The sequence below is a fragment of the Microcoleus sp. B5-D4 genome, from assembly GCF_036705145.1.
Lineage (GTDB): Bacteria > Cyanobacteriota > Cyanobacteriia > Cyanobacteriales > Microcoleaceae > Microcoleus.
Window position 1 is genome coordinate 1 of record NZ_JAUBTV010000021.1, and the last position, 94,470, is coordinate 94,470.

General features: G+C 45.5%; 78 protein-coding genes, 1 tRNA gene and 2 pseudogenes. 33 read left to right on the top strand and 48 right to left on the bottom strand.

What is annotated here, in order from left to right; all coding sequences use genetic code 11:
* On the top strand, positions 1-393 hold a 393-nt coding region (locus QUB10_RS12515), incomplete at its 5' end, for a transposase (RefSeq protein WP_333202511.1).
* Between the two features lie 172 nt (positions 394-565).
* Here QUB10_RS12515 and QUB10_RS12520 read toward each other — a convergent pair.
* Positions 566-1,771 (bottom strand): 4-hydroxy-3-methylbut-2-enyl diphosphate reductase, encoded by a 1,206-nt coding sequence (locus QUB10_RS12520; protein WP_333202513.1) that lies wholly within the window; start codon positions 1,769-1,771, stop codon positions 566-568.
* Between the two features lie 200 nt (positions 1,772-1,971).
* On the opposite strand from QUB10_RS12520, the gene QUB10_RS12525 reads away from it, so the two are divergent.
* Entirely contained in the window at positions 1,972-2,361 is a 390-nt protein-coding gene (locus tag QUB10_RS12525; RefSeq protein ID WP_333202515.1) for a GxxExxY protein, read from the top strand.
* Positions 2,362-2,524: 163 nt separating this feature from the next.
* Here the strand turns inward: QUB10_RS12525 and QUB10_RS12530 are convergent, their stop codons facing one another.
* Positions 2,525-3,961, bottom strand: coding sequence for an ammonium transporter (locus QUB10_RS12530; RefSeq protein ID WP_333202517.1), 1,437 nt, complete (start codon positions 3,959-3,961; stop codon positions 2,525-2,527).
* Between the two features lie 576 nt (positions 3,962-4,537).
* Positions 4,538-5,455 carry an SGNH/GDSL hydrolase family protein gene (locus QUB10_RS12535; protein ID WP_333202519.1) on the bottom strand — a complete coding sequence of 306 codons (918 nt, stop codon included), beginning with the start codon at positions 5,453-5,455 and terminating at the stop codon, positions 4,538-4,540.
* Positions 5,456-5,737: 282 nt separating this feature from the next.
* Here QUB10_RS12535 and QUB10_RS12540 point away from each other — a divergent pair, with 282 nt between their 5' ends.
* Entirely contained in the window at positions 5,738-6,340 is a 603-nt protein-coding gene (locus QUB10_RS12540; protein ID WP_333202521.1) for an IS607 family transposase, read from the top strand.
* A gap of 431 nt (positions 6,341-6,771) precedes the next feature.
* Here the strand turns inward: QUB10_RS12540 and QUB10_RS12545 are convergent, their stop codons facing one another.
* The gene (locus QUB10_RS12545) at positions 6,772-8,370 is read right to left on the bottom strand and encodes an ammonium transporter (protein WP_333202523.1); all 1,599 of its coding nucleotides are present in this window, start codon (positions 8,368-8,370) and stop codon (positions 6,772-6,774) included.
* Between the two features lie 84 nt (positions 8,371-8,454).
* Entirely contained in the window at positions 8,455-8,976 is a 522-nt protein-coding gene (gene purE / locus QUB10_RS12550; protein WP_333202525.1) for a 5-(carboxyamino)imidazole ribonucleotide mutase, read from the bottom strand.
* 220 nt (positions 8,977-9,196) lie between these two features.
* On the opposite strand from purE, the gene nagA reads away from it, so the two are divergent.
* On the top strand, positions 9,197-10,426 hold the full coding sequence (gene nagA / locus QUB10_RS12555) for an N-acetylglucosamine-6-phosphate deacetylase (RefSeq protein ID WP_333202527.1): 1,230 nt from the start codon (positions 9,197-9,199) through the stop codon (positions 10,424-10,426).
* A 74-nt stretch (positions 10,427-10,500) separates the two neighbouring features.
* On the opposite strand, the gene QUB10_RS12560 is transcribed toward nagA, so the two are convergent.
* Positions 10,501-11,232 carry a DUF4058 family protein gene (locus QUB10_RS12560; RefSeq protein WP_333202529.1) on the bottom strand — a complete coding sequence of 244 codons (732 nt, stop codon included), beginning with the start codon at positions 11,230-11,232 and terminating at the stop codon, positions 10,501-10,503.
* 318 nt (positions 11,233-11,550) lie between these two features.
* On the opposite strand from QUB10_RS12560, the gene bchM reads away from it, so the two are divergent.
* The 3 genes and pseudogenes from bchM (at position 11,551) to QUB10_RS12575 (ending at position 14,298) form a co-directional block, all read left to right on the top strand.
* A complete protein-coding gene (gene bchM / locus QUB10_RS12565; RefSeq protein WP_333202531.1) occupies positions 11,551-12,237 on the top strand; it encodes a magnesium protoporphyrin IX methyltransferase in 687 nt (228 codons plus the stop codon).
* A 322-nt stretch (positions 12,238-12,559) separates the two neighbouring features.
* Positions 12,560-13,756 (top strand): annotated as a pseudogene (locus QUB10_RS12570) (ISAzo13 family transposase).
* 149 nt (positions 13,757-13,905) lie between these two features.
* Positions 13,906-14,298 carry a DUF423 domain-containing protein gene (locus QUB10_RS12575; protein ID WP_333202533.1) on the top strand — a complete coding sequence of 131 codons (393 nt, stop codon included), beginning with the start codon at positions 13,906-13,908 and terminating at the stop codon, positions 14,296-14,298.
* Between the two features lie 74 nt (positions 14,299-14,372).
* On the opposite strand, the gene QUB10_RS12580 is transcribed toward QUB10_RS12575, so the two are convergent.
* Together QUB10_RS12580 and QUB10_RS12585 are read right to left on the bottom strand one after the other, a co-directional pair.
* Positions 14,373-15,467 carry a hypothetical protein gene (locus tag QUB10_RS12580; protein WP_333202535.1) on the bottom strand — a complete coding sequence of 365 codons (1,095 nt, stop codon included), beginning with the start codon at positions 15,465-15,467 and terminating at the stop codon, positions 14,373-14,375.
* 459 nt (positions 15,468-15,926) lie between these two features.
* Entirely contained in the window at positions 15,927-16,112 is a 186-nt protein-coding gene (locus QUB10_RS12585) for a hypothetical protein (RefSeq protein ID WP_333202537.1), read from the bottom strand.
* A gap of 238 nt (positions 16,113-16,350) precedes the next feature.
* Here QUB10_RS12585 and QUB10_RS12590 point away from each other — a divergent pair, with 238 nt between their 5' ends.
* Both QUB10_RS12590 and QUB10_RS12595 read left to right on the top strand, forming a co-directional pair.
* Complete coding sequence (locus QUB10_RS12590) at positions 16,351-17,784, top strand: phosphoglucomutase/phosphomannomutase family protein (protein ID WP_333202538.1); 1,434 nt, start codon at positions 16,351-16,353, stop codon at positions 17,782-17,784.
* A gap of 371 nt (positions 17,785-18,155) precedes the next feature.
* The gene (locus QUB10_RS12595) at positions 18,156-18,431 is read left to right on the top strand and encodes a LapA family protein (RefSeq protein WP_333202540.1); all 276 of its coding nucleotides are present in this window, start codon (positions 18,156-18,158) and stop codon (positions 18,429-18,431) included.
* 14 nt (positions 18,432-18,445) lie between these two features.
* Here QUB10_RS12595 and QUB10_RS12600 read toward each other — a convergent pair whose 3' ends face one another.
* From QUB10_RS12600 to QUB10_RS12610, 3 genes are all read right to left on the bottom strand, one after another.
* Positions 18,446-19,438, bottom strand: a complete 993-nt coding sequence (locus QUB10_RS12600) for a hypothetical protein (RefSeq protein WP_333202542.1) — start codon at positions 19,436-19,438, stop codon at positions 18,446-18,448.
* A 154-nt stretch (positions 19,439-19,592) separates the two neighbouring features.
* Positions 19,593-20,654 (bottom strand): hypothetical protein, encoded by a 1,062-nt coding sequence (locus QUB10_RS12605; RefSeq protein WP_333202544.1) that lies wholly within the window; start codon positions 20,652-20,654, stop codon positions 19,593-19,595.
* A gap of 558 nt (positions 20,655-21,212) precedes the next feature.
* Positions 21,213-21,887 (bottom strand): Npun_F0813 family protein, encoded by a 675-nt coding sequence (locus QUB10_RS12610; RefSeq protein ID WP_333202546.1) that lies wholly within the window; start codon positions 21,885-21,887, stop codon positions 21,213-21,215.
* 1,065 nt (positions 21,888-22,952) lie between these two features.
* Here QUB10_RS12610 and QUB10_RS12615 point away from each other — a divergent pair.
* A tRNA-Arg gene (locus QUB10_RS12615) sits at positions 22,953-23,026 on the top strand.
* 183 nt (positions 23,027-23,209) lie between these two features.
* Here QUB10_RS12615 and QUB10_RS12620 read toward each other — a convergent pair.
* The 10 genes from QUB10_RS12620 to QUB10_RS12665 form a co-directional block, all read right to left on the bottom strand.
* On the bottom strand, positions 23,210-23,548 hold the full coding sequence (locus tag QUB10_RS12620; protein WP_333202548.1) for a flagellar alpha dynein: 339 nt from the start codon (positions 23,546-23,548) through the stop codon (positions 23,210-23,212).
* Positions 23,526-23,849 carry a hypothetical protein gene (locus QUB10_RS12625; protein WP_333202550.1) on the bottom strand — a complete coding sequence of 108 codons (324 nt, stop codon included), beginning with the start codon at positions 23,847-23,849 and terminating at the stop codon, positions 23,526-23,528. The genes QUB10_RS12620 and QUB10_RS12625 overlap by 23 nt, the downstream gene beginning before the upstream one ends.
* A 121-nt stretch (positions 23,850-23,970) precedes the next feature.
* On the bottom strand, positions 23,971-26,871 hold the full coding sequence (locus QUB10_RS12630; RefSeq protein WP_333202552.1) for a DUF3987 domain-containing protein: 2,901 nt from the start codon (positions 26,869-26,871) through the stop codon (positions 23,971-23,973).
* A gap of 136 nt (positions 26,872-27,007) precedes the next feature.
* The gene (locus QUB10_RS12635) at positions 27,008-27,289 is read right to left on the bottom strand and encodes a hypothetical protein (RefSeq protein WP_333202554.1); all 282 of its coding nucleotides are present in this window, start codon (positions 27,287-27,289) and stop codon (positions 27,008-27,010) included.
* A gap of 493 nt (positions 27,290-27,782) precedes the next feature.
* The gene (locus QUB10_RS12640; RefSeq protein WP_333202556.1) at positions 27,783-28,367 is read right to left on the bottom strand and encodes a hypothetical protein; all 585 of its coding nucleotides are present in this window, start codon (positions 28,365-28,367) and stop codon (positions 27,783-27,785) included.
* Positions 28,358-28,621, bottom strand: coding sequence for a hypothetical protein (locus QUB10_RS12645; RefSeq protein WP_333202558.1), 264 nt, complete (start codon positions 28,619-28,621; stop codon positions 28,358-28,360). Before QUB10_RS12645 ends, QUB10_RS12640 begins: the two co-directional genes overlap by 10 nt.
* A gap of 217 nt (positions 28,622-28,838) precedes the next feature.
* Positions 28,839-29,348: a hypothetical protein gene (locus QUB10_RS12650; protein ID WP_333202560.1), complete on the bottom strand. Its 510-nt coding sequence runs from the start codon at positions 29,346-29,348 to the stop codon at positions 28,839-28,841.
* Positions 29,345-29,830, bottom strand: a complete 486-nt coding sequence (locus QUB10_RS12655) for a hypothetical protein (RefSeq protein ID WP_333202562.1) — start codon at positions 29,828-29,830, stop codon at positions 29,345-29,347. The genes QUB10_RS12650 and QUB10_RS12655 overlap by 4 nt, the downstream gene beginning before the upstream one ends.
* A complete protein-coding gene (locus QUB10_RS12660; protein WP_333202564.1) occupies positions 29,823-30,197 on the bottom strand; it encodes a hypothetical protein in 375 nt (124 codons plus the stop codon). The genes QUB10_RS12655 and QUB10_RS12660 overlap by 8 nt, the downstream gene beginning before the upstream one ends.
* 194 nt (positions 30,198-30,391) lie before the next feature.
* The gene (locus tag QUB10_RS12665) at positions 30,392-31,603 is read right to left on the bottom strand and encodes a tyrosine-type recombinase/integrase (protein ID WP_333202566.1); all 1,212 of its coding nucleotides are present in this window, start codon (positions 31,601-31,603) and stop codon (positions 30,392-30,394) included.
* Between the two features lie 621 nt (positions 31,604-32,224).
* Here QUB10_RS12665 and QUB10_RS12670 point away from each other — a divergent pair.
* The 3 genes from QUB10_RS12670 (at position 32,225) to QUB10_RS12680 (ending at position 35,839) form a co-directional block, all read left to right on the top strand.
* Positions 32,225-33,751 carry a site-2 protease family protein gene (locus tag QUB10_RS12670; protein WP_445300826.1) on the top strand — a complete coding sequence of 509 codons (1,527 nt, stop codon included), beginning with the start codon at positions 32,225-32,227 and terminating at the stop codon, positions 33,749-33,751.
* 240 nt (positions 33,752-33,991) lie between these two features.
* Positions 33,992-34,942, top strand: coding sequence for a hypothetical protein (locus QUB10_RS12675; RefSeq protein ID WP_333202570.1), 951 nt, complete (start codon positions 33,992-33,994; stop codon positions 34,940-34,942).
* A 228-nt stretch (positions 34,943-35,170) separates the two neighbouring features.
* Positions 35,171-35,839 carry a hypothetical protein gene (locus QUB10_RS12680; RefSeq protein WP_333202572.1) on the top strand — a complete coding sequence of 223 codons (669 nt, stop codon included), beginning with the start codon at positions 35,171-35,173 and terminating at the stop codon, positions 35,837-35,839.
* Positions 35,840-36,138: 299 nt separating this feature from the next.
* On the opposite strand, the gene QUB10_RS12685 is transcribed toward QUB10_RS12680, so the two are convergent.
* From QUB10_RS12685 to glpX, 3 genes are all read right to left on the bottom strand, one after another.
* Positions 36,139-39,159 carry a UPF0182 family protein gene (locus QUB10_RS12685; RefSeq protein WP_333202574.1) on the bottom strand — a complete coding sequence of 1,007 codons (3,021 nt, stop codon included), beginning with the start codon at positions 39,157-39,159 and terminating at the stop codon, positions 36,139-36,141.
* A gap of 201 nt (positions 39,160-39,360) precedes the next feature.
* Positions 39,361-40,653, bottom strand: a complete 1,293-nt coding sequence (locus tag QUB10_RS12690; protein WP_333202576.1) for a glutamyl-tRNA reductase — start codon at positions 40,651-40,653, stop codon at positions 39,361-39,363.
* A 145-nt stretch (positions 40,654-40,798) separates the two neighbouring features.
* Positions 40,799-41,836, bottom strand: a complete 1,038-nt coding sequence (glpX, locus tag QUB10_RS12695; protein ID WP_333202578.1) for a class II fructose-bisphosphatase — start codon at positions 41,834-41,836, stop codon at positions 40,799-40,801.
* Between the two features lie 514 nt (positions 41,837-42,350).
* Between glpX and QUB10_RS12700 the strand changes: the two genes are divergently transcribed.
* Positions 42,351-42,968: a CP12 domain-containing protein gene (locus tag QUB10_RS12700; protein WP_333202580.1), complete on the top strand. Its 618-nt coding sequence runs from the start codon at positions 42,351-42,353 to the stop codon at positions 42,966-42,968.
* Between the two features lie 120 nt (positions 42,969-43,088).
* On the opposite strand, the gene QUB10_RS12705 is transcribed toward QUB10_RS12700, so the two are convergent.
* From QUB10_RS12705 to QUB10_RS12735, 7 genes are all read right to left on the bottom strand, one after another.
* On the bottom strand, positions 43,089-43,382 hold the full coding sequence (locus tag QUB10_RS12705; RefSeq protein ID WP_333202582.1) for a VOC family protein: 294 nt from the start codon (positions 43,380-43,382) through the stop codon (positions 43,089-43,091).
* A 243-nt stretch (positions 43,383-43,625) separates the two neighbouring features.
* A complete protein-coding gene (locus tag QUB10_RS12710; RefSeq protein WP_333202584.1) occupies positions 43,626-44,297 on the bottom strand; it encodes an SOS response-associated peptidase in 672 nt (223 codons plus the stop codon).
* Between the two features lie 106 nt (positions 44,298-44,403).
* Positions 44,404-45,348, bottom strand: coding sequence for a UV DNA damage repair endonuclease UvsE (gene uvsE, locus QUB10_RS12715; protein WP_333202586.1), 945 nt, complete (start codon positions 45,346-45,348; stop codon positions 44,404-44,406).
* A gap of 343 nt (positions 45,349-45,691) precedes the next feature.
* Complete coding sequence (locus QUB10_RS12720) at positions 45,692-45,898, bottom strand: hypothetical protein (protein ID WP_172190898.1); 207 nt, start codon at positions 45,896-45,898, stop codon at positions 45,692-45,694.
* A gap of 118 nt (positions 45,899-46,016) precedes the next feature.
* Positions 46,017-53,390 (bottom strand): sigma-70 family RNA polymerase sigma factor, encoded by a 7,374-nt coding sequence (locus tag QUB10_RS12725; RefSeq protein WP_333202647.1) that lies wholly within the window; start codon positions 53,388-53,390, stop codon positions 46,017-46,019.
* Positions 53,387-56,701 (bottom strand): helicase-related protein, encoded by a 3,315-nt coding sequence (locus tag QUB10_RS12730; protein WP_333144088.1) that lies wholly within the window; start codon positions 56,699-56,701, stop codon positions 53,387-53,389. The genes QUB10_RS12725 and QUB10_RS12730 overlap by 4 nt, the downstream gene beginning before the upstream one ends.
* Before the next feature lie 106 nt (positions 56,702-56,807).
* Positions 56,808-58,460, bottom strand: a complete 1,653-nt coding sequence (locus QUB10_RS12735) for an AarF/ABC1/UbiB kinase family protein (protein WP_333144127.1) — start codon at positions 58,458-58,460, stop codon at positions 56,808-56,810.
* A 300-nt stretch (positions 58,461-58,760) separates the two neighbouring features.
* Here QUB10_RS12735 and QUB10_RS12740 point away from each other — a divergent pair, with 300 nt between their 5' ends.
* The gene (locus tag QUB10_RS12740) at positions 58,761-59,345 is read left to right on the top strand and encodes a Uma2 family endonuclease (RefSeq protein ID WP_333202588.1); all 585 of its coding nucleotides are present in this window, start codon (positions 58,761-58,763) and stop codon (positions 59,343-59,345) included.
* A 114-nt stretch (positions 59,346-59,459) separates the two neighbouring features.
* Here the strand turns inward: QUB10_RS12740 and QUB10_RS12745 are convergent, their stop codons facing one another.
* Together QUB10_RS12745 and QUB10_RS12750 are read right to left on the bottom strand one after the other, a co-directional pair.
* The gene (locus tag QUB10_RS12745) at positions 59,460-60,521 is read right to left on the bottom strand and encodes a mannose-1-phosphate guanylyltransferase (RefSeq protein ID WP_333202590.1); all 1,062 of its coding nucleotides are present in this window, start codon (positions 60,519-60,521) and stop codon (positions 59,460-59,462) included.
* Between the two features lie 218 nt (positions 60,522-60,739).
* Positions 60,740-61,351 carry a thylakoid membrane photosystem I accumulation factor gene (locus QUB10_RS12750; RefSeq protein ID WP_333202592.1) on the bottom strand — a complete coding sequence of 204 codons (612 nt, stop codon included), beginning with the start codon at positions 61,349-61,351 and terminating at the stop codon, positions 60,740-60,742.
* A gap of 322 nt (positions 61,352-61,673) precedes the next feature.
* On the opposite strand from QUB10_RS12750, the gene QUB10_RS12755 reads away from it, so the two are divergent.
* The 7 genes from QUB10_RS12755 (at position 61,674) to psbM (ending at position 67,864) form a co-directional block, all read left to right on the top strand.
* The gene (locus QUB10_RS12755) at positions 61,674-62,576 is read left to right on the top strand and encodes an undecaprenyl-diphosphate phosphatase (RefSeq protein ID WP_333202593.1); all 903 of its coding nucleotides are present in this window, start codon (positions 61,674-61,676) and stop codon (positions 62,574-62,576) included.
* A gap of 187 nt (positions 62,577-62,763) precedes the next feature.
* The gene (locus QUB10_RS12760; protein WP_333144094.1) at positions 62,764-62,892 is read left to right on the top strand and encodes a hypothetical protein; all 129 of its coding nucleotides are present in this window, start codon (positions 62,764-62,766) and stop codon (positions 62,890-62,892) included.
* A 364-nt stretch (positions 62,893-63,256) separates the two neighbouring features.
* Positions 63,257-63,478 (top strand): hypothetical protein, encoded by a 222-nt coding sequence (locus QUB10_RS12765; protein ID WP_333202595.1) that lies wholly within the window; start codon positions 63,257-63,259, stop codon positions 63,476-63,478.
* A gap of 161 nt (positions 63,479-63,639) precedes the next feature.
* Complete coding sequence (locus QUB10_RS12770) at positions 63,640-65,025, top strand: TIGR03279 family radical SAM protein (RefSeq protein WP_333202597.1); 1,386 nt, start codon at positions 63,640-63,642, stop codon at positions 65,023-65,025.
* A gap of 141 nt (positions 65,026-65,166) precedes the next feature.
* Positions 65,167-67,011, top strand: coding sequence for a TolC family protein (locus tag QUB10_RS12775; protein WP_333202599.1), 1,845 nt, complete (start codon positions 65,167-65,169; stop codon positions 67,009-67,011).
* A gap of 148 nt (positions 67,012-67,159) precedes the next feature.
* Positions 67,160-67,456 (top strand): 2Fe-2S iron-sulfur cluster-binding protein, encoded by a 297-nt coding sequence (locus tag QUB10_RS12780; protein ID WP_006631487.1) that lies wholly within the window; start codon positions 67,160-67,162, stop codon positions 67,454-67,456.
* Between the two features lie 294 nt (positions 67,457-67,750).
* Positions 67,751-67,864 carry a photosystem II reaction center protein PsbM gene (gene psbM / locus QUB10_RS12785; protein ID WP_015177760.1) on the top strand — a complete coding sequence of 38 codons (114 nt, stop codon included), beginning with the start codon at positions 67,751-67,753 and terminating at the stop codon, positions 67,862-67,864.
* Positions 67,865-67,983: 119 nt separating this feature from the next.
* Here the strand turns inward: psbM and QUB10_RS12790 are convergent, their stop codons facing one another.
* A complete protein-coding gene (locus QUB10_RS12790; RefSeq protein ID WP_333144098.1) occupies positions 67,984-68,835 on the bottom strand; it encodes a universal stress protein in 852 nt (283 codons plus the stop codon).
* Positions 68,836-68,978: 143 nt separating this feature from the next.
* Between QUB10_RS12790 and QUB10_RS12795 the strand changes: the two genes are divergently transcribed.
* From QUB10_RS12795 to QUB10_RS12805, 3 genes are all read left to right on the top strand, one after another.
* Entirely contained in the window at positions 68,979-69,473 is a 495-nt protein-coding gene (locus QUB10_RS12795) for a thioesterase family protein (RefSeq protein WP_333202601.1), read from the top strand.
* Positions 69,474-69,651: 178 nt separating this feature from the next.
* On the top strand, positions 69,652-70,800 hold the full coding sequence (locus tag QUB10_RS12800) for a homocitrate synthase/isopropylmalate synthase family protein (RefSeq protein WP_333202603.1): 1,149 nt from the start codon (positions 69,652-69,654) through the stop codon (positions 70,798-70,800).
* A 207-nt stretch (positions 70,801-71,007) separates the two neighbouring features.
* On the top strand, positions 71,008-72,471 hold the full coding sequence (locus QUB10_RS12805) for an MFS transporter (protein ID WP_333202605.1): 1,464 nt from the start codon (positions 71,008-71,010) through the stop codon (positions 72,469-72,471).
* Between the two features lie 108 nt (positions 72,472-72,579).
* Here the strand turns inward: QUB10_RS12805 and QUB10_RS12810 are convergent.
* Positions 72,580-72,780, bottom strand: a pseudogene (locus QUB10_RS12810) (SufE family protein); the annotation flags it as partial.
* Between the two features lie 378 nt (positions 72,781-73,158).
* On the opposite strand from QUB10_RS12810, the gene QUB10_RS12815 reads away from it, so the two are divergent.
* Positions 73,159-76,152: a right-handed parallel beta-helix repeat-containing protein gene (locus QUB10_RS12815; RefSeq protein ID WP_333202607.1), complete on the top strand. Its 2,994-nt coding sequence runs from the start codon at positions 73,159-73,161 to the stop codon at positions 76,150-76,152.
* 133 nt (positions 76,153-76,285) lie between these two features.
* Here QUB10_RS12815 and QUB10_RS12820 read toward each other — a convergent pair whose 3' ends face one another.
* The 4 genes from QUB10_RS12820 to QUB10_RS12835 all read right to left on the bottom strand — a co-directional run bounded on the left by QUB10_RS12820 (position 76,286) and on the right by QUB10_RS12835 (position 78,686).
* Positions 76,286-76,555, bottom strand: a complete 270-nt coding sequence (locus tag QUB10_RS12820; protein WP_333202609.1) for a hypothetical protein — start codon at positions 76,553-76,555, stop codon at positions 76,286-76,288.
* A 9-nt stretch (positions 76,556-76,564) separates the two neighbouring features.
* Entirely contained in the window at positions 76,565-77,251 is a 687-nt protein-coding gene (locus QUB10_RS12825; RefSeq protein WP_333202611.1) for a DUF6282 family protein, read from the bottom strand.
* A 68-nt stretch (positions 77,252-77,319) separates the two neighbouring features.
* Positions 77,320-78,225 (bottom strand): alpha/beta hydrolase, encoded by a 906-nt coding sequence (locus QUB10_RS12830; protein WP_333202613.1) that lies wholly within the window; start codon positions 78,223-78,225, stop codon positions 77,320-77,322.
* A gap of 14 nt (positions 78,226-78,239) precedes the next feature.
* Entirely contained in the window at positions 78,240-78,686 is a 447-nt protein-coding gene (locus tag QUB10_RS12835; RefSeq protein WP_333202615.1) for a SufE family protein, read from the bottom strand.
* Positions 78,687-78,882: 196 nt separating this feature from the next.
* Here QUB10_RS12835 and QUB10_RS12840 point away from each other — a divergent pair, with 196 nt between their 5' ends.
* The 3 genes from QUB10_RS12840 to QUB10_RS12850 all read left to right on the top strand — a co-directional run bounded on the left by QUB10_RS12840 (position 78,883) and on the right by QUB10_RS12850 (position 82,080).
* Positions 78,883-79,881, top strand: a complete 999-nt coding sequence (locus QUB10_RS12840; protein ID WP_333202617.1) for an iron ABC transporter permease — start codon at positions 78,883-78,885, stop codon at positions 79,879-79,881.
* A 110-nt stretch (positions 79,882-79,991) separates the two neighbouring features.
* Positions 79,992-80,777, top strand: a complete 786-nt coding sequence (locus tag QUB10_RS12845) for an ABC transporter ATP-binding protein (protein WP_333202619.1) — start codon at positions 79,992-79,994, stop codon at positions 80,775-80,777.
* Between the two features lie 397 nt (positions 80,778-81,174).
* Positions 81,175-82,080, top strand: a complete 906-nt coding sequence (locus tag QUB10_RS12850; protein WP_333202621.1) for an ABC transporter substrate-binding protein — start codon at positions 81,175-81,177, stop codon at positions 82,078-82,080.
* Between the two features lie 152 nt (positions 82,081-82,232).
* Here QUB10_RS12850 and QUB10_RS12855 read toward each other — a convergent pair whose 3' ends face one another.
* Together QUB10_RS12855 and QUB10_RS12860 are read right to left on the bottom strand one after the other, a co-directional pair.
* A complete protein-coding gene (locus QUB10_RS12855) occupies positions 82,233-82,595 on the bottom strand; it encodes a hypothetical protein (protein WP_333202622.1) in 363 nt (120 codons plus the stop codon).
* A gap of 93 nt (positions 82,596-82,688) precedes the next feature.
* On the bottom strand, positions 82,689-83,696 hold the full coding sequence (locus QUB10_RS12860; RefSeq protein ID WP_333202623.1) for a metal ABC transporter solute-binding protein, Zn/Mn family: 1,008 nt from the start codon (positions 83,694-83,696) through the stop codon (positions 82,689-82,691).
* 295 nt (positions 83,697-83,991) lie between these two features.
* Between QUB10_RS12860 and QUB10_RS12865 the strand changes: the two genes are divergently transcribed.
* The 3 genes from QUB10_RS12865 (at position 83,992) to QUB10_RS12875 (ending at position 86,581) form a co-directional block, all read left to right on the top strand.
* Positions 83,992-84,720, top strand: a complete 729-nt coding sequence (locus tag QUB10_RS12865; RefSeq protein ID WP_333202625.1) for a response regulator — start codon at positions 83,992-83,994, stop codon at positions 84,718-84,720.
* Positions 84,721-84,726: 6 nt separating this feature from the next.
* Entirely contained in the window at positions 84,727-85,326 is a 600-nt protein-coding gene (locus tag QUB10_RS12870; protein WP_333202627.1) for an adenylate/guanylate cyclase domain-containing protein, read from the top strand.
* A gap of 319 nt (positions 85,327-85,645) precedes the next feature.
* Entirely contained in the window at positions 85,646-86,581 is a 936-nt protein-coding gene (locus QUB10_RS12875; RefSeq protein ID WP_333202628.1) for a fused MFS/spermidine synthase, read from the top strand.
* A gap of 309 nt (positions 86,582-86,890) precedes the next feature.
* Here QUB10_RS12875 and ccmS read toward each other — a convergent pair whose 3' ends face one another.
* The 6 genes from ccmS to QUB10_RS12905 form a co-directional block, all read right to left on the bottom strand.
* Positions 86,891-87,322 (bottom strand): beta-carboxysome assembly chaperone CcmS, encoded by a 432-nt coding sequence (gene ccmS, locus QUB10_RS12880; protein WP_333202630.1) that lies wholly within the window; start codon positions 87,320-87,322, stop codon positions 86,891-86,893.
* A 162-nt stretch (positions 87,323-87,484) separates the two neighbouring features.
* Positions 87,485-89,281, bottom strand: coding sequence for an ABC transporter ATP-binding protein (locus tag QUB10_RS12885; protein ID WP_333202632.1), 1,797 nt, complete (start codon positions 89,279-89,281; stop codon positions 87,485-87,487).
* Between the two features lie 521 nt (positions 89,282-89,802).
* On the bottom strand, positions 89,803-91,050 hold the full coding sequence (locus QUB10_RS12890) for an IS110 family transposase (RefSeq protein WP_333202634.1): 1,248 nt from the start codon (positions 91,048-91,050) through the stop codon (positions 89,803-89,805).
* Positions 91,051-91,229: 179 nt separating this feature from the next.
* A complete protein-coding gene (locus QUB10_RS12895; protein ID WP_333202636.1) occupies positions 91,230-92,075 on the bottom strand; it encodes a hypothetical protein in 846 nt (281 codons plus the stop codon).
* Between the two features lie 4 nt (positions 92,076-92,079).
* Positions 92,080-92,493 carry a hypothetical protein gene (locus QUB10_RS12900; protein ID WP_333202639.1) on the bottom strand — a complete coding sequence of 138 codons (414 nt, stop codon included), beginning with the start codon at positions 92,491-92,493 and terminating at the stop codon, positions 92,080-92,082.
* Positions 92,494-92,596: 103 nt separating this feature from the next.
* The gene (locus tag QUB10_RS12905; RefSeq protein ID WP_333202641.1) at positions 92,597-93,586 is read right to left on the bottom strand and encodes a hypothetical protein; all 990 of its coding nucleotides are present in this window, start codon (positions 93,584-93,586) and stop codon (positions 92,597-92,599) included.
* Between the two features lie 139 nt (positions 93,587-93,725).
* Here QUB10_RS12905 and QUB10_RS12910 point away from each other — a divergent pair, with 139 nt between their 5' ends.
* Positions 93,726-94,136 carry a hypothetical protein gene (locus QUB10_RS12910; RefSeq protein ID WP_333202643.1) on the top strand — a complete coding sequence of 137 codons (411 nt, stop codon included), beginning with the start codon at positions 93,726-93,728 and terminating at the stop codon, positions 94,134-94,136.
* A gap of 133 nt (positions 94,137-94,269) precedes the next feature.
* Here QUB10_RS12910 and QUB10_RS12915 read toward each other — a convergent pair.
* On the bottom strand, positions 94,270-94,470 hold a 201-nt coding region (locus tag QUB10_RS12915; protein WP_333202645.1), incomplete at its 5' end, for a hypothetical protein.

The following is a 94,470-nucleotide window of genomic DNA, read 5'->3' on the forward strand; positions in this document are numbered from 1 at the left end:
TCTGCTAATTTTTATGCTGTGCTGAAAACTTTTTATGAAGATTTAAAATCCGAGTGGATATTGCAAGGAAATTTAGCAGAAGACTTTAAAGATAAGGGCTGTAAGTTTGTGATAATTTTGGACAACGCTAGTTTTCATAAAAAAGCAGAGACTTTGCAGAAAATAGCGTCAGAGATGCCGAATCTAATCATAGAGTTTTTGCCCAAGTATAGCCCTGACTATAACCTAGTTGAATTAGTATGGCATTCCGCAAAGGAATATGTTGCTAATAGATTATTTGAATCCATTGAAAAACTAGAATCACTGTTACATAAACTTTTAAATGAAGGAGAATTAATTATGAAATGGAACCGAAAGATCAAAAACAAAGGTAACTTAGTTAATGCAGTTTAGATGTCGAACAGCTTAATTGGGGAGAATTAATGGGTTGAAATTAGTTTAACATCAGAATTATATCTTTTTGCGAGCGAGCGTCTCGATCGCACTCGCAAAGAGACACTCGCCCTGCACTGAGAAAATTAACTGAGAAAATTATGATTCCGAGTGCAGTGCCGAAACAATATAATTACACAATCGCAGCCGCTTTCATCGCGAAAATGCGATCGATCGCATCTTCAACAACCTTATCAGGCGTAGAAGCACCCGAAGTCACACCCACCACAATTTTACCATCGGGTAGCCAACCTTCAGCTACGATCAAATCTGCCCCCAAAGGCTTGTGTTCGATCCGATTTCCGGGTAAAATGCGCTCCGCACAATCAATGTGATAAGAAGGAACAGTTTTGTCGATCGCAATTTCCTGCAGATGCGTAGTATTAGAAGAATTAAAACCCCCAATCACCAGCATCAAATCCAACTTTTCCTCAACCAAACTCAACATAGCATCTTGGCGTTCCTGAGTCGCATCGCAGATAGTATTAAAACTCAGAAAATGCTCATTCAAATTCTCCGGCCCGAACTTCCGCATCATCGTTTTTTCAAACAACTTACCAATGTTCTCTGTCTCAGTTTTGAGCATAGTAGTTTGGTTAGCAATACCAACACTTTCCAAATCCACATCGGGGTCAAAACCAGCAGAATAAGCCTTGCTAAATTTAGCAATAAACTCATCGCGGTCGCCCCCATTCAAGATATAATTGCTGACATATTCAGCTTCCTGCCAATTCAATACAATCAAATACTTATCAGCAAAAGAACTCGTAGCAACAGTTTCCTCATGCTTATATTGACCGTGAATAATCGAAGTATAATTCCTCTTTTTGTGCTTTTCAACAGTATTCCAAACCTTAGAAACCCAAGGACAAGTAGTATCAACAATCTTGCAGCCCTTATCATTAAGCAACTGCATTTCTTGGACACTCGCTCCAAAAGCAGGTAAAATTACCACATCCCCACTATCGACAACCGAAAAATCTTTCTGCCCCTTTTCAACAGCAATAAAACCAACTTCCATATCGCGCAAATGCTGATTCACAGACGGATTATGAATAATCTCATTAGTAATCCAAATCCGTTCCGAGGGGAAATGCTGGCGAGTCTCGTAAGCAATAGCTACAGCGCGTTCCACCCCCCAGCAAAAGCCAAAAGCCTCAGCCAGCCGGATCGTGACTGCGCCGCGTTCCAGCCTGTAATTATTGTCGCGAATTTGCTGGATCAGACTGCTTTGATAAGCTGTCTGCATCACGCCAGCTACCTCAGCTTCGTGTCCGAAACCCTTGCGGTGGTAGTTTTCAGACTGTTGGAGCGATCGTTTAAAAGCTTTAGTATCCATGCGGTATCGAGTAGAAATCTAGGTTAATTACCTTTGATTTTAGAATGCCTGGGGTGCGATCGGGCTTATTGGCTCAGTAGGGAAGAGGGGATATGCTATTTATACGATCGACACATGAGGGGGAAGAAGGAATGAACCGCGAAGACGCGTTCGGCGAAGCCGTTCCCGTAGGGTAGGACGCGAAGGAAGAAGAAAGAGTAATGAGACAATTGGGCGAACAGCTAGAACACTTAGCCTATAGAGTGATTGGGGCGGCTATTGAGGTGCATCGGCTTTTGGGGCCAGGATTTTTAGAATCAGTGTATCAGGAATCCTTAGAAGTTGAATTTCGGATGCGGGGGATACCTTGTCAGCCTAAAAAGCCCGTAGCAATCACCTACAAAGGTCATCAAGTCGGCGAAGGTCAATTAGACTTTATGGTTGGCGATATCCTCATTGTCGAAGTAAAAGCTGTAGAAAAGCTAGCTCCCATCCACGAAGCCCAAGTTATCTCTTATCTTAAAATGACCAAAAACAGCTTGGGCCTTCTGATCAACTTCAACGTTCCCATCCTCAAAGAAGGCATCAAACGGATCATACTCTCATCTTAACCCTTCTTCCTCCTCCTCCTTCCTCTTCCTTCTTCGCGCTCTACCCTACGGGAACGGCTTCGCCGAACGCGCCTTCGCGGTTCGTTAAAAAAAAACTTAAAAAAAGCCTGGAGACCCAGATAACTGAGTCTCTACACGATCGAACTCCCACAGAAAATCAGCTTCAAATCTTCTTAGGCGCAAAAGGAGAACTCGATTCAAACGAACTGAAACCGCCGGCAAAATCCTCACCGTAAGCTTCTTCCCCGTGCAGGTCAATATCCAAACCTTTGTCTTCAGCAGATGATGGCACTCGCAATTCCATAAACTGTTCCAAAATTTTCAGGATCACAAAAGTGCCGACACCCGCAAACACGTAAGTAGCTAGAACGCCTACAAACTGGGTGACGATTAGCCCCGGATTCCCGGCAAACAGCCCGTCATTTCCGGCAGCGTTAACCGCTTTAGTCGCAAATAAGCCAGTCAGAATCGCGCCCACAGTTCCGCCGACGCCGTGAACCGGGAAGGTATCCAAAGAGTCGTCAAATCCCAGCTTAGCTCGGAAACTAACGGCAAAGAAGCAGCAAACCGAAGTAATCGATCCGATCAAAAGCGCTCCCACTGGCAGCACGAATCCAGCCGCAGGTGTGATGCCCACCAATCCCGCGAGGAAACCGCTAGCAATTCCCACTGCTGTCGGTTTGCCTCTGAGCACCCATTCCACAATTGTCCAAGTTAAACCCCCGGCTGCAGCAGAAATCATCGTGGTGACAAAAGCCACTGTTGCTAAAGAACCAGCTCCCAAAGCGCTACCGCCGTTGAAGCCAAACCAGCCGAACCACAGCATCCCAATTCCCAGCAAGACGTAGGGTACGTTGTGAGGGGTGTGGGGCTTGTTCAAGTGGTCTTTGCGAGGCCCGATCATCCAAGCTGCGACAACCGCAGAAACACCGGAACTAATGTGTACGACTGTGCCGCCGGCAAAGTCCAAAGATCCGATCGCCTGCAGCCAGCCTCTACCCCAAACCCAGTGGGCTAAAGGAGAGTAGATGAAGGTAGACCACAGCAGCACGAACCAGAAATAGGTTTTAAATGTTACCCGTTCGACGATCGCCCCGGAAATCAAGGCTGGAGTGATGATGGCGAACATCATTTGGTACACCATGAATACTTGGTGGGGTATTGTCAGTGCGTAGCCGATCGGATCTGGTGTGTCCGCCGTGACGTTGTTCAAGAACATCCAGTCGAAACCGCCGATGAAGCTTTCGATCCCTTGACCAAACCCTTTAGCATCGAGGTTGCTGGCGGTGACATCAAAGGCTAAACTGTACCCCCACAGCGTCCAGGTGACGCCGATCGTTCCCATCATCACCAAGCTCATCATCATGGTGTTGAGGACGTTGCGCGATCGCACCAGTCCCCCGTAGAAAAACGCCAGTCCCGGTGTCATCAGCAATACCAGTGCTGAGGAAACCAACATCCAGGCCGTATCGCCGCTATCGATCGGATTCGGCGCCACCGCAGCAGCGGCACCAGCATCTTGAGCTAAGGCATTGCCGGTCAGCGGCACGCTTAACAGCCACAGCGCGATGATGCCGATCGTTAAACTTTTTTTGATCACGTTAGTTGTACCTTTTCATACTCAGCAATTTTCAGGGAAGACCGAGCCGATTTTAGATGTGAGGATTTTAGATGCAATAGTTATTTGGTTTTAAGTCCCTGTGTTAGCGGAACAAATCTTCAATAGATAATTCCCCAATCCTCAACCCCCCGCCTTCGTATAGCCGGACTCATCTAAATTCGTCCACTATCAATCTAATGGTCTATGCCTTTTGGATTGCACCATTTGTACAAACCGTTATTCTGTATCACCCTATACTAAATAGCTAACTATCATATTTCTTAATCTATCAGTCGATACTTGACATAGCCAGTGATAGCAGAGTAATCGGAGAGGGGGAGAGTTGGGGAGAATAGGACTTCATCCTTTATTTTTCTAACTAATGACTAATAACTCATGACTAATGACTAATGACTAATGACTAATAACTCATGACTAATGACTAATAACTCATGACTAATGACTAATAACTCATGACTAATGACTAATGACTAATAACTAATGACTAATGACTAATGACTAATGACTAATGACTAATGACTAATGACTAATGACTAATGACTAATGACTAATAACTCATGACTCATTTTTCAACTGCATCTGATCGAACAGTTGCAGGGCCGATCGCCAAACCAGATAACCTTGATCGTTAAGGTGCAAGCCGTCTGTGCTGAGTTCAGTTGGCAAATTGCCCTCAGCATCCGCAAACAGCGGGTACAAATCCAGATACAAAACATTTTCCGAACTAGCAATTTCTTTCAGCCGTCGATTTATTGCCCTAATCCGACTGTTAGGAATTGCCAACAGCCGATCGCGATTTTCCCAAGTAGCTTGTTCCCCGCTGTGGGGCAAAATCGACTGCACAACTACTTGTGCTTTGGGGTGAGCCCACCGCAAATCGCGAATAATCTGCCGCTGGTTGTCCAAAATCCCTTCGTCGCTGGCGCCCCGCAACAAATCGTTAATCCCAATCATCACAAAAACAGTATCCGGCGCAGTTCGATCGAACAACTGCAACCGCTTCAGCAAACCCACGGAAGTCTCCCCCGAAATCCCTTGATTCAGCCAAATTCGATCGACTGGTAACAGCTTTGTCGGAAACCACATACTCAGAGAATCCCCAGCCAAAACACTCAGTCTTGAGGGTCGATTCGCCGCCACCGCCTCAGCTTCGCGCCCCAACTGCGTCACCCACTGCTGGTAAGTCCATTTGTGTCGCGGCCCGGGAACAGGCACGTCTAGCACTGCCTTTGCAGAGATCGCCGGTTGGCCAATTTGTTCCTCAACCGCTTCTGCTGTCACCGCATCATTCGCCTGGAAGCTTTCTGTCAAGTTGTGTCCCCGCAGCAGTAGTTGAGCGACTGTAACTATCAGTACCCCGTTCGTCACCAGAGATAGCAAAGCCCAAACCGGAACAGTTTTCGATCGGCTAACTTCCATCCCTAAGAGGGATTTATGAGTTCTACTTCTGCTACCTCCTCCAAACTTCTCCATAAACTCAAGCTATTTGCAGGCCTCACACCGAATAATTTGCACTGATTGCTGCATCAAATTTTACCGCTCAATTAAACCCTCAATTCTTGTAATAATCAAGCACTGTGCTGTGTTGGGCAAGGGCGGCGATGCAGAACTTTGCTTTTTCGCACTACTTTACCATAAAAAATCTGCCTACCAAACTTTCCTGCACATAAATTGGATTTGTCAAAGCTGCCGCACTGCACAAAAATATATCTAAAAGTGATCGAACTTACTCAGTCATGATGCTAAAATCCAAAAATGAAAAAATTAACTATAACTGAAGCAGCCAAAATTAAAGGTGTGAGCGCTTCCACCTTACGCAGGTGGGAAGCCGAAGGCAAGCTAATACCCGAACGCACCGCTAATGGTCACAGACGCTATGACCTAGGTCATCTTCTCGGGTTAAAACCCAACGGAGCTTTAACCATTGCTTACGCTCGGGTTAGCAGTCACAACCAAAAAGATGATTTAGACAGACAAAAACAAGTTTTGGAATTGTTTTGTGCATCTCAGGGCTGGCAATTCCAAATCATTGATGATGTAGGTTCTGGGGTTAATTACAGTAAGCGGGGTTTACAACATCTAATTCGGGCGATCGCAGACAATCAAGTAGAAAGGTTGGTATTAACTCACAAAGACAGACTGCTGAGATTTGGTTCTGAACTAATTTTTAATTTGTGCGAACACTTTGGGACAGAGGTAGTGATTATAAATCAAACCGAGAATGCTAGCTGTGACGAGGATTTAGCTAAAGATATACTAGAAATAATCACTGTTGTCTCCGCCCGCCTTGATGGCAGCAGGAATCCCAAAAACAAGCGCGTCGTTGAAGAACTTAAAGCAATTGCCGGTAAACTCTAATCAATACACCAGTTTGCAAAGTTCGTTAGTTACAGATTCTCAATTCCCAATTACCAATTAGCGGCGCACATCTCATGCAATCGCCAACTACTATATGTAACGTGTTGCATAATAGCGGGATGATTTGGATTTTTTTGGTCGGATGGGCTCTCGAAGCTCGAAGGGGTGTATTTTCACAGCAGGTGGGACACCCCACCATAATCATCCTCAAATTGTGCAATTGTGCAACCCCATATGTCAGCCATTAAAGGTCAATTAAAAATAAAAATATGCCCGCGTTCGCATCGAAGATTGAAACGCGAGCACAACGATAGACAGCCATAAGTTGGCGGGTATTTCAGATTCGGGTTTTTCTGAATAAAGGGGTGAATTAGCTGATAAATAGCTAATTTAGGACACGAAAGCTGAATTGGTCGAGATCTTCGCACGCTCTACAGTTTGGTAGTCTTGCCCCCAGAACCCCCACCATAACCGCCGTAGCTGCTCTCACTTCTGTTATCCAAGCTGGTTTCCTTCACAAACCCGGTGTAAGCTTCCATCCCGTGTTCGCCGATATCCAAACCTTCAGCCTCCTCTAAAGCAGAAACGCGGATACCCAGCAAAGCTTTGAGTGCCAGCCAAAAAATCGTACTCAGCAGCACGGTCATCCCGCCTACAGAGATAATGCCGACCAACTGCGCCCAGAGTTGACCGAAACCTCCGCCCACAAGCAGTCCGGCTGCAGGGCCTGCGGTATATAGTCCAGTTGTAGGCCCGTCAGCAAATAAGCCAACTGCCAGAGTTCCCCAGATCCCGCAGACTAAGTGAACTGAAGTTGCGCCTACAGGGTCGTCAATTTTCAAGTTGTCGAAGAAGGTTACTGCGAAAACTACCAGGATACCGGCGATCGTACCGATAATGGCAGAGTTGGGTATGTTGATCCAAGCGCAGCTCGCTGTTACGCCGACTAAGCCGGCAAGGATGCCGTTGATAATCATCGAAAGGTCGGGTTTGCCAAGGTACAGCCAAGCAGTAATGGTTGCAGCAACTCCCCCGAAGGCCCCGGCGGTGTTGGTGGTGATCGCAATATGGGCGATCGCATTTGGATCGACTGCCATTGTCGAACCGGGATTGAACCCGAACCAACCCAACCACAGAATCAAACAGCCCAGGGTGGCAATGCTCATATTGTGTCCCGGCATCGCCACAGTATCGCCGTCGCGGTACTTGCCGATCCGCGGCCCCAAAAATGCCGCTCCCATCAAAGCAGCCCAACCGCCTACCGAGTGAATCACTGTCGAACCGGCAAAATCGTAGAAGCCTGCGTCTGCCAGCCAGCCGCCGCCCCAAATCCAGTGTCCGGTAATCGGGTAAGCAATTCCTACTAGCAGCAAGCTGAAAATTAAGAATTCAAGGAATTTAATTCGCTCTGCAACGGCTCCAGAAACGATCGTGGCAGCAGTTCCCGCAAAAACTAATTGGAAAAAGAATTTAGCGTTGAGGGGGACTCCCGTCCAGTTAAGCGACTCGAAAATGCCTTGATAAGCGTCTCCTGTGGCGGGGCTGTTGTCAGCTACGTTCCACAGGAAAAATCCGCTGCTGCCGATAAAATTGTTGCCATTGCTGAACATTAAGCCAAAGCCGATCGCCCAATAGGCGATCGTAGCAAGCGCAAAAACAATCAAGTTTTTGGACAGCACGTTGACTGCATTTTTTTGGCGACAAAAACCGGTTTCCAACATACCGAAACCGGCGTTCATAAAGAACACTAGCATCCCCGCCACCATGACCCACATGGTATCCATGCCCACCTTAAGGCTTGCTAATTGTTCCTCGGTGGTTGGCGTAGCAGGGGTTTGGGCTACCGCCGCATATCCCCACACCAAGACGATGATTGCTGCTATTGGTATGCAGGCTTGCCAACTTGGAGTGAGGCGGGAGATCGCCCTTTGTAATTTCTTCAACCTGTTGACTTTCGTAAAAAATTTAGCTGCTGGCAAATTTAAAGTCTCCCGCCTGACTTGTTTCGACTTTTTCTTTCCGACAGTCATTTTAATCACTTTTACCCTCTTTACGGCTAGTAAGCTCAGCAATATTCGGAAAACTTTCCAATCTTACTACAAAAGTTTATTGGATTATTTGTTGAGATTGAGATAGTTATGATAGCCTAGCTCTTCTAGTTGATTTTGTTTTTTCAGTACAGATTCGGACAAAGTTTTGCGGTAATGCAAAACTCGCTCTAGCAATTCTGGCTGATGAGCTGCCAGTATCTGAACTGCCAGCAAGCCAGCATTCTTGGCGTTGCCGATCCCCACTGTGGCTACGGGTATCCCGGCTGGCATTTGCACGATCGAGTACAGTGAATCTAGGCCTTGGAGGTGGCGACTCGGTACGGGCACCCCAATTACGGGCAAGGGGGTTAAAGATGCTACCATACCTGGGAGGTGCGCCGCTCCCCCGGCACCTGCGATAATGACTTTCAAGCCTCGTTGGTGCGCGGTTTGGGCGTATTCCACCATGCGATCAGGGGTGCGGTGCGCCGAGACGATCGCCACGGAGCAACCAACACTGAATTCTTCGCAAACTGCGATCGCATCTTTCATGGTTGGCAAATCCGAATCGCTACCCATGATAATTCCAACTGTCGGTTGATTCATGCAATTTTCCGATTTCAGATTTCAGATAAATGCTAATTTTAAATGATTGCGTTAAGTCAAATTTAGATATTTTGTACCAAAACTGACCCTTAAAAGCAATTTTGCCTCCAGCCGCAGTCTGATCAGCCGTGCAGCCCGCAAAAAGCTGCCCATCCTCATCGCCAGCCCACGGATTTATCCCTAGCGAATATAAAATCTAAAATCTAAAATCTAAAATCGGATGACTGAAGCCACAACCCCAACTGCCGCCCCCACAGATATTCTCAATGTTCGCCTCCCCGGTTGCAAGGATTTGCAGATGCTTGCTGTTGACGAAACGGGAATCATTCAAGAAGTTTTGCCGATGGACGCCGTATTTAAACGGATTTGTCCTCCCCATTTGCACGTGCTTGATGTAGCAGGCGATTGGCTTTCTCTGGGCGGTGTTGACTTGCAGATTAACGGCGCCCTCGGTTTTGCTTTTCCCGATTTAGAAAGCAAGCATATTGAAATTTTGCCGAAAATTTGTCAATTTTTGTGGAATCAGGGAGTGGATGCTTTTTTGCCGACTTTGGTTACAACTTCGCTGGATAAGTTTAGGCGATCGCTCTCTACTATAGCTGATTATATCCGCACTGTACAAACCGCCGATCGGGCAACAATTAAACCCAAAACAGCGGAAATTCTTGGCGTTCATCTCGAAGGCCCTTTTCTCAACCCCCAGAAACGAGGAGCTCACCCAGTTGAGTTTTTATTACCGCTAACTATAGAAAATGTCAAGCAAGTTTTAGGAGATTGTGCCGATATTGTCAAAATAATTACTTTAGCGCCGGAGTTAGACAGCACTGGCGAAGTCATTTCCTATTTGCAAAGTTTGGGAATTTCCGTCAGTCTCGGACACTCCCAAGCGACGGCAGAGCAAGCGCAGCAAGCATTTGAGCGGGGAGCTTCAATGGTAACTCACGCTTTTAATGCGATGCCGAGTTTGCACCACAGAGAACCGGGTTTGTTGGGAGCGGCGATTGTTTATCCGGGGGTAAAATGCGGTTTAATTGCTGACGGGAAACACGTTTCTCCGACAATGATTGATTTTTTGCTACGCGCTGGTAGGTATCAAAAAGGCGTTTTTTTAGTGAGCGATGCTTTGGCTCCTTTGGGTTTGCCTGACGGTGTTTATCCTTGGGATTCCCGACAAATTGAAGTCAGAAAAGGTACAGCTTGGGTAAGATTAGATTATCACTCGGTCCTGGAATGTGCTACTTTGGCAGGTACTACTCTGCCACTGTTGGCGGGAGTTCAGAATTTGGTGGAGTGGGGGATTTGCGATGCCGAAAGTGCGATCGCCCTGGCAACTGAATCTCCAAGAAAGGCGATCGCACTTTCGGGAATTATCGGCAATTCGGCAACTCAATTATTGCGCTGGCATTTAAATGAACCGACAAAAGAATTGGCTTGGCATCGGTTGTTTTAAGTGGTTCCATTTAGTTTCCATGCCATTAGTTTCTCGCGCAGTAGAGTTCCTAGTGAGGAGGAAGATTCCTTATGCTAAGCGCTGCTAACAGCAATTCGGTGTTCTCGGCAAGTTCGATCGTAAATATTATTTAATTCCACAGCCAAGCAAATCTCGCCCCGCAGCCACAGCGGTAAAACCGGGAGCTCGCAGCCCACAGCCAGTTTTTCCTGCCAAATATCGAGGCATTGGTTGCCGGATCGCTCGATCGCTCGATAAGCTGTAGCATAGAGTTCAGCGTCGAAGGGCGAAGCGCTTCCTCCAGCCAGACGGGCTAACAATTCATTATGAAGATTTGCCTTCCTTCCCGTCACAACATCAACTATTACCAACCCAATTCCCTGGCGCAAATACGTCTCGCACTTAGAAACAAAAGCACCGCGATGAGTAGAACGATCTTTGTTGGCAGGACTTACTAATTCAATTGCACCGGCTAATACCGGGCCGGCTTCAGTGCTAAAAATACTGACTTGCACCGTTTGGGCCGCAGTTATAAAAGGCACGCTTTGGGCTGGGGGTGACATCCAATTGTTTGGGAAATCTATTGGCAAACGAATTACCGTCTCTGGACAATCAAACTCCGGTAGAGGTTCCTCAAAAGCTGCTACATCAATTTCAATCCCAAACTGCACGTTGGGCTCGGCAAAGTAATTTGCGGGTAATTTGGCATTCAAATCGGATGCAATGTAAGTCGCCCAGGCGTTGTGAAAGGCGTGCCAGTGACGGCGAACCGACAGCGGCGGGCGGAAATGATCTTGTAGCACCATATTTTTTAAAGTTAGGGCTGATTAAAATTATCGACCGAATGTGCGATCGGCTGAACTCGGTTTTTATGGAATTAGTTTGTCAATTCGGGATTGTTCGAGTTGCGATCGCCCGTATAAGTAAATCTAACTCAATTTAATTGGGTGGGGAGTGTCAATCGATTTTAGATTTTAGATTTTAGATTTTAGATTTAAAATTGAAGAACTTAACCCACTGATAAATCCGGGGGCCCCGGACTAAATTACTTTCGGTCAACAATAACTGTCACTGCAGCTTTATAATATTTAACCGTTGGCAATAACTCAGCAGCAGGCAGATCGATGAATTTGGTAGACGACAAGACTATAGTTAGACAGTATTTTAACTCGACGGGATTCGATCGGTGGCAGCGAATTTACGGCGACGGCAAAGTCAATAAAGTTCAGCTAGACATCCGCACCGGGCACCAGCAAACAGTGGATACAGTGCTCGGCTGGCTAGAAGCTGACGGCAATTTACCGGGGCTTTCTGTCTGCGATGCGGGCTGCGGTGTGGGATCTCTGAGTATTCCTCTGGCTGAGGCTGGGGCGATTGTTTGCGCTAGCGATATCTCTGAAAAGATGGTAGCAGAAGCCTACGCTCGATCGACAGCCGTTCCCGGCAAGCTCTATAACATCTCTTTCGCCGCCCAAGATTTGGAAGCTTTAACGGGCAAATTTCACACTGTCATTTGTTTGGACGTGCTGATCCACTATCCTCAAGATAAGGCTGCGGAAATGATTGCTCACCTAAGTTCGATCGCCCAATCGCGACTAATTATCAGTTTTGCCCCCAAAACTTTAGCACTCACCGCCCTCAAAAAATTTGGCGAACTTTTCCCCGGCCCGAGCAAAACTACCCGCGCTTACCAGCACCGCGAAGCTGATATTATCAAAATCTTAGAAAACAATGGTTTTGTGATTAACAGAACAGCGATGACTAGCACTAGCTTTTACTATTCTCGCTTGCTGGAAGCTGTGCGAAAATAGGGTCAAAATATCGGCAAAAAAGCTAACTTATCATCAGCATAGGGTGCGCCTAGCGCACCTTCCCTTCCCAGAGTTAGGCCAGTAAACATCTCTACTATGCGATTGCTTCGCGGAGGCTCGCAATGACAAGTAAGGCACGCACCGCGCACCTTCTATCTCAACAATTAGATGTTTTTCCCTCTTCCTTCTTCCCTCTTCCTTCTTCCCTCTTCCTTCTTCCTTCTTCCTTCTATCCTTTAGGGAACACCACAGAATGATTGATCCTATAATGACCAAAAGATAATTTCAGTGTGCAGCCTATCTTATGTCTCTAAAATCTATCATGAAACTGACCGAACACGCCAAATCTCTTTACATCAAAACAGCTAAAAAACTCAAGGGGACAGACAGACGACAATTCATGGGATCGGTAGTCAAAGGTTTAGGAATAGGTGGACAAACGTTAGTAGAACGGGAGTTAGGATGGAACAGACGCACCATTCGTAAAGGGATGAAAGAATTGAAAAGTGGTGAGCCAATTGTCGATGGTTTCAAGCGCAGTGGACGAAAGCGGGTTGAAACAAAATTACCCAACTTATTGAAAGATATTAAATCGTTAGTAGACCCACACAGTCAAACTGATCCTAGCTTTAAGAGTACGCGATTATATACACGCATTACTGCCAATGAAGTGCGTAGTCAATTAATTGAACAATTTGGTTATACTGACGAAGAACTACCGAGTACAGAAACAATTCGACGAAGATTGAATGATTTGGGTTATACCTTAAAACGAGTTCTTAAAACTAAGCCTGTCAAAAAAATCCCCGAAACATCAGCCATTTTTGAAGAACTTGGACAAATCAATACAGAAGCTGATAATAACCCTAATACTCTCCGAATCTCCATTGATGCCAAGGCTTCCGTCAAGATTGGAGAATTTGATAGAGGTGGTAAAAATCGGACGCCAACTATTGCATTAGACCATGATTTTTCGACTCAATCAACTGTGATTCCCTATTGCATTTTTCTGCCTGAGTACAATGAGTTATTTTTATTCTTCGTTACTTCTAAGTTGACGGCTGATTGTATAGTTGACTTACTTGAAAGTTGGTGGCAAACTGTCAAACACCGTTTTAGTCACATTCAGAAATTGGTTATTAATCAGGATAATGGCCCGGAAAATCATTCTCGTCGTACTCAGTTTATGAAACGAATTTTAGATTTTTCCCGAAAATCTCAACTGACGTTACAATTGGCTTATTATCCGCCATATAGTAAATATAACCCAGTAGAACGTTGTTTTGGTTGGTTATAAAAGCATTGGAATGGTAGTTTACTTGACACTGTTGAGAGTGTAGTAAATTTCGCCAAAACTCTCACATTTAAGGATAAAAATCCAGTAGTGACATTAGTAGAAAGAATTTACTCCACGGGAGTTAAAATTAACAAGTTAGCTATGGCAGAAATTGAAACCCAGATTAATCGTCTCCCCAATCTTCACAAATGGTTTGTGGAAATTTTCGCTAAACCCACATAGCTATTGGATCATTCTTTTTGTGGAGGTCTCATTACATCCGTTACATCCGTGGAGCGAATCCGTTGCCGAACTTCCTTCTTCCTTCTATCCTTTACATCCGTGGAGCGAATCCGTTGCCGAACTTCCTTCTTCCCAATTCAATAAATATTATGTCAACGCTAATTTTAATTCGCATTTTTATAGCAGCCGCAGCCCTTTTCGGAGGTTTATCCGTTGCAGGCGGTGCTTTCGCCTCCCACGCTTTGAAAAATCAATTGACCGATCGAGCTTTAACCATTTTTGAGACCGGCGCCCGATATCAAATGTACCATGCCCTGGCTCTATTACTCGTCGCTTTACTCTTGAGCCGCGCCCAAGAGTCTCAAACCTTTTTTGCAGTGGCTGGATGGGCTTTTATTGCCGGCACAATCATCTTTTCAGGCAGTTTGTACGCCCTGAGTTTGAGCGACATCAAATGGCTGGGTGCAATTACGCCACTGGGGGGAGTTGCTTTTATTGTCGGTTGGGGATGTTTGGCAGTGGCAGCTTTTAGTTTTAAATAGAGATTGACAATTCCCAATGCCAAATCCCTCCGCGAGAGCTCCGCTTTTTGACCCCATGCCCTATGCCCTATGCCCTAATTTTCAAACACATCGCTGGAAAACATCTCTGTCAAAGTACGCAAGTAAGGTACAAATACCGTTAAATCTTCAGCAGAAAGCCGATCGCATATTTCCCAAAATAAAATCAGCAGCATATCCTGCACTAACTCCCAACTTACATGAAGTTTGGGGTACAACATCACGCAAATTGGAAACAATTCTTGCTGTACCGGGCGAATACTACCTTCCAAAACGCACCAGCACAAATAGCTTTGAAAAATCTCGACATCCCGGATACCAGAAATTTTTATCTCCCGATCGCTCAAATACCCACTGCTGCTGCGGTATCCTTGATGCTGGGCACTAGCTCGATCGTACACTGCACTAGCAATCTGAGTCGTCTGCTGCAACAAATGCTGAACGGCTAATAGAGCTCTTGAATTCGGGGGCTGATTCGCCGCAGCCTCGTTAATCTCTCCGTAGGGAATGTGCAGGTACTCGTCTACAACTTTTAAGTAGGGCGCAAATTCCCCTCTCTCTGACTCCGAAAGACATCCTAACAAGATTTTGCTAGTGTATTGAAATTCCACCGTCACAAATCCCAGCACTAACGGATCTGTCTCTGAGTATTTTCGCCTCACTTTGATAATATCTTTTCCCACCAGCACTGACAAGCGGAAAACAGGTTCTCTATCTGCATAAGCGTCTATTGTTTTCCGATATAAGGTGCGAGTGTCGGCGGCAATTTCTAAAGAATTAATTAAGCTCTTATCGATGGCGTGGCGCTCTATTTGTTCCCCTAAAAGAGCTTCTACTCTATTCCAAGCTATCTCGCTGGCTAATTTCAGGGTATCTGTCAATTTGTCAACTATTGGGGCTCTATTTCCCTCAAAATTAGTTAACTCTGCGCTTTGGGGAATTTGTCGCGGGGCTTGGTTTTCTCGTGCGGCAACTGTACTGTAATATTTTTTTGCCCAGCTAACTGCGAAGGAAGAAACGCTGATGCCTTTAGCCTCTGGGAGTTTGTCAGTGTCCGATCCGCTAATACCTTCCGACGCCAGACTGTCGCCCTGTTGAATTTTGTCGGCAGCAGGTAAAGACTTTGAAGATATTTGTGAAATACCCGTCATGATCAACCTCGTTTTTTTATTAAGTCGCACCGGATCGATTCCCCTAATTTTTAACGTTGTTAACTACAATTTTCTGCATTTGTACGCTGATAGTCATCAGCCATTACGCTTAAAGCTATAAGCCATTTGGCTCGACTGCCTGCATCTTTTATAAGTTGCACGTTAATAACGTTATTTATTGTGCGATCGATCACAGGGTGACTGTGATCGCGACCCTAATCTATTTTTTTGACGTATAAAGAAGGCTGGAAATAAATTTAATTTGTCTTAAAAACGGAGAATTAAAGTTAAGTCTGCTTAAAAAAAACTGCTGCTTGAAATACCTTATCTTTGTTTTGGAGCGGTTTGGTTGATCGCCCTAATTTCTTAATGAAGCTAGGCTAAAGCACGATCGAGCGGTGACTTTGGTTAATTTATTCCCCTAGCTGAATTAGAAATGTATTGTGAGTCTGGCGATTGTTAGGAAGCCCTAACGAATTTAACGATCGGCTTTTCTAAATAAAAAATTAAATTTGAGATGAGAATCAGATTTATGTGCATTTCGTTAAGGCTATTGCCAGGGCTGTTTTTTGCGATCGGTTTTTTAGCTTCCCCGTGAAGCGAAGCTATCCCGTAGGGAATCGCCCGCAATTGATCGTCGTCCATTCGATCGATCACCTACCCTTCAAAACCAGAATTAGCGAGTGACTCGCCCGGTAGCGGGCACATTTTGCCAAATCCGGCGGGATCGAGTCCTCTGCCGGAGGCGAAACCCTGTCCCTACAACGATAGGATTAGGCTTATTAGGCCCCACGGGCGATCGATCCTCACAAACAGCACGGCCGGTATGTCTTTAAGGCTATGCCTTCGGGTAGGATTAGTAGGACGAGAGGAAGTGGAAAAAATGAGCGCTAGCAGCAATTCAACAGAAATTAAGTTCGGAACCGATGGGTGGCGGGGACTGATTGCCCATGACTTTACTTTTGCCAACGTGCGAAAAGTCACCCGGGCGATCGCCAGTTACCTAGAAACCGCTTACACAAAAGACCGCCCAGTTCTAGTCTCCTACGATACCCGCTTTCTGGCAGACGAGTTCGCCCGCACCTCGGCGGAAGTATTGGCAGATTTGGGATGGACTGTGAAAGTGGTCGATCGAGATTGCCCCACACCAGTCATCGCCTACAGCGCCAAGCATCTCAACTCTGCAGGAGCCCTGATGTTCACGGCTTCGCACAATCCCGCACCTTACTGCGGCATCAAATACATCCCCGACTACGCGGGCCCGGCAACCCCGGAAATTACTGATACAATTGTGGCAAATATTGCTGGTGCTTCTGATGCCCCAGCCAAAGGCAGCCACAACGATAAAATCTCCAGTTTTGACCCGAAACCCGAATATCTGAAGTTTCTTTATACTTTGATCGATGTGGAGCGGATTCGCTCTGCTAAGTTGAAGGTGAAGTACGACGCTCTCTACTCGACTTCTCGCGGCTATCTCGACGGCGTTTTGGAACACTGCGGCTGCGATGTCGAAAGTTTTCATACCTACCGCGACGTGCTGTTTGGCGGCGGAATGCCCGAACCCAAGGGAGAACAGTTAGTTGAGTTGGTGGAAGCTGTTAAGAAGGATTCGGCGGATTTGGGTTTAGCTACCGATGGCGACAGCGATCGCTTTGGTATTGTTGACGAGTTGGGAAATGTCTTGACTCCAAATACTGTACTGTTGCTGCTGGCGCGTCACTTGGTTAAGAATAAAAAATTGACTGGGGCGATCGTCCGTACAGTCGCAACTACCCACTTGCTGGACAATTTGGCCGCCAAGTACGGTTTAACAATCTACGAAACCGCAGTCGGTTTTAAATACATCGGCGAAAAAATGCGGGAAACTGCGGTGCTCATCGGTGGCGAAGAATCTGGCGGTTTGAGCGTTTTGGGTCACATTCCTGAAAAAGACGGGATTTTGGCTGATATGCTAGTTGCTGAGGCGATCGCCTATGAAGGCAAACCCCTTTCTCAGCTAGTAGAAGAAGCCATTAAAGAAGCCGATGGCCCCCTGTACAACAAACGTTTGGACTTGCACCTAGAAGAAGCCCACAAAGCAGCCGTTTTGGAATCTTTTACCAAGAACCCCCCCACAGAAGTAGCAGGGATCGGCGTTAAGGAAATCGGCCGCAAAGACGGGATTAAACTTTATCTTGAAGACGGTGGCTGGGTACTGCTGCGGCCTTCGGGAACCGAACCCTTGATGCGCGTTTACATGGAAACCAATTCTGTGGAAAAAGAAAGCCAAGTTGCCCAACACATGGAAAAGGTAATTTCCCAGTTAGAACCTGTTTAACTTTCTACCTATTCTAACGGGGGGTTTTTCCCCTAGCGCTTGGGATTGTGAGGTGCGCCGAAGCGCACCTTACGTATTTTTGATAACTCTTGCAAAGCCTCTGAACATTAATCATCGATACTGCTGGGCCAGTTATATATTTGCAATACACTGGGATTTGTTAAAGTTTGGGAAGTGTAAATTTATTTATGTTTGTTAAATTTTTAATTAATTTAAAAAATTCATAAATTTTTTCCGCATCTACTTGACTTTTGCCCTAATATTATTGTACATTATTAAATAATGGGATGTTTGAAAAAATAATATTTTTACACAGATTACGATTATAAAAGAAGTATATCAGTTAAATTGCTAGCCTGTCAACCCCTTTTATGAAAACAATTCCTCTGCTCGCCATTAGTTTTTTAGTAGCAATTTTAGTAAGCGCGATCGGCATTATTTCAGTGCAGAACGCCGCCCCAGTATCCTTAAACTTTATCTTTTTTCAATCGATACAAATGCCCGTAGGGGTAGTATTAGCAATGAGCCTGAGTGCAGGACTGATCGGAGGTGCGCTACTGCAACCGCTGTGGAACCTTTCAGATTCCCAAAACTCGCGTCCTAAATTTCCGGCAAATCCAGAAGAATCCGACACCGTACAATATTAAAGAGATTTGATCCCTTAGAGGGAATATACCTGACCGTCAATCAGCAACCGAGTAATTCCCTTAGCTCGCAAATAAGGCGCTGCTTTTTGCAGCATACTGCTGTCAGGAATCTTGAATACCCTTTGATTGCGAGTAGCAAATCGGCGGGCCACTCGGTGATTGTCAAACACTGCCAGGGTTTTCTCGCGAATTTCCGCCGCCGGAATTTGACCCAGTTCGCCAAAAGCTTTTAGAGGTCTGGTGATTAACTCTGCCGCCCGATCGACCACCAAATAACAAATTTTGGGCAGAGATGCTTCGCTTAAAGGCAAAACTTCAATCAGCCCTGTACCCCGAAGCTCGTTAGCGAAGCCCTCGAAGAGGATCGACTCGCCCGACGATATTGAACCCAGCAGGCTGCCTTCAAACAGAGAGTCTTCATCGTCTACATCTTCGTCGAAGTCGTCATCTAAATCGTCTTCATCATCCTCATCCTCATCCTCATCCTCATCCTCATCCTCATCCTCGAAATCGCTAAAATCTTCACCTGCCAGCAGCCCTTCTGCTGGCAGCATAGCCTTTAGTTCACCAGTCACAACAGCGCGGTGGCTTTGATCGGCAAGAGTGGCTGCTGGGGCATCTGGCACATCAGAAACATCCAATTCTGCAACTGGTTCAGGGACTGATTCAGAACGCTTTCGGATCGTCGGTCTCGAATTTGAGGCTGACGGCAGGACAGGGACTGACTCCGACAGGGGGACAGCTACAGGATCGATTTCGCCATCTCCCGACGACTCAGTAGTCGCCTCTGTCGGTTCAGAAACACTGCTGCGATCGGACAAACGCTTTTGTTTTTGCTGGACTAGAAATTCGTATTCCGGCTCCGACAAAGCACCCTGAAGGATGCGCCTTACAGTCGAACTGCTCACTCCGTAGCGCTTTGCCAGAGTGATAGTATTCTCGTTGGACTGTCGGTACAGCCTGATGAGTTCGCGTTTGTCTGAATCGGAGAGTTTTGTAGGCGTCATGCCAAGTTTTCCAGCAAAAAGACGTGAAAAGACGCAGGCTAGCAGTCAGCGAACTGTGATTTTTGATTTTCGATTTCAAGCTCAGAGATGCCGACAAGGGCAAAAAAGCTTTCGCGTCCCCATCGCTTGCCAAAGCAACCCTAATCTCAAATCGCTAGGCTGCGCGACGACTGCGCCTGCTCTGGCGAGAACGGGTTGAGATGTCATGTTCCAAGATAGCTCCTATTCCGAACAGGATGGCGCTGAAAACAAAAAAGACTTCCAGCAAACTCCCACTTTGATAACTACCCTCAGCCTGAGTATCGCGCCATTTAAAGTACATATCTGCGATGTAAAGCGAAAAAGTTGCAGCCGCAATCATTCTCCAAGATTGGGAAAAACGTCCTCCCCAAAACGCCAGCAGCAATGCAGTAGCAATAATCAGCAGAAAAACGTCCCCGACGATGTAAAACAAATTGATTGCATTTTTGTGAGGCGCCAGTTGCTTGTCTAGTGCCATCACCCATGCCGGAGCTTTGATTTCGGCTTCTGCTTCTTCTTCTTCGGGTGCGGATGCAGCATCAGTCGCTGCTGCTTTTGGCTGTATCTTGGACGAATTGTCCAAAGCAGGCGCTCTTCCTGTGGTAGCGGTTGCTGGTGCAGATTCTGTCACTACTTCTTGAGTGGCTCCCGGAGCCATTCCTAGCTGTGCCCTCCAAGAGTCAGGTGCAGCAACCCAGATAGCTACAGCAATCCCCAAGGCTGCAATTCCGGCTAACAAAGCCCACTGCCAAATTTCTAGATTCAGCCGCTTGGAAGTCACAGCTACAACCATGCCCCCGATCAGTACCACATAGCTGCCTAGATAAAACGCATCGGCAGGAGATACGTCCGGGTCTAACTCGAAATAGAGTTCCCAAATCCCGAAAAGCACGCCTGCTATGAAATAGAAGAGCATCCCCAGACCAATGCCCAGCCAGACGTTGCGCCCGCTGACCATGTGCGGGCTTTGCCAGTTTCTAAAACAGACTAAAGCCGCTCCGAAGTATGCTCCGCATTCAAAAACATAAGTGCCGATCGAGTACCACAGAGGTAAACCCTCTTCTGCGGAGAGGGGGACGCTGAACAGCAAAAAGAACAGCAGCGCCATGACAGCCCAGACAATGCCCACAATCACTAGGGTCTGAGCTGACAGTAAAGATGAAGATGTAGATGACTTTTCTGAAGTGCTACTCATAGGGATTCCACGAGACCTAACTAGCGGTTGAACGCACCCCATCTCAATCTTTGATTGGAGATGAGGATTCTTTCGCCAAAAAACATTAAAAAACCTTGCTCTGACGCTTCCGGGATAACTGGCGTCCTCAGTGTGTCGTCGGGACTTTTGCCCTCGTACACTATAGAAAGACTAAGCAAGAATAATCTCTATTTACTAATTCAATAAATTAGTCGTTAGTCAATCTTGTACCCGGAAATATAATGATAGATATACGGTAGATGTCTCCACCATTAAGGTTTTTACAGTACCAAATCTATCTCTGAAATTATACCCTCAAAGGTTGAGGGAGCTGTTTTTTTGCTTTCACTCTTCCCCACTCGTATCAATGATTGTGAGTGGGGAGTGCGATCGAAACTTAGTTAAATTGCCAGACCATAGGTGGCATCCAAACCGAATCAACAATTTGGTTGTCAATACAAGTTGGCAATCCAACTTGTATATCGCGTACCCCCTACAGTGCAATTATCTAAGCTGAATTATCTCGACCCAATTGTCTGAGCAATTGTCACAGATTTTCTATCCTGCGATCCACAACTTGTTGAGGGCTGATTGTTTCAGCCAATCTAGAAACTGAGCCCGATCCGGTGCTGGCATATCTTGCAGCACATCGCTAACTCCCTCAGCGAAGTCCGTATTGCCAAAATATGATTTACCCAAACGGTGAAGTTCTTGCAATAAGGTCTTGAGATGCTGCTCTTGCCAAGGAGGCACCTTGTGATTTTGCAAAGGACTAACCGTTAGCCAGTTTTTTATCGCATCAGGGGAGTCTGCCTGGGGGAAGTTTCCCTGCTGAAATACCTTGGCGATATCTTTCTGAAACGATGTGGCTTGCCTTGCGCCTAAGAGGTCTTCTACATCGAAGTAAACAGCTTGGAGGAGCAGCAGACAAGCCTGCGCGAACAGTGGTGCTTTGGCTGCTTCATTCCCTGCCGGTTCTTCACCGGCAAGCTGATCTAAACGGACTTTTCCCCAGACGCTATATCTATCCGGCTCTTCTAGCAGAACACAGGCTTTGCCTCGGTTGTCGGTTAAGTCCCGCCACAAGGCTCTGGCGTCTTCTGCTTGTTTGCCGTTGAAGGCGCTGATCAGGCGAAAAGTCTGCCCCTGATAATTGAGAATGGGAATTTGTTGATCCCGTTTTGGGTGTTGAAAATTGGTTATTTCAACATCCTGCCGTTTCAGAATAAACATGACACTGCGATTTGACTCCTGTCATGGCCGAGGTGCTGTGCTTTTGACACTCCCGATGCCTAAAGGCGAGGGGATTCTTGATTCAGCGAGTCCACTTAAATTAGCAGGATTGCTCCCGATCACCCAGAGATGGTTCTCTCCTCAAGCGTTCCGATACTTTTTTGCTAACAAATGTTAACAATTATCTAAGCTGAGATTGTCTCTCGGCCTTGGCGTATAAATCAATGCACGAAGGAAAGTCCCCCGCGCACAATTTACGACTGCTGTACTGGCAACGCTTGATTTTCGCGCTCGTGCCGAGCGGGCGATTGACTGTTTTGCTTTGATGCCGTAGAGGAAGCTTATATAGAGGCTCCGTACCATCAGGGATTTTCACCTGAGTCTTTCAATCCTAGTTCTACCACATTTTTATCAAATATCAAGTCGAGCAGAATGTTAGCCCACATAACTCAATATCAGCAACTTCGTTATTCTGGCTCAACTCCTACCTCAAATCAGGAGATGATCTCTGGTTTTGCGGTAATGCGGTCAGCGTTTTAGGCTTTGCCACTAGGGGATGTTAACATAACCAATAGAAATCTGGGAAAAAGCACCTGTGACTCTTGTGCTGTCTTAGTTCCGTCTTAATTGGGAGAGATATCCGATCGACCAAATAGCTGGGTTTCACCTCGACCTCTAAATACTTTACCCGAGTTCACGTCCTACCTATAGCGGTTCTCAAGCGTGGTGAGGTATGCCCTATGCCCACGGAGGACTATGCCCACGGAGGCCACGGAGGCCACGGAGGCCACGGAGCCCAGTCGTACCTCATATGAGAGCTCGAAAGGCTATAGTTTTGATTGTAAATTTACAATTGTCCTGTTTGCAGGTGAGTCCCTCCAGCTTTTGTCAGATACACTCTTGGAGGCACAGGCACTCTCATCATCTTGGTTTTTTTTCCGGCATCACCGCACTGCACGCCATATTTTTGTATATTAAAGCGGTTTATGCGTAAGTCATCACATAATTTACTTGCTCGATCGCACACTGCACCGATACAATAATCTTGTTAGCGATTTTTGACTTGGGTGCGTAACTCAGTTGGATAGAGTAGCTGCCTTCTAAGCAGCGAGCCGCAGGTTCAAGTCCTGCCGTACCCGTTAACAAAACCTAGTAATATCAATGCTTTGAGCCGTTCTTTACCGAAAGTAGAGAGCGGCTCAAACCTTATTTGTTGTGCATTTGTTTCGCATTTGTTTCGCATTTTGTTTCGCACAACAAATGCGAAACAAAATGCCTATCTGGGTCAGGTGGTATCCCGGCATCCTGTCGGCAGGCACGGGTCAACTCTCCGAGTCCAAGATTTCCAAAACCGCCTCCATATCTGCCAAGTCCGCTCTGGATTTTTTGCGCTGCGCTTTCAACTGGTTGAGCAAGTCAGCCGGTTCTGGAAAAACTGCCACGGTCGGAGCCGATTTTTTATTTGCTTCCCGTGAGCGCCGTGCTTCCTTGAGTTCTTGCTCCAGCATCTGCACCTTCAGTCCCAAATCGCCGTTGCGCTCGTGTAACTCATTCAGTTCCTTATCCCATTCTGCAAGCTGCTTCTTGGCCGCTTTCAATTCCTGCCTGAGTGATTCATCGTTGCCATCACTCAGGCACTCAATTTCCCAGCCGTTCCTCAATGGCGGCCATCCGCTCCATCACGGGGTCAAGGCGATCGGTTACAGCCTTGTCTACAGTGTCTACAATATTTGTAGACACGACGCTATCATTGCTTCGTGTAGACAAATCTGTAGACACTGTAGACGGGGTATTATCGTTACCTAGTGTAGACAGTGTAGACAGCGTTGTAGACGTGCCTGACATTTCCTTGAGAATGCGTTGTGCAGCTTGACTCACCGACTCACCATCTAGCCTCTGAGCTTCTATCCAGTTCAGGAAGTGACCGGAAGCCCTGAACGATACGACTTGACTTTGACTCATTGTAGACACCTGTATACGTTATTTGTCTACACTAACTGATATCTGTCTACACTGTCAACATTTTGTAGACAAAACTTGTAGACACAAAAATCCCCCAATTAAGGGGGATGAGATTGAGCCGTTAGTCAGCGGCTTCCAAGTCCTTGGGGTCAAGCCAAGTTGTGTAACTGCCGTCGGGTTTGATACAAGCAATCTCAGAGAATTGGTCGATCAAGTCAACAATTAGCTCTATACCTTGATACTGTTCGCAAGCGCCAATGTATTTGACCCGCGTCCCTTTGATCACCCCCGCAATTGCCAGCACTCTGAAATTGTCAAACTCTTCAGAGGTTAGCGCGGCCCTAACTTGATTCCTGAGTTCTAATTTAGGTCTTAGTGTTTTGCCAATTTGAACGGCGAGCGGGTGATCGGAATTGGTGATCGCCTTTCTGATTTGTTCTGCAAATTCTGCGGGTTCTGTAGTACAGCTCAGCATTAAGGAGCTTGAATTTTCCGAAAACTGGTTTTTTGAGTCCCCATAGTCCCCTTTGGTACTCAAAGCCTTGTCAGGTAAGGATTCGAGTATGGGGACTCGCGCGTCCCCATTGCGTCCCCATTCGTCCCCATTGGTGGCTTTCAATGGGGACTTAGGGGACTCGGTTATAGAGGTAATGGGGACGCTTTCAACGGTCTCTGTGTAAGGTTTTGAGGGCAAAGGGGACGAATGGGGACGGGGACTTAAGGTAAATGAAATATTTCGGCCGTTTGATGTAACCTCGCCGTATTTCAACTCTGCTAGTTGATCTAACCATTCCCGTATTTTTTGGCTATCGGGTCGGAGTTTGGCGTTGTAAGATTTTGCAATTTTTGCCCCGGTAGTTGTGCCGCCGTTGCGCTCTGCGAGAGAAACAATTTTTGCCAAGTTAGGGGCGAGCGCCGATGATGCGCAAATATCTAGATTTACGCTCAATGCTTGGTCGGTCGTGTATTTCACAAAATGAATCGCAGCCCGAACAATTTCAGCAGGAATATTTTGTGAAATTTCACCACCTTTAAACGCGCTGTGGATAGCGTGCAGTATGGTTGCAATCTTCCCGACTTTTTCGGGTGCTTTCCCTAGCATTGCCCGCATCCCTTGTTTGAGACTTTCTACCCGATCACGTTCGCACTTGTTGTAGTAAGCAATGAAAAGTTTTCGGGCCGCTGCATCTAGCCTGAAATTTTGGGGTGGGAGTATATCTAGATGTCCGTAAAGTCCTGATAGCATCGGAGTTAAATCTACTGTGGGCGCATCCTCAAATAATTCTGTAGCAGCTAGCGGTTGTTGGATCAGTTCAAATCTTGCAAATTTTCCGTTATCGTCGCTGCCGTCCCCTAAGAACTGTGCCAGAACTTTTGGCTGGATGTTACCAAAGATTGAAAGCCCGACATGGGGAGCATCAACCGCCAAACCATCGGCTCGCAGCACCGCAGCACCGCCACCGCTCCAATACTCAAGAAGATTTTCTTCATCGCTACCTTTACCACCCCGGTATTGGTTTGGGGACTTCAGCATTCCCGCTAGTTCATCGGCTACCCACAATAAAGCTTGGTCGGGTCTCCTTGCCGCTTGCTTGGGGATGCTCTCACCCGTAGCAGCGGTTATGTAGTAAACCTTTCTTGCTGGCTCTTGAGGTTTAGGCCCTTTATCTTCATCCTTGTTAGCTTTCCAAGCGTTTAAATCTTCCTCATAATTTGCTTGAGCTTCATCGAATGCTTTCCGGCTTATCTCGTTTAACTTTTCCATCGGGTCGGTAATAATTGCCCGGATTATCGGGGTTTTTTTCTGTGAACTCTCAGCAATCATCGCAGCGAAAAAGTTAGGGCATACCCTGAAATTAGTTTGAGGATAAAGCATTGTGCGAGTACCCGGTTTTAGCAGCGTCGAGACTTGAGTCAAAAGAACTAGAGCGTAGCACTCAGGTTTAATGTTGAGAGTTCGTGCCAGTCTTGTAATTCCTTCTGCTAGCTCTGAAGGTAAAATCGCCGTTAAATCTAAGGTTGCAGATTTTGAGGCAAGCAGTTGGGCGACATCTGTCGCCGTATCTTCTCGATCTACTACTTGCTCTAATTCTTCTTCTTTTTCGCGGTAAATTTTCCAGACTTCAGCAGAATTGACCCGATACTTTTGGGCAAGCTCAGAAATTTTAAGTCGTAGCTGAGATTTTTTGAGGTCAGAGTCTAGCAGTTCATCAAGCTCTTCCCCTAGTTCAGATATGGGAGGGACTTGAAACTGAGAGGGGCGGACAACATTTGAGGTTGTTTTTTCCCATTCTGCAAAAGTTGGGGCGATCGCTACAGCATCTAAAAATGCCTTTTCACTTTTGCCCACAATCAGATCGTCCATCCCTTTGAACTTGGTATCCCAGCAGGTGATGTGGACGGTGCATCCATTCTCAATCAGTAAAGTTGCAAATTTTACGATCGCTGCACGACAAGATGGGTTAGCGGCATAGTCGGAGTCAAAGTCAATGTAATGAGTAGTTCCCGGCTGCGCCCACTCTTGAACAAATTTTGCAAGTTTTCCATCCTTCCCCCAGTTCCAGACACCAGTTAGAGCTATAACAGCTAAGCCCAAACTGAGCCCCGCGCCTGCCTTTTTAACTCCCTCTGTCCAGTGACGGGCGATCGATTTGTCGGCGTGAACTTTTGCCCAGTAATCTTTGTCGGGCATGGCCAGGAAGATTGCGTCGGGTTCCATGCCGCTACCTGTGAGGTATTTGCGCGGTTTAGAACCTTCTGGTTGATGTGGTTTGTCCGGTTTGCCTTGTCCACACCAATTGCCTGCGGGTTCCCCAGTTCTCCACTGAACGCCGCGACTCCACCAGCCACCAGTTTTTATAGGTTCCTTCGGACGGACGCGCTCGTTAAATTCTTTGACGGATAGCGATTCTATGTTCTGTTTCGCGATCGCCTCCGCTACCTTTGAATCCTCGCACCATTCGATCAGATATTTTGCGGTGCTTGAAACTTTACCGCCGATCGGAGTAGAATTGTCGTACATGAAAATTAGCTCGCCCCAAGACGAGTTGAATGTGGATAAGCCTCAAAACCGTTGCAGTTCGGATACCAATCGAGAGCAGCGGTTTTTTGGTGTTTACAATTTTTGGAAAATTCAAGGCATAGGAGGTACCGCCCCGCTAGTTGACTAGGGGTGCGATTAAGCTGTCGGTACGTGAGACACCGGTTAAGCCTTTACAAAACTTAGGGATGAGGACTAAGGCTTTAAGCCGTTGAGCTTGCTCCTTTAAAAATGCCGCCTTCGCCAGAAGTTTTGCCCATGTCAGATAACTGGTCACAAGCGCACAAATTCTTTGGGGATTAAATCTGGCGTTGTACTTAACAAACCAGCGCAACCACCAACGCCAAATTCGGCGTTCCTCTAAAATCTCTCGTGGCGTTAGTAGGGGGGTGTTCTCCATGTGATTATTTTAGGCGATGGACGGGATTGAGAGCACGGATTTTAGTTAACTCGGTTGTGCAGGAACCTTATAAGGTTCCATTTTCATTAAGCACGCTTATTGACTGCATTTTATTAGATTTCTCCAAATCACACACCTATAGGTGTCGCATTTTGTTGAATCGCGTCGCACACGTCAGAATGCGGGTTCTGGGAGATTCTTAATTGAACTGGTTAAGTTACAAACCTATAGGTTTCGCCTTTCTCTATGCACGGAGAATATGCAGCGCTTTGGGCAAGTCTCGTTCTGCTAGCGCTAGCCTCGTATAATCTCGTATTTACGGAAACTTATATGAGTTTCCGCCGTAGAAAACCTTGTACAGCAAGGGTTTGAGCGCTATACTTTGGAGAATGGGGAGATTGTGTTTTCTCCCTGGTTTTGCCACATACCGAAAATCGAAACCTATAGGTTTTAACTTTTATTCCTCACTACTGTTTTTTGGTACTTTTTTGTGCTACCCCTCCTCACCCTTAACAAACGGCAACAGAAATTCATACTCTGCCTTCGCATCCCGGTAAGCTTGGCTACTACCGGCTGACACTCCCCAAACTTCTTTAAGGATTTTATTCTTGCCGGTGATGCCCTTCGCGTGACATTGCAGAATCAGTTCGATTTGTTCGCGCTGCCTAGTGGATAAATTCACTACTGCGAGTTCGCTAGAATCGCTCGATGTCTGATTCAGTAGCAGTTCTAGTGATTCTCTTATCGAATCGAGTTCTGCCTCTTGTTCGTCGGTTCGTTCGTTTGTTGCCAGAATTTGTTCTGCTTCCTGTTGCCTTTGTTTCTGAGAAATGTATACGCTAGTCGAGATTTCATCCACCACATCGGCGGTGATTGCCCGCTCTTTAATTGCCTCTATCTCACCCTGCTCAGCCAGTTTGCGAGCGATATTACCCGCCGATACTGCACAAGCAATTGCAGCACACAAACTAACACCTTGCACCGCTTTGTGAGTGTCCAGCTTTTTGTCTAGTGCTGCTAGTGGAACCAACCACAGCACGACAGAGGACGCACTCAATACAAACAGTTTTAGCTGCATAAAAACACCCCCAAACCAATCAGCAGCATCGCCAAACCGCCGATTAAAACTGCCTGTAAGTCAGCCACTGAAATCTTAATCAACTTACTCAGGGAATAGTCAAGCAACCAACTCAACCCCCAAGCAATTGCAATTGCTGCTAACAGGAATAAAACCGCTTTCATTGCCATCGGATGCAAGCTCGCTATCCATCCCAGAAGGGAGGAAGCGATGCACCCGGCGACAAAATAATTTGCCAAGTACATCGCTTTCATTAATCGCCCCCCTCAGTAGCAGACAGTGACTTACAGTAGTTATCAAGCTCCTCACACTCACTACAGTTAAAATAGCTGCGTGAATCCTGCAAAGCGTCCTCCGCTTCTTGTCCGTCACAGTTCAGCAAGTCTACAAAGGTCACATCGGAGTACCAATCGTGCTCAGTCATCCGGTTGTGTACTTCGCAAAAATGTGATCCAGGTTTTTGCCTTTCCATTAGTTCGCCCCCGCCGTCAGCTTGGCTTTAATTTCATCAATCCGAGTACGGGCATCGCTGTCAGCTTTATCAATCCCTAACCCCAGTCGCGCATAACCAGGACGCAAGCTGTGCAAGTGCTTAGCCAGTCGAGTGTCTGAGCGCTTTTTACTCAGTTCGTTATCAGCCACAGCACCTTCATATTTGCGGTGATGACGGTGAACCTTAGCATCGGCTTCTTCAACTTTTGCCAGTGCTTCATAGGCGCGCTTAGACTGCTTTGCACCGTCTGTTTTCTCTTTTGCTAAATCCTTCACGGCGTCCGCTTCTTCTTTGGTAAAGTAGCGCGGTGCTGGCACAACTGGAACACTACGGATGCTGGAAAAATTACCAGGATTTAGCGGGGTGATGACGCTTGCGTCAGTGCTTGCCAGAACTTTTGATTTGTCAATAGCGTGTCCGCCGTCGTTGCTGGCAGTGAGTTTTCCAGCATCAGAATTGCCGCCAAAAAGGCGTAGTTGTAAGCTCATAATTTTGTCCCGATTTGAATGTTGATGCGAACTGGGGAAGGCAATAGATTGAGAGGATTGATTTGTCGCCACAAATTCATAGCCACCACAAACACCCCCGCCGATGCGAGTACAAGTGCAATGAGTTGCCCTAAATCAACCCAGTCTAAAAATGTGGAATTTTGGCGGGTGAAACCGCAAACAGGGAACGAACCGTCGTTAGTCCAATCTAGGGTGTCTACACTGTCTACACATTGAGTGTCAAGCGGTTTAGGCGTTGTGTCTACACTGTCTAGTGTGTTGTCTAGCATTGTGTCTACAGTGTCTACGTTCACTGTGTCAAGCGATTCACCATCAACGAGGTACAGTTCTAGCAGCGCTTCCCATGTAGCAGTTTTGCTGAGTTTTCCAAACTGTCTGGCGTCTTCATTGGTGAAGCCACGGTCAAAGGCGATCGCCTTTAATTGGTCAATGCGACGGTAGCTGACGGTAGGTTTAGTCATGGCTGACAAGCCTCAAATCACCGCCAACAGTCAAGTGCTCGTCAAAACAGGGATAGGAAGAATCCGGCATCTCCCCACTTGTCCAACTGATTAGGTAAGTCCAATCTTGTTCGTAAGGATGCCAGCAGATACCAAGCACTTCGCCGTACTCAATAGAGTCCTGGTTAAGTTCATCAGTCCAGTGGTCAGCGACTTTGTTGCCGATGCAGAATTTCGGGGCCGGATATTTCTTGGGGTTTTCAAAACCTGACTGAGAACGTGGCACAAAAAACAGCAAAGCGGCCGATGCGATTTTCTGCAATAACTCGCGACGGGGAAACATTAAGAGTTGCGATCGTCCGTTAGGACAATCGGCTGAAAGTGGCATAATTTATAGGCTCCAAACGTTGTGATGTAACGGTTTGGGGAAGTCGTGGTTTGGCTAGCATTGCAAGTGCTCGTCAACCGCGCATCAATCTTCCTTAGTTACTCACGATTGCAGACTTCCACTTCCTTGTCAACACAGGAAGTGTAAAGTTTTATGTCGCAAAAGTTGCCCCTAGAATCAACATCCTAACAGCATCAAAGCGGGCGTAAATGCTCCAATACTTTGTTATCTAAATAGTGGGAATTAATAATACTTTCCGACGTATCACACCAACGAGCAATTACCGCAGATGGGATACCTTGCGCCAATTGTTCGCTAATAAAAGTATCCCGACAAGAATATGGAGTAGTAGGCTTGTAACCAGGTTCCCGTGTCTTGTCAGTGATAGGTACAACTATCTTGTGCCAAGCTCTTTGAGAAAAATTGCTGTAGTTGATTGCCTCCCCGGTTGGAGAAGAAAAAACCAATTCTTTAGAGTCAAACTGTTGCGGTCTAATTGACACTAAAAACTCTTTCAACTCATTATTGCAAGGGAATTTTCGGTGTTTGTTATTTTTACTGCCCTTACTCTCAACAGCTTTCCCCTCGATGAACTGAATACTGCCGTTGAACAAAACGTAAGAACAGTCTGGCGAGATATTCCCCCAAGTCAAGCCAATAGCTTCGCTAGGACGGCAACCCGTTAAAAACCAAAATTTTACTAATGGGTAGTATATGTTGTAACAGTGTCCGGGCTTATTTGTGTGAGACTCAAAAGCTTGTAGCACCAGCAACTTTTCTTCAGTGATAAAAGCATTAGGAGTGGGGTCATTCTGCCAGTTGTACTTAGGTAAATCATTAGCCATATCTTTGTAGGGACTGACAGGCAAAGTAATTAACCTGTGCTTAATACCCCAATCAACAGCAGCATTTAAGTGGGTGAGAATGCGCTTAGTCATGTCCCCCGTCGTTGTCCCTAAAAGGACTTCGCGAACTTCTAGCGCTTGCAGAATATCCGAAGGACACTTGGCTATGTGTCGCCCCAACGTAGTCTGCAAGTAGTGCAAAGACTTTGGCTTGAGTGCACCCTGCTTGTAGTTTAAATATTTGCCCCACAACTCTTGCAGCGTCAGACTTGTTGCCCCAAATTTAGCCTGTACCAGATTACTGCTGTGTTTGTGGGGTTGGACAGGCTTGTATTTGCTTAAATCATTTGGGTCAAATATCCCTGTCAGGATGTCAAGCTCAATCTGCTTAGCCTTGCATTCTGCGATCGCCCGGTTCTCCAAAGTATCCGGCAGACCCATGCACACAAACTTATTTTTACCTCCGTAAAGCTCGCGAGGTAAATGAAGGCGTAGCATACCTCGGCTTACCATCACCCCTACAGTCCCATTTTTCCGACGCTGAGATTTGTTTACTTTCATGGTTAGGTCATTAACCCTGCACACCTACAGTACCAAATTGTTTCGCATTTGTTTCGCATTTGTTTCGCATTTTGCATGACAAAAAACTAAGAAGCTTACGTAGAAAGAGATAGAATAAATTGACACCCCTGCCTTCTAAGCAGCGAGCCGCAGGTTCAAGTCCTGCCGTACCCGTTACACAAATTCAATAATATCAAGGGTTGCAGCACTTTTTTACCGCCAAGGAAAGAGGCGCTGAGATATTATTTGCTTCGGATTTGTTTCGGATGCCCGAATCCCAAACAAATCCGAAGCAAAAGCCCCACCGGCCAAACTGGGCGAATCTTCCTGCTTCTGGCCGATCGACACTGCTACCCTTCTGAGTATATGTTTGCCACATCCGATGTGGTATCATAAAAAGTCTATTGTGTCAATAGCCTAGCTCCTGCGATGTTCAAATAGCACCAGCAGCCGGTTGTGGGCCGAGTAGCCCTCAGAGGTTATCCTTAGTAATCAGGCTAGTTTCCGATAGGTTTGGATATGTTCCCAACAACTCTATTTCATATTCCCCAAAATTTAATGCTATTACTCGACCGCAGCGCGATCGACCGATTAAAGCCCCTATTGGCGCAAGCAACCGGAATGCCTATAGTTGCATCGGAAAATACGGCAACAATTGCGCTCGTATTGGTTGCTCTGGGAATTCTGGGTTGGGGATTTTATCGCGCCAGACCTTTTGGCAAACTGGGAATTTTGGCTTGGTTGCAGTCTGTTGCGCTGATGAGTCCCTGGCTGCTGTTCTTTGGTTTGTTCGCCGCCGGAATTTACCTCAATCTAGTGGCGGTATTGTTGCTGCTGGTGGCATCCACGGGATTATACATTTATCTGGGCCGGCAATTGCGTAAGGCTGCATCTGATACAGTGCTGCCACGGCCGGATGCTGCTGAGGTAAAGTCCCAAAGCGATGCTTTCTCGGTCCCTGAGTCGCAGCGACCACCAGGCCCAGAAACCATTAAGATCGTCACCTCGTCGCCTGCGAATAATGAATCAGAAATAATTCCCGTTCCAGTGGAAGACCTCAAGGCAATTAAAGGCATCTTTGGAATTGATACTTTCTTTGCCACAGAAACGATTCCCTATCAAGATGGGGTAATCTTGAAAGGCAATCTCCGAGGAGACCCAGAACAAGTACACTCACGTTTGACGGCAAGTTTGGAAGAAAGATTAAACGATCGCTACCGCCTATTTTTAGTAGAAAATCAGGACGACAAGCCCGTAGTTATTATCTTGCCCAGCACCAACGACCCGCAGCCCACAACCGTGTCTCAAAAAATCCTAGCAGTCGTCCTGCTGCTGGCAACAATTGCTACTAGCTTAGAGACAGGCGGTTTGCTGCTAAGTTTCGATTTCTTTAACTCGCCGACTAGATATCTAGAAGTTTTGCCAATTGCAGCCGGAATTTGGGCGGTTTTAGGGTCTGGGGAAATTGCTCGCAGAGTGCTGGCAAATCGGTACAAGGTTGGTTTGAGTTGGCCATTTTTTATACCAACTTTGCAGATAGGTTGTTTTGGAGCGATCGACCGTTTTGAGTCGCTGCTGCCCAACCGTAAAGTTTTGTTTGACATCGCTTTTGCCGGGTCAGCGGCTGGGGGAATAGTTTCTGTGCTAATGCTGGTAACGGGTTTGCTGCTGTCTCACCCCGGCAGTTTGTTTCAAATTCCCGCAGAATTTTTCAAGGGCTCGGTTTTGGTGGGAACTTTGGCAAAAGTGGTTTTGGGTTCGGCGTTGCAGCAGCAGATTGTTGACGTTCACCCGCTGGTAGTTATCGGTTGGTTGGGCTTGGTAATAACGGCAATTAATTTGATGCCGGCGGGACAGTTGGACGGGGGTAGAATCGTGCAAGCCATCTACGGTCGGAAAATAGCCAGCCGCACTACTTTGGCGACTTTTGTGGTGCTGGCCATCGTTTCTTTAGTTAATCCTTTGGCTCTGTATTGGGCGATCGTGATTCTGATTTTACAGCGGAATCTGGAGCGACCGAGCCTCAACGAGCTGACTGAGCCTGACGACGCTCGCGCGGCTTTGGGTTTGCTAGCTTTGTTCTTGATGATTGCTGCCCTGTTGCCTTTGACTCCGGCTTTGGCTGGCCGTCTGGGAATCGGGAACTAGCAGTAGTCGGGCATCTTTGGTAATAGGCTCTTGGGTTGCGGTAAATTAGTGGAATCTAGGAATTGAGCGATCGAACTGAGAACTGAAGGGCGATCGGGTTCCTAACTACTAATTTCCAATTAAGAGCCCCGCCCGGGGCAATTTATCTATTACCAAAAGTTGATTTTTTTATAACCCAAAATTTGTTTAAACTTGATCAATTAAGTTTAAATAACTTATCTGAGCCTATAGGATAAAGTCATGGCTAATCAACTTCCTCCTGTATTGGTAACTTTTGATGCAGATGTTTTAATGACGGGCAGAACCCAAGTGTGGCAAGAATATTCCAAGGTGGGAACTTGCTATATCCCGGAAGTAGTGTACGACGAAATAGATCGTCTGACAGGGCAAGCGGTGGAAAAAGCTCAAGAGCAAGTAGCTAGAGAGTTTATGCGATTTTTTGCCGACAGCGGTTGGATTGCAACTGACGCTCAGGAAACACACCGAGCTCTCGAACCTTCGATCAAAAATCAAAGCAAGCCAGCAATGCTGGTAGTGGCGACGGCTCAGTGCGTTTACGGTTTGGCTCAGGAACACCCGGAGGCATTGGTGATTTTTGTGTCCAACAGCCAGCCTCTGCTGAAGCGGCTGGCTTCTGTAGGCGCTACGAATCTCTGCGGGATTACCGGGGCGATGCTGTTAAATTGGGCGAGGAAAGGGGAACGCCCGCCGGCGGCGACTCAGCAATTGCAAACTTTGATGCGTACCCTCGCCGAACGCAAATCGACTCAGCGCCCTAACAGCAGAATTCAGGATGCTGCTGTTGGCCAAACGGGGGCTTCTGCTAGCAAGTTAACGGGAACCCGCGGCGCTTCTGAGCTAAAGTCGCCCAGCAGTTTTACTAAAACTAATAAAACGGGTTTGACTCAGAAGCGCAGTGCGAGTTCGCGCCCCAAAACGCCGCCCCGCAATCGCGAGGAGTCGAGAGATTACGAGCCGGCTGTATATCGCATGAAACATATTACACCTCCGAAAAAAAGGGACAGCGGTTTTCTGTCTACTGTGTTCAATTTTTTGGGAGCGTTATTTTTCTTGACGGTAGCGGTAGGTATTTTGTGGCGAGTGTTCGATGTTAGGGGTTTTAGAAAGACTTTTGTGCCGGCTCTACCACAGCCTGTGCAACAATTTGTTAAGTCGATCGACCCTAAATAATCTGGTTTTCTGAAAATTCTACCTTCAGATCCGGCTGACTTCTGCCTTCGGAAACTGGGATAGCACGCTTGGTTAACAAATCGGTTCGCTCCCCTAAATATAGCGGTAAGCTGCTCGTGGCGCACCCTACGGTTAGAATTTCTGGCCTTAGTCCGCTGGCAATTGTCAACGGCTACTATCACAACAGAAGATGAACGCTCCACTTTAGTGTTCTAAAAATTCCTCGCCATGCTGAACGGGAACCAAATAATTAGTGGATTAGCACTGGCTGTTGCCGGTTTTGCGTATGCTTTAGTATTTTTTGTTCTTCTTCCCTTCAGACAATACGATTATGCAGCACCGCTTGGGGCAATAGCAATGGCGATCGCCCTTACTCTAGCAATGAATTGGCTACTATCTGCATCATTGCTAACTGGCTGGAGTTGGGTGGCTGCATTATTTGGTTTTCAGGTAGCCCTGATGCTTTTTGGTAGCGTGTTTCTGGAAGATGGGCTGTACCTGCCAAATTTGTTGTTTTTTGGAACTATGTGCGTAGGATATGCGAGCGTTGATACCAGTTTTTCACAACAAAAAACACTGGTAATTGTGGGCTTATTGACGGTATTTTTCCTAGCTTTAATGTACTTATCTTTGATTGGCAGCTATGCGATCAAAGGCAACAATCCGTTTCAGGGTTCTTCTACCCAGATGCTGCCGCTGTTGAATCAAAGGGTAGAAATTATCACCGACAATCCCAAACAATTGTATTTGAATGGCAAAACTGGCGAACTCACCCATATTGACCGTTATGAGGTGACAGTGAAACTAGATTCTGGAGGAGACGAGAGATTGATGTGGCCCTATGTCGATGTTTGGTGGCAGGATATTAAGGCTGCTAGCGAACAGAAATCGCAGTAATTTATATCGTTTCCGGTAGCATCGTCCGGGATTGTTGACTGTTGACTGTTGACTGTTGACTGTGAGTCAAAAAAATGAAAATTGCGCGAATTATTTGTTGGCAGCTTGATTCGACTTTACGCGCGACGATGAAGCGCGGATTTGATATCGTTTCCGGTTGCATCGGAATAATAAAATCGAGTCAAGACTTAACACTCAACTATTCAGTTTTTCGACCCCTCCTTCTACAGCCAACAGCCAGCAGTCAACAGTCAACAGTCAACAGTCAACAATCATGATGAGTGCAACCGGAATTGATATCATTCACTATTTAAAGCTGGTGCTGTTCCTTCCACAGGTCGAATAATGACCGGTTTATTAGTAGATCGTTGCTCAAAAAGTGCCTTGAGTGCCAAGTCAAGACTTTCGGCCATGACGATGCGGTTTTCGTAGGCAGCAATAACTCTGATTAAAGTTGGCAAACTATTGCGTTCGGCTTCTAAGTAAAGAGGTTCCACATACAGTAAAGATTGTTCTAGGGGAATTACTAATAAGTTTCCTTGAATGGCTTTTGAACCCTGGCGATTCCAGAGAGATATTTGTTCGGAAATAACTGGATCTTGGTTAATTAAAGCTTCTATTTGTTCGGGGCCGTAAACTAATCGCTGTTTGGGGAATAAATACAGCAGCAATTTTCCGTACTCGCTACCATCCGATCGCCCGGCAATCCAAGCAATTAAATTGTTGCGACTTACTGGTGTAAATGGCAGCAGCAAAATAAATTCTTCGGCTTTTTCAGTTGGCAGCTTCATAATCAAATAATAGGGTGATACGGGCTGCTGTTCGCTGCCATAAATTTCATTGGGAACTCGCCACAAATCCTCCCGATTGTAAAATACTTGCGGGTCTTCCATATGATAAGTTAGCAAGCGTTCTGATTGAATGCTCAGCAAATCTACAGGATATCTGATATGTTTGCGGAGAGCCGGAGGCATTTTGTCAAGGGGTTTGAAGAGTCCGGGAAAGATAGCCATCCAACTGTTAATAATCGGATCGGAGGGATTGGCAACGTAGAAGTCAACAGACCCGTTGTAGGCATCAATCACTACTTTAACGGAGTTGCGGATGTAGTTAAACTCATGATTTCCGGGGTCAGAATACGGATAGCGATCGCTCGCTGTATAGGCATCGATAATCCAGTAAAGATAGTTGGGAGATTTATCAGTGGCCGAGGGTGAAGGTTTAATCTCGTTGCCATTTTCATCTTTTTCTTTTTCTATATCATCATTGCTAAGATTGGCGTTCGCTACTACTAAATACGGGTCAGAATCGTAGCGCAAAAAAGGAGCTATCGCCCGGACTCTTTTATTAATATTTCGACGGTACAGCAATTTAGTTTCTGGCGTAAAATTGCGCGTCAGTGCCATTTGCCAATTTTTGAGATAATTAGCAAACAGCCAGCGCCGCCACATAGAACCGATCGCAATTCCGCCCCTACCGCTGTAAGTATTGTAAACATTGTCTTCGCCGCTGGGATAATCGAATTCTTTGACTTTTGTCGGCGCCATCGCTTCTGTATCGGTGATTTCGCCGTAGTAAATTCGCGGGTAGCCGATCGGAATACTGGCCCGAATTCGATCGCTAGTGACTTCCAAAGCAGTCTCTCCTTTCTGGGCTGCCACTCCAATATCTTTGACAAAATAATCTGGTAAACCGCCGACACCGACTGTATTTACCGGAGAAAGAGTAAAGCCGTAACCGTGGGTGTAAACCAGGTGTTTGTTCACCCAAGTTTGAGCTTCGGGGGCAACTGCCGTGTAATCTAATTCCCGCGCTGCCAGAAACACTTGTTGGCTTTCAGAATCTCCCTTTTTGGCTTTTTCATTTTTGATTGTGTAGCGCTCGATATCGGCATCAGGAAATGTATAATAGGGTCGGATTTGCTGTAACTGTCGGGTAGTTTGCAGCAGCGGTCGCTTGTCCCACAGCCGGATGTTGCTAATAGTAAGTTGATTTTTTTCTAAGTCGGCATAAGTAAGTTTTCCGGCGGGATCGAAAGTTTTTATTTCTATATTGTTGAGGTCAAAGGCTTCTTGAGTAAAGGCAATGCTGCGCTTGAGGTACGGTTTTTCTCGTGCTAGTTCGTTTGGTCTAACTAGAAGTTGCTGCACAATTTGTGGCAGCAGCCAACCTCCCAAAAAAATTAAAGTTAGCCACGCTACAATAATCTTTTTTATGAGTTCATTTTTAATTTTGAATTGGTAAACCTGGCACAGCATCAAAACTGCGATCGCCCCCGCCAAAATACTCAAAAATCCATAGAAGGGCAGCCGCACCGTCACGTCAGCATAATTCGCCCCGTAAGTAACGTCTCCCCGCGAATACAGCAATGAGTAGCGCCCCAACCAGTAGCGGAATGCAACGGCTAGCATGGAAGCTGCACCCAACCCGTACAAGTGCCGCTGCTGCGATCGAGAAAACCCCAAAAATATCCCTTGACTCAGGCTATTTCCCGACAGCAAATATGTTAAAGCACAAGATACTAAACTGTACAAAAATACAACTGTCAGCCACAAGCCTAGCAAATCTAAGATTGGCAAAATAAATACATAAAAGCTAATATTTTGATTAAAAAGAGGGTCGGTTGTGTTAAAATTAGTAGGGTGAAAATATTGTAAAACATTTGTCCAGCGACTGGTGGCAATCAGCCCGATCGCCAAACTGAGAAAAAGGGCGATCGCCCGCAGCCAAAAATCCGGCTTAATTACCACCGCTAACATTGTCACCAGAAGCAAGCCTAACTGCCACCAGCGAGAAAATAGCTGCACCCCTATTTGTTGGATTGACTCAATTCCCAACTGCACGGGCGACGCAGGTAAATTGTCAGCTATACCCAAATAGGTGAGGCTGTTTGCAGCTAACAGCCCGCAGTGAATTACTATAAAAGTTGCGATCGAACTCAATCCGAATACTGCCAAAAGCAGCCAGGACAAGCTAATTTGGGATTTAGCAACAGGTATTTCGTAATTCTTCCCGGTATTCTTCCCCGTGTTGTTCGCCCCCAGTGAAGCGAATAGCGCCCCCACAATCGGCGATTTTTCTTCCTCTGCGGGATGTTGCAGGCGGCGGGCTAAAGCCAAATTTCCGAGCACAAAGACAGAAGAAACAGCAATTGCGATCGTCCCCAGCAACGCTTGAGTTTTCAGCTTTAAGAGAAAAACCTGAAGATATCCAACTTCCTGAAACCAGAGAATTTCTGCCGCCATCCGGGAGGCAAATTCCAAAACCAGCCCCAGCCCCGCAATCAGTAGGATTATTTGATAAATTCGCCTATTAGTCATTAGTTATTAGTCATTAGTTATTAGTCATTAGTTATTGGTTGAATTATAACTGATATCAGGTTCGAGCAAATTACCCTCCCGAATGATGCTTTTGCCGCCAGGGTTGGAGGCATTTTTATTCATGGTAATTGACCGGACATAATATGACTCCTGCTTTCGGGTCAACTGACTAATGACTAATAACCAATGACTAATGACAAACTAGCTATATTGCTGATTGACATCCACATCCAAATTAAAGAGTGTTTGTAAAGTTTGCATCGCTTGCCGCCGCGCCTCAATATCCTGCTGAGCGCGCAACTGTACCATCGGATCGTGCAAAATCTTATTCACAATCCCCCTTGTTAAAGATTCAATCACATCTTGATGTTTCTCCGAAAATTCCGAACCAAGACGCGATAAAGCTTTTTCTAACTCTTGTTCCCGAATCAATTCTATCTTATCCCGCAAACAGCTAATAGTAGGAACAGTTTCTAGGCTGCGCCACCAGAGATCAAAAGCCTCTACTTCCTGTTCCAGCAAGCCCTGAGCTTCCAGTGCCATTTTGCGGCGGCTTTCGTGATTTTGAGCTACCACTGCTTTCAAGTCGTCCACATTAAACGATCGCACATTAGCGAGTTCGTTCGCATCCGAGTCAATGTTGCGTGGCACAGAAATATCCACCAACATCAAAGGGCGATTCGGGTCTAAAACCGCTTCCAATTTAGCTTTATTTAACAGTGGCTCGGTAGCTGCGGTACTGGTAAAAACCAAGTCAGAACTGGCAATTATCTGCATCATTTCCGAGAGCTGATACAGGTGCAATTCAGCATCTTTAAACTGACCGGCCAACTCCAGAGCGCCCCGCACAGAGCGGTTAACGATCGAAATATGGCTAGCTCCTTTTGAGAGCAAATGCTGTACCAAAAGCCGCGACATTTTGCCAGCACCGATAATCGCAATTTTGCTGCTTGCTAAATGCTGACCCTTCATTTGAGCCAATTCTGCCGCCGCCGAACTGATAGAAACTGCACCGGTACCGATGCTAGTTTCCGTGCGAACTCGCTTCCCTGCTGTGAGAGCTTGCTTGAACAAGCGCTCTAAAATTCTGCCTACACCTTTGTACTGCTGGGCGAGTTTGTGAGTTTGTTTCACCTGAGCCAAAATTTGTCCTTCTCCGAGAACCAAACTGTCGAGGCCAGAAGCCACTCGCATCAAGTGCATCACCGCATCTTCGTGCAGCAAAATAAACAGGTGAGGGCGCAAAGACTGCACATAAACTTTACTGCATTCTGAAAGGAACTGAATAACCTCTCGCACACCAGGCTCCGACTCGCTGGTAACAATATAAATCTCTAAGCGGTTGCAAGTGCTGAGGATGGCAACCTCTTGAATGTGCGGGTAGCCGCGCAATTGGGCGATCGCCGCTTCAACTTTCTGTTCTGGAATGCTCAGTTTTTCGCGAACTTCTACCGGCGCTGTTTTGTGGCTGAGACCTATGACTGCAATATTCATATCTGTGATTTGTCACTATTTCTTTCTTAGTTGTTAACAGTCACCTGTTATTAGTTCTTAGTTTATCGCTAATTGCTAATCATCGGTGACTGTTAACCGTTAACTGTTAATTGTTAACATTTAACTGTTAACCACTAACTAATCACTAATTCAATTGCAGAGATTTCGGCTGGTCAAACATATGGATTGTATCCACAAACCGAGCAGTTTTCGACTGAGAAGAAATTACCAAACTTTCAGTGCGAGCGCCGCCGCCAAAGAAGCGAACTCCATTCATCAGCGTTCCGGGAGTAATCCCGCAAGCTGCAAACAGAACTGTTTCTCCAGATGCCAACTCTTCAGCATTGTAAATCTTGTCAGGGTCTGTGATGCCCATGTCTTTAAGTCGAGCGATATTGCTCTCTTTGCTTTCACCGATCAAACCAGTTTTTACAACAGCCGGATCGTAAATTAACTGCCCTTGGAAGTGACCGCCCAAGCAGCGCATTGCTGCTGCGGAAATCACACCTTCGGGTGCAGCGCCAATACCCATAAGTGCGTGGATGTTGGAACCAGAAAACGCGCAAGAAATCGCTGCCGAAACGTCGCCGTCGCTGATCAGCCGAACTCTTGCACCCGCTTGCCGAATTTCATTAATTAAATCTTTGTGCCGGGGGCGATCCATGACCACCACCACCAAATCTTCAATACTGCGGCCGAGACAATCAGAGATAATTTTGAGGTTTTGAGTTGGCGTTTTGCGAATATCTACATGATTCTTAGCAGCCGCAGGAGCAGCCAATTTGTTCATGTAGAAATCCGGTGCCGCAAACAAACCACCTTTTTCAGAGATTGCCAAAACTGCCATCGAACCGTTTTGACCGTAAGCTACCAGGTTAGTACCTTCGCAGGGGTCAACAGCGATGTCAATTTCGATCAATTCATCTATGTTGCAGACATCTTTGGCATCTTCGCGGGTACAAATACCTACTTGTTCGCCGATGTAAAGCATGGGTGCGTCATCGCGTTCGCCTTCACCGATCACGATGCGGCCGCGCATATGAATTTTGTTCATGCGCTCCCGCATGGCTTCTACAGCCACTCTGTCGGCTTCATCTTTCTCGCCTTTGCCCATCAAGCGAGCGGAGGCGATGGCTGCCTGCTCAACTACTTCGATAATCTCTAAACCGATTACATTGTCCACGAACTAGATCCTCCCAACTGCTGATGCGTGCCTTGTGCTCTTTTGCACTCCCAGCCATCAAGTTTATCAGAGGCGGGGATCTGTGCGAGCGCAAGCAGTTGCTTAGTTTGTGTTAACTTTTGCTTCTTTGATACAGGGGCTGGAAAATCTGCTCCCAACAAGCTCAAAGATCCGACCAAGAGGGCCGGCACGGGGAGTAGGGGTAGCACGGCCCCTACAAGAGAATGAAACAGCCCTGCCGTCTGAGCGCTAAATCGCGGACTCCAGAGGTTCCGGGGCAGCCAGGGGCTGTTTCAGGCAACTTGTCATTCCGAGTGCCGTTAAAGGTTTTATGATTAGTTTGCGATGCACGATTTCTCAGAAACCTGGTTGCTAACCCGGAATTTATCGTTACTAAACCAAACATTTTGGTAGAAACCGGGTTTCTGAGGGTAAGTCCTAATGATAATCACAAATCAAATGGACAGCTCCAAATCGGGACGCAGTAGACTTTATCAGCGGGAAGGAATAAAAAATGATGATGAAAGCCCAAGATATTATGACCACAGATGTTGTTACCATTCGCGGTTCAGCAACGGTAGCTGAAGCGGTGGCGATGATGAACGATTTGTGTTTGCGCGCGTTGATTGTGGAACGCCGCCACGAACAAGATGCCTACGGCATTGTGACCGAAACGGATATTGTCTATAAAGTAGCAGCCTACGGAGTAGACCCGAAAAAAGTCCGCGTCTTCGAGATTATGACCAAACCGTGCATCACGGTGAATCCCGACTTGGGCGTGGAATATGTGGCTAGGTTGTTCGCGAATACCCGCATCCGCCGGGCGCCGGTGATTAAGGACGAGCTAGTGGGCATTATTTCGGTCACGGATATATTGACAAAAAGCGATTTTCTTGAGAAGCCGAAGAGTGTTTTATTTGACGAAGAAATCGAACAGGCGATCGCAGATGCCAGAACTATCTGTGCCGAAAAAGGCGCTACCTCTAGAGAGTGCGCGGTAGCCTGGGATATTGTAGAAGAAATGCAGGCTGAGGCTTCTCACCAGCGATCGATGAAGCTAGAAAAAACGGCTTTTGACGAGTATTGCGAGGAAAATCCCGAGGCTGCTGAAGCGCGGATGTACGATAGTTAATTTAGTTATTAGTCATTAGCCCTTAGTTATTAGTTATCAACTCTTATTTATGGATTGATAACTAATAGCTAACGGTCGGACATAGCTTTTTTTCTGCGACCTTCAGGAAAAACAAAAAGATTAAGTGTTTGGTTGAGTCATACAAAACACGTTCAACTTATTCCCATCAAGATCCCGAAAATATCCCGCATAAAACCCCGGCAACACGCCTCTTGGCCCTGCTGGTCCTTCATCCTGAGCCCCAAGTTCGATCGCTTTGTTATAAACTAAGTTGACTTTTTCTGGACTGTCAACTTGAAGAGCTATCATTACTCCATTGCCAACAGTTGCTGTGTTACCATCAAATGGCTTTGTAATAGCAAGTGCTGGTCCATTGGGAGAAACACTCCATGCGATAAATCCGTCGAATTCCATGAATCATCGAGCACCTATTTCAGCAAGCAAAGCATCATAAAACTTTGCTGCACTTTCAATATCGTTGGTACCCAGTGTAACATATCCGATCATATTTTTTGTCTTCTAACTGATGTTAAGATTTAAAAAATGTTTGAGCAAATAACAACTGAGTTAAACTGATCTTTAGAAAACCCAAGCTACAACTCAAACATCATTTTACATCATAACTCAAACTATCTCGGTTTTGTCCGCTGCAATGATTTATTGCCGATCGCTAATACATTCGGGACTGTCTCTAGTTGGACTGTTGACGATCGCACTTACCGCTTTTGCTTTCATGGCTTCGGAAGCATAGGGCTTTAACAAGGGCAAAACTTCCTGAGCATTTTTAACAGCAGGATCTAGCCACTGTTCCCAATCGCTGTCGGGGAGAATCACTGGCATTCGATCGTGCAGCGGCTGCACTGTTTCGTTAGCAGCGGTAGTAATTATACTGCAAGATACAAGGTTTTCTTTTTCTGGAGATTCCCAATTTTCCCACAAACCGGCAAAAGCAAAAGGTTCGCCGTCTGCCTTTTGAAAATAGTAAGGCTGTTTGTTCTTTCCCTCCTGTTGCCATTCGTAGAAACCGTCAGCGACTATCAAACATCGCCTGTGCTTGATGGCGCTGCGAAAAGCAGGTTTTTCGGCTACAGTTTCCGATCGCGCATTAATCATGCGACTGCCTATTTTCATGTCTTTTGCCCAACTTGGAATCAAACCCCAGCGCATAAATTGAAACTCTCGCTGCATTTTTTCTGGTTCAACTGTTACTGTGGCAACTGATTGAGTTGGGGCGATATTGTATCGCGGTTTGATGTCGGGAACTGCCGACAGTTTGAAGAATTCGGCGATGATTTGACCTGAAGTAGTTAAAGTGTATCGTCCACACATAATTTATAATTGGTATTAACAAAAAGGTAGATTGCAATTTACCGTTGGGCGGGGCGGGTTTTCGAGATTATTGGTGTTAGGCAAAGATGGTTGGTAAAACCCGCCCCTACGAGACAGTGCTAAATTGTGGAACATTCGCAGACAACCATTCGGCGCGCAACTTTTCAATAGCTAATTCTTTAAATTTAGCTTCTACTTCAATCCAAGGAGCCTGATAATAGCAATTAGGCATTTCTGTAATTAAATCGCTGTGGCGCGGATCGGCAAAAAATTCTCTGCCATTCGATATGTGTACTAATTGCCATTCAGGAACAGACCAACTTGTGCGGGCTGCTGCGAGCATTTCGGCAACGCTGGGATCGTCGTAAGTTTCTAAATGTTCGTGAATGACGTGGTGGTGGGCGTCAAAAACCATTGGTACGCCGGTATCGAGACAAACTTCTAAAATTTCCGAGGAACTGTAAGCGTATTCGTCATTTTCAAAGGTTAAGCGCGATCGAATAGATTCTGGCAAGTCACGGATGACTGATGTGAGCTGCGAAGTGCGATCGCCCTTGCCGCCGTGAATGTTCATCAGTGCCTGGGGCGATCGGGGCTGTCCCAACATATCTAAAATTAAAGCATGAGTCGCAAGAATTTTAATGCTGTTGGCAACGACATCAGGCTTGTCGGAACTGAGGACGACAAATTGATCCGGGTGGAGTACCAAGCGGATGCCTAAAGAAAGAGCGCGATCGCCCGTAGTCCACAATTCCTCAGTCATAGAGTGTAGCACTGCTTCCCCCAAATCTGTATCTGCAAAAGGGAACAGTGCAGAAGTCATGCGGTAGAGCTTAATCTGATTAGCAGAACAGAAGTCGATCGCTTTGTCAAGCCGCTTTAAGTTGTCTGTATAAAGCTCGAGCAATACAGTTTCTTGTTCAGTTTCCGAAAGCTGTAAAAGTCGTTTCCGCGTGACAGTGCGAAAGCGAACTTCATTGGATGTTGTAATGCAGACTAACCCCAGTTCCGGCAATTTGTCTTTTTGAAATAGTTGGTTAATCTCGCTCATTTATCAATAATTCCTAACTTAAATTTTAGGTTAAATAGTTTTGTCGGAAGGGCTTTAGTCCTTGGTTCTGAAGCTGTGATATCAATTCCGGTTGTATCGGAATGATTAAACCACAGAGGGCACAGAGGACACAGAGAAAGAGAAGAGAGAGATGCATAATTCCGATGTCAACGGATTTGATATGAGGTACTACTGAACCTGACCGAATACTCCGCCAGAGATTGAAATCCCTGGCGGAGTATAGGGACAGGTGCAAGATCTAATTAGTACAAACCTGATTTTTATCAAACATCTAATCAACCGCGTCGCAGATAGCATATCGAGGCCTATTTAATCGATATAACTATTGCTGTTCTTCGCCAGACTCAGCCTCTTCGTCGGGCCGCGCGGTAGCAACAGGATTTTCCATTGCTTCGTTATGGAACGGATAACCGGATGTTTCTTGATTTAGCGGGTCAGCGGGTTGGTCGTCAGGGGATGTAATTTGACCGTTAGTGTTGGTATTGGGTTTTGTGGAAGAACCTTTATGGCTGGCGTGACCGCTACTCATCTTTTTTTCCTCAATTAGGTCGATCGAACAATTTCTAGCTTAGACTTAGCTGCGGCGGGCGATCGCCTATCTTAAGTCAGATATCTGCTTGAGTACATCGCACAGCAGAAAGTTTGTATTACTCTGCCATAGATTCGAGCAGACGACCAACTACAGGGTCAATCTGCCAGTAATCCTTACCGTCTTGCTTCTGATTTCCTAAATGCGAGACAAGACTGAGGAGTTCCGCCCATCGGAGAGTCTGCTTGACAATTTCAGGCGATACATCATCCAGAACCTCAATTAATTCCTCAACCACTGCTGCTTCTCCCCATTGGGCCAAAGTTCTCATTACCAGTTTTCTTTGAGGTTCGCAACCGTCAAAGCCCATTGAATTAATTAATTTATCAGATTTATTAAATTGATTCTTCAGTTCCGCCAAGGAATCTTGCCAGCGATGCGGATTAGCTTGGGAAAATTGATAGAATTTTTGCAACAGGTTTGACCAATTCCCTGTAACTTCCGTAATCTTCTTTCTAACTTCTAGTCCGCTGGGCAACTTAGCATCTTCCAACCAATGTCGCAGCGCCGCATCGTGCCAAGGTTTGAGGCTGAAAAATCTTAGTTCCTTAAAGGAATCTAAACCTATCGAATTAGGAATAACTAACTGCCAAGCCTTCTGAGGATCGGCGACAAAAACAAGCTGAATAAACGCTTCTTTCTTCAATCTTTTGATTTTCTTAATTGCCTCATCAACCCAATCCTTACTCCAAAGGGTGGTGGCTGATACAACAACGAGCGTGATATCTTTTTTACGATGGTAAATAATTTCTGTCAAACGCTGGCTGAAATCCGATAGGTCTGAGAGATTTTCTAAATAGTGATAGTGAATTTTGCAATCCTTCTTACTAGCTGCTGCTTCCATCATAAAAACTCTCAAATCGTCAATTCCTGCGGCTTGGCAGCCAAATATAATAGAGACACGATTCTCCGGGCGCAGCAGCTCTGATTCCTGTTGAACAGTTAAAGGACTGCGCCGGGAATCAGCTTTATTTTTGACAAGAGGAGACCGAAAAGTAGCAGGTTCGTATTCAGGTGGAGCTTCACGCGGTCTCAGAAGTTCTGCTTCAATTTCTGGTTGCGTACCCATAAGCAAGGCTAAATTAGAACTTCTCAGAGTGAAGTAACCTGGATTGGTTTCTCGTAAAACTCCTAATCCGACCATTTCTTCTAGTAAAGCCAGGATTTCATCTTCCGATGACCTTCCCGCGAATCCGTCAGACCACCAATACAAGACTTGTTCGCGAATCCAAGATACAGAAAACCCATCCTCCATGCCTGTTTCATCCTCCTGAGAGCCATCAGCAATCGAGTAGGCAATTACCTCGTAGCGCTTATCGAGCCCCAATGTCAACTTAAAGCGATCGCGAATATTATTGCGAAGGTCTTGACTTTGATAAGCTTCTTCTACATGGCGAGAAGTAATCACGTAAGGCGGACTAATTTTAGGATCGAAAGTAGGGACATCTGGGTTAGTAATGTGCTTGAGTAACTGCTCGCAATAGAGTTGAATCAAGCTCGGATAATAGTTAGTCTGCCAAAGAATGCGCGGGATTAAATCAAGTGATTCAAAACGATAGCCAAGACTAGCCAGCGGACGTTCTACCAAAGCTGTTGCCGCACGCATTTCACCATTATTCAGCAGAGGCCCAATGCAGATCGGCCTGCCAAAGTGAGCCAGCGGATGATTTGCTTGTCTAGTGGTTCTCAGAACGTTGTGCAATCCGGCAAAGACTACCTTAAAACGTCGGTCAGTTTCCATCATTAATTTTCTGAGTTCATCGCAGCGGAGGAAATCCTCCTTACCATCGGCTTCAAGGAAATTATCTGCCTCATCCAACAACAGCAAAAAGCGCCGCTGCTTGTCCAATTCCAGCCAATTTTTAATCCGCAGCAAGCTGCTTTCGCGAACGGAGTTGCGCCGATTGGTATCAGGAATTTTCAATTTATCCAATTCTCCGTTTAGTAAATCCCAAATCTTATCTAAAGCTTGGTTGCGTCCAATTTCTTTAATATCCAAAAATAGGGCGTTCCTTCCCGCGTCGGTTCCATGAAAAGTCCGGTGTACATACTTAAGCAAAACGGTTTTACCTAACTGCCGACCTCCATAAATCAAACAAGAACCAAGAGGATCGATTATGGATTCCCGTTCTCGTACTCGCCCGTAAAACATCTCAGGCGGAACCTCTCCTGCTGCGGTTTTATAAGGTTCTAAGAAAGTAAAGGGTAAGGTACAATCAAACAATACAGGTAAGCGTGTTTTTTGTTCTCCGCAAAGGTAGAGCATCAGCACATCATCTATCACAATGAAAGTGCTCCGACGCTGCCGACACAAATCAGCCAAATCTCGGCGTTTCTTTTCAGTCATTCGCCCAAAATGAAAGACGAATATCGGCCCTCCAAGAGCTGTTTCTCCAACGGCATTGAGGAGATCCTGTTCGTTCGGTCTATCCCATACACAAAGAATGCGGTAATGGCCCTTCGCGGCTGAACCATAGGCAGACACAGGACAGCGATTTTGGTCAAATATCGGCTCAGCATTAACGTCAATCCAGGTATTTTGTCCTGATTTTTTAAATGTAAGAGATGTTATGTTAAAACCGAGGTTGCTGAGAATTTGGCGAGCATCTTTCTCTGTGATTTCTTGCTTCCTTCCCTTGGCTGCAAACCAAGCGTCTAGCATATCAGCGGCTTTTTTGGCTTGAGTTCCTTGCGGTATCTGGATTTTTGCGATACTTTTCCCTTTGGAAATATTGGGAATTAGGTCTTGCTTTTTTTGTCGATCGCGATCGCACTCCTCAAGCACTTTTTCGATCGCAGCATACTTATGCTCGAAGAAGTCTTTAAAAGCATCTCTTTTTTCCTCTGGTTCAGGAAGCGATCGCCGCTCTTGCAGCATAGATATATATTCCTTAGCCGTCAGGATATCGCCTTGCTCCAATACACTGCAAATTCTGGTACGATCGGCATCTGCTATACCTGTTTGCTGAAGACTCTCTAATTCCTCGGATACTCGATCGATCTGTTCCTGGCGCTTGGCGCTAATTCCTTGACCGATCGCCCGAAGCAGCTCAATTTTTTCGGAAAACCGCCTGGTTGTTACATGAGCATTTTTAATGCTTTCAATCTGTGCTGCATAAGCACTTCTATCTGTTTCTCTTAGTAAACCAAAAGCTACGGCACTTTCGAGCTGTTTGCTAGTAGTCTCGACCTGCTCCTGCAAAATTCCTTGACACTCTTCAATCCGATTATTGCGTTCGTCCTTTAGCCGATCGAGGTCTAATGTTGATTCGGGGTTGTGTTCGAGGTATTCGATGATTTGCGCCGTAGCCTCGTGATTTCCGACCGCTTTTGAACTACAGACATAACTTTGCATATCGAATGCTTGTTGCCAATCCCAAATATCATTTTTGACTAACTCCAAAATTCCCTTTATACCCGCTTCAGGATTAGCGATATCTAGTTCCCAGTCATCGTCGATCGGGATAGATGGCATTCTTAACAGCTCCGCGTGCAGGATATATTTTGGGTCAGGTTCTGCGGTTGACAATTCGGTATCTGGATCGAAGATATTGCCGATGTCTTCCACAGCTTTTCGGCAACAGGCAATACCAGCTAAAATAAACACTGGAGGTTTTGTCGCCTCAAAGGTATCTAATTCTTGGAGAACCATATCTTGAAGATTCTCAATATCTTGTTTTAACTGTTTGGCTTCTTTCTGAAGATAATTTTCGCTTTCAGCTAAGCGCGATTCCTGCTCCTTAACCCAGCGACCCACCCAATTCAAAAATTGCCGAGCGCGAGAGCGAAGCTGAATGAGGGCTTTACCTGTAATGATACCAGCACCTTTAGGGCGACGAATTTTGCGCTCTGTTCGCTGAATTTCCCCGTCTAGATTGGACTCATTAGATAATCTCTCGATCTGCTTCTTGAGGAAGGGAAGTTGGCTCAAATCTTTTTGCTTGATGGGAAGCCACAGAGTGTAAAAAAGTTCACCGGGATTCAACCACTCGACCCAAACTTTCTTTGCATGACCGTAAATCAAATCTTGTTGTGGCGCTTGAGACCACCAATCCTCGATTTTCATATACAAATCGTCTAAATCTTTTTGCAAGGCTGCCAGAGTTTTTGCTTTCTTGATGGCTTTTGTATCTAGGGCCCGCTGCCGATCGCCGTGTCTGGCGATAATTTGGCAATAATCGTACAGTTTGTCGAGTCCAGCTTTACCGAATTGAAGCTCCTGGAAAAGGTGCGAAGCACCGGTATTTGGGGCTAGTAAAGACGGTCGCATTGCTGCTGCGGCTAAGAGCAAGCTTACGGCTTGATTCCATTCACTTTTTTCGGGTAATGAATAGCTGGCGGTGTAACTGGTGAAGTCATCTTTAAGCAGATTTGCAAGTTTTCCATATCCTACATCATCGCGCAGGTTTTGTCCTAGCAATACTGCTCTAATTAAATGCGGTGGCAGGTGCGGTTCAAAGTTGGAGTATTGTTTTTCAAAGCAGCGAGCTAAATGAAACGCAAGGCTGAGTTTTTCTTCAAGAATCAGCCGCCAAACTAAGTCGCGCAAAACTGCTGGACGTTCTCGATCGGGGTCGTCCAAGATGGATTGAGCGATTTGTTGAGCGGTATCATTGGGCGAGAAGCTGTAGAGAGACTGTTTTTCTTCTCTTTTTTTATTTCCCGGCTTGTCAACTTCTTTTCCTTGCTTATTTTCCGAATTTTGCTGATTTATCTGAATTGTGGGTGGCAGTTCTATGGGTGGAAAATTAGGGATATTTTCAGCGGTTTGCTGCGCGATCGCCTCCTCTGTCAATACCGAGTTCAACTCTGCTAATGGTGGTTGTTCGACAACAGGAACAGTTTCAGATTCCGGCTCATAAACTAAGGAAGTTTCGTCTAAGTTATTGTTAGTAGAAACCGCAGGCAAATCTGGTATTGTTTCCGACTGAATAATCAGTTTACCTCTGACTGCTGCCATCGCCAGAGTTCTTTCAAATGATTTTGCTACGGCATCCTGTAAAGAAGCTAAATGCTCGTCATCTGCTGCTTCCCATTCTGCAATTAGTGTTAGCAGTTGGCAGAATGGATGATTACCGTCAGCCAAGAGTTGGGTGTAGGGATGCAAGTCAGACTCCTGGGATTCGGAGATGGCGCGTTGAAGTTCGCGGGCTGTTTTCTGACATTCCAGCAATGACTGAAAATTGCTCTCTACTCGATGGGCGATCGCTAAAACTCGTTCCAGAACCCTCAAAGCAGAGTCGCGGACAAGAGCGATCGCACTTTTTTGCTTCTCGGCCAAATCCACACGCTCAAGTACAGACTTGATATCTGCTAAAGAATCAATTTCTTCAACTTTCAGCGTTGTCGATACTGCAAAATATTCAGCCAATTCTAGCACATTATCGCGAAGCTGAATAAACTTTTTATGGGACTCATCAAGTTCTTGAATCAGCTCTTTAGATATAGGTATACCAGGGTTTAGCAATTTTCGACTCGCCTCTGACAGCCGTTTCTCTAGTTGGGAAAAAACATCTTCTAGTGCGGTGAGTTGTTTGAGTAAGTCTGCTGAATTGTGTTTCATCGGTTTAATCGCTCCATTCAAGTTATTTTCTCTCAGTTCGGCAATGTGGAAATTATGCTCATTCAAATTTGCATAATTCAGATTGTTTTGACTTCCATCGGTTCTCGACAAGTAAGTCTCCTCCAATATAGTTTCTTCTATATTTGATTCTTCTATGAAGTTGTTAAAAGGAATTAATGGTTCTGTCATATTAGCTGTATCAACTATTTTATCACGAACAGGCTCCTGTAAGAAAGTGTCGCGGCTGCGAGACAAGTTTTCTGAGATATTGAACTGTCTGGGCTGCATCGGTTGGGCGATCGGTCTTTTTGTCTGAGTTTGGTCAATCCCTGTAGGGCGAATACATTCTTTTAAAATACTGTTGCGGTTGGGATGGCGCAATCTTAGTAAAGCCTTAGCCTCAATTTGCCGAATCCGTTCGCGGGTAACATCAAATATATTACCGATTTCCTGTAGACTTTTCTCGCGGCCATCATCCAATCCGAATCGCATCCGAATAACGTCACGTTGTCTAGGACCCAGAGTATCTAAAACGCTTTCTAAATCTTCGGCAAACAAATTTTTATATACTTTTTCTTCTGGTGTTTCTCCATCGAATTTAATCAACTCTCCCAATGTATAGTCTTCATCATCACCCATTTTAGTATCTAAGGAAATGATAGATTTAGCCGATTGAACAACAAAGCGCAATTTGGCAATTGTTATCTCCATTTTAGTCGCGATTTCTTCTTCCGTAGGCTTGTGGCCGATTTCTTGAGAAAGCTGTTTGGTAGTTTTCTTGATCTTCGAGATAGTTTCATAAACGTGAACTGGTAGGCGGATAGTCCGCGATTGATCGACAATAGCCCGCGTAATTGCCTGACGAATCCACCAATATGCGTAGGTGGAAAACCTGGTTCCCATCGTGCAATCAAACTTTTCTACAGCCTTGATTAAACCGAGATTTCCCTCCTGAATCAAGTCTAATAAATCCAGCCCTCGATTTTGATATTTTTTAGCGATTGAGACTACCAGCCGCAAGTTAGACTCTACCATTTTGTCTTTCGCTTTTGGGCTGGCCTCTAATTCTAACTCAGAAAATTTTCGAGCTAATTCAATCTCTTCGTCAGCTTTGAGCATGGGAATTCGACCGATCTCTTGCAGATAAACGCGAAGCGAATCTGGCGGTATACGGTCTTCTTTAAATTTGATGCTGTCAGGAAGAGTTTTATGCCAAGCTTCATGAAATTCGTCAAAGTTGCTAAATCCGTGATTTTTATGCAACTCTGCCAAGGAAAGAGCGAAGAGATTTTTTAAATGGGAGTTTGTAGGACTGTCGAATGGGATATCTTTAATATGTTTGACTTTTCCTAATACATCTTTAGATTCATTGCCTTTGTCGGGGCGGCGGTTGATAATGGATAAAGTCAGAGTTTGTCCATGCTGGAATAGAATTATCGCGGGCTTGAGAAAGAGTTTATTAATCTCGCGGACAATGCCGTCAAGCTGTTCGCTAGTGTAGGTGCTACGCTGCAATTTTATTGCGAAAAACAAGTAGGAAGAAATGAAAAACGTATTTTCTCCCTTAGCTCTTGTCTCCAAGGATAATTTTAGCTGGTCATCACCCGCAATTTCATCCCAAGTGAGCTGAAATAAAAAATCAACAGTTAGCCATTCATTTAACAGAGCTTTTTGGTGATTTAGCTTTTTATCACTATCAAATTTGGCAATAAAATTATCCGAACTCTTAGGATAAAAGGGAAGAGTTTTATCACTGCGGTAGCCAAGAGCTAAAAACAAATTTCTAGCGTTATCGGCAAGTTTTCCCTTGACAAAACTACTTAAAGCTTCATTAATAGATGCTTTGGCTTGTTGTTCGCTGACGCTCATTTAATCACCAGCCAGGTAATCAGTTCAAAATCAGTTGTTGCTTTAACCTGATGCGCTTGCTCAACCAACACAGCACTGCGGCTAGACAGCAGGTGGCCGATGAGCCGCTTGTTGTAAATACCTGCAATTGAATCAACCGCGCGCTTAAGCAAATCGTTATACAAACTCATATCAAATCCGTTATTAGTTTGTCTATCGAACAAGTTGCACAACTCTTCATAGGGAACAGTACACCCCGCGCAGAGCAACTGATATATTTCAAGTATTTGTTTGGGTTGAGCAAAAGTTAATCGCACTTCCTTATTTTCTCGAACGTAAACTAAAAAGTATGGTTGCAGCGGGTTGACGGTTTTATTATCAAGACAATCGCCTTTTTGTTTGAGGCAAAAAATTACGCCGGGAGCAATTATCGGGTACTCCGAGTTAGTTGGAACTACGGCATAGAGTCCTAAAGGGGCATCTTGGAGTAGTTTGCGGTTGCTCTCAATGTATTTGGCTAGTTCCATTCGGAAATCATCGAGAGTGAATTCCGTTAGGGCTACAGTCTCGGTGAAATCTTCGAGATCCAGCACCTCGTCTTTCAATCGCAGCAACTGCTTGTCGCGGTATTTCAAATCACTCTCAATCAGTTCTTGAATCTCCTTTGCCTCCAGCAGGTTATCTTCAAATGTACCAGCCATGTCCGCTAAAGCCATCCGTGCTTCTACTCGATTTTTCAGATTGATGTATTGATCCAAGTCCTCTGTCGGCCAAAAATTAATTAATTGTACCGTGTGGTTGGGGCTGCCAATGCGATCGCACCTACCGAACCGCTGGATAATTCTGACTGGGTTCCAGTGTATGTCGTAGTTAATCAGATAATCACAATCTTGTAAATTTTGCCCTTCCGAAATACAATCAGTGGCAATTAATAAATCAATCTCGCCGTCTTGCTGCATAGATGGAATTTGGGCGCGTTTCTTGGCGAAAGGCGAAAAATTTGTCAGGATGTGATTGAACTCGTTTTTGCCAAAGGTAGTCTTATTTGCCGCCGATCCCCCAGTCACCAAAGCTAAGTTAATTTTCAATTCTAATCTTGCCCATTCCCGCAATCCTTCGTAGAGATAGACTGCCGTATCTGCAAAGGCAGTAAAGACTAAAACCTTGCGATTTGGTTTGCCATGCTTGTTAGTCGTAGGATGCTTGACTTTCTCGGCGATCAGTGCTTTTAACTCAGCCAGCTTGGCATCGCGTTCCACAGAAATGCTTTGGGCAGAATTGTAAATTTTTTTAAGCTGTTCCTTGTCGCGTTTCAGGTCTTTTAACCAGGTTTCGACATCGAGGTGCGCCATTTGAAATATCAGCTTCTGACCTACTTGCATGGCATCTTGCAACTCTTCATCGTCCAAGTCTTCAATCATCCAATCGCTGAAAGTTACTGTCTGGTTAGCGTCGCGAGATTGCTGCAATTGCTGAAAATTTTTAATTTTTGTCTCTAGATCTCCAGTTTTTTTAATCGTGCGCTCCATTGTCAGCGCAAAGGAACGGATGGAGCTTTCTAAGCGTTTAAGAAAATTGACTTTCATCATGCCGATCAAACAGCGTTCGCGATCGCTCTGTTTGAAATTTCGCACTCCTTTATTTTCATACACCGAACGGTATGGCGGCAGGACATATTTTGAAGGGTTGAATAGCGAGAGTTGATATTTAGAAATTTCGCTGTTAAGCTGTTCGTAGGACAGGAACTCACCCTTTAGGTCAATCTCAGGAAATACCGAAATGGGTTTGAGCCGTTCTGGAAAGCCGCCTAATTGGGCGATCGCATCTTTATAGTATTTTTGAATGTGCTTGCGCGATCGTGCGATCGTCAATTCGTCAAGCAGTTTGAAAAAAGCAGAACTTAGTTCTTCCAGCAGTTCGCTAGTTTTGCGATCCCTACTTTTCTTGGCCCACTTGGTAAATTTCCCCTGAGCATCAGCTAGTGTAGCGCGCAGACTGGCAATTCCCAGCGATTCGCTAAACGCAGCATCGCGACCTTCTGTGATAAAATAAAGTTGATTCCGCAAATCCTTTAAATCATTGTTAACCGGAGTTGCTGATAAGAGTAGCACCTTAGTTTTGACACCGCTCTTGATAATGTCATCCATCAGCCTTTCGTAACGGCTTTTTCTAATTAGATTGCCAAATTCGTCCCGTTTACTCTTGATGTTGTTGCGGAAATTGTGGGATTCGTCAATAACTACCAAGTCATAGTTGCCCCAATTAATCTTTTCTAAATTAAGATCCCCAGAGTAACCGGAATCCCGGCTCAAGTCGGTGTGAGACAGGACTGCATAGTTAAAGCCGTCTTTAAGAAAAGGATTCAGTTCGCTATTGTTCTGTGCTAGATATACCGTCCAATTCTCGCGGAGTTTTTTGGGACAAAGAACCAAAACTGTTCCTTTATTGCGAAGTTCAAAATATTTGATCACCGCTAGAGCTTCAAATGTTTTACCTAAACCAACGCTGTCAGCAATAATACACCCGTTATATCGTCCGATTTTATTGATAGCAGCCTTAACTCCGTCTTTCTGAAATTCAAATAGAGATTTCCAAATTTCTGTATTAAAAAAGTGTAACTGTTCGCTGAGAATATCGTTTTTTTCTAGGTCATCGAGGAAAGTCTCGAAGATATGAAACAGAGTTTTGTAGTAGATAAACTCAGGAGAATTGTTCTGGTAAAGTTGCTCTAGGTACAGCAGCACATCTTGTTTGACATCTTCGATTAGTTCGGCATCATTCCAGAGTTCATCAAACCAGGCTTTCAGGTCGCGGGTATCCCGTTTGCTATCTACTTCTAAATTGAGTTCAATATTGTTGTTTTTCCTACCTAATCCCAGTCCCCGCACGGTAAAATTAGAACTGCCCGTAATAGCATTTTCACTTCCGTTATGAGCAATGTGATACATTTTGCCGTGCAGTAAATTAGATTGCTTTACCGACCGTATCTGTACTTTTTTCTCAATCCATTCTGCACATTCTTTTGCAACCCGCTTTTGCTGCAACCGATTCTGTAGCTGCAAGCCCTCATCCTCAATTTGGAAAGCCTTTTTATCAGTTTTACTGGGGTCAAGTGACTTGATGAAGCGCGGTTCGCCAAAGAGAAATTTCAAGCTTTTAATACCTAGAAGTTGTTGCTTCAAACCATCAAAAGCATAAATTGTAAAGTAAGCAGAAACAATTGACAAGGTTGAGTTTTCCTCAACCTTGGCTTTCAAAAAATCGCCCACAGTACCCCGGCGGCGGTTGTCTCTAATTGCCGACTTTGGGAGAGAAGAATCATGCTGTGACATAGCCTACCTTTATGCGGTTGTTGCACTAGGCTATATTCTACATCTTCCACAATTCTCAAGAACAGGCTTTCCGGCATGTTCCACAACACATACCGATATTGTACAATCAACTCCGCAAACGCCCTGACCTGAGAATGCTAATAATTAACCAAAAACCCAAAAAACTCGCCGCCCCAAACAAACCAGTGCTCAGAAAAGATAGCTGAGAAGTTTGTGCGTTAGAAGAAATAATTGCCGCCCCCACAATCAGCGAACCCACGACAATACTAAAAGAAAGTCGGTTCGCAGAATCCCCCAGAGTGCGACGCAGCGGATCGAGTTCTTTTAGTGTCAAGTTCCACTTCAAAGTTTCTGAAGTAACCCGGTCTAAAAGCACTTCCACCTGTCGCGGGGATTGCAAAGACAAGCTTTTCAGATCCAGGGCAGTTCTCAACAAAGCTTGTATCGGGTCATCTCCGAATAACTGACGCCGAAACATATCGGTCATCAGCGGTTTCACCTGCTCTACAATATTAAACCTGGGATTAAAAGAGCGGGCTAGTCCTTCCAAATTAGCTAGAGTTTTTGCATACAAACCGAGATTGCTGGGAAGCCGAATTTTATTTTTGCGGGTGATTTCCAGCACCTCATAAAATATTTCCGACAAGTTCATTTGCGACAAGCTGACATTGTAATACTTGCGTAGCATTCGAGCCAAATCGTTCTCTAGATTAACTAAACTTGTCGGCTGAGCAAATTCTGCCATTTCCAAAGTTAATTGAGCGCAGCGCTGAGCGTCTAAATCGACAATTGCCAGCAACATTTCTGTCAAATTCTGCTGAGTGCGCGGGTCTAATCTGCCGACCATGCCGCAGTCTAGCAGGGCTATGCGGCCATCTTTGAGATAAAATAAATTGCCGGGATGCGGGTCTGCGTGAAAGAATCCGTCGATATATAACTGCTGGAAGAAAACGCGGCAAAGCAGCGTTGTAATTTCTTCGCGTTCGGCATTTATATCTCCTTTGTGGCGAATTCCTTGCAAGTCGCCTAGCAAAATTGGGACTCCGTTCAGCCACTCCATTACTAAGAGTTTTTTTGTAGTCAACTCCCAGTTAATTTCTGGTAAGACAACTTGTGTGGGGTCAAACCATTTACTTTTAGATAAATTGCGGCGCAGTTCGTCTGTGTAGCTGGCTTCTTGAATGAAGTCTAGTTCTGCACGCAGGGCGATCGCAAATTCTTCAGCTAGGGCGACAATATCGTATTGTTGACCGAAGTCTGTGAGCATGACAAGTTCTGCCAAACCTCGCAGTACGGCGATGTCTTGTTCGATGACAATATCAATACCGGGGCGCTGAACTTTGAGGGCGACTTCGCGGCCGTCTTTTAAAGTAGCTTTGTGGGTTTGGGCGATCGAACCTGCAGCGATGGCTTCGGTGTTAAATTTGGCGAAGGTATTTTCGAGAGATTGTGTGAGTTCCTGGCGGACGATTGCTTCTACTTGCGACCACGGTACGGGCGGCACTTCCGCTTGTAGCGTGGAGAGAGTTTCGATATAGCTGGCCGGCAAAAGGTCAGGACGGGTGCTCAGCAATTGTCCTAATTTGACAAAAACTGGGCCTAATTGGACGAGGATGTTGCGGAGAACTGCTGGAGTTGGGAGACTGGGTGCGTCGGTTTTGCGGCCGGTTAGGAGGCTTTTCATGTAGTCCCAACCGTTGCGGAAGACGACCTCTAGAATTTCTCCTTTGCGAGAATTGTTTTGAACTAGGCTAAACAAGGGGCCTCCGGGTCGATCGGGTTTAAGGGCTATATAACTACTAGGATAGCGCTGTTGACCGGGCTGACCAGTGTCTTGGGGAATAACTTGGGCGAAAGGGTGGGAATGCGCGTGAGAATTTTGGGGTGCGGGGGGCGATCGGTTTTTGGCCGTGGCATTAATCCTCATGGTAATATACAGTTAAAGCAGACATGATATTTTTATAATTAAATTTATTAACTTGAAAAGATGTGTCAAAGAATTGAATGAGTAAGTTATTAAAAACCAGATTCTCAATGTTTTTAATATCGTATAAGAGACATGATTGCCATCCCATTTCCTGCCAACTCGATCGAATTATCCATCAACTTAACTGACGAGCAATTTTTTCAGCTTTGTCAGCACAACCGCGATTATCAATTTGAACGTACAGCATCAGGGGAATTAATTATTATGCCACCGACAGGCAGTGAAACTAGCAGGCGTAATGCCGATTTAACATCTCAACTCCGAGTCTGGAACCGTGAAACTAAACTGGGAGTAGTTTTCGACTCTTCGGGAGGCTTTACACTCCCGAATGGTGCCGATCGCTCTCCTGATGCCTCTTGGGTCAAAAAAGAACGCTGGGATGCTTTAACACCGGAGCAAAAAGACAGTTTTGCTCCTTTGTGTCCTGATTTTGTTGTTGAGTTGCGTTCTCGGACTGATTCCTTGAAGAAACTTCAAGAGAAAATGCAAGAATATATAGAAAACGGTGCTAAATTGGGTTGGTTAATTGACAGGCAAAATCGGCGGGTAGAAATTTATCGCCCCGGTCAAGATGTTGAAATTATCGAAAATCCTGCCACTCTATCAGGGGAAGATGTACTGCCTGGTTTTGTGTTGAATTTAGAAGAAATTATGTAAATAAAGTAAATAGTAAGGCCCAACACAGATTCAAAAACGAATGCCTGGATAAACAGTGATGAATAGTTGGTGTATCCGCCTTCAGAATCCGTGTCGTGCTGCCTCATTTCACCCTCACAATAAATCTTTCAATTTATCATCTTCTCCCAACACCTTAATTACCTGTTTAATCTCCTGCGTCCTGTCCTTTTTCACAATCAAAGTCACATTGCCATCTCTGACAACTACCACATCTTCTAAACCAATGGTGACAATCACCTCATTCTCATCGGCTGCATAAAAAATGCCACCTTTCGTATCAATTCCGACGTGTTTTGCTAACTCCACATTCGGCTTGTCTCCTTGCAGCAAACGACCGATCGCATTCCAATCTCCCAAATCGTCCCAGCTAAAGCCCACCGGCAGAACACAAGCCTTTTGCGTCTTCTCCATCAAAGCGTAATCGATGCTAATTTTGGGTAATTCCGAGTATGCCTGCGCGCCTTTTGCTTCCAAAGCTGCCATCATTTCCGGTACATGATTTCGCAATTCTGTCAAGACTGTTCCGACTCGAAATACAAAAATTCCGCCGTTCCAACTAAACTTGCCGCTGGCTACAAATTCTTCAGCAGTTGTGCGATCGGGCTTTTCCGTAAACCTCGCCACCCGATAGGCCGGAAAACCCCCAAAACTGCCAATTTCTTCACCTTGTTCGATGTAGCCGTAACCAGTGGAAGCATAACTCGGTTTTACTCCCAAAGTGGCGATCGCATCTTGATTTTTCGCCAACTCCGCCGCCGCCTCCAAAGTCTTGACAAACTCCTCGGGTTCCCCAATCCAGTGATCCGCCGGGAAAAAACCCACCACCGCATCCTCACCGTAACGCTTCGCAGTTTCTATAGCAGTCCAGGCCACCGCCGGCGCAGTATCCCGGCCCTCCGGTTCCGCCAGCAAATTCTCCGGCGGTAACAGCGGCAACTGTTCGCGGACTCCCGCAGCCAACATTTCCGACGTTACCACCCACAAATCGTCCCAGCCGTTACCTAATTCCAAAAGTCTTTCCGCAGTAGCCTGCAGTAAACTCTTGCCGCTACCGTCGAGACTCAAAAACTGCTTGGGCCGCTGCTTGCGACTCAGCGGCCAAAAACGTTCGCCTTTACCACCGGCCAGAATCACAGGAATTAAGGTTCTACTCATCGTTTAAAGTTTAAATAGTTCACGTCCATTTTGCCCTGAGACCCGATATGGTGTTTGTAAAGAATTACTGAGGCAGAATGATGATTGACTGTTGACTGTTGACTGTATCACCCTAAATGTAGGGCGCGCATTGCGTACCTTACCCAATATAGAACAAAAAAACTCTCGTTAAGGAATCCTTGAAAATTGCTATAGCGACTAGCAATTACCATTACCTATTACTTCGACAATTCGACGTTAAGTTCGTTCACGACACGGCGTTTGAGCGGGATTGATTTTTCTCTGGGCAGCAAGTCAAATACTTTCCGAAAAGCATCATCTACCTGTTCAAAGGGTATTTGTCCTTTCTCATTAAAAACTACTTTTCCCGATTGGTCGAGGATGACAGTTTGAGGTACGAAACCTTCGTAATAATGGCTGGGTTCGGTGATTTCGGGTGACTGTTGCGGAGGCAAAGAGTCAATTGTTATGGGCATAAAATCGGCTTCGCGCCCGTAAAATTCCTGGAGTTGAGAGACGACGATCGCGTATTGCTTGGAGTCGCTGCTGTCGTCAGTGTAAAACACTAACAATACGGGTTTATTGCGTTTGAAAGAATCTGTGAGTTTGACTTTAGGAGGAACTAGGGAACCGTTGCCGGCGTAGAGGGCAAAAATTGTACCGTCATAGCGATCGTCTGTGAGAGTGGCGAAGGCTGGTGGGGTGCCGGTTAGCAGTATCAAGCTAAGTGCGATCGCCACTGTTACAAGACTCGCTGACAACATTCGCCTCAGCCAGCGGATGCCAGAAGCAGCAGTAACACTTGAATTTTTGTTTTCAGGAAATATCATAGGTTATTGGCAGTTGCTGTAAGGAAAGCGAAATCAGATGCAAAAACTTTCCTAAGTTTATCAGCAAAATGTAGGCAAATGTTGTTGAGTAGGTTAAAGTAGTTTCGACTCGATGATCATAAATTGCTGATAGTGGCGATCTACAAGGCGATTCTACAGACCGAAGATCACTATTTGCGATCGGCTTTTCAGGGGCGGACTGGAACAGTCCGCGCCACAATAAAATTTATTTGTGGTGGGGTGGGCTTCTAGCTTCCCAGAAGGGTGCAAGATATTAAATTCAACTGATTACTAGAAACTGACAACTGGGAATTTACAACTAATGATAGCTTTGCTTGACGCACTCCTCGCCCAAACGCCGGCTGCTGATGTTTCCGGGCCGGCTCAAATCAATCTGGTGCAGGCCCTTGTTTTAGGAATTGTACAAGGATTAACAGAGTTTTTGCCCATTAGCAGCAGCGCTCATTTAAAGGTAGTGCCGATCGCCCTGGGATGGGGCGATCCGGGGGTTGCTTATACTGCTGTTATTCAGTTGGGCAGTATTGTGGCAGTGCTTTGGTATTTCTGGAAAGACTTGACAAATATAACTGTTGGTGCTGTAGATGCAGTGGTGCGGCGCGACTACAAATCGCAAGAGTTTCAAATAGCGCTGGGAATTGTTTTGGGAACAATACCTATACTCTTTTTTGGGCTGCTAATCAAGGCATTGGTTCCAGATTTTGACAACTCCCCGCTGAGAAGTTTGGCCAGCATCGCCATTGCTTCGATCGTCATGTCGCTACTGTTAGCAATAGCAGAAAAAACTGGCAAGCGCCATCGCACTTATGAAAAGTTAACTGTCTCAGACGGCATTTTTATGGGATTAGCTCAAGCAATAGCCTTGATTCCGGGGTGTTCGCGATCGGGTTCTACCCTAACAGCAGGATTGTTTATAGGATTAGAAAGACCCGCGGCCGCGCGGTTTTCTTTTTTATTGGGAATTCCGGCAATTACTCTGGCTGGATTAGTGGAATTGAAGGGTGCTTTGGGAGAAGGAATCAGCGATGCTGGAGTTGCAGCTTTGATAGTGGGAACGATTTCGGCATTTGTGTTTTCTTATTTGTCGATCGCGTGGCTGCTCAAGTTCCTGCAAACTCAAAATACCTGGGTGTTTGTGTGGTATCGGCTGGCTTTTGGTGTGGCGATTTTAACGGCGATCGCAGGTGGGGCAGTGAAAAATGCGTAGGTTGTTATAATTACAAGGACAGGCAAGATGCCTGTTCCACCAAAACAAGAACAGGCAAGATGCCTGTTCCACAAAGAGTAAATTTTCTTGTGGAACGGGCCGAAGAGCCCGTTCATAAAAAGCTTATTAATAGCTGACAAGCTGTTAGCTTTTAACTCAAAGTGAGCGTCGCCGTGAAGGATGTAGAATGCTCGAAGATAGCGAGCGACAAAATGCACAATTAGCGCTAATTAGGCTGGTTACTGCTGCTAGTATTGGTGTAGCGATGTCCTTCTTTATCGCTCCCGGAATTCTGGGAACAATAGTATCAGATTGAAAACAGGTTTTCCGTTCAGAATCCCAGTGCTAATATATGGAAGAGTATCGCAAAAAAAGCGATTATTTCCCGCACTGCTGGGTTGACAAAAGAGCGGTGTTGTGCTGGCAGAAACAACTAAGCCTGTCAGGAACCCGTCAAAATTTTGAGTTTCATAAATACATATTTTTGATACATCCTCTCACAGCCAAGCTAAATTCACAACCCAGAACTTATCCTGATTCTAAAGGCGATCGACCTTAGCAAACTATGTCAATACCGAAAAAAGGAACCAGAAAAATAATTGTTGATGGGGAGCCTTTCATCTGGCTAATCCGAAGACAAGCTACTAATATGCAAGCAGACTACGGTTGCGGAAATCTTCATGTTGCTGTCCAACACGCTGAAGAACCGGGCGGGCGTGTTAGTTATTCTCACCCATCGACCTCATCCTCAAGGTTTAAGTCCCGCTAACGAAGTGAAACCAGTAACACCCTGTGATGCAACACAATGGATACGGCAAGCAGTGCAACTTGGATGGCAGCCTCAGCTACCTGGAATAACTTTTGAGGTGCGGATTGCAGGACTGTTTATGGAAAAAATATAATAATGCTGTATATTTAGCAACCCGACAAGTCAATTCTGTTAAAGACAATTCACTCGCCTAGACTGGCAGAAGCGATCGCCCGATCGCTTCTGTCAGCCTAGACAAGTTAAACTGTAAACATTCTCCGCTAACAAATAACAAATAACAAATAACTAATAACCATGAGCGACATATCAATCCGGCCCGCCCTAATCACCAAAGTTATCCCCGACAGCATCTGCGCCGAAATGGGATTTGAACCCGGAGACTCAATCGTCGCCGTCAACGGTGAAAAACCGCGCGATTTAATCGACTATCAATTTCTGTGCGCCGATGAATTTCTGGAACTAGAAGTTTTAGACAGTAAAGGCAAAACCCACAAGTTAGAAATCGAGAAAGAATACGACGAAGACTTGGGAGTGGAATTTGAAACAGCTCTTTTTGACGGACTAATTCAGTGCAACAATCGCTGCCCTTTTTGCTTCATTGACCAACAACCACCGGGAAAGCGCGAAACTCTCTATCTCAAAGATGATGACTACCGCCTCAGCTTTCTTTATGGTAGCTATCTCACTCTCACAAATCTGACTCAAAAAGAGTGGGACAGAATCGAACAAATGCGACTTTCTCCTCTCTATGTTTCCGTTCACGCTACGGAACCGGAAGTGCGAATTCGGTTGCTAAAAAATCTCCGCGCTGGGAAGATTCTCGAACAAATCAAATGGTTTCAAGAACGCCGCTTGCAAATTCACGCTCAAGTAGTTGTTTGTCCCGGTATTAATGATGGCGAACATTTAGAACGCACTTTGTTAGATTTGGCAAAGTTTCATACTGGAAGTATTCCCGCTGTAGCATCCGTGGCTGTAGTGCCGGTGGGTTTAACTCGCTTTCGTCCTGCCGAAGATGAACTGATCGCAGTAACTGCGGAAAAAGCGCGAGAAGTAATCGAGCAAGTGCAGAAAATTCAAGTGCTTTTAAGTAAAGGAAAAGCTGGTTCAAAGGCGAAAAAGCAAAATTCAAAATCGCGCTGTATTTGGCTGGCTGACGAGTGGTTTTTAATAGCGGGTTTAGATTTGCCGTCGGCTGCAGATTACGAAGATTATCCGCAAATTGGTAACGGTGTCGGTTCTATCCGCCAGTTTATCCAGCAGTTTGAAACGGCTTTTGAGAAGCTGCAACCGATGCAAGTCGAGCCCGATCGCAAGTTAGTTTGGGTGGTGGGGAATGCTGTCGAAAAAGCTTTTGAGCCGATCGTACAACAACTAAACCAAATTCCCGGCTTGTCCGTCAACATGGCAGCACTGTGCAGCCGCTACTGGGGACAAAGTATCACTGTCACGGGTTTGCTGACGGGGCAAGATTTGCTCGAAGCTTTGCAGGGGCGAGACTTGGGAGATGGCATCCTGCTGCCGTCGGTGATGCTAAAACAGGGGGAACCGCGTTTTCTCGACGACATGACCCTCGAACAGCTCGCCAGCTCGCTGAAAACCCGGATTTTGCCGGTGAGCGGAGTAGAGGAACTAATCTCGGCGGCGATCGGTCTGGCAACTGCTGAAGTTAAATTCTAAATTTTGAATCGAACATTCAAAAGTTAAGATGAGTATGGTAATTGTGACTTGTAACCGTCGAGTTCAGGCTACAGACTAGAAACTTGAGACCTCAATCTTGCTCTAAAATTGTCTCTAGGATTGCAGAGTAATTAAAAAATTATGCGTGTTTTTCGTCAAATCATCGTAGTCGGAGTGGGCGCTGCAATTACTTTCAGCAACGCCGCACAGAGTGCTTCAGCACAGTCTCCGGCTCAATCTCAGGACAGTTTGGCCCTTAGCAATCAGCTCGAATTAGGGCCCAATATTCGATCGACCTCGAACACAGCAGCAGAATCAGCATCACAGGCCGAACAGTCGATCGCCCTTAACCCCCCAACCGGGCCCGAGCAAGCATCAAAGCCTCAACAGGCTGCTCCGGCTTCCCCATCAACTCTGTCTCAGGCCGGTTCAACGCCTCTAAGAGGGTTGGAACCGACACAGACTCAGCAGCCTTCCCCGAACCCTCCCAACAATGTTCCTGTGCCCAGTTCCCCGGTACCAATTCTCCGGGGCACTCCGAACGAAAGTTTCCCCCCTCTCCCTCCGAGGGGCATTTTAGACACCAAGCCTCCGGCTTCCCTGGAACCCAATCCGAATCCGCTGAATTTTCCGGCAAACCCGGAGGATGTCAGGATCGAGCAAACAGAGTCAATTACCTTGCAGCAGGCGATCGACCTCGCGCGCCGCAACAGCCAAGTTTTGCAAATCGCCGGACAGCAGGTGGAACAAAGCAGATCCGCTTTGCGCGAACAGCAAGCTGCTCTTTATCCAGACCTGAATTTTCAAATGGACGCCAGCCGCTCTGTGACTGCAGGCGGAGAACTCGGAGTCCGGGCTCAGCAGCGCTTCAACAACTCTCGGGCTAACGGAACCGGGCAGCCCGCCGAGCAAGCTCGGCAAAATTTAGGCAGCAACAGTCTCAACAGCACTTTGCAGTTGAACTATGACATCGATTTGTTCGGAAGGCGGCGGGCTAACATCCGCGCTGCAGAGGAACAGTTGCGCCTTCGGGAACTGGATGTGGAACGCCAAGCCGAGGAACTCCGCTTCGACACTGCTGAGGCTTACTACAACTTGCAAAACGCGGACGGACAAGTTGCCATCCGCCAAGCTTCGGTCAGAAATGCCCAGCAAAGTTTGCGGGATGCCGAAGCCCTGGAACGGGCAGGGGTGGGAACCCGGTTTGCTGTGTTGCAGGCTCAGGCAAATTTGGCTAACGAGGTGCAACAACTGTCAGTGGCCCGTCGCGATCAGCGAGTTGCCCAGCGGCGTCTGGCTGAGATTTTGAATATCAGCCAGTCGGCGAACTTGACAGCGGCAGATCCGGTAGAACAAGCGGGCTCTTGGAGGCTGTCTTTGGAAGAGAGTATCGTGCAGGCTTTTAAGAATCGCCCAGAGTTGGAACAGCAGTTGGTGCAGAGAGATATCAGCAAGCAGCAGAGGCGATCGATTCAGGCGGGGCGTTTGCCTCAACTGAGTGTTGGGGGTAGTTACAACGTGCTGGGACAAGACCCTGACGACCCCAACCCGTTTGAGACTCGTGGGTGGGCCGACGGGTATTCGATCCGGGCGAGTCTGACTTGGAGTATTTTCGATGGGGGCGCGGCGAACGCGAGGGTGAGACAGCGGGATGCTGATATTGCGATCGCCGAAAGTCGATTCGACCAACTCCGCAACCAGGTTCGCCGGGAAGTAGAACAAGCTTATTTTGGCTTAGAATCGAGTTTTGAGAATATCGAAACTTCTGAGGCGGGGGTTTTGCAGTCAAGGGAAGCTCTGCGTCTGGCGAGACTGCGGTTTCAAGCTGGTGTGGGTACTCAGACGGATGTGATTCAGGCGGAAACTGATTTGACTAGGGCTGAGAGAAGCCGATTGTCGGCAATTATCACCTACAACCTGGGGCTTTCGTCTCTCCAGCGCTTTGTGAGCAATCTTCCGACTAATAACCTCTCGGATGCTCCGTGAGATTCGGTTGGGGCGATTCCCTACGGGATAGCTACGCACGCGCGTCCTTTAATTACAAAGGCAATTAGACATCGGGGTATTAAACGTCCGACACATTAGTTAATATTTTGTAATAGAGTTCGATGTCAACTGCGTTAAGGAATCGGCAATGGCCAATATCAAGTTTGTGAAGGAAAATCAGGAAGTCATCGCAGCAGACGGGGCCAATTTGAGGCTCAAAGCTCTAGAAAACCGCATCGATTTGTACACGTTTTCGGGAAAGCTCATGAATTGCGGGGGCATTGGTCAATGCGGCACCTGCATTGTGGAAATTGTCGAGGGCAGTGAAAATCTGTCGCCCCGCACTGACTTTGAGAACCGCAAGCTCAAGAAAAAGCCCGAAAACTATCGATTGGCTTGTCAAGCTATGGTCAATGGTCAGGTGAGCGTGAAGACTAAACCGTGACTTTCAGAAGGCAGAAGGCTAGAGATGCTCTAATGCAGAAGGAAAGAAAAATGCAGAATGCAATAATTGTGTTTTTTTTCCTATTTCACTGTATAATCACGCCTTTTGCCTGCCTAGGAAAAGAAACTTGGTTTCTAGGACAAATAAGAGATTGGGCAGCGAGGCATCCAGGCAGAAAGCGGGTTTCGACGCTTGTCCGTTAGCTCTTCTTCTGTCTTCGAGTTTGCCTTTTGCCTTTGAGTGATATCCTAGTTGTGTGTGTTTTTCTATTTTCCGATAGAGGCGAGCGTCTTCATGGAAGTTAACGATTTAGGGTTTGTGGCAACCATTCTGTTTGTATTGGTTCCCAGTGTTTTTCTAATCATTCTGTACATTCAAACAGCTAGCCGTCAAGGCAGAAAAGATTAGCAACTGCTGCTATTTCTCTCTGGCTTTGCTGCTTGCAAAAAAAGCGCCAACAGCTTTTTGCTGAGGCGCTTTTTTTGTTAAATGTTGAGTGTTAGCTGCTAACTCTTAATGATGAGATTCTAGCCGACTGTGCGGGCTAGCAAGACGGGACAGTTGGCATAAACTCGCACGTAGTCTGATAGCGAATTTCCTAGGAGTCGATCGATATCCACAAAGTTTTTGGCAACGTTGGGTCGCCGATCCGGGGAACCGATTACCAACAAGTCGGCATTCAAGTCGTCTGCAATCCGACAAATTTCTTCCCCTGGCTTGCCTGTAGCACTCACGCAGCGGTAGCTAACTCCCATTTGTTTGGTTAGTGCTACTGCTGGGGCCAATACGGGGTCTTTTTCAGCACTTGCTGTTAAATCTTCGCTGGCTTTTCCCGTCAAATCTTTGGTGACGTGTACTAAAATTATCTCTCCGCCACTGACTTCTTTGACCAAAGATAGCGCAAGCTGCAATGACTGTTTGGCAGATTCTGATTTGTCTACCGCCACCATGACTCGCTTGATTTTTTTGACGTAGATGTCGTCTTTTACTAACAACATCGGTCGGGATGTTAGCTGGAAAACGTACTGGCTGACTGAGTTTTCCAAAATCGATTGCAGCCGTCCGAGTCCCCGGGAACCCATAATTACTAAGTCGGATTGTTCTTCTTCTGCGACTTGGCAAACTGTGGTTTTCGGGTCTCCCTGTTTGAGCCGGGGGTTGACTTTGCTGGGATCTATTTTCAAAGACTGGACTGCTTGTGCTAAAATCTTGCCTCCTTCTTCCAATTTCTCGGCCATGCCATCGGAGGTTACTTGGGGCGGCACGACGTGCAAGACGGTGACAGAGGTTTGTTGCAAGGAAGGGATGTCCATCAACATATTAAACATCTCTTCGCACAAGCCGCGACCGGCGACGGCTACTAAAATTTTTTCTATCATGGGGTTTTGGCGGTAAAAACAGTTGAGTTTTCTTGTGCGACGTTAAACTAGGGCGTTGGTACTCTAGTTGCTTACTGTCAAGCATAAGCCTGAAGTTTGTCTTATGATTTGTAGAAATGTAGCGTTTTGGAACGATTTGTAAAGTGTTAGAGAACGATCGAACTCAACCAGAACTCGCACCGGCTGGTGCTATTCAAAATCGCCGCGGGATAGACTCTGAGGGCTGGTTTGAATATTTGGTGCGAGTGTACCCTCATCATACTGACTACAGCGGTGTGGTTTGGCACGGGACTTATCTGGCTTGGATGGAGGAAGCTAGGGTGGAAAGTTTGCGCTCTCTTGGCATCGAGTATGCAGACTGGGTGGCGCAGGGTTTGGAATTGCCCGTGGTGGAACTTTCGCTGCGCTACCACCGGGCTGTACAAATGGGTCAATCTGTGGCAGTCAGAACGCGGATGGCTGCTACCGAGGGTGTGCGGCTGCTTTGGGATTACGAAATTCGATCGGCTGATACTCAGGAGTTATATGTCACCGCACAGGTAACTTTGGTTGGTGTCGATCGCGACAAGGGTAAGATTATGCGTCAATTACCCCCAACAGTGCAGGCAGCTTTAGCAAAGTTGGCAGTCAACCCTTAGACTTATCTATTAGATCTCCCGAATAACTTTTGTGGAGCAGGCATCCTGGCTGGCTTTGACTGTATTTTTGGGAGATATCTATTGGGGGTCATGGCTCAAGTTTTTATAAGGTATTGTGCCCTCGCCGATGCCAGCCCCTTTTTCAAGATTGTGTTAGTAGCTAAATTGATCGTAGATTATGATTAAAATTCTTGATTCTACCTTGAGAGAGGGAGAACAAACCCCTGGAGTTTATTTCGCACCTGAAACAAAGTTAAAAATTGCGGAGTTTTTAGACCACATAGGAGTTGATATTATTGAAGCTGGCAATCCTGCTGTAGATAGCGAAATTGCTTTAGCCGTTACCCGCATTGCCAATGCTGGACTAAAAGCAAAAATAGGCGCTCATTCGCTCTGCCGAATAGAGGATGTTAAAAAAGCCCTGGATTGTAATGTCAGCTTTTTAGGCGTGTTTTTTAGTGTATCCTCTCAACGATTGCAATGCGACTATAATATCTGTTTAGAGGCAGCCATAGATAAAATCGTGGAAGTAATAACTTATGCTAGAGAGCAGAATGATAGTTTATTGATTCGCTATACGCCGGAAGATACAGTTCGCTCTCCTATGAAAAATGTGATTGAGGCGGCTAGTGCAGCAGTGCAGGCTGGAGCTAATATAATCAGCATAGCTGATACCACTGGATATACAACCCCATTTCAACAAAAACGTAGTATTTATTATTTTGTCAAAATCCTGAAGGAGGAACTAGCCAAACGAGAATTATATCCACAAATAGAAGTTCATTGCCACAACGACCGAGGTTTAGCTCTAGCAAATGCCTTGGATGCCTACAGAGCGGGAACAGATATTATTGATGTCAGCGTGATGGGACTAGGGGAAAGAGCTGGTATAGTGGATTTGGCTGAGTTACTAATAAATTTATCCGACCTTATTGAGGAGGAAAACTTTTGGAAACTAGGATATTTGAAAGATTTGTATAATTTGGTAAGCGAGTATTCTCATGTACCTATTTCTCCTCATCACCCTGCCGTCGGGAAAAATGCTTTTACCCATTATGCAGGTGTTCACGTTACGGCAATGGCAAAAGATGAGCGCCTATATCAAAGTTTAAATCCAGAAACTTTGGGAATTAAAAGTAGTATTGCATTAGGGATGCAATCGGGATTGACTGCTGTAGAATTAGCTCTAAAGCAGATTGGCAGAGAGGAACTCGCTGAAAACAAACATTTAGTAGCTAAGATCCTTAAAAAAGTTAAAGAAATTGCTAAAAGAGGAACCCCAATCGATATCGATAAAGACTTTATAGAAATTATTGATAATTGCTAATTTACAGTAGCACCTACCCCGTAGAAAATGCTATAGTTGGGATTATTTAAGAATAATAAGCTGTTGTGCATTTAAATTGTATATTTCGAGTCCCGATCAAAAATTGTCAAATCCTCTCCCCCGATCCCCATCGGACCCTCTCCCTCTCTAATACCATAGGCAATCTAGATGCAACACAGCTTACCCACCTCTCCCTAGATAGTAATAATGTCAATAACCCCAGCAGAAAACTCTAACGAATTAAGGCAAGAAGAGAATAAATCATCTGAAAAATGGTGGACTACAGTTGGTATTGGTATTGGTGTATTCATTTTTGCTTTGGATGTGTATATAGTTAACTTGGCTTTGCCAGTTATGGTTGAATCTCTCCATACCAGTTTTGCCACGAGTCAATGGATAGTTTTAAGTTACTTGCTGGCAATCGCCATATTTGTAATATTGGTATCAAAATTAGGTGATATCTGGAACAAGAAGCGATTGTACATTATTGGCTTAACAATCTTTACGATCAGTTCACTATTGTGTGGAATGGCGCCAAATGTCGGGTTTTTAATAGCGTTTCGAGGATTGCAAGGAATAGGTGCTGCGTTTTTATCTGGCTTGGGAACTGCGATGATTGTGGAGGCATTTCCAGCGGCAGAGCGGGGACTGGGACTAGGTATTAGAGCGGGAATTTACGGAATGGGGATTACCTTGGGGCCTATGGTAGGAGGACTGCTGATGAGTGTAGGAGGCTGGCCTTTAATTTTCTGGGTGAATGTTCCGATTGGGATTGTTGCCATTTTGATTGTGGCTTTTTTTGTACCTAATTCTGCGATTAGTGGAAACCCAGAAAACTTTGATATCATCGGTACGCTGATATTGACCGTAGTCTTAACTTCTTTTATTCTTGGCATTACCCTATTACAGAAGGGTAATTCTTATATTGCCATAAATCTGCTGGGTTCTTCTGTCGTCAGCTTGATTGGCTTTTTATGGTTTGAATCCCGAATAGCAGCACCAATGATCGACGTTAAAATATTTCGATCCGTAGAGTTTAGCCTGGGCTTAACGCTACGTTTTATTGCAAATTTCGCGATCGCAGGTGTCATCTTCATACTTCCTTTTTTCTTCACCTTCCTTGAACACTATTCAACTCAAAAATCTGGTTTTTTAATGGTAGTACCGTCAGTTCTGATTGTGACGACTGCGCCTATTGCGGGTATTCTTTCCGACCGTTTTGGCACGCAGCTAATTACTTTAATGGGCCTAGTATTTATGGGAATTGGATGTTTTTTAATCAGCCGATTTGATACTGAATTAACTGTCATCAAGTATATTTGGGGAATTATTCCCTATGGGGTAGGAGTGGCGATCTTCAACTCTCCTAACAATAGCTCTATTATGGGAGCCGCACCAAAAGAGCGATTAGGTATTGCTTCGGGATTGTTGTCATTTTCGCGGATATTAGGGCAGATGCTGGGAGTACCAATAGTAGGTGCTTTGTTCTTCTTTACAACAAGTTTTAACGCTAATTTTGCCCCGAATATGGATATTAGCAATGCGCCTGTACAAGCATTACTTTTTGCTACACATACTACTTTTTTGGTGCTTGGGGTTTTATTAATGGTTTCGACAATGTTGGCAACTTTGTTTTGGTTGAGAGAAAATAAAAAAGCTGCTCTTCTATAAAAATCATTGGCTGTTGATTTTACTGAGGATTTTTCATGCTTAATTCAGTTCTTCTTGCTCACTTACCTGGGATTCTAGCGCTTGTTTTTTCATCATTTGAAAAATCTTCTAAAATTCGTTAGCGCGGGAAGGTCTCAAACTCATATTCAATCCCGTGTCTTGAATAAAATCTGGGGTAATGGTGGCAATTTCAGCAGGCGTTAATCCGCTCCAACCTTCCACCAGCAAGCCAACTAATCCTTTGACTAACTGAGCGTCTGAATTGCCTTGATACAAAACTTTTCCGTCTGCCAAATTTGCAGTAATATAAACTGTTGACTCAGCATATCGAAATTATTCCTCATATTGTGGATTTGCTTCATTAATCGGACTTGCAGGGTGCGCTGCACCTTACCTGTAACCAAAAGGGATTTGTAAAGAAATATAAATTCTCGATCCAAGTGAACACAGGCTGGCAAGTTGTGATAGTTTTGAGTAATATCAATTCCGGTTGCACTCCTCATGACTGTTGAGTGTTGACTGTTGACTGTTGAATCGCGGTTGCCAAAGTGAATGGTTGATTGTTAACTGTTGACTCGATTTTTATTATTCCGATGCAACCGGAAACGATATAAGATAGCAATTTGTGGATGTCCATTTTTGCGTCAGCATCAAAATCACTCAATTTATATTAATTAGATAAAACAAATGGAAGCATTACTTTTATTAATAGGATTTGGAGGCGGGGCATTAGTCTGCTGGCTAATTTTGAATAAGCGAAATTCACGCAATTTGGTGCGGATGCAGGGTTCGCAGGAGGCTATATCGAATTTGGCTGCTCAGTTGGATGCCCGAACTTCGGAATTGCGGCAAAAGGTGCAGAATGAAAATCAGCTAAATTCTGAATTGTCCGAGTTGCAAAGTCGGTTGGAAACTGTGACTGGCGAGCAAGAATTGTTAAAAAATCAAGTGTCGGAAATGGAAGAATTTTTGGCAGGAATTGCCCAGGATCGATCGCAAATTGATGCTCTGATTGCTGATTTGCAGTTTCAGCTAGAAAATGCTCAACAAGCTGAGTCCCAGTTAGCAGAAGTGGCAGAACTTCAAGAGCAGTTAGAAGTTGCGGATCAGGAGCGATCGCAACTTAACGCTCAATTGCTGGAAATGCAAGCAGAGTTAGAGGCGGTTGATGCAGAACGTTCTCAATTTCACGCTCTGCTGTCGGAATTTGAGAGTCAGTTGGAAACGGCTACTCAAAGCAGATTGCAGGTACAGTACCAGTTGTCGGAAATTCAAATTAAGTTCGATCGCTCCATTGAAGAGCGGCAGCAACTTCAGTCTCAACTGTCGGGTTTGCAAGCTCAACTGCAATTAGTCGAAGCAGAGCGATCGCAATTTACTTCGGAATTGTCAGATCTACAAGCTCAATTGGAGAGTGCAGAGCAAGAACGCGAAATACTCAACTCTCAATTGCAAACCGCTAGCCAACAAGCACAGCAACCTCCATTGGAATTATTAGAACTGCAACGACAGTTAGAAGCAGCTAATCTGGAGAAGATGCAGTTAAACTCTCAACTTCGTGAAGTACAACTTCAATCCGAAATGGTTGTTGTAGAGCGAGAGAGACTGCTGTCTGAGTTGTCAGAATTGGAGTCTCAGATACAGCGCAAGGAGGGAGATAGCTCGCAACTCCAGTCTCAGTTATCAGAACTGCAAGCTCAATTAGAAACTGCTAACACAGAACGCTCGCACCTTTATTCTCAACTGTCGGAATTCCAAAGTCAAATCGAGACAGCAAACCACATCCCAACTCAACTTCAATCTCAAATCTCCCAGTTAGAACACCAGTTAGAAAGTGTGCGTCAAACTCGCTCTGAATTAGAAGTTCAGCTAGAAAATGCTAACACAGAACGCTCGCAACTTTATTCTCAACTCTCGGAAATTCAAAGTCAAGCCGAGACAGCAAACCAGAATCAAAATCAACTTCAATCTCAAATCTCCGAGTTAGAGCAACAGTTAGAAACTGTGCGTCAAAGTCGCTCTGAATTGGAATCTCAACTCACTTCTCAAATCTCCCAATTGCAAAGTCAAACCGAGACAGCAAACCAGAATCAAAATCAACTTCAATCTCAAATCTCCGAGTTAGAACACCAGCTAGAAAGTGTGCGTCAAAGTCGCTCTGAATTGGAATCTCAGCTCACTTCTCAAATCTCGGAATCCCAAAGTCAAATCGAGACGGCTAATCAGAATCAAGCTCAACTTCAATCTCAAGTATCCGACTTAGAAAATCAGTTAGAAAGTGTGCGTCAAACTCGCTCTGAATTAGAATTTCAGCTAGAGACTGCTAACACCGAACGATCGCAACTTTATTCTAAAATCTCGGAATTGCAAAGTCAAATCGAGACAGCTAACCAGAATCAAACTCAACTTCAATCTCAAGTATCCGACTTAGAAAATCAGTTAGAGAGTGTGCGTCAAAATCGCTATGAATTGGAAGCTCAACTCACTTCTCAACTCTCGCAATTGCAAAGTCAAATTGAGACAGCCAATCAGAATCAAACTCAACTTCAATCTCAAGTATCCGACTTAGAAAATCAGTTAGAAAGTGTGCGTCAAAGTCGCTCGGAATTGGAAGCTCAGCTCACTTCTCAACTCTCCCAATTGCAAAGTCAAACCGAGACAGCCAATCAGAATCAAACTCAACTTCAATCTCAAGTATCCGACTTAGAAAATCAGTTAGAAAGTGTTCGTCAAAGTCGCTCTGAATTGGCATCTGGGCTAGAAACTGCTAACAGAGAACGATCGCACCTTTATTCTCAACTGTCGGAAACTCAAAGTCAAATCGAGACAGCAAACCAGAATCAAGCTCAACTTCTATCTCAAGTATGCGAGTTAGAACATCAGCTAGAGACAGTTTATCAAGAACGCTTGCAGCTAACATCGCAACTTTCCGAAGCGGGCGATCGACAATCGGAGCATTTTGACTCGGAATCAGGGCAAATTGAAGCATCTACTTCAGATACCAAAGTTTTGAAGAGTCAAGGATTTGTTGTTTCTCAGCAGGGTCAAGGCGATTATACTACTATTAGCGAAGCGCTGAAAAATGCAGCACCGGGCACGCGCATTGAGGTGCATCCAGGCGTTTACCGCGAAAGTCTAATTATCGACAAATCGGTAGAAATTATCGGCAGCGGAGAGGTTGATCGCATTGTGGTTGAAAGTATCAACTCAAACTGCATTAAAATGGCAACTGACAGTGCTTTAGTGCGCGGTTTAACGCTGAGAGCGACGGGGAAATATTACACTGTAGATATTCGCAAAGGCGAGTTAATCGTAGAAGACAGCGATATCACTTCTGCGGACTATTCTGTGGTGGGAATTTGCGGCCCTGATGCAAATTCTACCCTCCGCCGCAGTCAAATTCATGATGGGGTATGGAACGGAATTTTTATATCGGATAATGGGAAAGCAACGGTGGAAGATTGCAGTATTTTTGACAACGGCAGTTTGGGAATAGGTGTCGGATTGGGAGGAAAATTGATCGTGCGCCGGTGTCGGATTAATGGTAATGAAGGTGAGGCGATCGCCGTTTACAGAGATGGCATTGCTACCGTGGAAGATAGCGATTTAACGGGTAATGCTGGGGGTGCTTGGCGCATTGCAGATAACGGATACCTGCGCGGCAAAGGCAATCAAGAATAGAAGAAGGAAGAAGGCAGAAGGCAGAAGGCAGAAGGCAGAAGGCAGAGGGAAGAGGGAAGGAGGAAGAAGGAAGAGGAAAGAGAATTCCCAATTAGCGATTCCCAATCCCCGATTGCCAATACCCAATTACCAATTACCAATTCTCAATGCCTAACAATCGAGCTGGATTGTGTTTCATCATTAAATCCATTTCGTGCGGATAAATGCCTTCATCCCTCAACTTTTTAACAAATAATTTGTAACCTTCCGCAGGTAAAGGATCGGGTTTCCTTCCTAAATCCGTGCTCATCACAAAATGCTCTGCTCCTATTAGTTTAATCGCTGCTGCCATTTTACTAATAGGAACTTGATGCCAGTTTTTGTGTCCGTCATCAGCGGCATTTTCTCCCATCAAATCGTTCACAAATGCGAGTTATAAGAAAGCTCCCATCTTGGCGGCTGTTTGCATATTTTCTAGGGATAAACCGGGTACATCCGCCATTGCGTGGGTAATCAGGATGTTCTTAATGTTGAGCAGTTTGGCTTCAGCTACAACTGCCATCACTTCTTCTGAGGAAATATGACCAGTTTCCAATACCAAATTCTCTTTGGCTACCATCTTCAACACCGCTGCTGTTTCCGGTAAAACCTTGCCATTTTCCGCAACTTTAATCCCTATTCCCGACTTATGAAAAACCTGCAAGTGATGCTCAGCATCAACCGTTGGCAGCCACACTACTTTACCGTATTTGCCACCGATGCGGTGCATTGCTTCGACAGCTTGGGGATTAATGCCGCCGACAGCATGATTGAGAACAACTCCCCCGAAAACTTGGATTTCTGGTACTATTTTATTCACCAAAACTGCCCGCGCTGCTGTGCTGGCATAATGATTTTTCAATACAACAGCTTTCATCTTCGCCCTAGCAGCTAATTTCGCTACTTCAAAATCGTCTAACCTGCGCGGAATCACATCAGGAGAAGAATGAATGTGAAAGTCGATCGCACCTTCGATCGTACTCTTTGGCAAATTGACCATCGGCGAATCTCCGACAGCATAAACTGGCAGACAAAACCAATAGCAAACCATCCAAACTAACGTTAAAAAAACAGCTTGCATTCCTCCCCTCTTCCCTTCTCCCCTCTGCGTTCTCTGCGCCCTCTGCGGTTCATCCCCTCTTAATCCTCTCAAATAAAAGATTGAATCGCATTTGCCAAAGCTTCTGCATTCTCTTCGTGCATACCCAAAGAACCAGGAATAACTCGCGATTCAACACCCGGTAATTCCGTTAATGCTTCCATTTCAGCCTTTGATTTTGGCGGCGCATTTTCAGCAATTACAACCATCACCGGCACCGCTAATTGTTGAAATTTATCGGTAAATTCCGATCGCACTTTTGCCGGATCTAAACCACCAGTCACAAAGGCAGCGGAACCGTACCGAGCACCGGGTTTTTGCGTCACTTGCCATTTGCTTTGGATGAAATCGGGCGTGACTTTAGCTGCATCAACATAGACGTGGCGACGGTACATAAAACTCAGGAAAGACGGCGCAGTGTTTAGTTTGTAGAGGAATTGTCCCAGTAAGGGCGATCGTACTAATTCTCTCACAATTCCATGCCACCCGCTTTGCTGTTTGCTCATCGTCGGCAAAGGCCCGCGCCAAGTCGGCGCAGCTAACACAATCTTTGACCAAACATGGGGCTTGGATTGCGCTAATTGCATCACATAACCCGCAGCGTGACCTGCCGCAACTACAGCAACCGGACTATTAAAAATTGACTCAACAAAATCCTTGAGAAATTGATGGTATAATTGCGGTTGATAGTCGGTTCGCGGCCGATCCGAGTCGCCAAAACCCGGCCAATCTAAGCTCACAACTTGAAATTTAGGAGCTAAGAATTCTGCTAAAGGACGCATTTCTTCTCGCGTCGAAACCGTACTGAAAGCAGGCAGCAGCAATACAGGATTTCCCTGTCCTCTGGTTTCGTAAATAACTTTGATTTGCGTTTCTTGCCAATTCCAGAGATATTCTTGAACTGCGGCGGGATAGTTGCCAGAACCTGATTTTGTTAAATTTGTAGTTTGAGTCATGGCTGTTTATTCTTTTAATTTGCTTCGGCTTGCTTGCTTAATTCACAAGCAAGTGCCTTATTTTTCATCATTTGAAAGATGTTGTAAAATCCGTTAGCGCGGGAAGGTGTCAGACTCACATTCAATCCAGTGTCTTGAATAAAATCTGGGGTAATGGTAACAATTTCAGCAGGCGTTAATCCGCTCAAACCTTCCACCAGCAAGCCAACTAATCCTTTGACTAACTGAGCGTCTGAATCGCCTTGATACAAAACTTTTCCGTCAGCCAAATTTGCAGTAACATAAACTTGCGACACGCAGCCAGAAACTTTGTTTTCCGGCAGTTTGTCGCTTTCGGGAAATGCTGGGAGTCGCTTGGCATACCACAGCAGTTGTTCGTAGCGCTGTTTCGGATCGGAATGTCGCTGAAAGCGCTGGACGATTTTAGCTAGGGCTGGGGGTAGCGCGGTGTTTGCGGACATGATTCACTCGTAGCGATTTACTTCGTTAATATTATACATTTAATTTTGCCGGCGGGTGCGATCGCCTGCTCATCTGCTCCCACGGTCGCCGTCTTCAGGTGAATCGGTTATTGTTATTGTAGTTAACGAGTTCGAGCGTTCAAAACAGAGGAAATATGGTATTTAGTGCGGTCAATCAAGATTGTGGTGGAATGTAGTGAATCTCCAAAAAATCTGGCTAAAATATCGAGTTTTTCAGGCAGTTGTATTCTTAGGATTTGGTTTGCTATTAACCATCGCCCTTTCGCTTTCTTTTGGTGCGGTGCCGATGAGTGCCGATCAATTGTGGCAAGCATTTCTGCACCGAGGTGATGCTGTCAATCAAACTATTTTGTGGGAATTGCGTTTGCCCAGAGTTGCGGCTGCGCTGACGGTTGGTGCGGCGTTAGGAATGTCGGGGGCGTTGCTGCAAGGTTTGCTCCGCAACGGTTTAGCCGATCCTTTTGTATTAGGAATTTCGGCGGGTGCGGGGTTGGTTGCGATTACCATGCTGACTTTGGGAATATTTCAAACTTGGGTGCCTTTGGCGGCTTGGATAGGTGCTATTTTAACTTCGATGCTGGTCTACTTTTTGGGAAAAACTAAAACGGGCATTTCTGTTGAACGTTTGGTTTTAGCTGGTGTGGCTGTGAGCTCTCTGTTTGGGGCAATACAAACTACACTGTTGCTGTTAGCTGAAGACAGCCGCTTGCAAGCTGCTTTGAATTGGTTAATCGGTAGTTTAAACGGTCGCGGTTGGTCGGATTTGCAGGTGGCTGCACCTTATATTTTGGCTGCTTTGCTGTTAGGATGTTTTTTGGGTCGATCGATAAATTTGCTGGCTTTGGGTGACGATTTAGCTGTTGGTTTGGGGGTTTCGCTGGTACGATCGCGCTTGTTGATTGGGGGTGTTGCTACTTTGCTAGCTGCGAGTGCTGTCAGCATCGGCGGATTGATTGGTTTTGTGGGATTGGTTGTGCCTCACGGGGTGCGTTTGTTGGTTGGTAATGATTATCGGTTTGTGTTGCCGCTGAGTGCGATCGGCGGTGCTTGGGTGTTGACTTTTGCTGATTTTTTGGCTCGTTTGGGTGCAGTAGAATTGCCTGTGGGTACGGTTACGGCTTTGTTGGGTTCTCCACTGTTTGTTTGGCTGCTTTATCGGCGTTCTAGTTATTAGTCATTAGTCATTAGTTATTAGTCATCAGTCATTAGTTATTAGTAACCAATGCCCCATGCCCAATGCCCCATGCCCCATGCCCATTCCCAATTACCCATTACCAAAATATAATGTCTTTAGAAATTCAAAATTTAACTGGTGGTTACGGCGAAGTTGCGATCGCCCACAACATCACTTTATCTTTGCAACCTGGTGAGTGGTTGAGTCTCATCGGTGCCAACGGTTCTGGTAAGTCTACTTTCTTGAAGTTAGTTAGCCGCATCCTAACTCCGCAGCAAGGAAGTGTGTTGCTTGACGGCAAAGCAATTCATACTGAACCTGCTGCAATTGTTGCTCAAAAATTAGCGATTTTGCCGCAGCAGCAAACAGTACCGGAAGGTTTGACAGTACGGCAATTAGTTAGTTTGGGGCGTTCTCCTCATCAGGGTTGGTGGCAGTGGGAATTGAGCAAGGAAGATGCAGAAAAGGTGGAGGTTGCTATCAGTCAGACTGGGATTGAGGAATTTCGCGATCGCCCCGTCGAACAACTCTCAGGAGGCGAACGCCAGCGCGCTTTTCTCGCCTTAGCTTTGGCTCAAAACCCGCAAGTTTTGCTGTTAGATGAACCTACTACTTATTTAGATATTTGCTATCAGTTGCAATTGTTAGAACTGCTTAATCAACTAAATATAAAACACAAATTGACGATTATTACGGTGCTGCATGAAATCAATTTAGCTGCTAGGTACAGTTCGCGGATTGCTATGTTAAATAAAGGAGAAGTTTTTTGTGTAGGAACTCCTGCACAAGTTTTAACTACTGATAATTTAGCTCAGATTTTTGGCGTAGAAGCTATCATTTTAGAAACTTCTGTAGGCTTGCAGATTTGTGCGATCGCTCCTGTTGTTCGCACTTAGTTTCGATCCCCCTAAATCCCCCTGGTTGTTGGGGAGTAGGGGTTGACTTTAAGAAGAATCTTGTTCCCCCCTCCGGCGGGGGGCTAGGGGGGATCGATTCCTAATCTTGACGAAAATACTTCGTTGCAGCCCGCACCCAAGGTAAAAACCCGGTTTCTTTGGTCGCAGTGCGTCCAGGACTGCAAATTTCCAGTAAACTATTGATATTTAAATCATTAAGCGCTCAAGTGCGATCGAACTTCCCGTCATATCGTTTCCGGTTGCATCGGTATGGTTCAAATGTCCAAACAGTCAACCGTCAACAGTCAACTGTCAACAATCATTTTTGAGTGCGATCGAACTTCCCGTCAGTTCTGTCTCAACCTGGTTTAAACTCGCTGTAAGTCCTGCCTAAACTATGTACAAAACTTTTTTTTCTCGTACCGCTATCCTGTTGCTGAGTTTAGCATTTACCGCTTGCTCCGCTGCCACTTCACCCCAAATTCAGCCATCAACTCCTGCTGGTTCGCCAGTTAATCAACCACAAACAACTAACAGCGAATCAGCACAAAAAGTTGTAGCTTTAACACCTTTAACCGCCGATATTATCCATCAACTCGATCCAACCAAACTTGTAGGAATTCCCGGCAGCGCATTAGTCAGCAGCAACCCCAAATTTACAGGGATTACCGCAGTCACTGCCGAACGCACCCCTCCGAATTTAGAAAAAATCATCGCATTGAAACCGGATTTGGTGGTAGGTGCGTCGGGGTTTCATGACCAAACAATGCAAAAATTGCAGCAGCTAGGAATAAAAACTTTACTCACTCAAGTTGATAGCTGGAAATCCCTAGAAGAGTTAACAACAACTTTAGCTAAATCCCTTAATACAAATCCCGAACCTCTGTTAAAACGCTACCAAACATTTTTAGCAGATATCCCAAATCAAAGCCCCGCCACTTTAGTTTTGGTGAGCAGACAACCGATTTTATCGCCGAATCAAAGCAGTTGGGCTGGAGATTTGCTGGGTAAGTTTAACGTGAAAAATGTCGCAGCCCAATTGCAAGGAGATAGCCCGGTGCGAGGCTACGTGACGCTTTCAGCGGAAAAGGTTTTAGAGGCTAATCCTGAATTTATCATTGTAGTCGATCGGGGAGAAGGAATTTTAGACCAATTTAAATCTGATTCATTTTGGAATCAACTCACAGCCACCAAAAATAATCGAGTTTACGTTTTTGACTACTATGGATTGGTCAACCCAGGTAGTATCGAAAAAATTGAGCAAGCAACTGCTCAACTTAAACAAGTTCTAGCTAAAAAGTAGAGACCCGATTTTGAGAGATACAAAATCTCTAGAAATCCTGCAACAAATTGACTACAATTTCTCTAAATGTGAGAAAGCTAAAGGCACTCAAAAGCGCGCAGCGATCGGAAACCGGGTTTTTAAGCCTGACTTCCAATGCTGTCTGACCGGCCTCAAGTCAGATCCAGAGGCGGCAAACCGCGCAACTGCCGCAGCGAGTTGATACACGCCTGGCAGTCGCAGCCAAACAGCGCCGCCGCCGCATCGCTTTCTTCTTCCGAAAAATCCAGCATCGCCACCCGTTCTTCACCCGGGCGCTGCCAAGTAATTCTCGGCTTAGAAGCCGCAGCAGCAGACTTGCCAGGAAGCCGCACGCAAGTCAGACGCTGAGTGTGGGGCGATCGCACGCAGCGGGGCGCATCACCCGATTGGCTTGGTGTTTCGGTAATTGGAGCGGGATTTGCGATCGCGCTCAAAGACATCAGAGATCCAAACAGCGTCGGACTTACAAGTAAAGTGAGGAGCAATCGATTCATTTGTCGTCCTTAAGAACTTCAACGTATACAGTAGCCGATTATCTGTTGCAATTCAACAAGGTTTTCGTCCGACATCAGTACGATTTGCCGTTATTAAGGCTTAAAAGCCGAATACTTGCCGCCCAAACCTTCCACAATCGTGCGCGTATTGGCAACCAACATCTTTGGATAAGTATCGCCTTCGCTTCCCGATTCTCCCAAACCGTCCGCAAACAAATCTCTGGGCGAAACTTTCACTTTTGATTCTCTAGCAACAGTTTCAATTAATTTGGGATTAACTGTTGTTTCTACAAAAATCGTTGGCACTCCCGAAGATCGGATCTCTTTCACTAAGGTAGCGATTCGTGCTGCTGCAGGCATTTCGTCCGTACTAACTCCTTCCAGAACACTTGCTACAGGAATTCCGTAGGCTTTTGAATAGTAACTCAAGGCATCGTGGGTGGTGACAAGCTTGCGATTGGGCGCTGGAATTGTAGAAATTTGCGATTTAATCCAGCTATCGAGGCGAGCGATTTCGCCAGTTATTTTTTGGGCGTTTCTATTGTAAACTGCTGCTTGATCGGGAACTACTTTGCTAAGCTGACTGCTAATTACTTTAGCCATTGCCATCCCGTTTTTAGCGTCGTGCCAAACATGAGGATCGGCAACTTTTTTACCTGCACCGTGGCTGTGTCCCCCGTGGCTGTGTCCCCCGTCTTCCGCCATTAACGGATTGGGAACTGCTTGTTCTGCTACAGCAACTTTCGGTGCTTTGTTGGAGCTTGCTTTAATCAATTTAATCAAACTTGGCTCAAAATCGTAGCCGTTGTAAAGAATTAGTTTTGCTCGATCGATCGAAGCGCGATCGGTCGGTTTTGGTTGGTAAACGTGAGGATCTGAACCCGCATCTACTAAGCAGTTGAGATCGATCGTACTGCCAGCTATTTCTTTAGTTAAACCGCAGATTATGCTGGAAGTTACGACGACTTGCGGGCGATTTTGGGCAATGTTTGCAGGTTCTATCCTAGTCTGCGAAGTTGTTGGCAATATGTTGCTCGATACTGCCGTCACTACTGTCATGCTAAATAGAGCAACTGTTTTGAGGTTAATTTTCCCGATCATTGTCAAACTCTCCTTTTTGTAGAATGATAATCATTATCATACGAAGGTATATGTTAAAGGTTTTAAACGTAGCTGTCAACTATCTAGGAATTTCTGCGACGATCTCAGAAATTGGCTTTCTCATAGGAAGTTTCAATTAAAGCGGGCATCCCTTGCCAATGAGTTAAGATTTGTTGCAATTTAAAAAAAGTTCGACCGCCAGTGATAGCAAATTCATCCAATGCGGGTAAACTGATTTCAGCAAGGACAACTCAAAGCAGCGAACAAGTTTACCTTAAAAACCAGGTGGGGAGTGATGAGTACAGTTTTAGTGGTGGAAGATTCCCGCAGCCAGCGCGAGTGCATTTCACATCAGTTGAGATGCAGCGGATTGAATGTAATTCAGGCGTCTGACGGTGTGGAAGCGCTGGATAAAATTGAGAAAAATTGTCCTGATTTAGTATTATTAGATGTCATAATGCCCCGTCTCGACGGCTACGGGGTTTGTCGTTTAATTAAAGCTAATCCCGAAACTCGGAACATACCGGTGGTATTTTTAACCGGCAAGGGACAGCAGTTAGCTTTATTTTCGAGGGCGATCGATCGCGCCGAGGCTTATGTTAGCAAACCTTGGCAGCCGAGGGAACTTTTGGCAACGATCAAAAAAGTTTTGCTCAATGCCAATATTAAGTTCGATCGAGCTTCAGCCGACGCTTGGACAGAATACGGAATTTTAAACTTAAGTACAGTCGAACTGTATCAAAGCCATGCCGATGCTTGGACAAAATACAGCTCCCAAATTATTAAATTGTACGATTCCAGCTTAGCAGCTTTCGAGCAAGCTTTGGCCATTGAACCGAGTCACTCGAATGCAAACAAGTATCGCAACCGAGTCCAGACAATCCGGGCAATTTTGCTGAAAAAATTAGAGCAAACTAAACCTTGCAAAGTCTGTGATTATTATTACGGTAAGGATGGCATCAATTGTGCGGTGCATCCTGCTGGCCGCCCTCAAGAACTGTGTCGCGATTGGGAATTTAATTAAACTAAAATGAAAACAAATAACCGCGCTAACTTAGAAAAGCTGCTGCAAGAAAGAAACGAATATCCCGAAAGAATGGCGGAAATTGATGAAAAAATAAATTCAACTTTTCGCAAAAATTACGCAATTTTAGTAATGGATATGTCGGGATTTTCGCGCACTACACTCCGCTACGGAATTATTCATTTTTTGGCAATGATTCACCGGATGCACGGAATTGTCAAACCGATAATTTCCGAATACGGTGGCACTGTAGTTAAGGAGGAAGCAGACAATATTTTTGCAGTTTTTGCCGATGTAAAATCAGCGGTGGAAGCTGCGATCGACTCTTTGAAACACACGGCGGCTGTCAACACGACACTGCCGCCGGAAATGGATATTTACCTCTGCATTGGTATTGGCTGTGGCGATGTTTTGATGCTGGAAGGAGAAGATATGTACGGATCGGAATTTAATCTGGCATCCAAGCTGGGAGAGGATTTGGCGGAACGGGGAGAGATTTTGCTCACCTCAGCAGCCTTTGAAAAGTTGGAAGGTGACAAGCAAGATTGGCAAAAAGTGGAACTTTCGGTTTCAGGTTTGGAATTGGTGGCGTACAAGCGGCTGTAATCGGGTGAATTTCTGTTGTCTTCTCGTTCTTCGCCCTGCTGGAAAATGAGACATGACCCAGCCCAAAAACGGATACCAGCCACCGACTTAAGTCGTGGAAAGATAAAAATTTTAGACCCTAGTTCAATATCCCAGATTGCATCTGTGGGGTAAATCTAAAATCTAAAATCTAAAATCTAAAATCGACTGACTTGCCCCAGCCTTGACTAGAAACCCGGTTTCTTCGCAGATATCGGGCGACTCAGCCATTTTGGTAGAAACCGGGTTGATGAGGCTATATTCTTAGAGAATATCGAATTAAAATAAAATTTAAAATCTGATGATTGAGGAACACAAAACTTGGCAATCTATTAATTTATCCGCTATTCGACAGCGGCTGGCTTGGCTGCAGCAACAGCCAGACAAAGTTATTTTTTGCAAAGAGTCGGGTGTTCACTATGTTGCAGTCACAAAAGATCGATCGCGCATTAAGCTATCTTTAGTAGAAAAAGTAAATCGGCAAACAGATTTACTGCAATCTATTTTCGATTTCAACAATCCTTTACATCTAGTGTCTGAATATACTCAGGCGATGATGTTGGGTTTAGTGTGGCAAAGCCAACCTCAAAGAATCTACATAGCTGGATTTGGCGGCGGCAGAATTCCCTTAGTTTTGCACCACTATTTGCCGGAAACTGTTATAGAATGTGCGGATGTAGACCCGATCGCGATCGAAGCAGCTACACAGTGTTTTGGGGTGCAGTTGGACGCTCGGCTGACGGTAGCAATTCAAGACGGCAGAGAGTATCTGGAACAGCAAAATCCCGATATGCAGTACGATATCATCATGACGGACGTATTTTTTGGCAACGGCTACTTTCCGCACAGGCTGGCCACCAAAGAATTTTATCAACTCTGCGAAAAACGCTTGTCAACAGCAGGAGTTGTGCTGGTAAATCTGCTGCAAAGAGATGAGTTTTATGCGGAAAAAATCAAGACTTTTCAAAGCGTGTTTTCTCAGGTGTGCGTGTGTCCTTGGAAGGACATTAACAGCGTTTTGATTGGTAGCAACAGCCAGATTTTGGAGAAAGATGAGATTGTTGCTAAGGCAAAATATTTGCAAGATAGTCATCAATTTTCCTTTCCATTAACAGACAGGGCGCTTGAGGTAAAAGTAGGTAGAGAGTTGGCAGAGGCTGTACCTACTTTAGACAAAGCTCAAATTTTTTATGACGATTCGCCGCCCGCTGGTTATTTTGATTGCTGGTTATTCTGATATTTATAATAAGTCCGGGTTTACTCTTTTTTGTGGAACAGGCATCTTGCCTGTTGCTGATTCGCAGTTGAGCTCACCGAGGGATTGAAAGAGACTGTGGGATGAATTTGCCCTCAGAGTGCGATCGGATATAGCCACCTACAATAGGGCAACTGAGGACACGGCATTGGCGTTTCCCTACCTCAAGATAATCAATCTTCCTCGATAAGAGATATAACCATCGCCCGATTAATTTTCGGGAAACCTCACCGCGTCGTCTCCTGACTGTAGGTAATATCAATTCCGATGCCACCGGATTTGATATAACTCCTATTTCATATATTCAACCATCTGCTGTTCCAGCTTAGCCAACAATGTATCAACATCTGTTGCGGCTTCCTCAAAACAAACAGGAGGTTCAGGCTTAGATTCAAAAAAAATTAACTTAATTTGACCTTCCCCGATCGCCAAAATCGCCACTTCTGTCTCAGGCTTGTGAGCGTTCAACACACCTACAACTTCCTGAATATGGCTTCTCACTTGACGGTTCAACTCCTCAACCGCCTCTTTCTTACAATACACAAAACGCGCAGTTTCTGCAATATCAATTGCTAAAATCTCCTCGCTTTCTTCTCCCCTTTCCAGAAATAGTCCCCAAGCCAAAGCCGCCAATTCATTTTGATTAGCTTTCACGAATTTATCTAATTTGCGGCTCCAGCTATTTTCGTTGGGTTTGGACTCAGGGCTATCAAATAGAAACATTTTCTCTTCTTGTTTGTATAAACTAATATTTTACAGTCAGCAGTCAGTAGTCAGTTGGCAGTTGGCAGTTGGCAGTTAACTGTTGTCATTAGTTACCCATGCCCAATGCCCCATCCCCAATTCCCAATTCCTAATTAGCAATTACCCACAACCGCTGCGTTTCTATCTTATACCAGATTGCACGCGCCAGAGCGCCGCATAAATTCCGTCCTGTTCGATCAGTTGTTCGTGCTGCCCCGATTCTACCACCAGCCCCTCTTCCATGACACAAATGCAATCGGCATTGCGGACTGTAGAAAGACGGTGGGCGATCGCAATTGTAGTGCGATTCTTGGTAATTCGTTCGAGCGATCGCTGAATTGCCGCCTCAGTCTCGTTATCCACCGCTGAAGTAGCTTCGTCAAGGATCAAAATCGGCGGATTCTTCAAAACAGCCCTCGCAATTGCAATTCGCTGCCGCTGACCCCCCGACAATTTCTGACCGCGTTCCCCTACAATAGTGTTGTAACCGTCCGGCAATTGTACGATAAACTCGTGAGCCTCCGCAATTTTCGCAGCATTTACTATCTCTCGATTGTTAGCCTCAAAACTGCCGTAAGCAATATTTTCTGCCACCGTACCGTGAAACAAAAACACATCTTGACTCACCAATCCGATCGCTCTCCGCAAATCTTTTAAATTCAGGCTATTTAATTCTATACCGTCGAGATAAATATTGCCGTACTGTACCTCGTACAGCCTCAATATTAGTTTCACCAGCGTACTTTTTCCCGAACCAGTAGCCCCAACAATCGCAGTAGTTTTCCCCGCCGGCAGAGTCAGGGAAAAATACTGCAAAATCGGTTTTCTTTGATTGTAAGAAAAGGTAACATTTTTAAATTCCAACTCACCCTTAATCGAACTAACTGGCCGCCGAATATCACCCGTGCGAATTGCGATCGGAGTATCCAACAAATTCATCACCCGATTAGTAGAAGCCATTGCGCGCTGGTATTGATCCAGAGTATTTCCCAGGCGAGTCAGCGGCCACAGCAACCGCTGGGTCAAGAACACCAAAACGCTGTAAGTTCCCACAGACAACCGGCCCGCCACCACCTCCAAACCGCCCAGAAATAGCGTTGCAATAAACCCCAAGAAAATCACCACCCGAATCAGCGGAATAAAAGCAGCAGAAAGTACGATCGCCCGTCGGTTGCTTTGGCGGTAAGCTTGGCTTTGTGCTTCGATGCGCTGAATTTCATAATCTTCGGAAGTAAAACTTTTAATAGTAGTAATTCCCATCAAATTATTCGACAGTTGCCCGTTCAGAAAACTCACCTTTTCCCGCACATCAGCATAGAAAGGAGCAAGGCGATTTTGAAAGGCGATCGAACCCCAAATAATAAAAGGGATGGGCAGCATTGACAACCCAGCAACACCAGGAGATGCAGCAAAAAAAGCCGCGCCAATCACAACAACCGTTGTAATTACCTGAATCACCTCATTAGCGCCGTCGTCCAAAAAACGTTCAAGTTGATTGATATCATCATTGAGAATAGAAATCAAACCACCCGTGCTGCGTTCTTCAAAATAAGCTAATTCTAATTCCTGCAAATGGCTGTAAGCTTCCAGACGCAAATCATGTTCAATATCCTGAGCCAAATTGCGCCACAAATAATCATAAGCATATTCAAAAACAGATTCCAACGTCCAAACAACCGCGCTCAAAAGAGTGATAATTGCCAGTTGCCAAAAGACATCTTTTATGCCCCACTGAGCGAGGATAGAATCTTGCTGTTTCACCACCACATCAACGGCAATACCGATTAATGCTGGCGGTGCTAAATCGAAGAATTTATTCAGCAGCGAACAGATACTTGCCAGCCAAGCTTTCATGCGGTAGCGGCGTCCGTACTTCAGCAGCCGCTTTAGCGGATGGACAGGTTTTGATGGATGTGGTGATACTTGAGAATCATTCATAGGGCATGGGGCATCGGAAATAGGGCTGAGAATTAAAAATTAAACAAGAGTAAGGTGCGCGCGGATCACCCTACTAATTTTTAATTCTCCAATCCCCCGTTCCTAGGCTTTAAACGTTAACACTGGCTTCACTCTAACAATTCTAGATTTTAAAGCAACAAAAAATTAAACGCTACCAAAATATACTTTGGTGTCCTACCGGACGGGTGGCGGCTATTTTTCCGATTTTCGGAGAGAAACTCTGCACTCCGACGAAGCTTGCTAGCGAAAATCGGAAAAATCCCGCTGGAAAAAAGATATCCTTGACAAAGGCGCGAACTGAGGCAGCACCAGCGGAGGGGTAACACCCTCTGAAATCTCGTGTAAGAGATAGCGCCGCAACCTAAAATTAGATTTTAGATTTTAGATTTTAGATTTTAGATTGGACGAGCTCGCGCACCAGCTCCTTACTCTTCAAAAAGCCATGACGAATGAAGCCACTCGTGATACTTGCGATCATATTCTATATCTTCTCAAATCCTTTACTCGTACTCTTCCTCAGTTTCATCTTGTTCGCAGGTCAACGTCAACTCTTTAACCGTCAACTCTTTAACCAGCTCCCTAAACAACAACTTGACTGCTTTGGCCGCCACACGCGATCGCACTAACCGCACCGGACGACCACTCAACTTTTCAGCATCCAGGATTGCGCCAAGCCGATCGCCAATGTCGTTGTGAAGCCGAGCCCGAGCTGGTTCAATTCTGGTAAAAATCCACTGCCACAAAGCACGCCGGCACAAATCACTACCACCACTAACCTTCGACTTTTGCAAATCACCGCTGGACTCTTGAGACGGCGCATAGCCCAAAGCCTTGCAAAATCGCCGAAGTGACAAATGCCGCTTGGTAGGTTTGCCAGAATTACGCCCTTTACGAATCTTCACATCTGGTTTGCCATCAAAAAGATAATTTTCAAATGGGTATATTTGCGACAATAACAAAGCTTCAACACGACGACCAAACCCAAACCGGGCAAAAACTTTACGGTACGGTAAAAACTGCGGCTCGCTCACTAATTTAGAAAGCTCAAATTCAAGCACCATCTCCTCACGCTGAATATCGCAAATACGCGCAGCATGACGCCGAAGTTCGTCAGTAATTCCCAGTCCAATCGACCTTTCCAACATCAAATCGTACTTTATAGACTGTCGCTCCCCGCACAGCCACCCCCACAACAAAGGAACTTTTTCACCCAATCGAACCGATCGCACCAGGGCAACTTCTGGAAACTGCCACGCTAAATCTTGGCGAGCACGGTTAATGATAGGTGACTGCACACGATTCAAGTGACTGAGACGAAGTACCAATCGGCGAATTTCGACAATCATTTGCGATCGCACTTGAACAAACCGACGAGGAACTTCAAGAAAATCCCAACCATAAATCGCCAGAGCCAAAGCATCAGCGTCATCATCTTTATCAGGCAATCCGAGGTGATGCTCGCGAAATGAACGAAGTTCTTTATGACCAACAAGCCGAACTTCTACACCGGCACGAGCAAGCTGAGTTCCCCAAAGCCGAGAGTAATTCACCCCCGTCGGCTCCATCACTGCGATCGTGTTATCTGTATCACCACCAATCAATGCTAGTAATCCAGCAATTCCAAAAGCTGTAGCATCAAACTTATGAAAGTCACAATCATAATAAAATTGTCGAGGTTCAGTTGGTTTTTCTAGCAAAAGGCAAGCAGAAACTGAGGCCTTGCTGATGTCAAGTCCAATAATTTGCATTCAATTTTTACAAGTGATATTTTCCAAATCCCCATAGCAAAGCTTATGAATCACCCAAAGGCCAGAAGCCTAATTCACTCTTAAAGCTATAAATTGCAGGGAAAAATTGCAATCAATCAAGTAGTAACCGAGCTTATGAAGCCAGAAAAGCCATTACAGCTTGTTTCATTTTTAAAACCCTAAGTTACATACCGATTAATTGACGGATGATTTGGACTCAATCCGCTACCCCTCCCATTTTTAAGGGGGAGTTTCGGCTGCTGAGTTAAGCAGCCATCGTCAGGCGATTTAAAAACAACATCCAAATCTGTCAAAATTACTTGTTGCTCTAAAGTATATTCAACATCAACAGCCTGTTCGTCCGATCGCACATCAGAGCACTCTGGCTCTTGGTCATTAGATAAGTCATCTGATTCACCAATTAAATGCTCAAGATACTCTGATACAGACATTCCAGCAGCCAAGGCTTTTTCTTGCAACAACTTATAAGCTTTGCCTTTGATACGAACTTGCTTGGCTCTATCTTCTGGATTTTCGTCTAATGTTTCCTGAATTTTGGCGGCAGTAATTTGGTGAACAGGAATAGATTCAACAACCTCAGACCATTTTTCAGTCAATTGACAATTCCCATAGGAATCAACTTTTGCAAACTTCCACAAAGGCATAGCTTGAGCTACAGAAGTAGGGAGAGTCTGAAAATTGGACTTAATCAAGTGCATGCAAACTTTGGCAGCTTTGATGATTGTCTGACAATAAAAAGGCGAGCGACCTAAAGCATTTTTGCAGTAATCAGCAAAATCCTTATAGGTATGCTTATACAACCGATAACGACGCACAGCATCAAGCATGATTCCTTGTCGCACGTAGTCGAGAAAGCTGCGTTTAATGCGCTGCGTGAGAATTAAAATATCGTTGTGGGGTGCTTGGTCAAGAATTTCGTTCTCGAATTCCAGAAGCGGTTGAAATTCCGCCTCTGGAGGTTCGCACCACTCGTCTGAAAAATCAGGTTTTAGAGTGAGTTGCATTGTTTTAAAAATCGTCGCTTAGTTTGCTTGTCACCACTTCAACTTCTGCGACCGACGCTGCATTTAACAGCAGCTCTTTATCAAAAGTTAAGCGAGATTGCATCAGGTCAATCCCCAAAGCTTTTAACAATAATTTCAAATCATTGTAATGCGAAGTTGCGCGCTCTATGTCGTCGGTAATGCGTTTTAGAGTGTAGGCTTTTTGCGTGATTTGATTGTCGAACGCGAATGCATTATCTGCCAAACGATTTTGAGCGTCTAACTCTGCCAATAATTTATCTAACTGTTGCTTTAGCGCTTCATAACCCTCTGACAAGGAATCTACATCGCTACTAACTTCAAGTTTTCCATCTCGTTCGGTTCTGTCCCATCGGTCTTTTTTATAAACCGGAATTGTAATTGATAGATGAGTTGCCATGATTTTAATTTTGGGTAAGTGGGGAGAAAGCGATCGCCTTTGTTCCTTGATTCAAAAGCGATCGCACAAAAAAGCAAGATAGCAAGCTAGATGGAAGTGAAAATCAAAACACAGCATCACCTCCCGGAGGCGAACGAGCGCCGCAAACACCCTCAACCAAACGCCGCTTGCAACGAAGTACAAGAGGTTGACCACTAGGAGAAGTAAAAACAATAATGCTGCCATTACAAACAGTTGCAGGGACAAAACCGCAAGGACAGCGCTTTACATCCTCAGCTTGAGGCAGCCAATACCACTCCTCCGGGCAAGGAGCCCAATAAATCATTGAATCCAAGGAAATTTCCAAAGGCTCAAGATTTTCGGCATCCCAAGCAGCCATCGCCTGATAAAAGTCATCGAGGCAATCAAAATCATCAGGGTCTGGCGGCTCGTCCGTTGATTCCACTTCAAAATCAAAAAGGCTCAGTTGCCCGTCGGCATCGGATTGATAGTGGATTTCAAGTTGAGATGGAAAGTAGCGAGCCAAAAATCTATCAGAAAAAGTGACACCGGGGGAAGTTTCAGCCGCTGGTGCAATCGGCTCCTGGACTGAATCAATTTGTACGCCGGGGGAAGTTTCGGGCGCTGGTACGATCGGCGGCTCCTGGACTTGAACTTCGATCGTCGATGGTGTCAATTGGTTCACAACGGGTTCAAGCAGCGTCAAACAATCACGTCCTACAAAAGCCCAGTAAACACCAGAAGGCTCGTAACGACGATCGAATTCAACCTGCGCTGTGCAGCGCGTACCGCCACGCATAACTCGCCCAGTCATTCCAGAAAACAAACCAGAATTTATACGAACGCGATCGTTACGAACTAAAAAAGGTGAAGTTTCGGCCGCTGGTGCGATCGGCTTCTGGACTCGATCAGCTTCGACACCGGGAAAAGTTTCCAAGAGTGCCAAAAGCGGGAGTTTGACCCCTACCAAAGCATCCATCCAAGTTTGGCGGCAACGCCGATCGCCCGACGGGACAATATTGAGCTCGCGGGCGATCGCTTTGAGCTGACCAAAGGTATTGTGTTCTAGCTGTGTAGCAGTATAGGTGTACATAGTTTGAGGGAAAGGGCTTGAAGGTTAACGCAAGCCCAGCGCCAAAGTTACAGGGTATTGCACTACAATAACTTATATGATACATTGCATTACAATAGACTGTCAAGACATTGCATGACAAAATCAAGAGGTAGTTTGCATGACAATTAAAACAGATGTCCAAAACCAAACACGGCTTACACGGGGAAAACAAGTCAGTACAGTTGACAGTTCGGATTACACCAACAGCCCGCAAAATACTACAAGCACTAAGAGAGACGATACAGGCAGCCAGCGACAGCGATGCTCTAGAGCAACTGTTGCGAGGACAAATTCCGCCATTATCTCCATCTCGGTTAGTGGGAAACTTGCACGTCAACTGAGCAAAAGTCTTGAATCTCAGTTGACAGAATCAATATCCGAACATGAAATATCAATTAATCGCACTGCTAAGTACGAACAAAAAATCGCTGAATTAAAAGAGGAACTGGAAAGTCTCAAACAACTTATTGAACAGCTCGACCAAGCAGAACATGAAACAGAAGAGGTAGAAGTTGAAAAATTAGAATAAATCAGGAAAGCTAGCTCTAACAAGGGCTAGCTTTTACTTTGCAAAATATCATCAACAATCAACCAACCCCCGCACCACCGGGGTTCTCTGAAACTATTAGTCGCCGAGTGGGACAACGGCAGCTTTCCCTAACTCAAACTACAAATGCAAAAATATCAAAAACTCTGTAACCAAGACTGCAAGTAGATTTGACTGATACGCCCAGGAAGCTGCAATCAGTAGCAATCAAAAAAAGAAGCTGGCGACACCTGCCTTTGAGTGGTGCGACTGGGGGCGGAGAGCAAGCCCATAAACCGTAAGAATATCGGGATGCCATCACCGGCTCACAGGTGAT

Bases quoted from the DNA above. Each gene is read 5' to 3' on its own strand.
- QUB10_RS12780 (WP_006631487.1), top strand. From the start codon at position 67,160: ATGGCCAATATCAAGTTTGTGAAGGAAAATCAGGAAGTCATCGCAGCA.
- ccmS (WP_333202630.1), bottom strand. From the start codon at position 87,322: ATGTTTCTATTTGATAGCCCTGAGTCCAAACCCAACGAAAATAGCTGG.
- nagA (WP_333202527.1), top strand. From the start codon at position 9,197: ATGACTGAAGCCACAACCCCAACTGCCGCCCCCACAGATATTCTCAAT.
- QUB10_RS12680 (WP_333202572.1), top strand. From the start codon at position 35,171: ATGCTGAACGGGAACCAAATAATTAGTGGATTAGCACTGGCTGTTGCC.
- QUB10_RS12910 (WP_333202643.1), top strand. From the start codon at position 93,726: ATGACAATTAAAACAGATGTCCAAAACCAAACACGGCTTACACGGGGA.
- QUB10_RS12660 (WP_333202564.1), bottom strand. From the start codon at position 30,197: ATGCCACTTTCAGCCGATTGTCCTAACGGACGATCGCAACTCTTAATG.
- QUB10_RS12835 (WP_333202615.1), bottom strand. From the start codon at position 78,686: ATGTCCGCAAACACCGCGCTACCCCCAGCCCTAGCTAAAATCGTCCAG.
- QUB10_RS12545 (WP_333202523.1), bottom strand. From the start codon at position 8,370: ATGACTGTCGGAAAGAAAAAGTCGAAACAAGTCAGGCGGGAGACTTTA.
- QUB10_RS12670 (WP_445300826.1), top strand. From the start codon at position 32,225: ATGCCTATAGTTGCATCGGAAAATACGGCAACAATTGCGCTCGTATTG.
- QUB10_RS12775 (WP_333202599.1), top strand. From the start codon at position 65,167: ATGCGTGTTTTTCGTCAAATCATCGTAGTCGGAGTGGGCGCTGCAATT.
- QUB10_RS12610 (WP_333202546.1), bottom strand. From the start codon at position 21,887: ATGTTTATTCTGAAACGGCAGGATGTTGAAATAACCAATTTTCAACAC.
- QUB10_RS12720 (WP_172190898.1), bottom strand. From the start codon at position 45,898: ATGAGTAGCGGTCACGCCAGCCATAAAGGTTCTTCCACAAAACCCAAT.
- QUB10_RS12800 (WP_333202603.1), top strand. From the start codon at position 69,652: ATGATTAAAATTCTTGATTCTACCTTGAGAGAGGGAGAACAAACCCCT.
- QUB10_RS12575 (WP_333202533.1), top strand. From the start codon at position 13,906: ATGTCAACGCTAATTTTAATTCGCATTTTTATAGCAGCCGCAGCCCTT.
- QUB10_RS12750 (WP_333202592.1), bottom strand. From the start codon at position 61,351: ATGATATTTCCTGAAAACAAAAATTCAAGTGTTACTGCTGCTTCTGGC.
- QUB10_RS12635 (WP_333202554.1), bottom strand. From the start codon at position 27,289: ATGGAGAACACCCCCCTACTAACGCCACGAGAGATTTTAGAGGAACGC.
- QUB10_RS12855 (WP_333202622.1), bottom strand. From the start codon at position 82,595: ATGAATCGATTGCTCCTCACTTTACTTGTAAGTCCGACGCTGTTTGGA.
- QUB10_RS12725 (WP_333202647.1), bottom strand. From the start codon at position 53,390: ATGAGCGTCAGCGAACAACAAGCCAAAGCATCTATTAATGAAGCTTTA.
- QUB10_RS12825 (WP_333202611.1), bottom strand. From the start codon at position 77,251: ATGCAAGCTGTTTTTTTAACGTTAGTTTGGATGGTTTGCTATTGGTTT.
- QUB10_RS12675 (WP_333202570.1), top strand. From the start codon at position 33,992: ATGGCTAATCAACTTCCTCCTGTATTGGTAACTTTTGATGCAGATGTT.
- QUB10_RS12745 (WP_333202590.1), bottom strand. From the start codon at position 60,521: ATGAGTAGAACCTTAATTCCTGTGATTCTGGCCGGTGGTAAAGGCGAA.
- QUB10_RS12560 (WP_333202529.1), bottom strand. From the start codon at position 11,232: ATGGTGCTACAAGATCATTTCCGCCCGCCGCTGTCGGTTCGCCGTCAC.
- QUB10_RS12650 (WP_333202560.1), bottom strand. From the start codon at position 29,348: ATGAGCTTACAACTACGCCTTTTTGGCGGCAATTCTGATGCTGGAAAA.
- QUB10_RS12630 (WP_333202552.1), bottom strand. From the start codon at position 26,871: ATGTACGACAATTCTACTCCGATCGGCGGTAAAGTTTCAAGCACCGCA.
- QUB10_RS12895 (WP_333202636.1), bottom strand. From the start codon at position 92,075: ATGCAACTCACTCTAAAACCTGATTTTTCAGACGAGTGGTGCGAACCT.
- uvsE (WP_333202586.1), bottom strand. From the start codon at position 45,348: ATGAGCGAGATTAACCAACTATTTCAAAAAGACAAATTGCCGGAACTG.
- QUB10_RS12740 (WP_333202588.1), top strand. From the start codon at position 58,761: ATGATTGCCATCCCATTTCCTGCCAACTCGATCGAATTATCCATCAAC.
- QUB10_RS12520 (WP_333202513.1), bottom strand. From the start codon at position 1,771: ATGGATACTAAAGCTTTTAAACGATCGCTCCAACAGTCTGAAAACTAC.
- QUB10_RS12700 (WP_333202580.1), top strand. From the start codon at position 42,351: ATGATGATGAAAGCCCAAGATATTATGACCACAGATGTTGTTACCATT.
- QUB10_RS12905 (WP_333202641.1), bottom strand. From the start codon at position 93,586: ATGTACACCTATACTGCTACACAGCTAGAACACAATACCTTTGGTCAG.
- QUB10_RS12540 (WP_333202521.1), top strand. From the start codon at position 5,738: ATGAAAAAATTAACTATAACTGAAGCAGCCAAAATTAAAGGTGTGAGC.
- QUB10_RS12685 (WP_333202574.1), bottom strand. From the start codon at position 39,159: ATGACTAATAGGCGAATTTATCAAATAATCCTACTGATTGCGGGGCTG.
- QUB10_RS12850 (WP_333202621.1), top strand. From the start codon at position 81,175: ATGTACAAAACTTTTTTTTCTCGTACCGCTATCCTGTTGCTGAGTTTA.
- QUB10_RS12890 (WP_333202634.1), bottom strand. From the start codon at position 91,050: ATGCAAATTATTGGACTTGACATCAGCAAGGCCTCAGTTTCTGCTTGC.
- QUB10_RS12870 (WP_333202627.1), top strand. From the start codon at position 84,727: ATGAAAACAAATAACCGCGCTAACTTAGAAAAGCTGCTGCAAGAAAGA.
- purE (WP_333202525.1), bottom strand. From the start codon at position 8,976: ATGAATCAACCGACAGTTGGAATTATCATGGGTAGCGATTCGGATTTG.
- QUB10_RS12655 (WP_333202562.1), bottom strand. From the start codon at position 29,830: ATGACTAAACCTACCGTCAGCTACCGTCGCATTGACCAATTAAAGGCG.
- QUB10_RS12665 (WP_333202566.1), bottom strand. From the start codon at position 31,603: ATGAAAGTAAACAAATCTCAGCGTCGGAAAAATGGGACTGTAGGGGTG.
- QUB10_RS12625 (WP_333202550.1), bottom strand. From the start codon at position 23,849: ATGAGTCAAAGTCAAGTCGTATCGTTCAGGGCTTCCGGTCACTTCCTG.
- QUB10_RS12790 (WP_333144098.1), bottom strand. From the start codon at position 68,835: ATGATAGAAAAAATTTTAGTAGCCGTCGCCGGTCGCGGCTTGTGCGAA.
- QUB10_RS12830 (WP_333202613.1), bottom strand. From the start codon at position 78,225: ATGACTCAAACTACAAATTTAACAAAATCAGGTTCTGGCAACTATCCC.
- QUB10_RS12605 (WP_333202544.1), bottom strand. From the start codon at position 20,654: ATGAGTAGCACTTCAGAAAAGTCATCTACATCTTCATCTTTACTGTCA.
- QUB10_RS12770 (WP_333202597.1), top strand. From the start codon at position 63,640: ATGAGCGACATATCAATCCGGCCCGCCCTAATCACCAAAGTTATCCCC.
- QUB10_RS12595 (WP_333202540.1), top strand. From the start codon at position 18,156: ATGAAAACAATTCCTCTGCTCGCCATTAGTTTTTTAGTAGCAATTTTA.
- QUB10_RS12585 (WP_333202537.1), bottom strand. From the start codon at position 16,112: ATGGACGACGATCAATTGCGGGCGATTCCCTACGGGATAGCTTCGCTT.
- QUB10_RS12875 (WP_333202628.1), top strand. From the start codon at position 85,646: ATGATTGAGGAACACAAAACTTGGCAATCTATTAATTTATCCGCTATT.
- QUB10_RS12600 (WP_333202542.1), bottom strand. From the start codon at position 19,438: ATGACGCCTACAAAACTCTCCGATTCAGACAAACGCGAACTCATCAGG.
- QUB10_RS12645 (WP_333202558.1), bottom strand. From the start codon at position 28,621: ATGAAAGCGATGTACTTGGCAAATTATTTTGTCGCCGGGTGCATCGCT.
- QUB10_RS12860 (WP_333202623.1), bottom strand. From the start codon at position 83,696: ATGATCGGGAAAATTAACCTCAAAACAGTTGCTCTATTTAGCATGACA.
- QUB10_RS12525 (WP_333202515.1), top strand. From the start codon at position 1,972: ATGAGACAATTGGGCGAACAGCTAGAACACTTAGCCTATAGAGTGATT.
- QUB10_RS12845 (WP_333202619.1), top strand. From the start codon at position 79,992: ATGTCTTTAGAAATTCAAAATTTAACTGGTGGTTACGGCGAAGTTGCG.
- QUB10_RS12710 (WP_333202584.1), bottom strand. From the start codon at position 44,297: ATGTGTGGACGATACACTTTAACTACTTCAGGTCAAATCATCGCCGAA.
- QUB10_RS12640 (WP_333202556.1), bottom strand. From the start codon at position 28,367: ATGCAGCTAAAACTGTTTGTATTGAGTGCGTCCTCTGTCGTGCTGTGG.
- QUB10_RS12815 (WP_333202607.1), top strand. From the start codon at position 73,159: ATGGAAGCATTACTTTTATTAATAGGATTTGGAGGCGGGGCATTAGTC.
- QUB10_RS12590 (WP_333202538.1), top strand. From the start codon at position 16,351: ATGAGCGCTAGCAGCAATTCAACAGAAATTAAGTTCGGAACCGATGGG.
- QUB10_RS12755 (WP_333202593.1), top strand. From the start codon at position 61,674: ATGATAGCTTTGCTTGACGCACTCCTCGCCCAAACGCCGGCTGCTGAT.
- QUB10_RS12690 (WP_333202576.1), bottom strand. From the start codon at position 40,653: ATGAATATTGCAGTCATAGGTCTCAGCCACAAAACAGCGCCGGTAGAA.
- QUB10_RS12705 (WP_333202582.1), bottom strand. From the start codon at position 43,382: ATGGAATTCGACGGATTTATCGCATGGAGTGTTTCTCCCAATGGACCA.
- QUB10_RS12865 (WP_333202625.1), top strand. From the start codon at position 83,992: ATGAGTACAGTTTTAGTGGTGGAAGATTCCCGCAGCCAGCGCGAGTGC.
- QUB10_RS12885 (WP_333202632.1), bottom strand. From the start codon at position 89,281: ATGAATGATTCTCAAGTATCACCACATCCATCAAAACCTGTCCATCCG.
- QUB10_RS12760 (WP_333144094.1), top strand. From the start codon at position 62,764: ATGCTCGAAGATAGCGAGCGACAAAATGCACAATTAGCGCTAATTAGG.
- psbM (WP_015177760.1), top strand. From the start codon at position 67,751: ATGGAAGTTAACGATTTAGGGTTTGTGGCAACCATTCTGTTTGTATTG.
- QUB10_RS12805 (WP_333202605.1), top strand. From the start codon at position 71,008: ATGTCAATAACCCCAGCAGAAAACTCTAACGAATTAAGGCAAGAAGAG.
- QUB10_RS12580 (WP_333202535.1), bottom strand. From the start codon at position 15,467: ATGACGGGTATTTCACAAATATCTTCAAAGTCTTTACCTGCTGCCGAC.
- QUB10_RS12535 (WP_333202519.1), bottom strand. From the start codon at position 5,455: ATGGAGAAGTTTGGAGGAGGTAGCAGAAGTAGAACTCATAAATCCCTC.
- QUB10_RS12900 (WP_333202639.1), bottom strand. From the start codon at position 92,493: ATGGCAACTCATCTATCAATTACAATTCCGGTTTATAAAAAAGACCGA.
- QUB10_RS12765 (WP_333202595.1), top strand. From the start codon at position 63,257: ATGTTGCTGTCCAACACGCTGAAGAACCGGGCGGGCGTGTTAGTTATT.
- bchM (WP_333202531.1), top strand. From the start codon at position 11,551: ATGAATTTGGTAGACGACAAGACTATAGTTAGACAGTATTTTAACTCG.
- QUB10_RS12730 (WP_333144088.1), bottom strand. From the start codon at position 56,701: ATGTCACAGCATGATTCTTCTCTCCCAAAGTCGGCAATTAGAGACAAC.